The sequence below is a fragment of the Sulfitobacter mediterraneus genome (assembly GCF_003054325.1).
GTDB lineage: Bacteria > Pseudomonadota > Alphaproteobacteria > Rhodobacterales > Rhodobacteraceae > Sulfitobacter > Sulfitobacter mediterraneus.
The window spans coordinates 171,007-282,179 of sequence record NZ_QBKU01000005.1 but is presented as its reverse complement, the minus strand read 5'-3'; the positions used below and the strand labels follow the sequence as shown (position 1 = coordinate 282,179).

Sequence of the window (111,173 nt, the reverse complement as noted above, 5' to 3'; positions counted from 1 at the left end):
GTCACTGCCAGCACCAGCCCCATCATCGCAAGATCGGTGCGCGGCACGTTCTGGCCAAGGGAGGTTCCGTATTCAGGATCAAAGGCCGCCAAGGTCAGCGGCCGCCGCATCAGCAGCACCAGCGCCAGCGTGACCGCCGCCGAGACCGCAATCACCAAGGCGTCGCTGCGCAACATGCCTGCGGTTGAGCCAAGCAAGAACCCTTCGAGGCCAGCCTGCCGTCCTGCGCTCATGGTTTGGATGACGGTCAGCAGGACAATCCCAAAACCAAAGAACACCGACAGCACAGACCCGATGGCGGCATCTTCGGCAAGGCGGGTTTTGGAGCTGAGCCATGAAACCAACAACAGACCAGCCGCCGCGGAAATCGCCGCGCCGCCCAGCAGGCCAATGAGATTACGCCCATCGCCGCCCAGCGCCACCATCACCATAAACGCCAGCGCCACACCGGGCAGCGTTGCATGGCTGATCGCGTCACTGACGAGGGCGCGTTTGCGCAAAAACAGAAAGGTGCCACCGACGCCGGCAGCCATGCCCAGCAAGGCCGCACCAAGGGTCACAAGCGTGGCGTTATAGCCCAGCTGCAACAGCAATGCGTCGAAGATCATGACAGCGCCAGCGCATCCATCTGCGCACCGGCAAGGCGACCACCGTAGGCATCTTGCAGGTGCCGCGAGACAAAGGTGTTGACCACGCTGCCCTCGGCAATGCGGCGGGTGTTGATCAGGAATACATTGTCGAAATATTCGGCGACGGTGCTGAGGTCGTGATGCACCGCCACTACGGTTTTGCCCGCATCGCGCAGGGATTTCAGAACCGCGATGATCGCCTTTTCCGTGGCGGCATCGACACCGGCAAAAGGTTCATCCAGCAGATACAGCTCCGCGTCTTGTGCCAAGGCACGGGCAAGGAACACCCGCTGTTGTTGGCCGCCGGACAGCTGGCCAATTTGGCGGGTGGCAAAATCCTGCATGCCAACACGGGCAAGGCAATCTTCGGCTTTTTCGCGGTGCGCCGCACGCACCCGCCCCAAAAGGCCAAGCTTGGGGTAAAGCCCCATCAGAACCACATCAATCACCCGCGTTGGGAAATCCCAATCGACCGAAGCCCGCTGCGGCACATAGGCAATTTTCTGGCGTTGCTGCGCCACCGGTTTGCCAAACACGGTTGTTGTGCCCGCCAGCGGTTTGATGATGCCCAGCGCGGCCTTGAGCATGGTGGATTTGCCCGCACCGTTGGGGCCAATGATCGCGGTCATCTTGCCCGCCTCAACCGTCATATCGACAGAAAAGACCGCAGGTTTCTGACCATAAGATACAGTCAGCCCTCGGATCGCCAAGGGGCTGTCCTGACGGGCGGTTTCCTGAGATGCGAATGCGTCGGTTGTGACCAGATCCAATGACATGACTTAACTCCCCTGCACCAGTTTGCCCGACATACCGCCAGGGGCCACATCCGCGCCCAGCGCACGGGCGATGGTGGTCGCGTTGTGATCAATCATGCCGATATAGGTGCCTTCATAAGTGCCATCTGCGCCCATTGCATCGCTGTACAGCGATCCCCCAATGCGCACCTCATGCCCGCGTGCGGCGGCACCTTCAATCAAGGCCCGCATGTTGCGATCCGACACAGACGTTTCGACAAACACCGCGCCGATGTTGCGCTCCACCAGAACGTCGACCAGTTCGCTGATCCGGTTCAGTCCCGCCTCGCTGGCGGTCGAAATGCCCTGAATGCCGATCACCTCAAAATCATAGGCTTTGCCAAAATAGCTAAAGGCGTCATGCGCGGTGACCAAAACCCGCTGGTCTTGCGGCACACGCTGCAGGGCCTCGGCGGTATAGGTGACCAAGGCGTCCAATTCTTTGGTGTAGCTTGCCGCGTTCGCTTCAAAGGCGGCGGCATGTTCTGGCCGTGCAGCGATCAGTGTGCGGGTGATCTCTTGAACCACACCAATCCAAGTCGCCGGGTCCATCCAGACGTGCGGGTCGTAGCGCCCGTCATAGTCCGCATGGCTGAGCAAACTGTCTTTCGGCAAGGCCTCCGCCACGGCGACGACTTGTCGTTTGCCGCCCAGCTCTTCAAAGAAACGCTCCATCTGCGCTTCGAGATAGAGACCATGCCACAGCACCAGATCCGAACGGGTCATCGCGACGATGTCACTGCGGGTCTGGCGATAGCCATGTGGATCAACGCCCGGTCCCATCAAGGCCCGCACCGTCACCAAATCACCGCCTACACGGCGGGTGGCATCGGCAATCATCCCGGTGGTGGCAACGATATTCAGCTGGCCAGCCGCCTGTGCAAAGCGGGCCGTTCCCAAAACCGCGAGACCACCCAAAAGCGCCGCGCGACGTGTTACCGACAAAGAATCCATAGAACTCAATCTCCTTGCCGTAATAGATGCGATTGATTCTCAACTAAGTCAAGCTTGTTGCGACTAATTCTCAATATCATTCTAACTCACGGGCCTTTGGTGCGCTTTTCCGCCGACTTTGGGCCAAACCGGCCACTATTCCTGCGGTTTTGCCCATTTTGATACATTTGTGACCGCGCGGCAGGGCATCTTGCTATTCCCCTGCCGCCCGTGGCAATTTGACCATCTGTTCGAACCGGAGATGCCCCATGGCCGCCCAGCTCACCGATAAAAAAACCACTGACGCGACAACAACCGACGCGCATCTGCCGCAGGTCACGGAACCGCGCAATCCCGGTATGCCGCTTGACCTCGACTGGGTGCGCAGCGTGCAGGTGAACACCTCCGCCGTGGAACGCCGTGCCGCGACTTTGCCTGCCCGCCGGTCCGTGAAAAAGGCCCATCAGGCGGCGTGGCTCTTGCGTGCGATCACCTGTATTGACCTGACCACGCTGTCAGGAGATGACACCGAACGCCGGGTGGCGCGCCTTTGCGCCAAGGCCCGCCAACCAGTTGCGCCTGATCTTTTGAATGCACTGGGGATGAAGCCGATCACAACCGGCGCCGTCTGCGTTTATCACGAGATGATCCCGGCCGCGAAACGCGCCCTGGAAGGCACAAATATCCCCATCGCGGCGGTGTCTACCGGATTTCCTGCGGGTCTTTCCCCGCTCGAATTGCGTATCCGCGAAATTGAAATGAGCGTTGAGGCAGGCGCCGCCGAGATCGACATCGTGATCTCGCGCCGTCATGTCCTGACCGGCGATTGGCAGGCGCTTTACGACGAAATGAAAGCCTTCCGCGCCGCTTGCGGTGATGCGCACGTCAAGGCGATCCTTGCCACCGGCGAATTGGGCAGCCTGCGCAATGTTGCCCGTGCCAGTCTGGTGTGCATGATGGCCGGTGCCGATTTCATCAAGACCTCGACCGGCAAGGAAAGTGTCAACGCCACCCTGCCCGTCAGTCTGGTGATGATCCGCGCCATTCGCGACTATTACGACCGCACAGGAATTCGCGTTGGCTACAAACCAGCGGGCGGCATTTCCAAGGCCAAGGACGCGATCACCTATCTGGCGCTGATGAAAGAAGAGCTTGGCGATCGCTGGCTTGAGCCGGACCTCTTCCGGTTTGGCGCGTCCTCGCTGCTCAATGACATCGAGCGGCAACTCGAACACCACGTCACCGGCAGCTATTCCGCCGGATACCGCCACGCCACAAGCTAAGCCAAGCGCTGGACCAAGACTTTTGAAAAGGGTGAACTATGAGCGTCGCTGACATCTTTGAAACCATGGAGTATGGCACCGCCCCCGAGGCCGCCGCCGAAGCATTGGCATGGCTGGTCGATCAAGGCGACCGGTTTGGCCATTTCATCGACGGGGCGTTCACCAAGGCCGGTGATGGTTTCGACAGCAAGAACCCGGCAACAGGCGAAATTCTGGCAACGCTGTCACAGGCCACCCAGGCCGATGTGGACGCCGCCGTCAAAGCGGCCCGCAAGGCCCAGCCGAAATGGGCCGCGCTTGGTGGACATGGCCGTGCAAAATACCTCTATGCGCTGGCGCGTTTGTTGCAAAAACACAGCCGCCTGTTCGCGGTGCTGGAGGTGATGGACAACGGCAAGCCGATCCGCGAGGCCCGCGATATCGACGTGCCATTGGCGCAGCGGCATTTTTACTACCACGCAGGCATGGCGCAGCTGATGGACAGTGAACTGCCCGATGCCGAAGCTTTGGGCGTTTGCGGTCAGATCATCCCGTGGAATTTCCCGCTGTTGATGTTGGCATGGAAGATCGCGCCAGCGCTGGCGATGGGCAACACCGTGGTGCTGAAACCGGCGGAATATACCTCGCTTACCGCCCTTCTTTTTGCCGACATCTGCCGTCAGGCGGGTCTGCCCAAGGGTGTGGTCAATATCGTCACCGGCGACGGCGCCGTGGGCGAAATGATCGTCAACTCCGACGTGGACAAGATCGCCTTCACCGGCTCCACCGCCGTGGGCCGCCGCATCCGCGAAGCCACCGCCGGCAGCGGCAAGGCCCTCACGTTGGAATTGGGCGGCAAATCCCCCTACATCGTATTTGACGACGCCGATCTCGACAGCGCGGTCGAAGGTCTGGTTGATGCCATCTGGTTCAATCAGGGGCAGGTTTGCTGCGCCGGATCGCGCCTTTTGGTGCATGAACCCATCGCGGACCGTTTCTATGCCAAACTCCTTGCCCGGATGAACAAACTGCGCGTCGGCAGTCCGCTGGACAAAAGCATCGACGTTGGCGCTTTGGTCGATCCGGTGCAACTGCAATCGGTCTCCAGCATGGTCGAGGCCAATACCGCAGGCGAACGTTTTGTGTCCGATGCAGAGATGCCCGCCGAAGGATGTTTCTACCCGCCCACATTGATCACCGGACTGAACCCCGCCGATACCTTGATGCAAGAAGAGATCTTTGGCCCGGTTCTGGTCTCCACGACATTCCGCACCCCTGCCGAGGCAGTGCAGCTGGCCAACAACACCCTCTATGGGCTGGCGGCGACAATCTGGTCCGAAAACGTCAACCTGGCGCTGGATATCGCCCCCAAGCTGGTCGCCGGCATCGTCTGGATCAATGGCACCAATCTGATGGATGCTGCTGCCGGTTTTGGCGGCGTGCGCGAAAGCGGCTTTGGCCGCGAGGGCGGCTGGGAAGGGCTCAGCGCCTACACCAAGCCTAAAGGCAATGCCAAACCACTCAAATCCATTGATGCCTTCACCGGTGAAGGCGCACCAGCCGATCCGGTGGACCGCACCGCCAAGCTTTACATCGGCGGCAAACAGGCGCGGCCTGACGGTGGCTATTCTGCACCGGTCTGGGGCAAATCAGGCGCGTTGCTGGGCCATGCATCGCTGGCCAATCGCAAAGATGTCCGCAACGCGGTCGAAGCGGCACAAGCCGCCAAGGGCTGGTCAAAAACCACTGGCCACATGCGGGCACAAATTCTCTATTACATCGCCGAAAATCTCGCCGCCCGTCACGATGAATTTGCCAGCCGCCTCGATGCGATGCAGGGCGGCAAATCCGGCGCAAAAGAAGTAGACGCCGCCGTGCGCCGCCTCTTTACCTATGCCGCATGGGCCGACAAATACGACGGTCAGGTGCACGGCGTTCCGATCCGCGGTGTTGCACTGGCAATGAAGGAACCCGTGGGCGTCATTGGCGCGCTCTGCCCCGCCGAGGCGCCGCTTCTGGGTCTGATCTCTTGCATGGCACCTGCCATCGCCATGGGCAATCGGGTGATCCTGTCCGCCTCCGAGCCCTTCCCGCTGTCCGCAACCGACTTTGTGCAAGTGCTTGAAACCTCCGACGTGCCTGCGGGCGTGGTGAACATCCTGACAGGCCCGCAATCAGATATCGCCGATCCGCTGGCGCGGCACATGGATGTCGATGCGGTCTGGTCCTTCGGCGCAGGTGAGCTGAGCGGGATCATCGAAAAGGGATCCGCGCATAACCTCAAGCGCACATGGGTCAACAACGGTATCGCCCGTGACTGGCACGGGACCGCTGGCGAAGGGCGGGAGTTCCTGCAAGCCGCAACCGAGGTCAAAAACATCTGGGTGCCCTACGGGGAGTAATCCCTGCCTTCATTTGGCAAGAAAAACTCAAAAAAGCGTTCTGGCCCATGGCCAGAACCAATATCGTGTGGCGCTTTAGCGCCTCATTTTGGGCAGGCTGCTCAGTTGCCCGTGCTCTCGACCCCCACGGGCTGCCCCACAACAACAAAGTGCAGCCCCTCAGGGTCAAGCAGTTCCCCCGCAACGCGCGTCACGTCCTCCAGCGTTACGGCCTCAACCTTGTCATTGCGCGTTGGGATGTAATCAATCGGCAGGCCGATCATCTGCATCCCCACAAGGATATTCGCAATCGGCCCGTTGCCATCGAACCGCAAAGGATAGGCCCCGGTGATGTAGGTCTTGGCATCCTGCAGCTCTTGCGAGGTGATGCCCTCAGCCGCCGCTTTGTCCCATTCCTCGCGGATCACGGCAATGGCCTGCGCAATTCGGTCATTGGCGGAACTGACATTGCCCATATAGACCTCTGCCAGATCGCGCGGCACCAGATAGGAGTAGACGCCATAGGTCAGCCCTCGTTTCTCGCGCACCTCGCTCATCAGGCGGCTTTCGAACGACCCGCCGCCGATCACATGGTTGAGAATGGTCGCGGCGAAAAAGTCGGGGTCGTCTTGCTTGATCCCCTTCTGGCCAAAGATCGCAACGGATTGCGGCGTGGCAAAATCCACCACCGTCACGCCGGGGGGGATGGTGACCTCTGCCATTCGCGGCATGTCGGCCCCAGTGGCAGGCAAATCGCCCAGCAGATCGTCCACCAATGCGCCCAGCTCTTCGGGTGTGATGTCGCCAACCGCGCCGATATAGATCCGGTCGCGGGCCAAAACATCGCTGTGTGCCGCCAACAGGTCATCGCGTGTCAGTGCCGCAACGCTTTCCAAGGTGCCATTCAGGGACGAGCCGTACGGATGATCGCCATAGGCAATCTGGTTGAACGTCTGGCTGGCGATGTCATCGGGGTCTTTCTGATCAGACTGGATGATCGACAACACCTGCCGCCGCACCCGTTCGATGGCCTCTTCGTCAAAGCGCGGCTTTTGCAACGCGGCCTTGAGCAAGGCCACCGATGCCGCCCGGTTCTCAGTCAAAAACCGAGTTGAAATTGCCACCGCATCATTGGAGGCATCAAAATCGTAGCTGGCGGCAATCACTTCTGCCCCGCGGGCAAAGGCGCGGGCGTCCATGTCGCCAGCCCCCTCTTCGAGCAGCGCCGTCATCAGGTTCACCGCCCCACGTTTTCCGGGCCGGTCCAGTGACGCCCCCCCGCGAAACCGGATTTCCAGTGCGACGAATGGGATCGAAGGTTCTTCGACCAGCCATGCGGTCAACCCGCCGGGGCTGGTGACGGATTGAATGTCCACTTCGGCGCGGGCAGGCAGGCTGGCCAGTGCTGTCAGGATCAGTGCAAAAATCAGTCTCATTGGGCCGCCTCCGCTTTCATCAGCCATCCGGTGACGGACGCCCGCCGGTCCAGAACTTCGCCGGCCGCCTGCATGATGTCCTGTGCGGTTACGGCCTCAAGCACATTCGGCCAGTCTTGCACGTCTTGCACAGTCATCCCCATCGCCAGCGCCTGGCCATAACGGTTGGCAACGCTGTCGGCGTCATCGCGGGCATAGATCTGCGAGGCCCGGATTTGCAGTTTGATCCGGTCAAGTTGCTCAGCATCAACGCCGGTCTCGGTAAAATCCGCGAGCGCCGCATCGAGGGCATCTTCGGCCTGTTGCAGGGTGACGCCCTCTGCCGGAACAACGATGAAATTGAACGTGGTGTCATCAAGGGAACTGCCTCGATAATAGGCCGCCGTGTAAGTCGCGACCTGCGTGTCGAACTGCATCTTCTCGGCGAGGAAAGAGGTCGTGCCACCCCCGAGGATTTCCGCCAGAATGGTCAATGCAGCGGCCTTTTCCTGTTCGCCCGGATCACGCTCCGGGGCCAGATAGGACCGGCTGACATAGGGCTGTGCTACGCGCGGATCGCGAAAAACCAGCCGCCGCTCCGCGTTCTGGGGCGGTTCTTCGGTGCGCAGGCGTTCGGGCAGATCAGGATTGGCCGGGATCACGCCATAATACTTCTCGGCCAAAACGCGGACCTCTTCGGGCTCCACATCACCTGAGACCACCAGAATGGCGTTGTTCGGGCTATAATAGGTTTCATAGAACGAAAGCGCGTCATCCAGATCGAGTGTCTGCATCTCGTGTTTCCAACCGATAATGGGCACGCCGTAGCGGTGGTTGAGATACTGCGCTGCGTTCATTTGTTCGTTGAGAAGGGCGGATGGATTGTTCTCGGTGCGCTGGTTGCGTTCTTCCAAGATCACGTCGCGTTCGGTGCGAATGTTGTCAGGCGTCAGGCGGATGTTGCGCATCCGGTCGCTTTCCATCCGCATCATCAGTTCCAGACGGTCTGCCGCCACACGTTGAAAATAGGCAGTGTAGTCATAGCTGGTAAAGGCGTTGTCGCGCCCGCCGTTTGCGGCCACGGTCGCGGAAAACTCGCCCGAATCCATTTTGTCAGTCGCTTTGAACAGCAAATGTTCCAGAAAATGCGCAACACCTGATGCGCCCTTCGGCTCATCCGCAGATCCGGCGCGATACCAGACCATCTGTTGCACAACCGGGGCGCGGTGATCTTCGACCACGACCACATCCATCCCGTTTTCAAGGGTGAAATGGCTGACCGCTTCGTTGGCAGTGGCATGGCCTGCGGCAAACGGCAGGAAAACCGCCGCCAAGGCCGCAAAAATCGGCGCTTTGAACATGGAGCGTCCTTTGAATGTTTCGCTTGTGCATTTAGGTACGCGGGTTGCGCGTACAATCAAGGGGCGATCTGCACTTTCAGCGATGACACTTGATCAATTTGCCGGGGGTGCAGACGGGGTGCGTGCCCCGGCGCGGCGCCAGCGGCGGGCCTCTTTGTCGGCATCAAGAGCCTGACGTTTGTACGCCTGATTGTAGCGATCCACAGGCACGATGCGGAACTGGGTGAACCGCGCCTTGCGCTTGCGGAACTTGGCGTCAGTCTCGGCCAGTTCCTCGCGGATGTTGGCCGACACCCCATTGCGGCTGGCGTGACGCACCAATGCACCGTCGCTGGCCGGGATACCCGCATCCGCCGATTGCGGACGCCCGCCAAAGGCTTGCACACCCTCATTCAGCGCAGAACGGTCCGTCAGGTTGGCTTTGCCCGGTGTCGGCGCAGGCAGCGTTGCGTAGTTGTCCGGAGATTCAAGCGGCTTTACCGGTTGGATCATAAACTCATCCGGCCCATCAGAAGAGCTGCGCAGATCTCTCAATCCCTGATTGGAGCAAGCCGCAAGGGCCAGCGGGATCAGGGCAATCAAAGCGATACGGCGCATGGGTCGTCTCCTATGGGTCTGCCTTTCAATATCGCAGGCAGGTGGGCAATGTCACTTATGTTTTTTCGCAGTCGCTTTTCCAGCCTTTTTTGGGTCATCGACAAAAAAGACCAAACCGATAGCGCCCGCAAAGATAAAGATGTCCGCAACGTTGAAAACAAAGGGGTTGTTGATGCCGCAGCACGACATGTTCAGAAAATCCAAAACGTAGCCATAGATGACCCGGTCCGCGACATTTGCCAAAGCACCGCCGACAAGCAATCCGGCGCTGATCTGCGCCAAAACGCCGGTCTTGGCCCGGCGCATCCAAAAATACACGCCAAGGCAGATTACTAGAGCCAACCCGATCAGCACCCAGCGGCTGGCATCAGGGGCATCACCCAGAATGCCGAAATTGATCCCGCGATTTTCGCCGTACCGGAAATTGAGGATCGGCGGCATCACGTCAATCGCGCGGATGCGCGACAGATCCATCAGGTGGATCACAATGTACTTACTGATCTGGTCCAGCAAGAAGGCGGCAAATCCGGCCCAATAAAAGATACGCATCTGCCGCCCTCTGTCTTAATGCCGGAAGTGGCGCATGCCGGTAAAGACCATCGCAAGACCCGCCTCATCCGCCGCTGCAATCACTTCGTCATCGCGCATAGAGCCGCCCGGTTGGATGAGCGCGGTTGCGCCCGCTTCGGCGGCGGTGATCAAACCGTCCGCAAAAGGGAAAAACGCATCAGAGGCCACAACCGACCCTTGGGTCAGCGGCGCGGGCAGGCCCATCGCCTCGGCCATGTCCTGTGCTTTGCGGGCAGCAATGCGTGTGCTGTCCACGCGGCTCATCTGGCCTGCACCAACCCCTACGGTTGCGCCGTCTTTGACATAGATGATCGCGTTGGATTTGACGTGTTTGGCCACGGTCCAGGCGAACAACAGATCGCTGAGTTCCTGATCAGATGGCGCGCGTTTGGTCACAACCTTGAGGTCATCCCGCGTGATCCGGCCCACATCTTTGTCCTGCACCAGAAAACCACCGGACACTTGGCGCACGGCCAATTGCGCGGCACCGGCGTTGGCCAGACCATCGGTGGTTAGCAGGCGCAGGTTTTTCTTTTTGGCAAACACGGCAACCGCATCCGCATCAGCGCCGGGGGCAATCACGACTTCGGTAAAGATCCCGCTGATCGCTTCAGCGGTCTCCCCGTCCAATGTTTGGTTCAATGCGATGATCCCACCAAAGGCCGATGTCCGGTCGCAATCAAAAGCACGGGTGTAGGCCTCCACCATGGTTGACCCCGTTGCCACACCGCAGGGATTGGCATGTTTGATGATCGCGCAGGCCGGACCGCCCGCGGGGGCAAATTCGCTGACCAGTTCAAAGGCGGCATCGGTGTCGTTGATGTTGTTGTAGGACAGTTCCTTGCCCTGATGCTGCTGCGCGGTCGCCACGCCGGGGCGGTTTGTGCCATCGGTGTAGAATGCCGCCTGCTGATGCGGGTTTTCGCCATAGCGCAGGCTTTGCGCCAAGGTGCCGCCAAAGGTGCGGCGGCGCGGTGTGGCATCCACCTGCGCGGCCATCCATGTGCTGACGGCGGTGTCATAGGCCGCGGTACGGGCATAAGCCGTCTGTGCCAGTCGCTGACGCAGGGCATAGGAGGTTTGGCCGCTGTTGGCCTCCAGTTCGGCGATCACGGCGGCATAATCTTCGGTGTCGACCACAACGTTGACAAAGCCATGGTTCTTGGCGGCAGAGCGGATCATCGCAGGTCCGCCGATATCGATGTTTTCGATCACCTCGGCGTATTCGGCGCCTTTGGCTACGGTGGCCTCAAACGGATAGAGATTGACCACCACCAGATCAATGCCGCCAATGTTGTGTTCGTTCATCGCGGCAACGTGATCATCATTGTCACGCAGGGCCAGCAGACCACCATGCACCACCGGATGCAGCGTCTTTACCCGGCCATCCATCATCTCGGGGAAGCCGGTGACCTCGGCCACGTCTTTAACGTCGAGACCCGCCTCGCGCAGCGCCTTGGCGGTGCCGCCTGTGCTGAGCAATTCAACGCCGTGCCCGGCCAATGCCTTGCCCAGTTCGACCAACCCGGTCTTGTCGGAAACGGAAAGGAGGGCGCGTTTGACGGGGGCAAAATCAGGCATGGCAGTGGTCCTTTGGTCAGTCGTCATCAGAATAGGGATCGTCCATAGACAGATCACGCACGCCAATCGCAGTTTCCTGCGCTTTGGACAAGGACCACCTGATGCGTGTGGCATAGGTAAATGCCATCCCGGTTAGGACAATTTGCTGTGCCGCGCGGGGTTTGAGGCGGGTTGTCTCAAGATAGACCCCCGGATCAAGCGAAAGGTTATGCGCCCCGTCATGGCGGAAAACCCAGATTTCCCCGCTCTTTAACGCCATCGAAACAGCCGCGCCGCCTAAATCCAGCGTCGCATCCACATCCGGATGCAGATGGAAACGGATGTCAAAGCGCAAGCCTTTCAGCTCTCCCGCGTCCAGCGCCGCGTCAAAGCGTCGCTTGTCGCCATCCTCCATCGCCAGCAGCATATCCTCGCCGGCAATCCCGCGACCGTCCAGCGTGAGTTCAAGCGTGCGGGCATGGGTCAAACCATGGGATTTGACATAGCCGTTGTGACCGCCCTGAAACCGCAGGCCATCGGGGGCGCTGCTGATTTCAACCGGCACATGGGTTGGCCCCTCGATCAGCTCTTCCAGACCTGAATGGCGATCCGGTTCGGCCAATCGGGCGCTGGAAAACCCGCCCAACGACAAGGCGGAATGCGAGGGCGTTGCCCGCCCTGCTCGGCGCCATTCAAGGCCGAAAGACGCGCCCGATCCGCAGTTCACGACCAACGGGCGACGACCGGAGGTCAATTCAAATGCCAGCGTCGAGGCATGGGCATTCACCGAGGCATCCTCAATCGGCGGCGTGTCTGCATCAATCACAACGCTGGTGCGCCCTGCGGACAAGCGGGCATACCCCATGGCAAGGCCTTCGGGCTGCGTTGCACGGACGTTGGAGGCGGCCAGCGCATGGTCAAGCCAGCCTTCAACACCGCGCCCGCCGCCGTGGAACCGCGCCAAACCGCCATCGGCATGACGCAGGCTGCGCAGGGTGGGTGCGATCCGTTCAATCGCAGCGAGGTGTTCTCGGGGTGGCGTGCGGCCAACATCATGCAGTGCCGCGCCCGCCCAAGTCAGAAGGGTAAACACGGCCAGCAGTTCTTCGGGGTTGCGGGTGGGCAAACCGCCCTGATCGTCGATCTGAATGCTGCATTCGCGGGCCAGCGCTTTGATCGCGGGATCGGCCAGCGCCTCTTGCCCTTCGAGGGCGAGACCGGCGTAGATCAAACCAGTAAGCGCCTCAAAGCGCGGCAAACCCGGTGCCGCGCCCCGCCAACGGCGGGAGAGGAATTGGGTCTGTTGTTCAAGGGATCGGTAGAATGCTTTGCTTTGTGCCGCTTCCTGACCGCGCAGCACGAACAGCGCGTGGTTGATCCAACGGATCAAACGGCGGCCCGTCAGGTCAGGTGTCCACCCCGGCCCCTTGCCCTTGCCATAGGTCTCGATCCAGCCCCAAAGCCAGTCCTGCGCCGCAGACCGCGCCGCCGGATCGCCCAATGCGGCCAGATCATCAAGCCAGGAAAACCCTTGTAGTTCAGCGGCATAATTCGCGTCTGGCGGGTCGATCGCCCACATAGACTGGCCGGGCGCATTCACCAAAGTTCCGGCAAACAGAAAATTGCCCGCGATCAATTGCCGCCCGCGGGCGAACGATCCGATGGTGCGGGGCTCAGGTGATGACACGAATCCTTTGACCTGCGCACGGGTGCGGGTCGCCGCGCGGGCGTGCCACCGATTGAGAAACCGCGCCTTGCGCGCTTTCAAGCTGGTCATATTGAACATATCTCGCTGCCCTTGACGCTCTGACGGCGTTTGACGCAAGCATAGCCCGCACAAGACGCTGAGTCACCGCTTTTTGCCCCAGTAGGGTAGCATCGGCGGGTTTGGTCGCAAATGGGCTGTTGTGATCAGCTTGACGCGGTTAGAACTGCACCTTGAAACCAGCCGAGGATTGCCCGTGATTGCCAGCTTGATGATGTATTTGCGCCCCGAGAATGCTCAGGCCCATGATCGGTATTGGGCTTTGATCCGCGCGGAACTCGCCCAGCGCGGCATCGTGGCACCGGATCAGCCTGACAATACCCGAGATGAATTTGAAGTCTGGGCCGCCGATGACCTGGTGCTGAGCCAGACCTGCGGCATGCCCTACCGCAAATGGCTGCATGACAAGGTCACGCTGATCGGCACGCCGGACTATGGCGTAAAGGGCTGTGATGCAGGCTATTACAACAGCGTGATTGTGGTGCGGGCGGATGATCAGCGGACAGACCTGCCTGCCTATCGCGATGCGCTATTCACCTATAATCAGACCTTTTCGCAATCTGGCTATGCGGCGCCATATGCATTGGCCCAAAAGCATGGTTTCTGGTTTGAGAACCGCAGTCAAAGCCATGGGCATCTCAATTCGGCCCGCGCCGTGGCGGAAGGGCGGGCAGATATTGCCGCGCTCGACGTGGTGACGTGGGAATTGATCCAGAAATACGATGATTTTGCAGTTGATCTGCGGGTTCTGGCCCAAACCCCTCCGACCCCCGGCCTGCCCTATATCGCGGCGGCTGGTGTCGACCGGCAGGCGACATACGACGCAGTCTCGGCGGCGATCGCGGGGCTGGATCAAGCGGACCGTGACGCGCTTTGCCTCAAGGGTTTGACCCACATTCCCAATGCCGCCTATCTGGCGATCAACAATCCGCCAGAGACCGCAGGCTGATCAACCCGCCTTGCGCAGACAGGCGATGTAGAACCCGTCCATGCCGCCTTGATCCGCCCAGAAGTCCGGGCGCAACCGCAGGCCGCCTTCGGTGGTGATCCAATCCTCCGAGACACCATCGCGCCTCAGGGCATCGCGGTCCACGGTCATATCCTCGTGCCGCTCCAGTGCCTCGTCCACTTGCACTTCACCCTCGTCGGGCAGCAGGCTGCATGTACAAAACACCAGACGACCGCCGGGTTTGAGCAATGTCCAAGCGTGGTCAATCAACTTTCCCTGCAATTCGATCAGATCGCCAAATTCGGACCCGTCCTTGGCATAGGGCAAATCAGGGTGGCGGCGCATTGTGCCGGTGGCCGAACAGGGCGCATCCAGCAAGATTGCATCAAAGCTGCCTTTCACTGCGCGGGCATCTTTGGTCAGGGTTTTGGCCGTGAGACCAACCCGTGCGAGGTTTTCTTTGACCCGCACCATGCGAGGCACCGAAGAATCAACCGCCGTCACCTCTGCGCCAGCGGCGGCCAATTGCATCGTTTTCCCGCCCGGCGCGGCACAAAGGTCCAGAACAGTTTCGCCCTTTTGGGGCGCCAAAACCTGTACCGGGATCGCGGCAGCGGCATCTTGAACCCACCATTCGCCTTCGGCAAAACCGGGCATTGCGGACACTTGGCCTGCGTTTTCGACGCGCACGGTGCCGGTCTCCAGCAAAGTTCCCCCCACCAGCGCAGCCAATGCTTTTGCATCGCCCTTGGCGGTCAAATCCAGCGGCGCACCGGAAAAATGCGCCGTTTCCATTGCCGCCATCGCATCTGGGCCCCATGCCTCAATCAACGGGCCACGCAACCATTTGGGCAGGCGCGGGGCACGCAGGGCGGCCCATGCCTCGGGGCCGTCAGTTGCGATTTTGCGCAGCACCGCATTGGTAAGGCCTTTGAGGTGACTCAATTTGTTATGGCTTGATACGAGATTGACCATCGCATTCACTACACCATGCGCAGCGCCGCCTTGGCACAGTTCAACAGTGCCGACACGCAGCACATTGCGAATGGTCAGCGGCGGTTGCTTGTTCAAGTGTTTTTGCAGCAGGCGATCCGCACGTTCCAACCCGCGCAGAGTTTCAACGGCAAGCCGCTGGGCGCGGGCGCGGTCATCGGGGGGCAGTTTGTCCAACACCCCACCCGCCAGCAGTTCGGACATCAAACGCGGCTCATCCCCCAGAATTTGATCCAGCATATACACCGCACTTCTGCGGGCTTGAACGCCTGTGTCTGCCATTGCGGTTTCCTGTCTATTCGGGGTCTTGGGTTGTCGTGGGCATATCGGCACGTATATCAATGCGCAGAATGCCTCAAGAGGACAGCATGACAGAGACTGCGCAGAGATCGGACCGCAAAGAGCCACAGGCAGACCTGCCTCCAGCCGCGCAACGCGCATTGGCCGAGGCCGCAGAACGCCGCAAACAGGCGGAGGCACTGGATCTGCCACCCGAATTGGGCGGTCGCGACGGTCCAGAGCCCGTGCGTTATGGGGATTGGGAGAAAAAGGGCATCGCGATCGACTTTTGATCAGCGCCCGTTTTGATCAGCGCAGCTTGAACTCAGCCGAATCGCCTGTACCGCGATCAGATGTGATGCGCATGCGTTGGCCATTCACCCGCACTTCTTGACAATTGTAGCCAAGATCATCGCCGCCCCATTCAAGGCTGCGGCACAGGTAGCCGCCCTTCCATTGCCAGCGTCCGTTGATGTCCCATGTGGCCCCGCGCCCACTGATCCGTCCGTCCGAACTGACCTGTAGGCGCACCAGGGGCCGTGACAGGGTTTTGCCGTCCACAAGCGCCACAAATTCAGCGCGGCTGCTTACCTTTTGAAAATCCGCAATGACCGGGCCTGCCAAAGCCATCAGCGTTGCAGCGCCCAACGCAATCAATCGTTTCATCACTCACCTCCAAAGAGAAGTTCTGAAACAGATACGTTTCCAAACCATGTTTGGTTTCATTTTGGACATTTTTTTGGGAAATCGGGCACTGTTGGACCGCAATTCCCCTGTCAGATCACCTGAAAGGCCACGCGCTTAGCCCGACGTGTCATTCAGCCCCAGAACATCGAGCATATCGTATTGTCCCGGTGCACGGCCCTGCCCCCAAAGCGCAGCTTTGAGCGCGCCGCGTGCAAACACCGACCGGTCAGAGGCGATATGGCGCAAGATGATCCGCTCGCCAGCGGCGGCGAACATCACATCGTGCTCCCCAACAATATCACCGCCGCGAATCGCCGTGAAACCGATGTCGCCGCGTTTGCGGGCGCCTGTGATGCCATCGCGGCCACGGTCGGCCACATCATTCAGTGCAACGCCGCGCCCTTCGGCGGCGGCCTCACCCAACATCAGGGCGGTGCCAGAGGGCGCATCGACCTTTTGGTTGTGGTGCGCCTCGATCACTTCGATATCGTAGTCTTCATCTAATGCGGCAGCCACACGTTTGGTCAGCTGCGTCAACAAGTTCACGCCAAGGCTCATGTTGCCGGCCCGTACGATCACCGCATGACGCGAAGCTGGCTCAAGCGCCGCGATCTCGTCGTCTGACATGCCGGTGGTGCCGATCACATGCACAGCGCGGGCCTGCGCGGCCAATGCGGCAAACTCCAGCGTGGCGGCGGGTGCGGTGAAATCAATGATTGCCTGCGATTTGGCGATCGCTTCGAGTGGATCGTCCGTGACCTTGAGGCCCGTTGATGCGCCGCCCATAACCTCGCCCAGATCCAGGCCAACCCATGGATGATCGCTGCGTTCAACCGCGCCAGCCAGATGATGTTTGTCCGAGGCATTGACCTGCGCAATCAACATTTGGCCCATACGGCCAGAGGCTCCTGTGATGGTCACGCCGGTGGTCTGGGTCATGGCTTTGATCTCCTGCATCGCTTTGACGTGGGTGTAGCCTGCCTTCACCCGCTTGGCAAAGCCATTGGGACGCACTAGATGGGGGTCATGGGAAAGAACAAGTTTCATGAGGGCCCCGGCCCGTCGCAACGCCAGCTTCGTGTGGGCGAAACCATCCGCCGGGCTTTGTCCGAGGTGCTGGCGCGCGGGGATGTGCATGACCCCGAGTTGAACCGCATGTCGATCACTGTGGGCGAGGTGCGTACCTCACCCGATCTCAAGATCGCGACGGCCTATGTTTTGCCGCTGGGCGGTCAGGGGCAGGACGAGGTTTTGCAACTGCTGGCCCGCAACAAGGGTGAGCTGCGCCGCATGGTTGCGAAAAAGCTGACTTTGAAGTTTTCGCCAGATCTGCGGTTTCAATTGGATCAGACCTTTGACCAGATGGACGAAACCCGCCGTATGCTGAACCAAGAGGTCGTGCGCCGCGACGCAGATGCGCCGGACGATATCGGCGAGGCATGATCCGGCTGGCGGCATTTGCGCTGCTGCTGTGCGTCTCTGCGGCGCAGGCGGCGGAGTGCCGCAAAGAAACTTACGACGGCAATGCCTATACCCTGTGCGAAGTGACCCCCGTCGAAGAACAGCTGCGGCTGTTTTTGTGGGACAGTGACGATCTGCTTTACGGTCATTTCGGCAGCATTGACCGCGTATTGCGCCAACAGGGCAAACAGCTGGGCTTTGCCATGAACGCAGGCATGTACCATGAAGATCGTGCGCCCGTAGGTCACTACATTGAACAAGGCCAGCAGCAGCGCCGGGTGATATCAAGCGCGGGTCCGGGCAACTTCGGGTTGCTCCCGAATGGTATCCTGTGTCTGCGCGAAAGCCGCGCCGATGTGTTTGAGACAAGCGCCTATCTGGCGCAGAACCCCCAGTGTTATGGCGCCACACAATCGGGCCCGATGTTGGTGATTGACGGGGCCTTGCATCCGCGTTTCCTGCCGGACAGCACGTCACGTTATATCCGCAACGGGGTTGGAACATCGGCAGATGGCAAACGGGCGGTTTTTGTCATTTCTGACAACACAGTCACCTTTCACGAGTTTGGCAGCTTGTTCCGCGATCACCTGAAACTGCCCAATGCGCTTTATCTCGATGGCAATGTCTCGCGTATCCGTGCGCCGGGGCTTGGCCGGGATGATGCCGGGTTTACCCCGCTTGGCCCGATCATCGGTGTGGTGGAGAGCGCGAAGTAACGTCGCGCAATCGGTTCTGGATTATTTGCCTGCCCCTCTGGGCAGGGCGGTCCTCACTCTGTATAGCGCAGGCGCACAGCGAGTAAGGGGCAAACATGGCGCGTAAACGCAAAGGCCGGGATATCTCGGGATGGCTGGTGGTGGACAAACCCGCCGGGCCCACATCGACGGCAGTGGTAAACAAGGTCCGTTGGGCGCTGGACGCCAAGAAGGCGGGCCATGCAGGCACCCTTGATCCGGATGCAACCGGTGTTCTGGCCGTGGCTTTGGGCGAAGCCACCAAGACGGTTCCTTATATCACCGATGCGCTGAAAGCTTATGAATTTACTGTCACACTGGGCGCGGCGACCAATACCGATGACGCAGAAGGCGAAGTGATCAAGACGTCTGACCTGCGGCCCGATGATGCCGCGATCAAAGAGGCGCTTGGCCAGTTTATCGGCGACATTGAACAGGTGCCGCCGCAGTTTTCCGCCGTCAAAATCGACGGGGAGCGTGCCTATAAGCGCGCCCGTGACGGCGAAGAGATGGATCTGGCGGCGCGGCCCTTGTTTGTGGAAAGCCTGTTGTTGACCGACCGGCCCGATGCCGATCATGTGACGCTTGAGATGGTCTGCGGCAAGGGCGGTTATGTCCGGTCTATCGCGCGGGATCTGGGCGAGGCTTTGGGCTGTTATGGCCATGTGCGCGAGTTGCGCCGCATCTGGTCCGGCCCGTTTGAGGCCGCCAAGGGCCTGACAATCGAGCAGATTGAGGAAATGGCTCGCACGCCCGAGTTGGACGAACATCTGCTACCACTCGAAGAAGGCCTGTGTGATCTGCCCGAGGTCAAGGCCAGTGCCGAAGGGGCCACGCGATTGCGCAATGGTAATCCCGGCATGGTGATCGCCCATGACGTGGAATACGGCGATGAATGCTGGGCCTCTTTTGAGGGCAAGGCCGTTGCCGTTGGGCGGTTCAAATCGGGCGAATTGCACCCCTCCCGCGTGTTCAACACCTGAGGCCGCGGTGATCACCCGCAGCCATACCAAGGGCGATGCGCCCTCCACGGCGGTCTATTCTGACTGCGAGCGGTATCGCTATAGCCTCAGCCGTGTCTGGGACGCAGGTACCGAGCGGGTGATGTTTGTGATGTTGAACCCGTCGACAGCAACCGAGGTGCAGAACGATCCAACGGTTGAACGCTGTGAAAGACGGGCGCGGACGCTGGGCTTTGGCGGGTTTCGTGTGACCAACATCTTTGCTTGGCGGGCCACAGACCCGCGCGACATGAAGGCAGCCTCAGATCCCGTAGGCCCGCAAAATGACGAAATATTAAAGGATGGTGCCGAATGGGCGGACCGCATCATCGCAGCCTGGGGCGTGCATGGCGCGCATCAAGATCGCGGTTTGGTCGTCGCGGATATGCTCAGATCAGGGCCAAAGCCGCTGTTCCATCTGGGCTTGTCCAAAGAAGGCCACCCCAAACATCCGCTTTACCTGCCTTATGTGCAGCAGCCCGTGCCCTGGACCTGAATAAACCGGCCCGCCTTAGAGGCGTATTAACCTCCCCAAGCTACCAAGCGGTTTGAATGCTGGTACCCGGAAACGGGCCGGCGCAAATGGGCAAGCGGATCGGGAAGCATATGTTTGGGATGGCCGGATTGATGAGTGCGTTAAGCGTTGGCACCGTGGCGCCCGCCGAGGTGGTTGCAGTGGACGAGGTTCAAAGCGTGAAGCAGGACCAAAGCCAAGCCTGTTTGACCCAGACCCAGACGCAAACCGCGACGCCAGACGCCGCATCGCCTGTGCCGGAAATTGCGGCAAATGCTGCCGATTGGATTGCGCAGGATCAAACCGCGCAAATCCATGACTTTGAGCCAGCCGAGGATGCCTTGGTTTTTGTCTGGGACGACAGCGATGCAAGCGTGCCAGAACCGCAAGTTCACATCCAAGAAGACCCAGAAGAAACCGGCCAGTTGCAGGTCCGGATGGGGGATCGCGTGATGGCGCAAATTGGCGGGCCAGCCCCACTGGCCGAAGCTGATCTTGCCCTTATCCCGCTCAGCGTGGCGCGGGATCTGGGGTTTGCGCCTGTTTGACGTAGAACGCGAACAGCGTTGAATGGTGTGCAACAAGCCAAGCGGTGTACGAAGATACCCTTTGCCAAACTCCTCCGGATTTCCTATACGCGCCCATCGCCTGCTGATTCCCATCGGGGGGCGGTATCTCCATGGGCCTGCGCTGGACGACATCCCGGCCTGCGCCATTCCTTTTCACTTTATCCTATGAAGGAGACCCCGATGTCGATTACGCCCGAAGAAAAAGCACGCGTGATGAAAGATTTCGGCACCAAAGAAGGCGACACAGGTTCGCCCGAAGTACAGGTTGCTGTTCTGAGCTCGCGTATTGCCACGCTGACAGAGCACTTCAAGACCCACAAAAAAGACAACCACGGTCGCCGTGGCCTTTTGAAAATGGTCGCGACGCGCCGTAAGCTGCTGGACTATGTCAAAGGCAAAGATGAGGCCCGTTATCAGGACCTGATCAAACGTCTGGGTCTGCGCCGCTAAGCGCAGCCGCATCTCAGAGTTACTTAAAACGCCCGGTTCAAGCCGGGCGTTTTTTGTTGCGGGCGCTGTGCCGCGCGGCCCCGGGTTTTTCGAAAATTCCGAAGTGGCTTCCCCGGAAAGAACAAATCCGGCCAGTTGAAGCCGAACAAATCAAACCACCCCCCACCGCCCGCCTTGGCCGCCCGTATTGCGCATATTCACAAGGCTTTCCATTGCACCAAAAAACCTGTATGCCCCCGCAATCTGAAAGCCGGCGCCCGGACCTCAGCGCCTGACAAAGAAGATACCGAGGTCAGGGGGAATTCGCCCCCTATGCAAAGGCCAATTGGCCAACACAGGAAACGTAGATGTTTAATGTAACGACAAAATCCATTCAGTGGGGCGAAGAGACGCTGACACTGGAAACAGGTAAAGTGGCCCGTCAGGCAGACGGTTCTGTCATCGCAACGCTGGGCGAAACCAGCGTGATGGCAAACGTCACCTTCGCACGCCAGCAAAAGCCCGGTCAGGACTTTTTCCCGCTGACCGTCCACTACCAAGAGAAATACTATGCCGCCGGTAAAGTGCCAGGCGGTTTTTTCAAACGTGAGGCACGCCCCACCGAGAAAGAAACTCTGACAGCCCGCCTGATCGACCGTCCGATCCGTCCGCTGTTTGTCCCCGGCTTCAAAAACGAAGTTCTGGTGATGTGTACGGTTCTGTCTCACGATCTGGTTAACGACCCGGACATGGTTGCGATGATCGCCGCCTCTGCCGCGTTGACCATTTCTGGCGCGCCGTTCATGGGCCCAATCGCCTGCGCGCGCGTTGGCTTCGAGGATGGTGAATACATCCTGAACCCAACAGTTGACGATATGCAGGACCTGCGCCTGAACCCAGAACAGCGTTTGGATCTGGTTGTGGCCGGCACCAAAGACGCCGTGATGATGGTTGAATCCGAAGCCTACGAGCTGACCGAAGAAGAAATGCTCGGCGCTGTGAAGTTCGCACATGACAGCATCCAGCCTGTCATCGACCTGATCATCGATCTGGCCGAAGACGCCGCGAAAGAGCCGTTTGACTTCCAGCCGGTTGACTACTCTGATCTGTCCGCAGCCGTGGCCAAAGCTGGCGAAAAAGAAATGCGTGCCGCATTTGCAATCGCCGACAAGCAAGAGCGCACCGCCGCTGTTTCTGCTGCCCGCGACACCATCAAAGCCGCGCTGAGCGAAGAGCAACTTTCCGACGCCAACCTCGGTTCTGCGATGAAAGGTCTTGAGGCCTCCATCCTGCGCGGTGACGTTGTGAAAACCGGCAAGCGTATCGATGGTCGTAACACCGACGAGATCCGCGATATCGTTTCGCAAACAGGTTTGCTGCCCCGGACGCACGGCTCTGCCTTGTTCACACGCGGCGAAACTCAGGGTCTGGTTGTGACCACGCTGGGCACCGGTGACGACGAACAGTTCATTGACGCGCTGCATGGCAACTTCAAATCCAACTTCCTGCTGCATTATAACTTCCCTCCCTATTCGGTGGGTGAAGTTGGCCGCGTGGGCCCTCCCGGCCGCCGCGAAATTGGTCATGGCAAGTTGGCATGGCGTGCGCTTCAGGCGGTTCTGCCTGCGGCAACCGACTTCCCCTACACCATCCGCGTTGTGTCCGAGATCACCGAATCCAACGGCTCGTCTTCTATGGCGTCTGTCTGCGGTGGCTCTCTGTCGATGATGGACGCGGGTGTTCCGCTGAAATCGGCTGTGGCCGGTGTTGCGATGGGTCTGATCCTCGAAGAAGACGGATCATATGCGATCCTGTCCGACATTCTGGGCGACGAAGATCACCTTGGTGATATGGACTTTAAAGTGGCCGGTACCGAAGCGGGGATCACCTCCTTGCAGATGGACATCAAGATCGCAGGCATCACACCAGAGATCATGGAAAAGGCACTGGCACAGGCCAAAGAAGGCCGGATCCATATCCTTGGTGAGATGAACAAAGCCATCTCCGGCGCGGCAGATTTCTCTGTTCACGCACCACGCATCGAGACCATGCAGATCCCAACGGACAAAATCCGCGAAGTGATCGGTTCGGGCGGTAAAGTGATCCGTGAGATCGTTGAAGTGTCCGGCGCCAAAGTCGACATCAACGACGAAGGCATCATCAAGATTGCGTCGCCAAACGGCGACAGCATCAAGAAAGCTTACGACATGATCCATTCGATCGTGGCAGAGCCAGAAGAAGGCATGGTTTACACCGGTACGGTTGTGAAAATCGTCGACTTCGGTGCGTTCGTGAACTTCTTTGGCAAGCGCGACGGTCTGGTGCATGTGTCCCAGATCGAAAACCGCCGCTTGAACCATCCTTCGGACGTTCTGAAGGAAGGCCAGGAAGTGAAAGTGAAGCTTTTGGGCTTTGACGATCGCGGCAAGGTGCGCCTGTCCATGAAAGTTGTGGATCAGGAAACTGGCGAAGAAGTTAAGAAAGAAGAAAAAGCAGAGGATTGATCCTCTCTTTGTTCTGAAAATCTTTGGAAAGGCCCCGATGGAAACATCGGGGCTTTTTGCTGTTTGGCCGTTGATTTTACTGATTTTACGCCCGTGGAAAACCAGCGGTTGTGCAGCAAACCTAATACTTGCCAAGCGGAATCCCGCTCCTTACTCATTTCCCATGAACTTTCTCTACCGCGCCTTGTTTAAGCATTTGATGCTCTCTGCGGTCCGTTCGCACCAAGATGCGGGGCGGCCTGCGCTGGCTGGGTATGCCTTTGATCTGATCACCGCCAAGATCCACCTCGACGGGCGTTTTGCGCACCGCGAGTTGTCGGCATTGGAACGGCATGTGTTTCCACAATTGGAGAAGGGCGGGATATGTCTGGATGTGGGCGCAAATATTGGCAATCACGCGGTGAACTTTGCCGGTGTGTTTGACCATGTTCACGCCTTTGAGCCGAACGAAAAGGCGCTGGATCTGCTCAGGATCAACGCCCGTTTACGGCCCAATGTCACCGTTCATCCCGTGGGGCTGTCTGATCGGTCGCATGTGTTGGAGGTGATCCAACCGGCCTTCAATCTGGGTGGCACAGGTGCAAGCGCGACAAATGGCAACCCGTTGGATGAAAAGGTTGCGTTGCAACTGAATGCATTGGACGAGATGCAGCTGCCATTAGACGGCAAACGCATCACCTTCATGAAGATCGATGTCGAAGGGCACGAGCCAGAGGTGATCCGCGGCGCAGCACAGACATTGTCCGATCACAGCCCTGTCTTGGGGATCGAAGTGGACCGCCGATCTGTTCAAGACGGCAGCAGTCCGGCGCTGGATGCGGCGCAGGCGCTTGGCTACACGCATATGTATGCGATGCGCCGGGGCCGTGCGGCGCGGTTCCGCGCGGTAGACAGGCCCACCGCGCGAAATTATCCGTTGTTGCTGTTGTCGAAGTCAGAGCTCAACTTCGACTAGGATCAGCCCGGCGCTTTGGTTGTGCGCAGGTAGGGCAGAACTGTTGTGAACTCGCCAAACTTGGCTTTTGCATCGTCGTTGGAAACGGTTGGCGGAATGATAACGTCATCACCGACATTCCAGTTGGCCGGAGTTGCCACGCCATTGCCTGTGGACATCTGCAAGCCATCCAGCGCCCGCAACACTTCGGCAAAGTTGCGGCCAACGGTCATCGGATAGGTCATCGACAGTTTTAACTGTTTGTCCGGGCCGATGATAAAAACCGACCGCACCGTGGCGCTGTCGGCTGGCGTGCGGCCGTCGGGCAGATAGGCCTCTGCTGGTAGCATGTCGAAGGCTTTGGAAACTTCCAAACCGGTGTCTGCGATAATTGGGAAACCGGCCTTGGCCCCGGCTACCTTTTCAATGTCGCCCTTCCATTTCTTGTGGTCCTCAACACCATCGACGCTAACGCCGATCACTTTGGTGCCGCGCTTGGCCCATTCATCCGCCAGCTGCGCAACGGCGCCAAATTCGGTGGTGCAAACGGGCGTGAAATCTTTGGGGTGGGAAAACAGGATCGCCCAGCTGTCGCCAATCCAGTCATGCAAGGAAATGCTGCCTTGATCGGTTTCGACAGTAAGATTGGGAATAGTGTCGTTAATGCGCAAACCCATGGTATCCTCCGGGGTAATTGTCAGAATGCTGTATGCATGATGTAATAATTCTTAAGTCCAGTTGCATCCCCTCTCTTGCAGCACCACATGCTCAGTGACAAAGTGGCGCAGATTTCGTCAGGGACGGACCCTGTTGCATCAACGAAATAAAGGATTTCTGTCATGCTCGAGAAAAAAGAGTTCTACATCAATGGCCAGTGGGTCGCGCCAGCAGCGGCCAATGACTATGCCGTCATCAACCCCTCGACCGAAGAACAATGCGCTGTCATCTCGCTTGGCGGGCAGGCGGACACCGACTCGGCTGTCGCTGCTGCGCGTGCCGCTTTCGACAGCTGGTCGCAAACCTCCAAAGAAGAGCGGACCCGCCTGATCGAAAAGCTGAAAGAGGTCTATATCGCCCGTCAGGAAGAGATGGCACAGGCGATGTCGCAGGAAATGGGTGCGCCCATTGATCTGAGCCGCGCCCAGCAGGTTGGCGCGGGCAGCTGGCACATCGACGGCTTCCTCAAGGCGTTTGAGGATTTCTCGTTTGAACGCGACTTTACCTCCAGCGAAAAGACCCTGCTTGAGCCGATTGGCGTTTGCGCCCTGATCACGCCTTGGAACTGGCCAATGAACCAGATCATCCTCAAGGCGATCCCGGCAATGGCGACCGGGTGCACCGTGATCCTGAAACCATCCGAGATTGCACCGTTGTCCGGCGTTCTGTTTGCCGAGTTCGTGCATGAGGCCGGTTTTCCTGCTGGCGTGTTCAACCTCGTCAATGGCGATGGCCCCGGTGTCGGCAGCCAGTTGTCCAGCCACCCAGAGGTGGACATGGTCAGCTTCACCGGCTCCACCCGCGCAGGCATTGCGATCTCCAAGGCGGCGGCAGATACGCTCAAGCGTGTCTCGCTTGAGCTGGGCGGCAAGGGCGCCAATGTGATCTTTGAAGATGCGCACCCCAAAGCAGCCAAAGCGGGCGCAATCCGTTGCTTCCGCAACTCCGGTCAGTCTTGCAACGCGCCAACGCGAATGTTGGTTCACAAATCGCGTTATGACGAAGCCGTGGAAATGGCCGCGGACGTGGCCACCAACACCCACGTCGGCCCGGCCTCCGAAGAGGGCAAGCACATCGGTCCGGTGGTGTCTGAGGCCCAATTCAACAAGATCCAAGGCCTGATCGAAAAAGGCATGTCCGAGGCGCGTCTCGTGGCAGGCGGCCTGGGCCGTCCGGACGGTTTGAACCGTGGCTATTACGTGAAGCCAACCGTTTTTGCCGATGTCACCAACGACATGACCATCGCGCAGGAAGAAGTCTTTGGTCCGGTTCTGTCGATCATCCCCTTCGAGACCGAAGAGGAAGCCATCGCAATTGCCAACGACACACCCTACGGTTTGACCAACTACATCCAGACCGAAGACACCGAAAAACGCCGCCGCGTGGCGCGCCGCTTGCGCTCTGGTATGGTGGAAACCAACGGTCAGGGTTTTGCCATGGGATCACCGTTTGGCGGGTACAAACAATCTGGCAACGGCCGCGAAGGTGGCGTGTTCGGCCTTGAGGAATTCCTCGAAGTTAAAGCCGTGTCCGGTTGGGCCGCTGAATAAACCGCCATCACTGGCGCGTGATTTGGGGCTGCTTTCGGGCGGCCCTTTTTCATTTCAACTGGCCGCGCCCGAGAGAACCAGTAGGATTGAGTTTTTCTTGCCAAATGAAGCAAAGTGCCATCACCCCGTCCAGACCGGTGCGCCCGGCCGAACGGGGCTTCACTTGGCACACGGGGTCGCTCTCCAGCTACCCGCGCGACACGACGTTAGCCGCGCAAGGTAAACGAAGTGTAAAGCGGCCTTCTTGGCTTCATTTGGCAAGAAAAACTCAATCCCGCCCTCTCAGAACGGTGCCTTCGCCCGAATTTTTACGGATCGGCCACCCTGTGGATGGTTGAAGCGCAGTTCTTCGGAATGCAGCATCAGGCGCGGGAAATCCAAGGCAGGGCCGCTGGCATAAAACGGATCGCCCAAGATCGGATGCCCCAGCGCCAGCATATGCACGCGCAACTGATGGCTGCGGCCGGTTTTCGGCATAAGGCGCACGCGGGCCGTAGTGCCCTCGTTCTTGATCACACGCCAGTCTGTCTGCGCCGGTTTGCCCGTGTCATGGCAAACCTTCTGCAACGGGCGGTTTGGCCAATCCACGATCAGGGGCAAATCAATCGTTCCGGACTTTTCCGCCGGAACGCCCCAAACCCGCGCAACGTAGGTTTTGCGGGTCATGCGTTTTTCAAACTGCAGCCCAAGGTGGCGTTGGGCATAGGGCGTCAGGGCAAATATCATAACGCCGGATGTGTCGCGGTCCAGACGGTGCACCAGCAAAGCATCGGGAAAGGCGGCCTGCACCCGCGTGAGCAGGCAATCGGCCAGATGTTCGCCCTTGCCCGGCACGCTCAGCAGACCGGCGGGTTTGTCGACCAGCAGAACCTCTGCATCTTCATACAGAATCACCAGCGGGTCTTGGGGCGGAGAATACGTAACGTCCATAGGCCGTTCGATCACAGATGTAGGGTGGGTTTTCAACCCACCTCATGCCAGTCTTTGCCAAACAAAGGAGAATTGAGATGCATCCCACAGTGCAAAAGTTTCACGATATGGTACTTGAGGGCAATCATGAGGGCGTGTCGGAATTGATGGCCGACGATATCCGCTTCATGCCGCCGACCTATTGGGCGACATGGCGGGGCCGCGAGGCGGTCTCGGCGGTGTTGGGCCATGTTGGCGAAGTGTTTGAGGACTTCCGCTATCGCCGGGTGCTGGGTGAGGACGATTATTGGATCCTTGAATTTGAGTGCAAGATCGATGGCTTGGATTGTGTCGGGCTGGATCTGATGACCTTGAACGAGGCCGGTGAGATGCAGCAGCTGGAGGTGGTGATGCGGCCACATAAAACCGTCGGTGCGCTGCGCGAGGCGATGAACAAACGCGTTGCGACCGATCCGCGGTTTCTCAAGCTGCGAGAGGCGCTGTCTTAGGGCCTGCGCTTAAGTTTTTGAGGTTTTCCGCATACTCAGGAACATCGACCCGGAATAGACAATCAACGCGGTCCAAATCATCGGAAAGGCGATCATCCTTGCCTTTCCAAACGGTTCGTCAAACACCAGAACCGCCACAAGAAAGATCATCGTTGGTGCGATGTATTGCAAGACGCCAATCGTCGAGAGGCGCAGCAATTTTGCCCCGTTTGCATAGATCATCAACGGCACAGCCGTCACCGCGCCGCAGCCGATCAACAGCCATGTGTCGCGGGTCGGTGCGAGGCTGAAATGCGATTGGCCGGTCGCGGTAAGGTACCCAAGATAGCCAATCGCCGGAACGATCAGGATCAGCACCTCAAGCAAGAACCCCTGATTGGGGCCAATCGGCAGGCTTTTCTTGGCCAGCGCGTAAAACCCCCAGGATACGGTCAGTGCCAGTGCAACCCACGGCATCCGCCCTGCATCTAGCGTCAGGACCAGCACCGCGCCCGCAGCCAGCGTAATCGCCAGCATTTGCGCCTTGGTCAGGCGTTCCCCCAGCAGGACCGCCGCGAGGAAGATGCTGAACAACGGGTTGATGTAATAGCCCAGCGCCGCCTCAAGCGCATTGCCAGAGGTGATCGCCCAGACATAGATCCCCCAGTTGACCGAGATCAGCGCCGCCGTCACACAGCCCATAGCGAGCATGCGCGGATTGCGCAGCGCCTCGCGCAGGGCGTCGGTGCGGCGCAAGATGATCAACACCACCGCAGCAATCGGCAGGGACCAGACAACCCGATGCGCAACCACTTCGGCCGCCGGAATATGCGAGAGCAGTTTCATATAAAGCGGCAGAAACCCCCAAAACACATAGGCGCCCATCGCATAGGCCAGACCTTGCGGTGTGTCTTCGTTTTTGGTGGGTGGCAGGGTGTCTGGGTTACGCATGGCGGATCCTCCGCCGTCATGCGTAACCGCGATTGTGGGGGGCGACCAGCCCTAAACTTTGACCCGCTCGGAGGCCGGGTCATACATGGGTTTCAGCGATGCATCTGCCTTGACGCGGGTGCCTGCCACGTCGATCTCGTAGGAAGAAGCCAAGACATCAGCCGCGCTTTCGCCTTTGCATGGCACATAGCCAAGGCCCATCGCACCGCCCAGCGCATGCCCATAAGAACCCGACGACAAGTAACCGACAATTTCACCGTCCCGCAGCACCGGTTCATTGTGATAAAGCAGCGGTTCAGGATCAGTCAGGCGGAATTGCACCATCCGCGCCTCCAGCCCGTTTTCTTTTTTGCGCAGCACCGCATCGCGGCCGATAAAATCGGGCTTGTCGGTTTTTACAGCAAAGCCGAGGCCCGCCTCCAGCACGTGGTCTTCTGCGGTGATGTCATGGCCAAAGTGGCGGAAGCCCTTTTCGATGCGGCAGCTGTCCATCATATGCATCCCGCAGAGTTTCAGATCCATGTCCGCGCCTGCCTCTGCCAGCACCTCAAACACATGGGCAGATTGATCGGCACTGACGTAAATCTCCCAGCCCAGTTCACCCACATAGGTCACGCGGTGCACACGGGCGAGACCCATCCCGATCTCGATCTCTTGCGCGGTGCCGAAAGGATTGACCGCATTGCTGAAATCATTGGGCGAGACGGCTTGCAGCAATTTACGAGCGTTCGGCCCCATAACGGCCAGCACACCTTCGCCTGCCGTGACATCCGTGATGACCACGTTGAATGCGCCTTGATGACGGCGCATCCATGTTTCATCGGCCAGACAAGTGGCCGCGGGGGTCACCACCAGATAGGCGGTTTCGGACAGGCGCGTGACGGTCACATCCGCCTCGATCCCGCCGCGTTGGTTCAGGAATTGGGTGTAGACAATTTTGCCCACGGGCACATCGTATTGCCCGCCGCCGATGTGGTTCATAAAGGCACAGGCATCGCGCCCTTCGACACGGATTTTGCCAAAGGATGACATGTCGTACATGCCGACGTTCTCGCGCACGGCCATATGTTCGGCGCGGACGTTTTCAAAGAAGTTTTGCCGCTTCCAGCTGTATTCATATTCCGGTGTCTGCCCCGGACCGGCAAACCAGTTGGCGCGTTCCCAGCCCGCCAGCTCGCCCATCACGGCGCCGCGGTCCTTGAGGTGCTGATGGAAGGGCGTGCGGCGCACACCGCGTGCAGTGGCCTTTTGCCGGTAGGGGTAGTGATCGGCATAGAGCAGGCCCAACGTTTCCTTGGACCGTTCGGCCAGATAGGTTTTGTTGCCTTGGAAGGGCTGCATGCGGATGATGTCGACATCGCCCAGATCAAAGGGTTTCTCACCGTCGTGCATCCATTGCGCCAGCGCCATGCCAGCGCCGCCAGCCGACTGGATACCAATGGAGTTAAAGCCCGCTGCGACCCAGACATTGTCCATCTCTGGCGCGAGGCCAAGGTGATAGGCGTCATCGGGGGTAAAGCTTTCCGGCCCGTTAAAGAACGTATGAATGCCCGCCTCGGCCAGCATCGGCATCCGGTTCACCGCATGTTCGAGGATCGGCTCGAAGTGGTCAAAATCTTCGGGCAACTGGTCAAATTCAAAGTCCGCCGGAATACCATCCAGCGCCCAGGGTTTGGCGTTTGGCTCAAAGGCCCCAAGCAGGATCTTGCCTGCGTCTTCTTTATAATAGGCGCATTCGTCCGGCACGCGCAGGACCGGCAGTTGCTTCAGCCCCTCAATGGCTTCGGTGACGATATAGAAATGCTCACAAGCCTGAAGTGGCACATTCACGCCCAGCATCCGGCCAACCTCATGTCCCCACATGCCGCCGCAGTTCACCACCATATCACAGGCGATGTGACCAGTTTCCTCGCCCTGCGCCCAATCCACGCCGGTGATCCGCCGACCCGCGCGAGTGACGCCGGTGGCGCGGGTGCGTTCAAGAACCTGCGCGCCGCCTTGTCGGGCGCCCTTTGCCATCGCAAGTGCGATATTGGCCGGATCGCCTTGCCCGTCTTTGTCCAGATAGACCGCGCCTGTGACCCCTTCGATGTTCAGGTGTTCGTATTTTTCAAGCACCTCTTTTGGGCTGATTTCCTCAACGTCCACACCAAAGGCACGGGCCATCGCCGCCTGGCGGTAGATCTCTTCTCGGCGTTCTTCGGTCAGGGCCACGGTGATCGACCCGCAGCGCTTGAACCCCGTTGCAACGCCCGTTTCTGTTTCGAGATTGCCGTAAAGTTCCTGCGAATATTTGGCCAGTTTGGTCATATTGGCCGTGGCCCGCAATTGCGCGATCAGACCCGCCGCATGCCAGGTGGTGCCAGAGGTCAGCTGTTTGCGTTCTAGCAACACAACGTCTTTCCACCCCAGCTTGGTCAGGTGGTAAGCGACAGAACAACCGATGACGCCGCCACCGATAATGACAACGCGGGCTTTGGACGGGGGAACAGGCATGGTGGGCACCTTTTGGGTTGAATGTTGGGCGATCATGGCGCGAAACAGACGCGCTGGTCAGGTTAAAAACGGCGGCTATCCGGCGGAATGCGCAATTGCGGGGGTCGGACGTTTGCGGCGGCGGGCCTCTGCAGGGGTACAGCCGAACACAGTCTTGAAGAGCGGCGCGAAACTGCTGGAGAACCCACAAGCCAGTCCAACTTCTCGGATACTGAGAGAGGTGTTGAGCAAAAGCGCGGATGCTTTGTTGAGCCGCAGCTCGCGATAGTAGCTGTTGGGTGTCAGTCCCAGGTATCGGCTGAATTTGCGTTCCAGAGACCGGTTCGAGATATTCAGTAGGCGGCAAAGGTCTTGTATCGGCAGCGGCTCTTCGAGGTTGGCTTTCATCAATGCGATGCAGGCATCCAGATCAGGATCGCCCAAAGCAGACGATTGGTCACTGCCGAAGGGCTGCGGCGTGCGCATATCGCGGACGTGGTGATGCAACAGAATGTCACTGACATTCATCATCGCCGCTTGCGAGACATGCCCCGCAACAACCGATAACATCAGATCCACAGTTGCACCCATTCCGGCGCAAGTGGTGATCCCATCATGATCGCGGGCCAGTTCTGCACCCCAATCGCTGGCATCCACCTCTTCGGACTGGGCCAGCCGGTTTTCCCAATGGGTGGTATGAACCGCGCCCTTGTTGTGGCTGCGAATGTAGTGACTTGCGGCCTCCGCCAGCAGGAAAAGCCGGGCACCCCGCGCCCCATAGGCGGACAATACCCGGCGGAGCGGAACAGCCATCGCCCCCGCATCGGCATTGCCCAGCATGATCGCATAATCCACCGAAGGGCGTTCGGCCAAAGGGGCGGTGTCCACGGTCACGCCCACACTGTCCCGTTTGGCACCGCCCGATATCGACCGAAAGCGCCAGCCAAACACCTCTTGCTGGCAGACGCGGTTGGTGATGCGCAAAACATCCACAACCGCGGCCAGTTCAGTCAGGACAAAACCATCCTCGACAATGATGTCAAAGCGCCCCTGACGGGGCGCTTCTCGGGCAAGGAGGCTGGACCCGCGTGCCATGGATCAGGCCCGGATGCGTTCGTTTTGTGGATCCCAAAGCGGTTGATCTGGTTGCACTGTGGCTTTGCACATTTTGCCGAAAATATCGATCTCGACCTCTGTGCCCGGCACCGCCAGATCGGCCCGCAACATACCCAGCGCGACAGAGCTGTTCACACGGTAGCCCCAATCGCCTGATGTGGTTTCGCCCACAACCGCGCCATCATGCCAGACCGTCGACATGTAGGGCGCGTCCTGATCGCCCGCATCAACGGTCATGATCACAAAGCGTTTCTTGCTGCCTGCCTGCTTTTCCAGCTGCATCGCGGCCTTGCCGGGGAAATCCTGCGGTTTGTCGAGTTTGACAAAACGGTCAAGTCCCCCTTCGAGCAGGGTATAGTCGGTGGACAGATCGCCCTTCCAGGCGCGGTAGCCTTTTTCGATCCGCATAGAGTTCAATGCGAACATGCCAAAGGGTTTCGCACCTGCGCCGATCACCGCATCATAAAGCGTGGGAATATCGGCGTTGGCGGCGTGAATTTCCCAGCCCAGTTCACCGGCAAAACTGACCCGCGCCAATGCGCATGGCTTGCCTGCCACTTCGGCCGCTTGATGGGTCAACCATCCCAAGGACAGGTCCGCCTTGGTCTCCAACGCTTCAAACAGCGCTCGGCTTTGCGGGCCGGTGACGATCAGTGTTGAGTATTCGGTGGTGTGATCCGTCAGGCTCAGCCCCGCATCCCGCGCCGGGCGCAGCACGTCAAAGTCATGCCATTGCGCTGTGGCGGCAGTGATCAGGGTAAAGTGATCTTCGCCGTGGCGCAGGATCGACATTTCGGTCAGGATGCGGCCGCGATTGTCACCAAAGTAGGCCAGATTCATACGCCCCACTTTGGGCAAGCCGCCGGTGATCCGCCCGCGCAGCCATTCGGCGGCACCCTCACCAGAGAGGTTGAACCGGGAAAAGCCCGGCAGGTCCAAGACACCAACGCCATCGCGCACCGCCTCGACCTCTTCTTTGACGCGCACCGCCCAAGGGCCGTTGCGATCCCATGTTTGGGTGCTTTCCTCGGAGGTGTCATCGCCCGGTTTGGCAAACCAGTTGGCGCGTTCCCAGCCGTTGAAAGTGCCCATCTGGCCGCCTGCCGCGAGGATTTTGTCATGGACCGGAGACAGCTTGCGATCCCGTCCCGCAGGCCAGACATGGTGCGGGAAATGCATGGCATATTCGTGGCCATAGGTTTCCATCGCTTTTTGATCGCAGAAGTCCTGATCGGTGTAATCGGTGTAGCGGCGTGGATCGACCGCCCACATGTCCCATTCAGTCTGTCCTTCGGTGATCCATTCAGCGAGCACCTTGCCCGCGCCGCCTCCTTGGGTGATGCCAAAGGTGAACACGCAGGCCTCAAACGCATTTGGCACGCCCGGCATCGGCCCGATCAACGGCAAGCCGTCTGGAGCATAGGGGATCGGCCCGTTGATCACGCGCCCCACACCGGAAGTGCCCAGCATTGGCACCCGTGCCATGGCATCTTCGATGTACCATTCGAGACGCTCCAGATCGTCGGGGTAGAGCTGGAATGAGAAATCCTCTGGCATCGGGTCTTGGGGCGTGACCCAATGGGCCTTACAGTTCCGCTCATACGGGCCGAGATTGAGACCATTCTTGTCCTGACGCAGATAATAGGACGTATCCACATCCCGCAGCAGCGGCACCTTGCGACCGTTCTCTTTGGTCCATGCGGCCAGTTCCGGGATTTCTTCGGTCAGGAAATACTGGTGGCTCATCACCGTCATCGGCAGGGTGCGCCCGCCGTAAGGCTTGAACCACTCCGCAACACGTTGTGCATAATAGCCTGCAGCATTCACCACGTATTCACAGCGGATGTCGCCCTTGTCGGTATGCACAATCCATTCAGCCCCATCGCGGGTTACGCCGGTCGCAGGGCAGAACCGTTCGATCCGTGCACCCATTTCCCGTGCCCCTTTGGCCAAAGCCTGGGTCAGCTGCGCCGGGTCAATATCGCCATCCGCCGGATCCCACAGACCACCTTCAAGATCGTGGGTTTCCATAAATGGATAGCGGTCTTTCATGTCCGAGACGGCCATCATCTCAAGGTCGAGACCCTGATAGTTGCCCATCGACCGGGCGCGTTCAAATTCCTGCATTCGCTCTTTGCTGTGCGCCAGCCGGATGGAGCCGGTGACGTGGTAATTCATCGGATAGTCGACTTCTTTTTCGAGGCCCGCGTAAAGATCCAGCGAATATCGCTGCATGTTCATAACCGCCCAAGAGGTCGAAAAGTTCGGACAGTTGCCCGCCGCATGCCAAGTGGAGCCCGCGGTCAGCTCGTTCTTTTCCAGCAGCACACAATCGGTCCAGCCTGCCTTGGCCAGATGATACAGAGACGACACGCCGACAACGCCGCCGCCGATGATGACCACACGGGCCGTTGATGGAAAGTTGCTCATCTTTATTGCTCCCTTTGCGGCACGCCGTCCGCGATCTCGTAATAATCACCCTTGTCCGCGACAAAGATGTGTTTTTGCAGGGACAGCCCGGTCGGGCCGTCAATAGCACCCAGTGAAAAGCTCATCCCGTCTTCGTCATGGGCCTTCCAGAACAGGAAACAGCCGCAGGCGGGGCAGAAGCCGCGCGTTGCGGTCTCGGTCAGGTCGAACCAACGCACCTCGCCGGTGATGTCGAAATTTGACCGGGGCGCATATCCTGAGGCCCAGTAGTGGCCCGATTGTTTGCGGCATTGGCCGCAGTGGCAGGCCGACACGCTTTGCCCGCCGTCATGCACGGTGAAGGTGACCGCACCGCAGTTGCAGCTGCCCCTTAAAACATCGTTCTGGTCTTGCATCACGCCCTCCCCGGTGTGGCGGCACTGCCCAGAAGGGCGCCGTAGATGATGAAACAAACGGCCATGACCCGGCGCACCCATACGTTGAACACCGCCCCCATCGCCGCCCTTCCCAGCCCGGCGCCAAGCGCGGTAAAGCTGATGTAGCTAAGGGCCGTGAGGCTCAACGCGGTTGGCATGATCACAACCATCTGATCCCAGATCGGCACGCCCGGTTGCACAAACTGCGAAAATGCCGCGAGGTATCCTGCCACGCTTTTGGGATTGATCGTGGCGATGGCGAAGGCCCGCAAATAGATGGACCGCGCAGGCCGCGTGACCTCTGGTACGGGCGTGCTGGCGTTCAGCCAACCACGCACACCGAGGTAGATCAGAAAGCCGGCGCCAATCAGTTTGGCCGCCGTGAAGGCCAATGGCGATGCCGTGATCAGAGCGGTCACACCCAACGCGGACAAAATCAGAAACAACGTGGCCTGTGTGAGGATCGCCAGCACGCCAATCAGGCTGCGGCGGAAACCAAGGGTCATGCCATTGCTGATGCAGTTGACGGCGTTTGGCCCCGGCGTGGTGACAAAGACCAACCAGAACAACGCGAAAACGATCCAGGCCTCAAAGCTCATGCATCAATACTCCGGCGGGGCGATGACCCAGATCGCCACCGCAGGGGCATCAAAGGGATTGGCCCAGCGAAACGGCTCGCCCCGGATACGGAAGCTGTCACCGGGGTGGATCAGATGGGTGGTGCCGTTGATTTCAATCTCCAGCTTACCGGACAGCAGATAGCCCACTTCCTGCGTTTGACGGATGACCTCTTCGGTGATGCGGCTGTGCGGCTGAAAGGTGGAATGCACCATTTCGAAATCGTCAGTCAAATCAGGGGAAAGCAGTTCTTCAACCAGACCGGCCGTGTAAGCCCCGATGGTCCGGCGGGCATCTTTGCGCACAACAAAACCGGCCTCATGGGCGGGGGCGGCCTCGTGGCGGAACAGCATTGAAACGGAAACATCCAACGCCGCCGCGATGTGACGCAGATCGGTGATGGAAGGCTCGGAGATGTCGCGCTCCACCTGGCTGAGCCAGCCGACAGAGCGGCCCAGCGCATCGGCCATATCGGTCAGCGTCAGGCCCCGGCTTTTGCGCAGGGCGCGCAGATCGGCGCCCAAAGTGTCTGGTCTGTCCGGGGTGCTGTGCTGCATGTCAGGTCCGTGAAAATTCTAGCTCGAATTTCACGATGCCTGAGTCGCGTGAAAAAATCCAGAATTATTTCACGGATCTAGATTGCGGCTGAAAAGACCGATTTGAGAATTTCGCTCAAAGCGTCGGCGTCCTGCGCTTTGAAAGCTGCCGGTTGGTCGCTGTCGATGTCAAAGACTGCGATCAGGCTGCCGTTGCCGTCAAAAACCGGCAGAACCAGTTCGGAACGGGTGGACGAGGCGCAAGCGATATGGCCAGGGAAGGCATCGACATCCGCAACCAGTTGCACGGCCTGATCCCGCGCCGCCGCACCGCAAACGCCCCGTGAAAACGGAATGGACAGGCAACCATGTCCGCCTTGATACGGCCCGATCTTGAGCATCTCTGGCCCAGTGACACGGTAAAAGCCGGTCCAGTCAAAGCGGTCATCTGCATGATGCACCTCGCAAGCCACTGTCGCCATCAGTGCAACCGCGTCCTTTTCTCCCTCGGTGAGGGCAGCAAGGGTTTTCGCAAGGGTGGGGTAGTCAACTGTCATGATGTGTGCCCTTGAAACGGCGACCGGGGGCTGACTGCCCCCGGACCCCCGTGAATATTTAAGGCCAAAAAGGGTTTAGACCCGTTCGATTGCAATGGCAGTGCCTTCGCCGCCGCCGATGCAGATGGCCGCGATGCCGCGCTTGAGATTGCGTTTCTCCAGAGCGTTGAGCAGCGTGACCATGATCCGGGCACCAGAGGCGCCGATGGGGTGGCCCAGTGCACATGCGCCGCCGTTGACGTTCACGATGTCATGGCTGAGGCCCATTTCATGCATGAAAGCCAGCGGCACCACGGCAAAGGCTTCGTTCACTTCCCACAGGTCGACGTCTTCTTTTGACCAGCCAATGCGGTCCAGCAGTTTTTGCGCGGCAGGCACAGGCGCTGTGGTGAAGAGACCCGGCGCCTGGGCGTGGCTGGCGTGGCCCATGATACGGGCACGGATCGTCAGGCCTTGCGCCTCAGCCGCCTCTTCGGACGCCACGATCAGCGCGGCCGCGCCGTCGGAGATTGACGATGAGTTGGCCGCAGTGACTGTGCCGCCCTCGCGGAAGGCGGGTTTGAGTTGCGGGATTTTTTCGGGGCGGGCGCTGGCCGGTTGTTCATCGGCGGCAAAGGTTGTGCTGCCCTTGCGCGAGCGGACCTCAAGCGGGGCGATCTCATGCTCAAACGCGCCGCTTTCCTGCGCCTCAAGCGCGCGGGACAGCGAGGCCAGCGCATATTCATCCTGGGTTTCGCGGGTGAACTGAAACGCCTCGGCGCAGTCTTCGGCAAAGGTGCCCATCAGGCGGCCCTTGTCATAGGCATCTTCGAGACCATCAAGGAACATGTGGTCAATCACCTGACCATGGCCCAGCCGCGCACCGCCGCGCATTTTGGGCAAGACGTAGGGCGCATTGGTCATGCTTTCCATGCCGCCGGCGACCATGACTTCCGTATGGCCAAGCGCGACCTGATCAAAGGCGATCATCGCGGCCTTCATGCCGGAGCCGCACATTTTGTTCAGGGTTGTGGCCGGCACCTCTTCGCCCAGACCGGCAGCAAACCCGGCTTGCCGCGCTGGCGCTTGTCCCTGACCGGCAGGCAGAACGCAGCCCATGAGAACCTCTTGCACCTGGGCGGCGCCCGCCCCATCAAGCGCGGCCTTGATCGCATGTCCACCCAATTCGGCGGCTGTCATGCCCTCAAATGCACCTTGAAATCCGCCCATGGGCGTACGGGCCGCGCCCGCAATTACAACATTTCGCATCACGTTCTCCTTGGTCGGCGCTGCTCATCAGTTGGTAAGGATTTACCGCTATGCCTTGATGCAACGCTCGGGTCTCAGGGGTTTACTTATGAAAGTTTCCACAAAGATTGAAGGGGACAGATGTATCGTGACGGTTCAGGAAGACCGCATTGATGCTGCTGTTGCACTGGCCTTTAAAGATGCCATGCGGCGCAATACTGCTGGATCAGGCGCGATGGTGATCCTCAACCTTGCAAAGGTGCAGTTCATTGACAGCAGTGGACTGGGCGCAATTGTCGCAACCATGAAACACCTCGCCCCGGATCGGCAGTTGGTTCTTGCCGGGCTGACGGCACCGGTTGAACGGGTTTTCACCCTCACCCGGATGGACAGTGTTTTTCAGCTTTTTGCCACCCTTGATGACGCGCTCGCTGTTCACCATGCATGAGCAAGCCATGACGCGCCCGGACACAGGAGCATTGACCTTGGGATTACTGCCACCGTTTGAAGTGTCGCTCAACAACCAACAATCCGATGTACGCGGCGCGCTGAGTGCCCTGCTGGCCGGGTTGGGACCATTGGCCCTTGATGTGGAAGAGGCTGGCACGGTTGAGCTGGTGATGGCCGAGGCATTGAATAACATTGTTGAACACGCCTATGCAGACCGCAGGCGCAAAGAAGCGATTCATATCCGGTGCAAGCAACTGCGTGATGGGCTCCATCTACGGATTGTTGATCGTGGGATGGCGATGCCCGACGGAAAGACGCCGATTGGGATGGCCCAGAACATCGATGTGGATGCCATTGATATGCCCGAGGGCGGTTTTGGATGGTTCCTGATACAGGATCTGGCGAAAGACATCCGGTACCAACGGGTTGGGCACACCAACCAGCTTGACCTGCGGTTGGCGGTTGCCCTGCACGCCGAGGGCTGATCCCCGTTTCATTTCGGTTTTGAGAGGCCTTGCCGGTGATTTCACCAGCAGGGCCATTCGTCGATGCTCCCCCTGCGCACCCCTATTAACCATGCCCTAAAACTGCCGTGATGTTTCCCACAAGTGCCGTGATCTGATCATAATTGCGCCGTGGTCTGAGGGCATATCTGGTCCTGTAGCTTCACAAGGCTTCCCTCGGCGTCGCGCTTTATAGCCCCCACCCAATGCGCGGCGCCGAGGATCTTTCCCCTACATCATTGGCAGTCCCGCACAGGCGGGCTAGGTTCCCGTCAAACCAACACTGACGGAGCCATCAATGCGCGACTTTCACTTTCCTGGACGGTCCCCTGTGTTTGCCAGCAATGGCATGTGCGCGACCTCACACCCCTTGGCCGCTAAAACCGCCATCGACATTCTGGAACGCGGCGGCAATGCGATGGATGCGGCGATTGCGGGTGCGGTCTTGTTGGGTATTTGCGAGCCGCAAATGACCGGGATCGGCGGAGATTGTTTTGTCCTTTATTCAGAAGCCGGATCGGATGAGGTGATTGCGCTGAACGGATCTGGGCGTGCGCCAGCTGCCCTTGATGCCGCAAATCTACGGGCGCGGGGTGAGACCACCGTGCCGCTCTATTCTGCGGATGCGGTGACGATCCCAACAGCCATGGATGCGTTTTGCGGGTTGTCTGATCAGGTTGGCAAACTGGGGCTGGATGCGCTTTTGGCCCCGAGCATTCACTATGCGGATGAGGGGGTTCCTGTCGCGCCTCGGGTTGCGTTTGATTGGGCGTTGGAGACAGAAAAGCTTAAGGGATGCGCCCGCGAGTATTATCTAAAGGACGGCGCTGCCCTCAAGACCGGCGATGTTTTCCGCGCGCCCGGTCAGGCGGAGGTGCTGCGCCGGGTGGCAAAATCGGGGCGGGATGCATTTTACAGCGGCGAAATTGCCGAGGATATGATTGCCGCGTTGACGGCCCAAGGCGGCGTTCATACCGCTGCGGATTTTGCAGCAGCGGCCAGCGACCCCGCAACCCCGGTTGAAGCGCCCTACAAAGGTGTTGATGTGGTAGAGCATCCGCCAAACGGGCAGGGCGCAACAGCGCTATTGCTGCTGAATATTCTCGATCAGTTTGATATCGCTGCGATGGACCCATTTGGCGCGGAGCGTGTGCATATTGAGGCGGAAGCAAGCAAGCTGGCCTATGATGCCCGCAACCGGTTCCTTGCTGACCCGGATTACACCAGCCGCCTTGATCACATGCTGGCCCCGGAAACGGCGCAGAAGTTGGCGGCATTGATTGGCCCCAAAAAGGCAATGCCGGCCGCCGCGCCGCTGACCGAGCAAGTCCATAAAGATACCGTCTATATCACCGTGGTTGATCGCGATGGCATGGCCGTTTCGATGATTTATTCGATCTTTCATGGGTTTGGATCGGGGATCGCGTCTGACAAATTTGGCATTCTACTGCAAAACCGGGGGGCCGGATTTACCTTGCAAGACGGCCACCCGAACGAATTGAAGGGCGGCAAACGCCCCATGCATACGATTATTCCGGGGATGATCCGCGAAAACGGCAAGGTGATCATGCCATTTGGCGTGATGGGCGGGGCCTATCAACCTTGCGGGCATGCGCGGTTTGTATCCAATCTACAAGACTTCGGAATGGATATGCAGACCGCTATTGATGCGCCGCGGGCCTTTGCGGATGGCGGCGTCCTCAAGATCGAACGGGGTTACTCGGACACTGTGCGCCAATCGCTGGCCGATTTGGGTCATCAGGTCGAGATCACAGAGGCAGCCATCGGCGGTGCCCAGTCGATCCGCCTGCGCCCGGATGGTGTATTGGAAGGCGCCAGTGATCCGCGGAAAGACGGATGTGCACTGGGGTACTGAGGCACACTGCCCGTTGCAAAACACAAGGCGGCCTAAGCCCCCGTTCTTAGTTCAGCTGGAAATGCAGCGGGTAGGCGCCATCGGTGAAGGGGCCAAACAGATCGGGGATATCGGGGTGATCCACAGGTTCGCCAGAATAATCGGCAACCAGATTTTGCTCCGATACATAAGCCACATAGTAGCTTTGGTCATTTTCGGCCAAAAGGTGATAAAAAGGCTGGTCTTTGACCGGCCGGCTTTCTTCCGGGATGGCTTCGTACCATTCATCGGTATTGGCAAATTCAGGGTCGACATCAAAAATCACCCCTCGGAAGGGATGTTTCTTGTGGCGGACGATTTGCCCAAGGTGATATTTAGCACGTGTTCGAAGCATAACTGCAGGCCCTACCTTTCGTTAGGTACCGTTTCAAGTGGCTTTTGTCCAATCACGCGGCGGCAATTGAAGGAAACAGTCTGTTGAACCTTACCCTTACAGTGCTTGAGATCGTTGCACCGGTATTTTTGCTGGCTGGGATTGGGTTTGTCTGGGTCAAGATGGGGCTTGAATACCGGATTCAGTTTGTGACCCAGATGGCGATGACCCTCGCCGTTCCCTGCCTGATCTTTGTTTCCTTGATGAACACAAAGATTGATCCGGCGGCCCTGACCGCGCTTTCACTGGCCAGCGTGGTAGCCTATGCGGCGGTGTCCGTTGCGGCGGTGGCCCTTGTGTTTGTGTTGGGGTTGAATCGGCGCACCTTTACCGCGCCGCTGATTTTCGGGAATACGGGCAATCTGGGTCTGCCATTGGCGCTGTTTGCATTTGGCGAGACCGGGCTCAGCTATGCAGTGGTGGTCTTTGCGATCATGGTCATCTGGTCCTTCACCTTTGGGATCTGGCTGGTGGCGGGGGCGGGGTCGTTTGGCAAAGTCCTGCGCGAGCCATTGGTCGGGGCGACATTGCTGGGTGCGTTATTCCTGTGGCAAGGATGGCAAACGCCGGTGTTTCTAACCAATACGCTGACCCTTGTGGGGCAGATGGCGATCCCCTTGATGCTGATCACACTGGGCGTCGCGGTTGCACGATTGTCGCCTGCCGGGATGGGGCAGGCGATTGTCCTTTCCTTGGTGAAACTGGTGCTTTGTGCGGGCATAGCGTGGATCGCGGGGCGCTGGTTTGGTTTGGACAAGACCGCTTTTGGCGTGTTGGTTTTGCAGGTGGCAACCCCCGTTGCCGTCACCTCATATCTGTTGGCCGAAAAGTACGGCGCAGATTCGCAAGCCGTTGCCGGGTTGGTCGTGGCCTCGACCCTCATGTCGATCGGCGCATTGCCGCTGCTTCTGGCGCTTTTGCTGTGAAAATTGTGATGTGACGCCCGCTTAGAATCTGATAAACTACGGCAAAATATAAAAACGAAAAAGCGAGAGGCAAATGAGCAAAACTCTTCGCGCGTTGATTATTGTGCTGTTGGTGGCATCCTGTGGCGGTGGGCAGTCTTCTGCCCCGCGGGATCTGGATAACGCCTGCACGATCCTCAAACAGCGCCCCGAATATTACAAAGCGTTCCGCAAGGTTGAGCGGAAATGGGGCGTGCCAATCCACGTCCAGATGGCGACGATCTATCAGGAAAGCAAGTTTGTCGCCGATGCGCGGACACCGTTCAAATATGTGCTGGGTGTCATCCCGATGGGCCGCCAATCCAGTGCCTATGGCTACAGTCAGGCGCTGGATGCGACATGGGATGAATACCGCCGCGCAGAAAACCGCCGCACGGCCAAGCGGGACCGCATTCGCGACGCCAGCGATTTTATGGGTTGGTACATGACTCAAAGCAAAGATCGCAATGGGATCCCTCTATCGGACGCCCGCAACCAATATCTGGCTTACCACGAAGGTCACACCGGGTTCTCGCGTCAGACTTACAATAGAAAAGCATGGCTGGTGGCCGTGGCAGGAAAGGTCGACGCCCGATCTACTATGTACCGTGAACAGATTTCCAGCTGCCGGTTGCGCCGGTTCTGATTTATATCCCTGCCCGCTTGGGCAGGGACCCTCATCAGCGTTTTGGCCCGGATTGTGCGGCACCCACGTCAAACAGACTATTGGGCAGGTTGCCGCCTTTTTGCAGATCTCCCAAAACAACGGTGGTCTGCCCGCCGCCGCTGTCGTTGATCACCCATTGGCGCAGCTCAACCGGATTTGACGTGAACTTCAGCTCGATATTGCCGTAACCGGGGTTTTCGGGGTCTTGCGCTTTGACCACAGTGGCTGTGCCGTCAAACCGATGGCCTGTCACCATTTTTGCGCGCCCCAGATCCACGTTGCGGGCCAGAATGATCGACAAAGGTGTGCGGCTGAGCGGATAGCTTTCTGCCGGCTGGTTGGATTTCTTGTCATAGATCACAACCGTGTTGCTGCCCGCAACAACCAGCGCCGATTCAGGTGGGTTGTATTCAAACCGCACCTTGCCGGGGCGTTTGATATAGATGGTGCCGGTGCTGATCGACCCGTCATCATTGATTTGCGTGAATTCGCCCTTGGCGGTTTGAAGCTTGTTCAGATAGGCAGAAATCTCGCCCAGCGGCAGTTTTTCCGCCACCGCCGCAACCGGGGTTGTCACAAATGCTGCCGCCAAAACTGCGGCGGCCATCGTCAAAATACGCATAATGTCTTCCTGTCTGACTGCTTGGCTTTACACATAGGGCGCATTGCGCGGTTATGCGATATCAGCCTGCAAAATTCCGCGCAAACCCGGCGCCGAATAAGCAAAAACCGCCGACACATGGATCGGCGGTTTTCTATGCTGTTGATACATCGGACCGGGGTCTAGCCCTGCTCTGGCACCAGAATTTCACGTTTGCCCACATGGTTGGCAGGCGAGACAAGACCTTGATCTTCCATCTGCTCCACCAGACGTGCGGCCTTGTTGTAGCCAATCGCCAGTTTCCGCTGGATGTAGGAGGTCGAACATTTGCGGTCTTTGATCACCACTTGAACGGCGGTGTCATAAAGCGCGTCTTCGCCATCGGTATTGCCACCCAGCCCCAGCACCGCATCGATGCTGCTTTCACTGTCTTCGGACGGGCCCTCAACTACGCCAGAAATATAGTCAGGCTCACCGTAGGCTTTGAGGTGGTTGACGATTTCTTCGACCTCTTCGTCGCTCACAAATGGGCCGTGGCAACGGGTGATCTTGGCGCCGCCCGCCATATAAAGCATGTCGCCCATGCCCAAAAGCTGTTCGGCGCCCATCTCGCCCAGAATGGTGCGGCTGTCGATCTTGGAGGTCACTTGGAATGAAATCCGCGTGGGGAAGTTCGCCTTGATCGTACCGGTGATTACGTCAACCGAGGGGCGCTGTGTGGCCATGATCAGGTGAATGCCCGAGGCCCGCGCCATCTGCGCCAGACGCTGAATGCAGGCTTCGATCTCTTTGCCCGCCACCATCATCAGATCGGCCATTTCATCCACAATCACCACGATATAGGGCAGTGCCTCGGGTGTGTTCTCTTCTGTCTCAAAGATCGGCTCGCCGGTGTCTTCGTCAAATCCGGTCTGAACGGTCCGGCTGAACATCTCGCCTTTGGACAGGGCCTCGCGAACGCGGCCATTGTAGCCTTCGATATTGCGCACGCCCATTTTGGACATCTTGCGATAGCGCTCTTCCATCTCGCCCACGGTCCACTTCAGGGCAACCACAGCCTTTTTCGGATCGGTCACAACCGGCGACAACAGATGCGGGATGCCGTCATAAACCGACAGTTCCAGCATCTTGGGGTCGATCATGATCAACCGGCATTCCTCTGGCGTCAGCTTGTAGAGCAGGCTCAGAATCATGGTGTTGATCGCAACCGACTTACCCGAACCGGTGGTCCCGGCAATCAACAGGTGGGGCATCTTGGCAAGGTTCGCGACAACCGCATCGCCGCCAATGTCTTTGCCCAGCGCCAGCGGCAGGCGCATGTTGCTGTCGCCAAAATCACGTGCCGCGAGGATCTCGCGCAGGACCACTTTTTCGCGGTTCTCATTGGGCAGTTCGATACCAATTACGGAGCGGCCAGGCACGGTAGACACACGCGCAGACAGGGCCGCCATGGAACGGGCGATGTCATCGGCCAGACCAATCACGCGAGAGGCCTTGAGGCCCGGCGCGGGTTCCAATTCGTACATGGTGACAACCGGACCGGGGCGCACGGCGACGATCTCGCCTTTGACGCCATAGTCATCCAGCACGTTCTCCAACATGCGCGCGTTCTCTTCGAGCGCCTCATCAGACAGATGCAAACGCTGGACCTGTTCCGGATTTTCCAAAAGGTTTAGTGGTGGTAATTCGAAACCCGGATGGGTGTCTTCGAAGGTCAGCGTGGGCTGTGCTTCGGCTTTGGCCTGTTTGGACGGCTGGACCAATTTGCGGGCGGGCTGCTGGACCACCTTGCGCGGCTCTGCAACCGGAATGACCGGCGCGAGGGCTGGCGCTTCGACCATCGTAGAGCTTTCAAGCGGCAGCGGATCTGCGGCAACCTGCGCAACAACGGGTTCTGGCGCGGGCTGCGGTGCGGGGGTCAGAACCTGCATCTGCGGCTGGACGGCAGCGGTCAGTGGCGGTTCGGCCCGCAGGGATGCTGTCAACGGCGGCTCTGGCGGCAATTCAGCAACCGGCGCGGTGTTCAGGACAAGCGGATCAGGCCCCCTGCCCCGGCCCTTGGTGAGGGGCGCAGTTGTCGGGGTGTGCAGCGCGGTAGTGCTGCGGACGCGGTTCTTGATCACGTCAGCGATCTTGGATTTGATCCGATCCTCGCCCGGAACCTCATCGATCACAGCTTCGCTGTAGGTTTCCACCAGCTCTGGCTCGGGCATGGTTTCGGGACGTTTGATCAGCGTAGGCATACGCGCCATGATCCCGACTTTTTCCTCAACCGGTTCTTGCGGTTGCGCTTGTGGCTGGGGCTGGGCCGACATCTCCATATGTTCCTGGATCGCGGCATAGGCGGCGGCTTCATCCGCCTCTTTTCTCAGACGTTCACGGCGTGCAGCATGGCGAGCCTGCATCTGATGAGCGGCCTGAACCGCGCCCGATGCACCGCGCCCGAGCATCGTCATCAGCATGGCATAGGCCATGATCACGCCCACCAAAAGGAAACGACCGATGCGCAGCAATTCAGCCTTGGTAAAGCCCAGAACAAAGGCCCCCAGCGTCAGAATCGACACGCCCATCAGCAAGGACATCAGCTTCACGGTAAAGCTGGATCCGATTGGCAAAACGGTCAGAACTGCGCCCATGACGGTGTCGCCGAACAACCCGCCAAGGCCAAAACTATGGGTTTGCAGCCATTCTTCGCCCGGTGCGAGGGTCGCGGCATAGATCGCCCCCAAAGCCACGGCAATCGGCGCAAAGATCAGGCGGCTGACGGCGCGTTCCTGCCCGATGTGCAGGGCAAAACGGATACCCCAAACCAGCAGAACAACGGCAAGGCCCCATGACCCCCAACCGACAATCATAAACAATGGCGCTGCAATAGACGCGCCCATCCGGCCCATCCAGTTTTGCACCGGCGCATCGGTGGACACCATCCAGTTGGGATCATCCGGCGTGTAGCTTCCGATCATCAGAACAGCCATCATGCCCAGCAGGATCAGGCCAAGACCCAACAATTCCTTGCCGCGTTTTTCAATCGCTTCAGCCATGTTGCTGTCCAGCAGAGGATCGCGCCCGCGTGTCTGATATGCCATTGCTCTGTTCCCTCGAATTATGCCGAGTACAGGCAGTCGCGGATCAATTCCAATCCGCGTGCCGTCTCTTCTTTTGGGGCCACCAAGGCGACCCGAATATATGTTTTGCCGGGGTTTTCCCCGTTTACGTCTTGCGCCAGATAACCACCCGGTAGCACCTTCACCCCGGTCTCGCGCCACAGCTTGACCGCCGCTTTTTCGTCATCCTCAACAGGCAGCCACAGGAAAAACCCGGCATCAGGCCGCATATAACCCGGCACATTGCCAAGAATACGATCGGCCAGCTCGTACTTTTCCTGATAAAGCTTGCGGTTCTCTTCTACATGCACCTCATCGCTCCAGACTGCGGCAGCGGCCTGTTGCAGCGGCAGCGGTAAGGGTGCGCCCGCGTAGTTCCGCAATTGCTTGATCTCGCGGATCGTGTCTGGTCCGCTGGCCACAAATCCAGACCGCAGCCCCGGGAGGTTGGACCGTTTGCTAAGCGAATGAAAAATCGCAACGCGGTTGCGGTCAGTGCCCAGTGCCTGAACCATCTCCATTGCGCCAGTTGGCGGGGTGTCGCGGTAAATCTCGGAATAGCATTCATCGGCGAAAATCTTGAAATCATAGGTTTCGGCCAAATCAATGAGCCGGGTCCAATAATCGCGATCCGCGACCGCGCCCTGTGGGTTGGCCGGCGAGCAGATAAACGCAGCCGTTGTCCGGCGCAGCAGGTCTTCGGGCAGCGCATGATAATCGGGCAAATGGCCGGTTTCTGCGGTGGCAGGCACCATGATCGGATCTGCGCCACCGGAAATCGCGCCAATCATGTACACTTGGTAAAACGGATTAGGCATCAAAATGGCGGGTTTTTCGCCATTTTTGGTTTCCGGGCAAACCGCCATCACAGCGTTGTACAGCCCTTCGCGCGTGCCGTTCAGCGCCATAACTTCGGTATCGGCATCCATGCTCACGCCGTAGCGCCGGTCGATCCAACCGGCGATGGCACTGCGCAACTCTGGCGACCCATCGTTGGGCGGATAGCGGTTAAACCCGGCGGCATTTTGCGAAATCACATCAGTCACCCAGGCCGGAAAGGCGTGTTTGGGTTCCCCGATTGTCATTTGAATGAGCGGCCCACCACCGGTGTGCACGTCCAGAAGGGCGCGCAGGCGCGGCCACGCATGGGCCGGAAGGTTCGAAAACCGCTCAGGATACAACATCAAAACTGCCTCAGGTCGGGATCATTAACGCCCCGTTTTGTTCAAAGTACCCAAGGCTCGCCGATACGTCCAGAACTCGCGGAAATTCCGGGGCTCTTTGTGGCATTTACGCCAATGTCATCCCAACGCCTCTTCGACCGCTGCCCCAAGCCGCAACAGGCGTTCTTCGTGATTTGGCGGGGCCATCATCATCAATCCGCAAGACGGCGTGCCCGTTGGCAATGTCAGGGCGCAACCGCCCATCAGGTTGCCGATGCGGGTGTTGCGCAGCGCCAATAGGTTTTCCGAAACATAGTAATCATGGTCCTGAGTGAGCCGCGCCAGATTGGGCGGCAAGATCGGCGCGGTTGGAAGAAGCACCGCGTCAAACCCGGCGGTGGCGGCATAGAACCCTTCGCGGGCCGCATGTAAGGTCGCCCAAGCGGCCACATAATCGGGGCCGGAAAAGCCTATGCCGAGACGGAACCGTTCGAGGATCTCAGAGAACATCTTGTCCGGATTGTCCTCGATCACATCGCGCCACAAGCCGTAAGCCTCTGTTGTGTAAAGGCATCCGGAGAGAGGCATCACCTCGTTCACTTCCGGCACATCGATGTCCTCAATGATGGCGCCCGCCGCTTCGAGCCGTGCAAGCGCATCCACATAGGCAGCGGCGGGTGCCTCGCGCAGATCATCCAGCGCAACAGTGGTCAGCCGCGCAAAACGGCGGCCTTCAACATCGGCGTGATGCAGGTCGGCGACTTTGCCCCCTTCCAGCGCGGCCAGCAACAGGCCCGCATCCTCAACAGAGCGGCAAAGTGGGCCAATGGTATCAAACCGAAGCGCAAGCGGCACCACCCCTTCGAGGGTCAGCCGATCCGAGGTGGTTTTGAGGCCCACAAGGTCATTCCACGCGGACGGGATACGCACCGAACCGCCCGTATCAGAGCCGATGCCAGCCGCCGCCAAACCAAAGGCAACCGACGCCGCAGCCCCGGAGGATGAGCCGCCCGAGACCCCGTCAGGATCGTTTACCGATGGCGGCGTTGCCGTGCTGGGATTGTGCCCAAGCCCTGAAAACGCCAACTCGCTCATGTGGGTTTTGCCCAGACAAACAAGGCCCGCAGCGGTGGCGTTTTGCAAGACAACTGCATCCCGGTCCGGCACCCGCCCTTCCAGCAGTTTGGATCCGGCCTCCGTTGCTACACCTGCGGTATCAAACAAATCTTTCCACGACACAGGCACGCCATCCAGCGGTGACAGACGATGACCCGATTTGGCCCGTTCGGACGCCGCCAGCGCCTCGGCCAAGGCGCGGTCTGCCGTCACGCGGGCATAGATTCGGTCCCGCAGGGGATGGGCATCAATCGCGTCCAGATAGGTCTGGCACAAATCCACCGGATCAATTTGCCCATCCGCAATCCCGCGTCCCAAATCTGCGGCGGTCATCATTAGCCAGTCCTGCATGATCTTACCTTTCTGTGATTTTTGGTGACGGTAGCGGCGCTTGGGCACATGGACAATCCCCACCTGCCGCGCATATCTAAGGGCATGACATTTGATACCGATATCGCAATTGTGGGTGGTGGCCTGAACGGGCCAGCGCTGGCGCTTGCTTTGGCGCAAATTGGCCTGAAAGTCACCGTGATTGACGCACTGGACCTCAAGCTGCGCAAGAACGCAAAGTTCGACGGGCGGTCCTATTCACTGGCCCATGCCTCTATGCGGTTGATGCAGGGGTTAGGCGTCTGGCCCCAGATCGCCGATGATGCGCAGCCGATGCTTGAGATCAAAGTTACCGATGGGCGCGCAGGTGAAGGGCCATCGCCGTTCGTGATGCAGTTTGATCACGCCGAAATCGAAGAAGGCCCGATGGGGTACATGGTCGAAGACCGCCATTTGCGCCGTGCCTTGCTGGACGCGGTGAAATCCAAGTTCGGCATCACTCAAATCAACGGCACACGAGTGGTTGGGCAGGATGTCGATGCAAACGGCATCACGATCACATTGGACAGCGGCAAAGCATTGCGAGCGCGTCTGGTGATCGGCGCGGATGGGCGCAGCAGTGGCACGTGCGAACGGGCCGGGATCAAACGTGTTGTCCAAGGTTACGGGCAAACCGCTTTGGTCTGTGCAATCGACCACGAATTGCCCCATGGTGGCGTCGCACACCAGTTTTTCATGCCGCCCGGACCACTGGCGATCTTGCCGCTCAAGGGCAATCGGTCGTCCATCGTCTGGAGCGAGACAACCCAAAATGCCGCCCGCATTCATGCCCTGCCTGATGCCGATTACATTGACGTACTGCGGCCTCGTTTCGGGAGTTTCCTGGGGCAGATATCGTTGGCGGGCGCACGGTTTACCTATCCTTTGGGCCTGTCACTGGCGCATGAGATGATTGCCCCGCGTGTGGCGCTTGTTGGGGATGCGGCCCACGGGATGCACCCGATCGCGGGGCAAGGGCTGAACGCAGGTCTGCGCGACGTGGCTGCCTTGGCCGAAGTGATCGCAGATGCACAGCAGCGCGGCGAAGACATCGGATCAGACGCAGCCTTGGCCCGATACCAAGAATGGCGGCGCTTTGACAACACATCTCTGGCACTGGCCACAGACAGCTTTAACAAGCTGTTTTCGAACGACAATCCACTCTTACGCGCAGCGCGTGATTTGGGAATGGCGGCGGTGAATGCCCTTCCGGGATTGCGCCGCGGCTTTATCCGCGAAGCGGCAGGCCTCAGCGGGGAATTGCCCCGATTGATGCAAGGCAAACCGCTTTGATCCGAAAAGATCAGTCGAGGATGCGTGCCTCATCTTCAAGCATCACAGGAATGCCGTTGCGGATCGGATAGGCCAGACCGGCCTCTTTTGACACAAGTTCCTGCTTGTCTGCATCATAGTGCAGGGTGGCTTGGGTACGCGGACAAATCAACGCCTCAAGCATCCGGCGATCAAACTGCACTTCGGTGTTGGTCATTGCATCAATCCTTCTTCCTGACCGCCGCGCATTGCGTATTCGATCAGCGTCACCAATGTTTCGCGCCGTGTTTCCAGCGATGGCGCTTCTAACAGCGCCTGTTTGTCCTCGGGATCAAATTCCAGCATCATCGACAGGGAATTGATCAGCAATTCATCGTCAGCTTCTTTCAGCGTGTCCCAATCGGCAGAAAGCCCAAGCGTGTCAAAGTACCGGCCAAGCAGGGACAAGAACGGTGTGCGACAAAAGCCGTTGTCGCCTTCTTCCTTGCCCAGATCACGCTCAAACCCGTCCCAGTTGATGTCGCAACGACGATAAGGCGTGAACCCCTCAACCTCTTGCACCACACGGAACCGCGACACACCGCCAAGGGTGATCATATAGCGTCCGTCCTCGGTCTCGGAAAACTGCGTGATCCGGCCCGCACAGCCAATCGTCTGCAACCCCGGCCCTTCGCGGCCCGGAACCTCGTTTGGCTGGACCATGCCGATGAGCCGCCCGTCCGTCTTCAGCGCGTCAGATATCATCTGAAGGTAGCGCGGTTCAAAGATGTGAAGCGGCAACCGCGACCGCGGCAGAAGCAATGCCCCTGCCAGCGGAAAAATCGCAATCGTTTCGGGCAACTCGGTTGGCTGTATCATGGACAACGATCTAGCCCGCCAAACCGATCAGGCAAATATCATTGAGCTAAGCTTGCGCCGCCCGTTGAGGACCACCGGGTCGTTGGGTTTCAACGCATCAAAAATGGTAAAGAGCTGCGTTTTGGCAGCGCCTTCATTCCATTCGCGATCCCGCTTGAAGATATCGAGCAGGTGATCCACCGCCGCTTCGGCATCACCATTGGCATAGAGCGCCTGCGCCAGATCGAACCGTGCCTGGTTGTCCTCGGGGCTGGCTTCGACGGCGGCGGTCAGTTCGGCCACGGGACCGGCATCGGCGGCTTGGCGTGCCAGTTCAAGCTGGGCATGGGCGGCTTCCAGTTCGGGGGCATTGGAGATCTCGATAGGGGCGCCATTCAGCAGCGCTTCGGCCTGATCGAGATCATCCAGCGCCAGATAGGAGCGCACCATGCCGCCATAAGCGCCCGCATGCAGCGGGTCTTCGCCAAGGATGGCGGCAAAGGTCTGCGCCGCATCTGCCGCTGCGCCTTCGGCCAGCATCTCTTCGGCGGCGGCCACCGCTTCATCCAGTTGATCACCCGGCGCTTCGCCGCCAGCGGATTTCACAACGCGGTCGATAAACGCCTTAATCTCGGATTCTGGCTGCGCACCTTGAAAGCCGTCAATCGGCTGACCTTTGTGAAAGGCATAGACGGTCGGAATGGATTGGATCTGCAACTGACCAGCAATCATTTGCGCCTCGTCAACATTGACCTTAACCATCTTGACCGCGCCTTTTGCGGCCTTCACTGCGGCTTCAAGTTGCGGGCCAAGCGTTTTGCACGGGCCGCACCATGGCGCCCAGAAATCCACCACGATCGGAGTCGTCTGCGACGCCTCGACCACGTCTTGCATAAACGACGCTTCGTCGCTGTCTTTGATCAGATCGGCATCGGGCGCACCCGACAGGTTCAGTTCCATCATTTTCATTTCCTCGCGTTGCGCGTTTGGTGCCTATATGTAGACAGTTGGCGCAGATTCAAAGGTCAAAGGTCGCAAAAACCGGCGCGTGGTCGCTGGGTTGTTCCCATCCACGTACATCGCGCACAACATGGCTGGAATGACCGGCATTCGAAATGTCCTGTGTCGCCCAGATATGATCGAGCCTGCGGCCCTTGTCGGCGGCATCCCAATCGGGCGAGCGATAAGACCACCAGCTATACAGATTGCCCTGAGGGATATCCTGCCGTGTGATGTCCACCCAATTGCCCGCATCTTGGGTCTCGGCCAGTGCTTCAACCTCAACCGGCGTATGGCTGACCACCTTGAGCAGCTTTTTGTGGTCCCAGACATCATCTTCACGCGGCGCGATATTCAGATCACCCACCATGATGGATTTCTCGGGGTTTTGTGCGTGAAACCAATCACGCATCTCGGACAGGTAGTCGAGCTTTTGACCAAACTTCTCGTTGATCTCCCGGTTCGGCTTGTCACCGCCTGCAGGCACATAGAAGTTATGGATTGTGGTGCCGTTCTCCAGCTTGGCCGCCACGTGGCGGGCATGGCCAAGCGCGGCAAAATCGCGATCACCGGCATCCTCAAGCGGCAAGCGGGACAGGATTGCCACGCCGTTATAGCCCTTTTGACCCCGCGCAACCATGTGGGTATAGCCCGCCTCGTGAAAGGCCTCGGTCGGGATCTTGTCCACCGGGCTTTTGCATTCCTGCAAACACAGAACATCCGGCCCTTGTTCCTTAAGCAGACGCAGCACCAGAGGTTCGCGCAGGCGAACAGAATTGATGTTCCAGGTGGCGAGGGAAAATGACATGGGCGGCAGGCTCCGGTTTGGGGTGTTTGGGCCGCACCCTACCCCTTGCCGCCGCCCGCCGCCATGATGAAATCAGACGCCGTTGGGCGCGATCATCACCTTGCCATTTCGTTCCCCCGCCCAAGAATATTTCGCCGCTTCGGCAATCTCATCGAGGGTGAAATGTCTGTCGATAGGGGCATAGAGCGTACCCTTGGCAATCTGGCCCGCGAGATCGGCATAAAGCGCGGCGCGGGTCGCCTTGTCCGCTGCGTTCATCCATGTGACCAGCCAAAAGCCGCGCACTGTGATGTTGTTGAAAATAAGGGCGGCCGCGCCAATCGCACTGTCCTCATTCGACATGCCGCCGTAATTCACCAAGGTTCCGCCCGGCTCAAGCGTGTCAGCAAGGCGGCCAGCAGTTTTGCCCGCCACCGCATCCACGGCCAGTTTCATCTTGGCGCCCGTGGCCGCTTTGACGTCTCGCGCCAGATCCGGGTTGTCGACCAACACCACATCTGCGCCCAGTTCCTTCAGCCCGGCAACCGCGCTTTCCCGGCGCACAACGCAGGCCACATTGATGCCTTTGGCCTTGGCCAATTGCACCAAATAACCGCCCACGGCAGAATTCGCAGCAGACTGGATCACCCAGTCGCCCTCTTTCAGATCCACGTAATCCGACAGCAAAAGCGCCGCTGTGGCCGGATTGACCAACAACATCGAAAGCTGGTCCAGATCGCCCTCGGGCAGCGGCACCAAATGGCGCGGATCGCATACTGTTTCGCTGACCCAAGTGCCCTGCCCGGCTGGCAGCAAAACCAATTGCCCTTCGCCCGGCCCCTCAACAATGCGCCCCAGCCCTTCGTTGCCCGCAATCGCAGGCAGCGGTGGCTTCACACCATAATTGCCGGACACCTGAATAAGATCGGAGGGGTTGATCGGTGCACGCAGCACCTGCACCCGCACCTGCCCTTCGCCCAGTGGCGCATCAGGGGTTTCAACCACTTTGAGCACATCCGCCGGATTGCCAAAGGTTTCGTAGATCACTTGTTTCATGTGTTTTCTCCTGTTGTCCTCAACATGGGGCAGCGAAGGAGGCGGCGCTAGCCCACGGGCCGTAACGTCATTTGTACATCTGAGCAGCCCCGCGCAAAAAAATGGGCCAGACAATATGTCCGGCCCAAGTCCAACAGGGAGGTATATGTCATTGCCCGGACATATGCTTCGGGTTCAAACCGATTGGCGGGTCATGAAAACCCCGCCGCTCAGGGGAATAATTCGGTTCCGCGAAAATGGTTCCCGCGAATCAGGCCATCAACCTGTACCCACCACTTTCCGTAACAAGAAGGCGCGCATTTGACGGATCTGGTTCAATTTTTTGCCGAAGCCGATAAATATGCGTTTCAAGCGTGTGCGTCGTGACACCTGCGTTGTAGCCCCAGACCTCGTGCAACAGCACATCGCGCGGCACCACACCATCGTTGGACCGGTACAAAAACTTGAGAATATTGGTTTCTTTCTCGGTCAGGCGCACCTTGCGGTCGTCTTCGGTGATCAACATCTTCATCGAAGGTTTGAAGGTATATGGCCCAAGCTGGAACACGGCGTCTTCGGATTGTTCATGCTGGCGCAGCTGGGCCCGGATACGGGCCAGCAGAACCGGAAACTTAAACGGCTTGCTGACATAGTCGTTGGCCCCGGCATCGAGACCCAGAATCGTGTCTGCGTCGGTGTCATGCCCGGTGAGCATTACAATCGGGCTTTTTACACCCTGTTTGCGCATCAAACGGCACAGTTCACGGCCATCGGTATCGGGCAGACCCACATCAAGGATGACCAGATCATAGATCGCTTCCTTAGCGCGGGACATCGCATCAGCCCCGTTCTCCGCCTCGAATACGTCGAAGTCTTCGGTCATGAACAATTGCTCGCTCAACGCTTCGCGCAAGTCGTCGTCATCATCCACAAGCAGGATCTTTTTGAGCTGGGCCATACATTTCTCCAATCAACTTGGGATATAGATGCGTCTTGCATCCCGCTGCGGCAAGGTTTGCTGCAATTCTTTCACAGCCTCGTGTTGCAAAGCACCTGAATTGTTTCAATCTGTGTCATGAAGGCGTAAGTAGACCGTATCGAACAAAGAAGTTATAATATCACATGAGTTTTGGTCCGGACATCACTGAACAATTGGCCCGCGCGCGGGCTGACCTGCGCATGGGCGTGCCTGTTGTCCTGAACGGGGCGCAATCTGTGCTGGTTCTGGCTGCTGAAACGTTGAATGCGCAGCGGCTGACTGATCTTCTGGCTTTGGGTGGTGATCCCGTTTTGACAGTGACCGCGCGGCGGGCCGAGACGCTTAAGGCGCGGGTCTATGATGAGGATCTGGCGCGGCTGCCTCTGCCCGACGACGCGACACCAGCCTGGGTGCAAAGCATCGCCAATCCGGCTGATGATTTGCGCTCGCCGATGAAAGGGCCGTTCAAATGCGCCCGTGGTGGTGATGTGCAGGCCCATCGCACTGCGTTGCAATTGGTGAAATCGGCCCGGCTTTTGCCTGCGATTCTGGTTCTGGATTTGCCTGACGGACGCGGCTTTGCCAACACACATGGGCTGACCGCGCTGGATCTGGTTGCGGCCATGCCGATCCTGTCTTTGCGCAGTGATCTGCACCCGGTGGTCAATGCCCGCCTGCCAATGGAAGCTTCCGATGCGGGACGGCTGCACATTTTCCGCCCCGAAGACGGCGGCGAGGAACATTACGCCATCGAAGTGGGCCGTCCTGACCGCAGCAAACCCGTGCTGGCGCGGCTGCATTCTGCCTGTTTTACCGGAGACGTCATGGGCAGCCTAAAATGCGATTGCGGCCCGCAATTGCGTGCGGCACTGGCTCAGATGGGGCAAGAGGGGCACGGCGTTCTGCTTTATCTCAACCAAGAAGGGCGCGGGATCGGCCTTGCCAACAAGATGCGAGCCTATTCGCTTCAGGATCAAGGGTTTGACACAGTTGAAGCCAATCACAGGCTTGGTTTTGAGGATGATGAGCGCGATTTCCGGCTTGGCTCCGATATTCTGAAATCCATGGGGTTTTCCGCCGTGCGCCTGCTCACCAACAATCCGCGCAAGGTTGAGATGATGCAGGCCAGCGGCATTGATGTGGCTGAACGGGTTCCGCTGATGGTGGGGGAAAACCACTACAACCGTGATTATCTGGCGACCAAGGCCGCCAAATCGGGCCATCTGCTCTGATATGGTCACCATGACGCCCGAAGATATGGTGCTGACGCCGCTTGGCCTGCGGTTTCTCGGGCGGCGGTTTCCTTGCACCATTGGCAAAGGTGGCATCACATCGGACAAGCGAGAAGGAGATGGCGCCACGCCGCGCGGTGTTCACCGCATTGTCGGGATGCTGTACCGGCCCGACAGAATGGCCGCCCCTGCGCCTTGGGCGTTGCCAATCCGGCCGGGTGATTTGTGGTCGGATGCCTCAGGGGATGCGGATTATAATCAGATGGTCCGGGTACCTTATGTGCCTAGCGCAGAAAGCTTGCGGCGGGCGGACCCGCTTTATGATCTTATATTGCTGACCGATTGGAACTGGCCGGATGCCAAGGCGGGTCTTGGTTCTGCTATTTTTGTGCACCAACAAAGGCGGCCGGGTTTCCCGACCGAAGGTTGCATTGGACTGCGCAGAGACGATTTGCGTTGGATCGCGGCCAGAACGGACCACGGAACTCGCTTGATCGTCCGTTGATCTAGGCGGGGACACGATCCCCAAAAATGGCAGAGCCGACGCGCACGTGCGTGGCGCCTAATGCAATGGCCCGCTCAAAGTCACTGCTCATGCCCATGGACAGACCAGCCAGATCATTGCGTTTGGCGATTTTGGCCAGCAAAGCAAAGTGCAACGATGGTTCTTCATCTGCTGGCGGAATGCACATCAATCCCTTGATCGGCAGATCAAGCGCGCGGCATTCGGCAACAAAGGCATCCGTTTCACTTGGCATCACCCCGGCCTTTTGCGGCTCTTCGCCGGTGTTGACCTGAATAAACAGATCAGGGCAGCGCGCGATCTCTTGGGCAATGCGTGCGATGGCCTTGGCAAGTTTGGGCCGGTCAACAGAATGGATGGCATCAAAAAGCTCCATCGCTTGGCGGGTTTTGTTGCTTTGCAGTGGTCCGATCAGATGCAGATCAACGCCGTCAAACCTGTCTTTGAAATCGGGCCATTTGCCCGCGGCCTCTTGCACCTTGTTTTCGCCAAAACAGCGGTGACCCTGTTTCAGCACACCCTCCACCCGTTCATTGGGCTGCACTTTACTGACCGCGATCAGTTTGACCGATCCGGGCTGGCGCCCTGCGTCTTGTTCGGCTTGGGAAATGCGGACGGTGATGTCTTGCAGGCTCATGATCTAACGCTCTTGGAGGATGGGAGCGGCAGAAAACAACAGACCCGCGCAAAAGAAAAGGGGCAGACCAAAGGCCTGCCCCTAAAACCGTGGTTCAAATCAACTTAGAAGTTGAAGCGAACACCCAGATCGGCACGGATGTTGTCGGAGCTCAGCGATGCGATACCGCCGCGCAGCGATGTACCGCCACCCAGATCGTGGTTGAAGTCAACACCGTAGGATGCGTTTGCGAAGTTGTCCGCATCAGCAACGTAGACTTCTACGTTTGTTGCTGCGCCAACGTCGAAACGACCGGCCAGAGTGATGTGGTCGCCAGCTGTGCCGTTGTCGGCATAGGCCAGAGTCACGTCAACTGGACCGAAGGAACCGCCAACAGAAGCCGCCAGCTCAGTGTCGGCCGCGTTGTTGGAGTCCTGAACACCCAGAGCAAATGTCCAGCCGTTCCAGGAGTATGCTGCGTGTGCTGCGATACGGTCGTTGGTGTCGGAAGCGGACACGTGGAAGGACAGGTCGCCCATGGAGTACAGAACTTCAACGCCGTTGGAGCCTGCGGAACCGTTGCCACCGGAAGAATACGCATCAGCGCGGAACTGGTATGCAGTGTACTCATAACCCAGACCGGTCAGGCCGAGGTCGATTGGGTACATGCCAGGCATGAATTCGATCGCGCCGTAGATGTTACCAACGCCAACTTCCAGACCGCCGGAACGTGCGAAGAAACGCGCGCCGTTGAAGCCTGTGCCTGCTGGGCTGTTGCCGTTGTCAGTGTTGTTCTGCTGCATGCGAACGCGTGCACCAAATGTTACGCCACCGTCAGATTCTGCGGATGCGTCGATCTGCAGACGGAAACGGCTTGTGATGTTGGTTTCGTTGCCAACGTTTGCTTCGTTGTACAGGATACCAAAGCGGCCCCAGCCGCCGAATGTAACGTCTGCTGCTGCAACGCCGGCTGTCGCAACCAGAGCTGTTGTAGCGAAGAGAACTTTTTTCATGAGTTTTCCCTCGGTTTGAATTCACATGCCCAGACCGGGGAATCCGGAAAGGGTATGCAGGGTGTTTGCCTCCTTTGCCCCCATTTGCGCAAGACGCCAGAAACGCCAGACCGCAATGTCGCGCTCAATGGTGCAGCTTTGCCACAGTTTTTCCCCATTGCCTTCCAAGTCGGACACAATTGCAGCCTTGAATCCCTGATTTCGTTGGGAATCGCACCAATACATATGCCTTGCCCAGACCGCACAGCTTGGATAGACCAGTGATCAAACAGGCAAAGGAATGCTCGAATGGCGCGTCAAACAGTTTGCAGAATCGGACTGTCCCTCTTGATTGTAGGGTCGATGACCGCTTGCGGCGCCATTGGTAAGCTGGGGCGTCCAGCCACAGAACGGCCTGCCTATTATAATAATGCAAACAACCCATCGGCCATTGAAACCGACCCCGACAATACGGTCTGGTCGATTTTCCGCGCAAAAACAGCGGATAACACAGTATCGGTGAATCGCTATCTTTGGTCTGCATCTCTTGAAGTGCTCAACTTCCTGCCAGTTCAAACGGTTGATCCATATACAGGTGTGATCGTCACCGGCTATGGCACACCGCCCGGTGGTGGTCGCGCCTATCGCGCCACGGTGCTGATTGATGATCCCGCCCTTGATGCGCGGTCTTTGAACGTTGCCCTGCAAACGCGCGGCGGCCGATCCGTCAGCAAAGCAACCTCCCGCGCGGTCGAAGACGCGATTCTTTCCCGTGCGCGTGAGCTACGTATCTCAGACAACAAGCTCTGAGCCCGAACAGAATAACTGTCTACACAAACGCCGGGCCCTGTGACACAAGCAGCCCGGCGTTTTCTATTTCCAAAGGTCCGCTAAACGATGCCCCGATATACCCCCGCCGAGATCGAAGCCCGCTGGCAACAAGCCTGGGAAAAAGACGAAGTGTTCAATGCGGTCCGCGCCGCTGACAAGCCCAAGTATTATGTGCTTGAGATGTTCCCTTATCCCTCGGGGCGTATCCACATGGGGCATGTGCGCAACTACACAATGGGCGATGTGATCGCCCGCTATAAGATCGCGACAGGGCACAATGTGCTGCACCCGATGGGTTGGGATGCGTTCGGGATGCCTGCCGAAAACGCGGCGATGGCCATTGGTGGACACCCAAAAGATTGGACCTACGGCAATATCGACGACATGCGCGGCCAGATGAAGCCGCTGGGCCTGTCGATTGATTGGTCTCGCGAATTTGCCACCTGTGATCCCGCATACTATGGCCAGCAGCAGGCGCTGTTCCTCGATTTCCTCGACGAAGGATTGGTTTACCGCAAGAACGCGGTGGTGAACTGGGATCCGGTCGATATGACGGTTCTGGCCAACGAACAGGTTGAGGCCGGTCGCGGCTGGCGGTCTGGCGCATTGGTCGAACGGCGCGAGCTGACACAATGGTTCTTCAAGATTTCGGACCACTCAGAAGAATTGCTGGCCGCACTGGACACGCTCGACAACTGGCCTGCCAAGGTCAAACTGATGCAAGCCAACTGGATCGGCAAATCGCGCGGCCTTCAGTTTGCTTTCTCTACGATTGATGCCCCGGAGGGACATGACCGGATCGAGGTATACACAACCCGCCCCGATACATTGATGGGCGCGTCCTTTGTCGGGATCTCCCCGGATCATCCGCTGGCCAAAATGCTTGAGCGCGAAAACGAAGATGTGGCAGCGTTCTGCGCTGAATGCCGCAAAGGCGGCACCACAGAAGAAGCAATTGAAACCGCCGAAAAGCTGGGCTTTGACACCGGCATTCGCGTGCGCCATCCCTTTGATACGGCCCATGAACTGCCCGTTTATATCGCCAACTTCATTCTTATGGATTACGGCACCGGCGCAATCTTTGGATGCCCCGCGCATGACCAGCGCGATTTTGAATTTGCGACAAAGTACGAGTTGCCGATCATCTCGACCTATCTGCCGTCCGAGGACGCCAACGAGGTTTTGGAAGAGGCATATGTACCCGCAAAATCGGACAAGGTCTTCTACAACCGCGGTTTTGCTGGCGACGCGTGGCAGACCGGCGAAGAGGCGATAAACGCCGCCGTTGATTTCTGCGAGCAGAACGGCGTTGGCCAAGGCGTGACCAAATACCGCCTGCGCGATTGGGGCCTGTCCCGCCAACGCTATTGGGGGTGCCCGATCCCTGTCGTGCATTGCGATGCCTGCGGCGTGGTGCCAGAGAAAAAAGAGAACCTGCCGATTGAGCTGCCTTATGACGTGGACTTTGGCACGCCGGGCAATCCGCTGGACCGTCACCCAACATGGCGCGACTGCGCCTGCCCGTCTTGCGGTGCACCGGCCAAGCGCGAAACCGACACGATGGATACCTTTGTCGATTCGTCCTGGTATTTTGCGCGGTTCACCGCACCACGAGCCGAAACGCCGACCAACATGGAAGACGCCAAATACTGGATGAACGTCGACCAGTACATCGGCGGCATTGAACATGCGATTCTGCACCTCCTTTATTCGCGATTCTTTGCCCGCGCGATGCAGATCACCGGCCATTTGCCAGAATCGGCGATTGAACCTTTTGATGCGCTCTTTACCCAAGGCATGGTGACGCATGAGATTTATGAACTGTGGGAGAATACGGCTGCACCACCAGTCGTTGGCGACGGTCCTGAGGCGGAAGAGCAACTAAAGAGTAAGGCCATGCGTCGGCTAAATTATTTGCACCCTGAGGAAGTCATCGAATTTCCGAACCCAAATAAGCATTCTCATACAAATGTTCTGGCGGTGCTCAAGTCCTCTGCTGATGAAGAGGCAATTGGCTCTTCGGACCACAAAAACCTCTATGAACTGTATGTCCGTGAGAGAAAATTTAGTGGGAAAAATCGTGAAGTAATCATCATCCCCTCCGCCAAGATGTCCAAGTCCAAGAAAAACGTGGTCGATCCGCTGCACATTATCTCCAACTACGGCGCAGACACCGCCCGCTGGTTCGTGCTGTCCGATTCACCCCCCGAGCGGGACGTGGAATGGACAGCCTCAGGCGCGGATGCGGCGTTCAAGCACCTCACGCGGGTTTGGAATATTTGTGACCGCATCGGCGAAATGGACAAAGATGCCAAAGGCCAGGGTGACGATGATCTGCTGCGCGCTATGCACAAAACCATCCATGATGTGACGATGGGTGTGGAAAGCTTTGGCTTTAACGCGGCCATCGCAAAGCTTTATGCCTTCACCGCCACCTTGCAGAAATCCAAGGCTGGTTACGCTGCACAGCGCGAGGCGATCATGACCTTGGCACAGCTGATGTCGCCTATGACCCCGCATTTGGCCGAAGATATCTGGGCGCATCAGGGCGGGACCGGCCTGATCGTGACGGCCCCTTGGCCCAAGGCGGATGAGGCGATGCTGGTGGATGACACCGTGACCCTGCCCATTCAGGTCAACGGCAAACGCCGGGCTGAAATTCAAGTGCCGGCCGATATGCCCAAAGAAGATGTTGAAAAAATCGCACTGGCCCACGAAGCTGTTGTGCGAAGCCTTGATGGCGCTGCGCCGAAAAAGGTCATCGTTGTGCCGGGACGGATTGTGAATGTCGTTGCCTAAAGCCACCTATCGCCGCCGCTTTGTGCTGCTGGCCCCTCTGGCGCTGGCCGCCTGCGGGTTTCAGCCGGTCTATGGGCCGGGCGGCAACGGGCAGCTATTACAAAACCGGATCGAGGTTGATCCGCCAAACGCACGCTACGGCTATTTCCTGACCCGCGAAATTGAACAGAAGCTGGGGCGCAGTGCGTCTCCCGCCTATGGGTTGGCAGTCAATGTCAGCACCAATGAGGAACGTCTGGCGATCAACCGGGCGGGTGAAACCACACGTTTTGATCTCATCGGGTCTGTGGACTATGCCCTGCGCGATCTTGAAACCGGGCAAATCATCACATCCGGCAGGGTGGAAAACTTCACCGGCTATTCCGCCACAGGCACCACTGTGGCGACATTGGCCAGCAAACAGGACGCGGAAAAACGTCTGATGGTGATATTGGCCGATCAGGTGATCACCCGCCTTTACGCCGCCGATCTGAGCTGATGAAGCTAAGCCCCCGCGACGCCAACGGCTATTTCTCCCGGCCCGATCCGGACAAGACCGGTCTGTTGATCTATGGCAGTGATGCGATGCGTGTCGCGCTGAAACGGCAGGAATTTCTCAAGGCGCTGCTTGGCACCAATGCCGAGGAGGAAATGCGCCTCACGCGGATGCCCGCCGCCGAACTGCGCCGTGATCCGGCCATGCTTTTGGATGCGATCAAGGCAGTGGGGTTTTTCCCCGGTCCTCGTGCGGCGTTGGTGGAAGAGGCCAACGACAACATCGCCAAAATCCTGATCGACACCCTTGCCGACTGGCAGCCCGGTGATGCGCAGATCATTGTCACCGGTGGTGATCTCAAGAAAACCTCCAAAGTGCTCAAGGCGTTTCAAGAACACCGCAACGCCTATGCCACAGCGATTTATGACACGCCGCCCGACCGCGCCGAGATTGAGCGTTTGTTGGCGGAGGCAAAGCTAAAGCCGGAACCTGACGCGATGGCGAACCTCACAGATTTGGCGCGTGCGCTGGACCCCGGTGATTTTCGTCAGACGCTGGAAAAGCTGGCGCTGTATAAGCTGAACGATACGGCCCCATTGACCCCCGATGATGTCGCCGCCTGCGCACCAACCTCGACCGAGGCGGATGTGGATGACATCCTGCACGTGGTGGCCGAGGCGCGGACGGGCGATATTGGTCCGGTGATGAGCAAACTGCAGGGGCAAGGCGTCAATCCCGTCACCCTGTGTATCATGGCGACCCGGCATTTTCGCACCCTCTACCGCATTTCCGCCAACCCCGGCGGGCCGATCTATGGTGTGCGCGACCGTGAACGCGTATCGCGGCAGGCCCGCAACTGGGGTGCGGCACGTCTGGAAACCGCATTGACCGTTTTGACGGACACCGACCTCAAATTGCGTTCTGCCGGACAAAATGCGCCCGCAATGGCGCTGGTGGAGCGGGCATTCATCCGACTTGCAATGCTGGGCACACAACGCTGAACAGGCACGATTGATCGAAAGGACAACAGATGTACAAGGTGATCGGCGCGACCAAATCAAGGGCCTTCCGCGTGATGTGGATGCTCGAAGAGTTGGGGCAGGACTATGTTCAAATCGCCGCTCCGCCGCGGTCCGAAGAGGCGCTCAAGCACAATCCGTCGGGCAAGATCCCGGCCTTGGTGGATGGCGATGATGTGCTGACCGACAGCGTTGCGATCATGACCTATCTTGGCGACAAGCATGGCATGTTGACCGCGCCTGCCGGTACGCCCGCCCGCGCCCGTCAGGACGCCATGACCTTTTGGTTAATCGATGAGTTCGACGCGATCCTTTGGGCGGCGGCAAAGCACAGCTTTGTCTTACCCGAAGCGTTGCGGATGCCGCAGATCAAAGACAGTCTCAAAGCCGAGTTTGGTCGCGCTGCCGGGCTGCTATCAGAGCGTTTGGAGGGGCCCTTCCTGATGGGAGATCAGATGACCCATGCGGATATTCTGGCTGTACATTGCATCAACTGGTCTATCGGCGCGGGCTTCCCCCGGGTTGATGACAAGCTGAACACTTGGGCCAAAGGTCTGCGCGATCGGGATGCCTTCAAGGCCGCCCAAGCCAAAGAACCCGCCGCCGCTTAACCCGCCCATCGGGCCGCATGTTGCCCGGCCCAGCGGCCTGTCGCAAGGCAGGCCGAGATCAGGTAACCCCCTGTCGGCGCTTCCCAATCCAGCATTTCACCAGCGGCGAACACCCCCGGCAGCGCTTTGATCATCAGCCCCTCGTCCAATGCCTCAAAGGGCAGTCCGCCTGCCGTCGAGATTGCCTCATCCATCGGGCGCAGCCCCGCGTTTTGCACGGGCACCGCCTTGAGCAACCGCGCCGTTGCCCGCAGGCCATCGGGCAGGGGCCGCGCCATTTCCTGCAACAATGCGATCTGCGCTTGGGTCAGCTTGACGGTTTTGCGCAGATGATTGGCAAGGCTTGCCTTGCCGCGCGGTTTCGACAGTTTTGCGGTGATCTCAGCCACGGACATGTTCGGCAAAAGATCCAGCACCAACGGATGTCCCTCGCGCACGCCGCGCGAAATTGAATAGATCCCGCCACCCTCTAGCCCTTGCGCCGACAGCACGGCTTCTCCCTTTGATGCATAGGGCCCAGCCGTCCATTGCACGCCTTTGATCGCCGCGCCGAAATGCTTGGCCATATGCGCCGACCAATTGATCAAAACACCCGCATTTGCAGGGGCGAAGGCCGCCAGCGGGACATCTTTGCCGCCAAGGATACCGGCCCAAGCACCGTCTGATCCCAGCCGCGCCCAGCTTGCACCGCCCAGCGCCAGAACTGTCACATCAGCAGACAGCGTTTGCGGTCCATCCGGTGTGTCAAAGGCCAGATCCTTGCCCTGCCATCCCTGCCAGCGCCAGCGGGTGTTGGTCTGCACCCCCGTCGCCGCGAGGCGGGTCATCCATGCCCGCAACAATGGCGAGGCCTTCATCGCAACCGGAAAAACCCGCCCCGTGCTGCCAGTGAACACCTCTTGATCCAAACCTTTGGCCCAGGCCTGCACCGCATCTGCATCAAACGCGTCAATCATCGGGGTAAGCGGCTTGCGACCCTCCGCAAAGGCCGCACGAAAGCTGCTGCCTGTCTCGTCTTTGGTCAGGTTAAGGCCGGACTTTCCCGCCATCAGAAACTTGCGCCCGACCGAGGGCTTGGCCTCACAGACGGTCACAGACAGACCGGCCTCAGCCATTGCCTCTGCCGCCATCAGGCCCGCGGGGCCTGCGCCGATCACCACCGCCTGTTTCATGATTTCAGCTCCGGCATCGGGCCTTTGATCTCAACCACGCGCTGTGGATAGGGGATTTCCACTCCAGCATCCTTGAGAGCATTCCAGATCAGAAACAAAACATCCGAGGTGTATTTGTTCGGCCCGTCATCCAGGCCGTTCACCCAGAATTCCACCGCGAAATCAATGCCACTGTCACCAAAGCCGCGCAGCTCGCAATCGGGTGGATAGGGTGCATCTAGCACCTCGGGATGTTTGGACACCGCCGCCTCGATCAACGGCGGGATCAGATTGATGTCGGTGTCATAGCTTACCGAAAATGGCGCCTCATACCGGTTGGCCGATCCGCTGTCGGAAAAGTTGGTGACGCGGGTGGTGATAAAATCTTCGTTCGGAACCACGATCCAGCGGCCATCAAAGGTTTCCAAAATCGCGGCGCGGGCGGTCATCTTGACGATTTTTCCGCTTTCGCCGCCGTCCAGTTCGACAAAGTCACCAACCGTCGCCTGCCCCTCGATCAAGAGGATTACGCCAGAAATGAAATTCGAGGCGATCTTTTGCAGACCGAACCCAAGACCCACACCAATGGCGCCGCCCAAGACCGCCAGCGCACCAAGGTTGATCCCCATGATATTCAGCAACAACAGGAAGGCCGCTGCAAAGATGGCAAATTCGATGGCCTTGCCAACCAATTGCCGGACAGACGGGCGCATTTGTTCCTGTGCGTCGATAAATTGCGAGGTCTGGCGGGTGGACCAACCGCCGAGCCAGAACAGGATCGACCCCGCGATGATCCCGCGGATCAGTGCCATGGCCGAAATAGAGATATTGCCAAAGGTGACCGTCAGTGCCGTCAGGGCGGCCAGAACATCATCCAGCACACCAAACATATAAAGCGCGGCCACCGGCAACAGCACATATCGCCCGAGCAATTTCAGGAATGGATCATGGACGATATCCCGCACCAACCTGCGGGCCGCGAGGAACAGAAACACCCGTTTGCCAAAGGCGATCACCGCACCACTGTCGAACATTGACCGCACCAGCGTTTCGCCAATGGCCGTGAACCCATAGGCCAGCAAAGGCAACAACAACGGCAGAAAGATCACGGCAAAGCGGCGGCTGTCTGCAATCACGCCAGTGGCCTCTTCGGCCGGCGTGATCTGGCGGTTCAACACCGGCCGCAACCGCCGCGCCACGATAACCGCCGCCAGATAGGCAATGACCAGCAGCGCAAATTGTGACCAAGCCGCCGGGCTCAGCAGCCAGCTGAGCGCCAGATCCCATCCTTGCTGGGCATAGCCATAGGCCTGCTGCACAATTTCCGGCTGGTCAGAAAGGTCGAGGGCCATGGATTTTCCTTGTCAAAAACGCGGATCGCGCCATCCTCTTGCCTGCCCGCCCCGAAAGGTTCAAGGATTTTGCACATGGACCACCCGCAATGCCCGCTGTGCCATCGGCCCATCCCGCCCGATGTGCGACAAAGTCAGCATCATCTGATCCCCAAGCTCAAGGGCGGCAAAGGCGGGCCGGTGGTCTTGATGCACCACATCTGCCACCGCGAAATTCATGCGACCTTAACCGAAGCGGAGTTAGCACAATCCTACAACACGCCAGAGGCGCTGCTTGGGCATCCGCGGCTTGCGAAATTCGCCAGATGGGTGGCCAAACGCCCGCCGGGGTTTCTGTCAAAGGTTCCGGGCGGGGGGCGCAAGCGGTAGGCTGGACAGCCTGCCCGCGGCGGGGCAGACTTCGCTCAATATAGAAGGGTATCACATGCGTTGGATGATTGTTTTTGCGGGCCTTTTGGCCATTTCCGCCTGTGATGTGCCGATTGTGCCGCTGATCTAACTGCGGCACATTTCCTTGATGCCTTGGGCGATGGCAGGGTCCGCCGCGACGGTGTCGGCTGTCAGGTCATTTGCGTGCTGTAACAGATCCTCTGGAGCGACGATCCGGTCAATCAGGCCAAAGGTTAGCGCCTCTTGGGCTTCGATCTTTTGACCGCCCATCAAGATCAGCTTGGTTCGGGACGGGCCGATCAAGGCTGCCATGCGGGCCGGATCAGAGGGTTGCGGCAAAAAGCCAAGTTTCATCACCGGATAAAAGAACTTGGCCCCCGGCACCGCGATCCGTAAATCACAAGCCAGCGCCATGCCCATCGCGCCGCCCGCCAACGTTCCATTGAGGACCGCGATGGTCAGGCCGGGCAGGCCCGCGATGGCCCCGGACAGGCGTTCCCAAACATCCGATTTGGCCAATCCTGCGCGCGCCTCGTCCAGATCCGCACCGGCGCTGAATACCTTGCCCTGTCCGGTCAAGATCACCGCCCGCGCGTCTTGAGCGGTTTCCATCACATCAGCCAATTCGGACAGCATCGCATGGGTCAGCGAATTGGCTTTGTCCGGGCGATTGATAGTGACCGTCAGCACATCACCCTTGCGGTTCGTTTCGATCATATCAGGCCAACCGCCTTGCGCACGCCCTCATCCCGCAGGGAGATTTCATCGCCTTTGAAACGATCTGCCTCGGCGCTGCACATCCAAAGCAACGTGCGAGCAGGCCAGTCGGCTGGAATATGATCCTCCCAGTTCAACTTGCTGACCGGGTTGATGCCGCTTTGCTTGATCTCGCGCTGCATTTGCGTGGCGACTGTGCCCGGTGACAGACCAATGGCGCGGATGCCGCTTTCGGCTTCTTCCAGATGCAAACAGCGGTTCAACATATTCACCGCCGCCTTGCCAGAGCAATAGTGGCTCCACCCTTCTATTGCGCCGTGCGCCGCACCGGAGGATATGGTCAGCACCGAACCGCCGCCTGCATCCTTCATCACCGGCAACGCCGCGCGGATGCCGTTGAACACGCCTTTGAGATTGATGTCGATGTTCATCGCCCAACCGTCCGGGTCTGCCTCGGCCAAACGCGAAATCGGTTCAATTGCGCCTGCGTTGTTGATCAGAACGTCCAATCCGCCAAAGGCCTGCACCGTGGTTTCGACCGCCGAAGACATCTCACCAAACCGTGCCACGTTGCAGGGAATCGCAATGGCTTGTTTGCCGATCTCGCCTGCGATCTGCGCAATCGCCTCCTGAGAGCGGGCCAGAAGCGCGACATTTGCGCCCGCATCGGCAAAGACCCGCGCAGCCGCTTCGCCAATGCCGCGGCTGGCGCCCGTGATCATTACGGTTTTTCCGGTCATATCCATAACGTGTTCCTTTGTGTGGGGTCTGGGTTTTGCAACCTGATTGCCCCATGTGGTAGTCTTCCCCTGACCGAGGGTCCAGCCCCCGCCCCTGCGGCGGCTTGACCCTGCCGGGGGTTTGCACGACCTTGACGCGAAATTTGCCACAAAGGATTTATCTATGTCCCGCTTTTCCACATCTTCCCTTTGCTTTGCCGTTCCGATGGTTTTCCTGTCGCAGACCGCCTTGGCCGATCTCACACCAGCACAGGTCTGGGGCGATTGGCAGCAATACATGGAAGGCATGGGATACAGCGTGCAGGGCCAGCAAAGCGCCAGCGGCAACAACCTGACCGTCAGTGACATCCAGCTGGGTTTTGAGATGCCTGATCAGACCGGTTCGATGAACATGTCGATGGGCACGATTGTATTTGTCGGGCAAGGTGACGGATCAGTTGCTGTGGTCATGCCCGAGACCCTGCCAATGGTCATGACCGGCACCGACGGCACCTCGTCCTCGGCGTTCAAACTGACGATGGATTACATTCAGAGCGGCCATTCCATGATCGTTAGCGGCACCCCCGAGCAAATGAATTACGCCTATACTGCCGACACCTTTGGCCTCAAGCTGCAACAGTTGGAGGCGGACGGTGAAGTGATTGGTCCAGAAACCGCGCGGTTTGATGTGACCGGAACCGGGCTGGTCAGCAACACCAGCATGACAATTGGTGATTTGCGGGGCTACCAACAATCCGGCAGCGTGGGCGGGATCACCTATGATCTGTTCGTGGACAATCCCGAAGAGGGCAACCAAGTCACCCTGAATGGCAATCTGCAAAACCTTCAGATGTCTGCAGAAGGGGCGATCCCGCTTTTGCTGGAAAAGGCCTCGGACACATCCGCGATGATCAAAGCCGGGTTTGAGATCACCGGCGCTTTCAACGCTGGGTCCAGCGCAACCGCGATGCAGGTGACCGATCCGGTGAACGGCGATATGTCCCTTAACACCTCATCTCAGGGCAGCCGTCTGAGCGTTGATCTGGGAGCGGATGGAGTAAGCTATGGCGGCGGGCAAACCAATTTGCAGGTCACGATGAACGTGGCCGACCTGCCCTTCCCGATTGAACTCAGCATGGCGCAAAGCGCATTTAACCTCGCCATCCCGGTGAGCAAATCAGACGAACAGCAGGATTTTGCCTTTGGCCTGACCATGGGTGATTTCCAAATGTCCGATCTGATCTGGGGTATCTTTGATCCGGCGGGCCAATTGCCCCGCGATCCGGCCACGTTGGTCATTGATCTGGCGGGCAAAGCCAAGCTTTTGGTCGATTACCTTGATCCCAAGGTTGCCGAAAATATGGGTGCGGATGTGCCCGGTGAGGTGGAAGCAGTCACGATCAACAAACTGCTGCTGGACGCGGTTGGCGCCAAGTTCGAAGCGGACGGTCAGGTGGCACTCGACAACACCGACAAAACCACGATCCCCGGTTTTCCCAAACCTGTGGGCAGCATTTCCTTTACCCTCGATGGGGCCAACGGCCTTATCGACAAACTGGTTTCCATGGGTCTGATCCCGGCGGATCAGGCGATGATGCCGCGTATGATGATGGGGATGATCACCGTGCCAGCGGGCGGGCCGGATCAGCTGAAGTCCACGATCGACTTTACCGCAGATGGTCAGATCCTCGCCAATGGGCAGCGGATCAAGTAACCAACCTTAGCTTTAGCGGCGGCCCATTCAGCCGCTCTTTGACCCTCCCCTTGTCCTGCCGGATGGGGAGGGTTACCTGTCTTTCCGACCCAAGCCGGAGTGTTTTATGTCCCAGCCTCTTGATGCGCTGACCAAATCCCTGTTGCAGGCTGCCAAAACAGCCGGTGCCGACAGTGCCGATGCAAAGGCGATCCGGGCCACATCCGTGTCGGTCGATGTGCGGGCAGGAGCGCTGGAACAGGCGGAGCGGTCCGAAGGTGTCGATATCGGTCTGCGGGTGTTTGTCGGGCACCGCTCCGCAATTGTCTCGGCCTCTGATACCTCTTCGCGCACCATCGAAGAGATGGCCGAACGCGCCGTTGCCATGGCCAAAGAGGCCCCCGAAGATCCCTTTTCCGGTCTGGCAGATCCTGATCAGCTGGCCACCCATTGGAACCTCGACGCGCTTGAGCTTGTCGATCCAACGGCAGAGCCAACCCCGCAGGCCATGCAAGATGATGCCGCGCAGGCCGAAGCGGCAGCATTGGCTGTCAAAGGGGTCAGCCAAGTGCAATCGGCCAGCGCCGGTTATGCGGCCCATGCCACCCATTTTGCCACCAGCAACGGTTTTGACGCCGGTTACAGCCGGACAGATCGCGGGCTGTCCTGTGTTGCCATCGCAGGAAGCGGCACCTCCATGGAACGTGACTATGATGGTGATGGCCGGATTTTTCAGTCCGATATGCGTGCGCCCGATGACATCGGCCAAACCGCAGGCGAACGCGCCGTAGCGCGGCTTGATGCGCGCAAACCACCGACGGGCGCGTTTCCGGTGCTGTTTGACGAACGGATTTCTTCCAGCTTGATCGGCCATTTGCTTGGCGCGATTAACGGTTCGTCCATTTCACGGGGCGCCTCGTTTTTGCGCGATGCGATGGGAGAGGCAGTGTTGCCCGATCATCTGTCGCTGATCGAAGACCCGCACCGCCCTCGCGCCAGCGGATCACGCCCCTTTGATGGGGAAGGGCTGGCAACGGCGCGGCGGATGATTGTGGAAAACGGGGTTTTGCAGGGGTGGACCCTGGATTTGGCCACGGCCCGCAAGCTGGACCTCGCGCCTACAGGAAACGCGGCACGCGGCACATCATCGGGGCCCTCGCCGTCCAACTGGAATATCGAACTGACCCAAGGTGCAGCCAGCCGCGATGATCTGATCCGCGAGATGGGCACCGGACTCTTGGTGACCTCAATGATCGGCAGCACAATCAACCCCAACACGGGCGATTATTCGCGCGGGGCGGCTGGCCTGTGGGTTGAGAATGGTGAGATCACCCATACGATCAACGAATGCACGATTGCGGGCAATCTGCGCGATATGCTGCGCAATATGCGACCCGCCAATGATGCCCGCACACACCTGAGCCGCGTTGTGCCATCGCTTTTGGTACCGGGAATGACCCTTGCCGGCGCGTGACCTGCCCCTCCTGATTGATGCCGCCCGCATGGCAGGGCGTGTCGCCACCAGCTTTGCCGGGAAAACCGCCGCGCGCTGGGACAAGCCCGGCGATGCAGGCCCGGTGACAGAGGCCGATCTGGCGGTAAATGATCTGTTGCTGACCAACTTGCGGCAAGCGCGGCCCGATTATGGGTGGCTGTCCGAAGAAACCGAAGACAACACCGACCGTTTGACCCAAGATCGTGTATTTATCGTTGACCCAATCGACGGCACCCGCAGTTTTGTAGAGGGGTCAAGCACATGGGCCCATGCCATCGCCGTAGCGGACCAAGGCGTGATCACCGCCGCCGTGGTCTACCTGCCCCTGCGGAACAAGCTATATTCCGCTTCTTTGGGTGGCGGGGCCTTTCTCAATGGTGTTCCGATCCGGGCAACCATGCAGGGCGATCTGGGAAAATCCACGGTGTTGGCTGCCAAACCCGCGTTGCACGAAACGTTCTGGCGCAATGGCATCACCCCCGCCTTTTCCCGCAACTATCGCCCGTCACTGGCCTACCGGCTGGCACTGGTCGCGCAGGGACGGTTTGACGCGATGCTGACACTGCGGCGGAGTTGGGAATGGGATATTGCCGCCGGAGCGCTGATCGTGGCCGAAGCTGGCGGGGTTTGCTCTGACCAAACCGGCCTGCCGCTGCGCTTTAACAACCCCGATCCGCGGCTCAATGGCGTGGTTGCGGGCGGTGCACCCTCTCAAATTGCGCTGATTGACGCCCTTGCGTGAGGCCCCGCATCTGATAGGCAGAGATCAATCTACACCCATCAAAGGAAGCATTATGGCACAGCGTCTGCATCTGGTTTTTGGCGGCGAACTGGTGAACCCCAGCGAAAACGTCTTTAAAAATGTCGATGATCTCCACATCGTCGGAATTTTCCCCGATTACGCGACCGCCTATGACGCTTGGAAAAACGAGGCGCAGCGGACCGTGGACAACGCGCATATGCGTTATTTCATCGCGCACCTGCACCGCTTGCGCGACGAAGAAGCAGCTGCGTCTTCCACCGAAGAGTTGGGCTAACTCCCTATGGCGCGGTCGCTGGGGCTGACCGCCTATCGGGCCTTGGCCCGGCGGGCAGAGGCACAGACCAAAGAACCGTTTGCCCCGCGCCCGATGGGGGAACTGCTTTGGCTGCATGCGGCCGAGCCGGGCAATGTGATCGCGCTTCAGGATTTGGCCGTGCGGATGTGCGGGGCGCGGATAGGCTTGCATGTTTTGATCACGCTGCCGGATGGCGATACTGCACCGCCGCCTCTGCAACAACGCCCCGATGTCACGGTTATCCAAGCGCCCGCGCCCAGCGAACACCCTGCCGCCGTTGCCGCATTTCTGGACCATTGGCGACCTGATGCCTGTGTCTGGGCCTGGGGCGCGTTGCGGCCAAACCTGATACTTGAGACCGCGCAGCGGCACTGCCCGCTCATTCTGGTCGATGCAGACACCCGCGGTTTCGACGGACGGCGCGACCGCTGGTTGCCCGATCTGACGCGGCGGCTTTTGTCACAATTCTCAGCGGTCATGGCAAGGAGCGAAGCGGCGCGGCGACGGCTGGCGCAACTGGGCCAGCCGCGCGACCAGATCGACCTGACCGATCCGCTGCTCGCTGGGGGACAGGCCCTGCCTTATGTGGACTCCGATTTGTCGGAAATGTCCGCGACCATCGGCGGACGCCCGGTCTGGTTTGCCGCGCAGGTCTTGCCAAAAGAAGTGCCCGTTGTCCTGTCGGCCCATCGCAAGGCGATGCGCCTGTCCCACCGGCTGTTGTTGATCTTGCATCCAGCCACCCCGCAGGACGCGGGTGCCGCAGCAGCGCTGGCCGCTGAGCGGGACTTTTCGGTGCTCAATTGGGGAAATGACGGCTTTCCCGACGAGTCGACGCAAGTGCTGATTGCCGATGATACCCGCGATCTGGGCCTGTTTTTTCGCATTGCGCCTGTTTCGTTCCTTGGATCTTCCTTGATCGCGGGTGAAGGCGGCTGTGATCCGTTTGATGCGGCGGCACTTGGCTCTGCCGTGCTCTATGGGCCAAAGGTACGCCATTTCATGCCATCCTACACGCGGTTAGCGGCAGCCGGGGCGGCGCGGATTGTGAATGATGCCGATGCTTTGGGCACAGCTGTGTCGCGGTTGATTGCCCCCGATCAGGCCGCAGCGATGGCCCATGCCGGTTGGGATGTGATCAGCAAAGGCGCGGCGGTGACGGACAAGATCACCGATCTGATCCAAGATATTCTGGACACAAGAGAGGCAGGCAAATGACCCGAGCGCCGGATTTTTGGCATAAACCCAAGCCGGATCTGCGGGCGCAACTGCTGCGCCCGTTGGGCGCGCTTTACGGCATGGCAACGGCCCGCAGGTTGGCACAGGGCGCGCGGGAGCGACTGAATATTCCCGTGATTTGTGTCGGAAACATCAACGCGGGCGGTACAGGCAAAACGCCCACGGTCATGGCCGTGGTGGAACATTTGCGCGGCCTGTTTCACGAACCGCACATTGTTTCGCGCGGGCATGGCGGCACGCTCGATGGGCCTGTGCAGGTTGATCCTGCGCGGCACAGGGCGGCAGATGTCGGGGATGAACCGTTGCTCTTGTCCGCCTTTGCAGAGGTTTGGGTGGCCAACGATCGCGCCGCCGGGGCGCTGGCCGCGCAGGAGGCAGGCGCGAGCGTTATTGTGCTGGATGACGGGTTCCAGAATCCGGCGCTGCACCAAGATCTGAGCATTGTGGTGGTGGACGCCGCAAAGGGGTTTGGCAACGGATTGTGCCTTCCCGCAGGGCCGCTACGCGAACCTGCGGCGGTTGGATTGGCGCGGGCTGATCTGCTGTTGTCGATTGGGGATGCGGCCGCGCAATCAGAGTTTGATATCGCCGCGTTGCCCAGCGCCCTGCCGCGTGTACAGGCTGCACTTGCACCTTTGCAAACCGGCATGGATTGGACGGATACCAAGGCTTTGGCCTTTGCCGGCATCGGGCATCCGGAGAAGTTCTTTGCCACCTTGCGGGGCCTTGGCGCGCAGATCGTACATGCCGAGGCCCTGGACGATCATCAACCTTTAACACCTGCGCTGATGGCCCGATTAGAGGCGGATGCAAAGGCCAGAGGGGCGCAGCTGGTCACTACGGAAAAGGATGCGGTGCGCCTGCCTGCGAATTTCCGTAGCAAAGTGATCACCTTGCCGGTGCGCCTTGCCTTGCCGGAAAACAACGCTTTGTTTGATGCTTTGGATAGCTTGCCCAAGCCAGCGTAATCCACATGTTTTGACCTATCGGGATCAGTCGTCTTCGCCCAGTTTCGGCGCCGGTCGGTGCAGCGCCAGATCAGCGCCTGAAAAGGTAAACGGTGACCGCAACCCCGGCACACCGTCCAATTCGATCTGCATCCCCCGCGCCACCACTTGTGGATCGGCCATCACATCGGACAATTCATTGATCGGTCCCGCAGGCACATTATGCGCCTCGCAATCGGCCAGAAGATCATCGCGGCTGCGCTTTGACGTGGCCTCATTCAGCCGCCGGATCATCTCTGGCCGGTTCGCAACACGGTCGGCATTCTTGGAATAATCCGGTGAGGTTGCCATATCCTCCAGACCCAGAAACCGGCAGAGGCGTTGATACTGACCGTCGTTGCCTGTGGCGATGATCAGATGGCCATCACTGCTCTCAAAAACCTCATAGGGGGTCAGATTGGGATGGGCGTTGCCCATGCGCCCCGGCGCGTTGCCGGTCAGCATGTAGTTCATCGCCTGATTGCCCATGATCGCCACGGCGCAATCAAGCAATGCCATATCGATATGCTGGCCTTTGCCGGTCTGGCTGCGCTGATGCACTGCCGCAAGGATCGCGGTCGTGGCATAGATGCCGGTGAAGATATCTGTGATCGCCATGCCGGATTTCTGCGGCTGGCGATCCGGCTCTCCAGTGATCGACATCAGACCGGACATGCCTTGGATGATAAAATCATAGCCCGCGCGGTGGGCATAGGGGCCGGTGTGACCAAAGCCGGTGATGGAACAATAGATCAGCCCCGGAAACGCGTCTTTCAGGCTGTCATAGTCGAGGCCGTATTTGGCCAATCCGCCGGTCTTGAAATTCTCGATCACAATATCCGCGTCGCGCAGCAGGTCTTTGACCTTGGCCTGCCCTTCGGCGCTGCGAAAATCAGCCGTTACAGAGGCTTTGCCGCGGTTGGCGGAGTGGAAATACCCTGCGGTCACATCCTCGTCGCGGGTGACAAAGGGCGGACCCCATTGGCGGGTGTCATCGCCATCGGGGCTTTCGACTTTGATCACCTCGCATCCGAGGTCAGAGAGTGTTTGACCGGCCCATGGGCCAGCCAGAACACGGGCCAGTTCAACAACTTTCAGCCCTTGCAGCGGTGCGGTCATTAGCCGGCCAGCTCTGTTTCGATGATGTCTTTGAGCTGATCATAGGCCATGTTGCTGTACTTGGTCCCGTTGATAATAAAGCTGGGTGTGCTGTCGATATCATCGGCTTTGCCGTTTTCCTGAAACCACGCATAAAGCGTCTCGGCCTGTTTGCCGTCCTGCAAGCAGGCTTCGATGGCGTCATTGTCCAATCCCGCCAGACGCCCGATTTTGCGCAGCTCATCGACAATTGCCGCAGGCTCACCCGCCCGCGCCCATGTAGATTGGCTTTTGTAAATCAGGTCGATGATGCCAAAGAACTTTTCCTCACCGCCGCAGCGGGCGATCAAAGATGCCCAGATGCCGGGTCGGTCAAAATAGACCTCGCGGTAGACAAACTTGATTTTGCCGGTGTCGATATAATCCGCCTTGAGCTTTTTGAACGTGCCCTCGTGGAAGGCCGCGCAATGCGGGCAGGTGAAAGATGCATATTCGGTGATGGTCACAGCTGCGTCCGGGTTGCCAAGCACCATGTCAGGCACGCTCGACGTATCCACCTCACCACTGGTTTGCGCATTTGCGGCATTCGCCAACGGGTTCACGGGTGTTGACCCGCTGCGCGAGTTGCTGGTCAGGTACCAGCCGCCCGTTCCCACAACGGCCAACGCGCCAAGGATCATATTTCTACGGTTCATGTCGTTTCCTTTGTCAGCTTTTCAGCGTTTGTTCTTGTTCAATATGTTCTCGCCCAGCCGCGCAAGGGCATCGCGCAAACCATCGTCCGATACCGGATCAACTGTCGCCGCCGCTTTTTGACGCAGCGCGGGGTCAGGTTTTGCCGGGGGCGCCTTGGGCTTTTGATGGGAGAAATCCACCTTGCCTTCGGCAAAGCCGGTGGCGGCGGTTTGGGTGATCCGGACACGGGCAATGGCGTTGTAGCCATAGACCGCATTCACCTTTTGCCGCAGTTTTTCCTTTTGCATTTCCAGCATCGGCGCATTGGCCCCGGTGGTCAGCAAGGTCAGAGTTGCGCCCATTCCGCCCCGACCATAGCCAACCTCAACCGGGCGGGCCATAGCGGCGATATCGGCGCCTGCGATCTCGGCCCATTGGGTTAGCAGGCGTGACTGGGCAAAGCCGCGGGTCTCGCTGGCACGGCGGATCTGGTCGGTCAGCAGGCTGTCCGTCCGTTTGAACCCTTTTGTACTGGCGCGCCGTGGCGGCATGACTATGTTTCCCTTTGGATCGGGTTCAACATAATGGTTTGCCCCCGTATCACCAGCCCAGAGCGACAGCGGAGCCATAAAGAATGCGTGAGACAGACCAGACAGGCGATCTGCCGCGCATCTTGCTGGATTGGTATGACGTGCATGCCCGCCAGATGCCGTGGCGGGTGGCCCCGGCGGATCGCAAGGCGGGCCAACTGCCCGATCCCTATCACGTCTGGATGAGCGAGATCATGTTGCAGCAGACCACTGTTGCGGCGGTGCGGGACTATTTCACCCGTTTTGTCACCCGCTGGCCCAAAGTGGCGGATCTGGCCGGTGCCGAGGATGCCGATGTAATGGGGGAATGGGCCGGACTTGGATACTATGCCCGCGCCCGCAACCTGTTGAAATGCGCACGCGCGGTGGTTGCTGACCATGATGGGGCGTTTCCGGCGGACCATGATGCGTTGCTGAAACTGCCGGGGATTGGCCCCTACACCGCCGCAGCGGTATCCTCGATTGCGTTTGACGCGCCGCGCACCGTGCTGGATGGAAACGTAGAGCGGGTGATGGCCCGACTTTATGATATTCACACACCGCTGCCCGCCGCCAAACCAGAGCTGATGGCGCTTGCCGAAACTCTGACGCCGCAAGACCGTCCGGGCGATTATGCACAGGCTGTGATGGACCTTGGCGCAACGATCTGTAGCCCCAAATCGCCCGCCTGCGGCATTTGCCCATGGCGCGATCCGTGTTTGGCGCGGGCACGGGGCACGGCGGCGGATTTGCCAAAGAAGACCCCGAAAAAGCCCAAGCCGGTGCGCCATGGCACGGTCTATCTGGCACAACGGGCCGATGGCGCTTGGTTGCTGGAGACACGCTCGGACAAGGGATTGCTGGGCGGTATGCTGGGCTGGCCGGGGTCGGAATGGCTTGATGCACAGGAAGAACGGCCATTGGGTGATCCGCCGGTGCAGGCCAACTGGCAACCGCTTGATGGTGAGGTGCGCCATACGTTCACGCATTTCCACCTGTTATTGAGCGTGCAAACCGCGACCATTTCCGCCGATACGGCCCCAACCAAAGGCGCTTTTATCCCGCCGGACAAATTTCGCCCCTCCGATCTGCCGACAGTCATGCGCAAAGCGTTCGATTTGTCGCGCAAATAGCGCGGCGTCAGTGTTTGAGAGGATCACCGTTTACGGTATATCAACCTCAAACACGCCACTAAGCCGGCAGGAGCCTTGATGCCAAACACCGCAATCGCACCGCAAGATCTGGCCCGGATTTCCCGTGCCCTGCCCTTTTGGCTATCGCTCGGGCTGATCCCGCTGACCTGGATCTGCGCTTTTGTGGGTGGCTGGTCGATTGCGCTTTTGCCGATTGTGACGTGGTTCCTGTTTTCGTTGCTGGATGCGGTGCTAGGCCTGAACCTCGACAATGCTGATCTTGAGGCCTCTGAGGACGATATGTTCTGGTATCGGCTGGTCACATTGATCTGGGTGCCTGCGCAGGCCCTGACTGTGTTTGGGCTGATCCTATATGTGCCCTATGCCGAACATCTGGGTACAGCGGAACGCGTGTTCCTGTTTATGGGCGTTGGCGTCGTGACTGGCACCATCGGGATCAACTACAGTCACGAATTGATGCATCAGAAAAACAATCTGGAACGTTGGTGGGCCGATATCCTGCTGGCGATGGTGCTTTATTCGCATTTCCGGTCTGAACATCTTTTGGTGCATCACCGCTATGTCGCGACCCCACGCGATCCGGTGACAGCGCGGTACAACGAAGGGTTTCACCGGTTTTATCCACGTGTTTTGCGGCAATCGCTGGTCTCCGCCTTTCGGGCCGAGGCACAGATGCTGGCCCGCAAAGACCTGCCATGGACCGACCGGCGCAATCCGTTCTTTCGCTATTGGGCGTTGCAATCTGGGTTTCTGTTGCTGGCGCTGATCCTTGGCGGCATGACCGGTCTGCTTTTGTTTCTGGTTCAGGCGGGCGTGGCGATCTGGCAGCTTGAACTGGTCAATTACATTGAACACTACGGGCTGACGCGCAAACATCTGGGGGATGGCAAATACGAACATGTCCAGCCGCGCCATTCGTGGAATGCGGCGCACCGGGCGTCAAACTGGCTGTTGATCAATTTGCAACGGCATTCGGATCATCACTACAAACCCGACCGCCGGTTTCCGGTGTTGCAGACCTACGGCACCGATCAAGCGCCGCAACTGCCCTATGGCTATCCGGTGATGACCATGGCCGCGATGGTGCCGCCTTTGTTCAAGCGGATCATGAACCCCCGCGTGCGCAATTGGCGCGAGATGTATTACCCCGAAATCACCGATTGGCACGACTATAACAAGCGCCGCACGCCAATGCCCCGCTGAGGGGGTCGAACGCTTTCTTAAGACTTTTCTGCCATGCCTGTGACATCAGCCGTCACCGGGGGGTGTCATGCAAGCCAACATGCGACCAAGGTCCAAACCGTCAGGCACCTGCCTGATCATTGAAGACAGTGAATTTGATCGGGAACGCCTGACCCGGATCATTGGAAAGTCGCATCATGAGATGCATGTCGAAGTGGCGGCAACGTTAAGGTCAGCGCGCTCCGCATTGATCCGCAAACCGATCACACTGATCTTGCTCGACAATAACCTGCCTGACGGGCTCGGCGCAAATTTTGCACTGGAACTGGCCGAAGACCCCAAGCTTGCGCAAATCCCGGTCATTTTGGTCAGTGACTGGCCCTCCCCGTTCATGTGGGAAAAAGCACAGTCGGCGGGCGTGGCCTATGTTCTGTCAAAAACCGAATTTGACAGCCGTTACGTCCACGCCGTGATGTCGCTCATGACCACAAGATCAAGGAACAGAGCACAGCCGACACTCAATTAAGCCTCGCAATCGGTCTCGTCGCGAGTCGCGCAGACGCCGATTGGGTTCGTATTTGCGCGGCACAGCAGTGCAAACAGTCCTAACCTGTCTGTAACAATGCAGGAGGGATCTATGCGCGGAAGTTGTCTTTGCGGTCTGGTCAAATACGAAATATCAGGCTCACCACGCCCGGTTGTCGGGTGCCATTGTACGCAATGCCGAAAATCTTCGGGCCATTACGTCGCCGCAACCCAAACGACCAAATCCAGCATCGCCATCACCGGACAGGACCACCTGACCTGGTTCCAATCGTCACAAACCGCACGGCGCGGGTTTTGCGCCACCTGCGGCAGCCAGATGTTCTGGACCGAAGAGACCAGCGACAACATCTCGGTTATGGCCGGATCCATTGACGGGGACAGCGGTCTGTCCATGGATCGGCAGCTGTATCCGGATGACAAAGGCGACTATTACGCGTTGCCTGAGGTGGCGGTGGTGGATCAATCCACACTCAAATAAAAAAAGCCCCGCCAAAAGGCGGGGCCAAGTTGAGTGCCCTTTAGGGCGATCCTTCGGCAAGAAGGTCGCGGGCACCGGCGGTGTTCGAATGTTTGGGTGTTTAGTTGGCCATCTCGGCGCGGATCTGTTGGCGCAGAAGGTCAATCGGCACACGTTTGCCGTCCTTCTTGAAACACCAATATGTCCAGCCATTGCAGCTTGGCGCTTTTTCATACGCCGCGCCGACCTGATGAATAGAACCTTTCACGTCGCTTCCGATCAATGTGCCATCGGCACGGACCTTGGCCTTGTGGCGACCGTTGAGGGAATAAAGTTCCTCTCCCGGACGCAACATGCCGCGTTCGACCAACTGGCCGAAAGGCACGCGCGGTTCTGCGCGTTTTGATGTTGTTGTTTGCAGGGCTTCGCGGTCAAATTTGCGCACCTTGCTGATGCGTTTTGCCGCCACCTTGCGATAGCTTTCTTCGCGTTCCAGACCGATGAAGTCACGGCCCAGCATCTTGGCCACAGCACCCGTGGTGCCCGTGCCAAAAAACGGATCAAGAATAACGTCACCGGGATTGGTGGAGCCCACCAGAATGCGGTGCAGTAGGCTTTCCGGTTTTTGGGTCGGATGTGCCTTATCGCCGTTGTCATCCTTCAGCCGCTCGTGACCGGTGCAGATTGGCAAGACCCAATCACTGCGCATCTGGATGCCCTCGTTCAGCGCTTTGAGCGCCTCGTAGTTGAAGGTGTATTTGCTGTTTTCATCCTTACCCGCCCAGATCATTGTCTCATGGGCATTGGTGAAACGTTTGCCGCGGAAGTTGGGCATTGGGTTGGACTTGCGCCACACCACATCGTTGAGAATCCAGAACCCCTGGTCCTGAAGCGCCGCACCAACACGGAAGATGTTGTGATAGCTGCCGATGACCCAGATCGCCCCATTTGGCTTGAGCAACCGCCGCGCGGCCTTGAGCCATTCGCGGGTGAATTCGTCATAGGCTTTGAAGCTGGCGAACTGGTCCCATTCATCGTCAACGGCATCGACCTTGGAATTGTCAGGCCGGTGCAAATCGCCGCGCAATTGCAGGTTATAGGGCGGGTCGGCAAAAATCAGATCAACGCTGCATTCCGGCAATGCGTTCATCAGATCAATGCAGTCACCCGCAAGAATTTCGTTCAAGGGAAGCGCTGTTGCGCCCTTTGTCATGGTCTTCATCATACTGCCTCTGTCCGCGGTGCTTTTGCACTCTGTGGTTGGTGACAGGATGACCCCAAGGCGATTCGCGGTCAAATTCTTTTTGAATCAATCAGTTAAGTTTTATTCTTGATACAAGATATTGTGGACCGGTTTGAACGAACGTCTATGGTGTGGGGTGGCACCAAGTTTTTGCAGCGCATTCATGTGCTTTTTTGAGCCATATCCCATGTTGGTTTCCCATCCATAACCGGGATGCTGTTGCGCCAATGACAACATGACACAATCCCGACAAATTTTTGCCATAATTGAAGCCGCCGAAATCGACTGTGAGAGGCTGTCACCTTTGACAATTGTTTGGGAAGGCAGGACCAAACCGCGGGGGATCATATTGCCATCAATGAGCGCAAAGTCCGCTGGCGTCTTGAGCCCTTCAAGGGCGCGGAGCATTGCGAGGTGGCTGGCACGCAGAATGTTATGTTCGTCAATCTCTTCGACCGTGGCATGGGCAATCGACACATCTGCCACCTGCATGATCTCGTCATAAAGCCGGGTGCGGGCTTTCTTTGTCAGTTTTTTGGAATCGTTAAGTCCCTCGGGGATGTTTTCAGGGTCCAGCACGACCGCCGCTGCTGTCACTGGACCGGCAAGCGGGCCGCGCCCCACTTCATCAACGCCGGCGATGCGGCTGTATCCCTGTGCCTGTGCGGCACGCTCAAATGTAAAATCTGGTATCATGGCACACCCAAACCGCAAGACAGCCCGAACCTCAAGGGCCGGGCTGTCTGCAACAGTTTACTCGTTACTGTTTTTGAAGGCGGAAGACTGCCCGAACACTCTCCCGCCTCCAACCGGCGGCACGGGGGCGCGCCACCGGTCCGGACACGCAGTTACCTGCGGGCCAAGCGGTAGCCCCGATCCCGCAGACAGCGGGCCTCATATCCGCGGCGATTGCCGCGCGGGGTATCAAACACATAGAGACATTGGCGGGGCAGACGGTTCACGAAGTCATAGTTGTTCTTCAGGCAGCGGCGGCCAAACATCCGCACTTTGCCCCGTCCTGTGCGGTAGCTGTGGAAACATTTACCCGGCAGCAGCTTGCGATCCACCCGGCGCGGCAGCGGGCGCGGCTTTGGCTGATAACGCGGCGGCTTGTAGCTGGGCTGGTTGTAGTGGGGCACGTGGTTTTTCTTCACGTGCTTCTTTTCATAGTGATGCGCCCTTTTGTCTTTTTTGTTGTCGTGAATGATCTTGCCCACAATCGCGATGCCCAACAGGGCGGCCAAAGCGCGGGCGGCGTCATCATTATCGGCGCGGGCGGGCATGGCCCCAAAGGCGGTGATGGCAATCGACGCAGCGGCGACGGTGGCGATAAATCTGCGGTACATGGGTCTGATCCTTTCTTCAGGTCTGCGCGGGAACCCCGTGCAAGAGCGGGATGGAGGGATGCTCTGGTTCAAAGGTGGCCCGGCCCCTTTAAGACAGGCAATAACAGTGGGCTGTTATCGAATATCAACGGGGCCATCTGGCCTTGGATATTGAATAACGCCCTGCAAAAGCGCAGGAAGGTATCATGAAACACGCCATTATCTCTTTTGCCCTCGCTTTTGCGATTGGCCTTGCCCAGCCCGCGCATGCCGCGGATTGCTATGCTGATTACAAGGCCAAACAGGACAACCCCCTGCGCCTGCATTACGGTGTCGCGCAGATCAACGGTGCCTGCACCTCCGGTGCCGCCGCATCAGAATTGGTCGCCCGATTGGCACAGCAAGGTTGGACCTTGCTGAATGTTCTGGGTGTTTTTGGCCCCGATGGATTGGCGGAAAGGAAAGACAGTGCCGGATCAAACTACCTCCGCTTCTGATATGCGCCGCTTTGGCGGCCGATTTGTGGGCGGCGGCATTGCGGCGATTGTTGCCCTGCTGTTGCTTGGGGCAGTGTTGCTGTTCTGGGCCTTGCCGGATGCGAACCAGTTCAACGCGCAGGTCGAACGGATCTTTGTTGAGAATGACGATCTGACCAGCGGTGCCGAGATCAAGCTGCTTGAGATTCTCGCGCAATCAGGCACCGCGTTTTCCGACACGCTGAACAGCTACCGTGTGGTGATTTTTGTGCTGCTGGTGTTTGCCAGTGCCATGCTGATCGCCGCACTGGTGTTTCTGGTGCTGCTCATCGGGTTCAACCGGCGGATGGCACAGATTGAACGGGCCGGTATTCAGGTCAATTCCCTGCTGATCAGCCGCGAAGAGAACACTGTCTATCTCAATAACTTCGGGTTCAAGCTGACCGGGGCCGCAATGGAAACTCTTTCTGTGCTGGCCGAGGCGCGGATGGATGATGAGGTCATGTCCGGTTCCGAAATCGAAGGGGTCATCTCTGGCCGCAGTGCTGCGGATTGTGATGAGGCGGCAGGCGCAACCCGCATCAAAAGGCTGCGCGATACCTTGGGCAATCAGCTGGTGTCAGAACTTTTGGTCAAGAACATCGCGCGGCGCGGCTATATGCTGGCCATCGACAAAGACGTGATCAAAGTGATCTGAGCGACTGCAAGTCGCCCTACCCTAGCCCGCCGCCAAAGGCCGGAAAATTGGTACATTGTTCCCTCTGGTCAATCCCGAGCAACCTTGTCTAGGGTGCAGCAACCCTTGCCGAGGAAATGATCATGCCCGTTCAACCCAACCCGTTCAAACGCGCCCTTCAAAACGGGCAACTTCAATTTGGTTGCTGGCTTGGCCTTGGCGATACGTTTTCCGCAGAACTGATGGGCACCGCCGGGTTTGACTGGATGGTGATCGACGGGGAGCATGGGCCGAACGATCTGCGGTCTATCCTTGCGCAGTTGCAGGTGCTTGAAGCCTCTGACAGCCATGCGGTGGTGCGCCTGCCTGTGGGTGAGACCTATATGCTCAAGCAGGTTTTGGACGCCGGGGCGCAAACGGTTCTCGTGCCAATGGTTGAGAGCGCCGAACAGGCCCGGCAATTGGTACGCGATGTGAGCTATCCGCCCCATGGCGACAGGGGCGTCGGTTATGCGCTGACCCGCGCCTCGCGGTTTTCCCAGATCAAAGACTACGGCAAGACGGCGGATGAACAGATTTGTTTGCTGGTGCAGGTCGAGAACAAAAAGGGCATTGCCGCGTTGGATGAAATCCTCGCGTTTGACGGTGTGGATGGTGTGTTTATCGGACCGGCAGATCTGGCGGCGGACATGGGCCATATGGGCAATTCCCTGCATCCCGATGTGCAGGCCGTGATCATGGATGCGTTGCGCCGCATTCGCGCAGCAGGCAAAGCGCCGGGGATCCTGTCCACCCACGATCCAATGACAAACGAAGCCATCGAGGCAGGGGCGCTTTTTGTGGCGGTTGGTGCGGATGTGCTGATCCTCAGCCATGGTGCGCAAGCGCTCACGGCAAAATGGAAAGCGCAGAAGGGATGAACACCGGGATATTCCTTCTGGGTCTCGGCTATGTCCTGAGCCAGTTCTTCCGCGCGTTTCTTGCGGTCTTGTCCAGCATTCTGGAACAAGACATCGGGGCGACACCTGATGATCTGGCCTTTGCCTCCGGGCTTTGGTTCCTGTCTTTTGCCGCCATGCAAATCCCCGTCGGTGCGGCGCTGGACAGCATAGGACCGCGGCGGACGATGGCATGGGCTTTGCTAGTCGGGGGCAGCGGCGGCGCGGCGTTGTTTGCACTTGCGACCACGCCCTTGCATATCAGCATCGCCATGACCCTGATCGGCATCGGCTGCTCGCCAGTGCTGATGGCCTCGTACTATATCTTTGCACGCGATTATCCCCCCGCGCAGTTTGCTGTGCTCGCCTCGATGATGGTGGGGCTTGGCAGTCTGGGCAATCTGGTTGCCTCCTACCCAATGGCACTGGCTGCCGAAACTTTGGGCTGGCGCAACGCGCTGTGGGCTTTGGCAGCCGTGTCTGCGCTGGTGGCCTTTGGTGCTCTGATGTTTGTGCGCGATCCCCAAAAGGTTGAAGGCGAATCCAAGGGATCACTGGCCGAGCTGTTCAAATTGCGGGCGCTGTGGTTCATCTTTCCGATCATGGGGGTCAGCTATGCGATCTCGGGTGCGGTGCGCGGGCTTTGGATCGGGCCGTATCTGGCGGATGTGTTTGGCGCAAACACCAGCACCGTGGGTCAGGCCAGCCTACTGATGGGCATTGCCATGGTTGTGGGGGCGCTTGCCTATGGTCCGGCAGATCGGCTGCTGCCGTCCCGTAAATGGATGATCGTGGCGGGCACCGTGATCACACTTGCCGCAAGCGCGGTTCTGATCGCCCAGCCTGCACAATCTCTGGCTCTGTCCGTGACCATGCTGTGCATCATCGGCTTTTTCAGCGCGACCTATCCTGTGATCATGGCCCATGGGCGGAGCTTTCTGCCGCCGCATCTGATCGGGCGCGGAGTGACCATGCTGAACCTCTTCAGCATTGGCGGCGTGGGCATCGCGCAGTTCTTTTCCGGCAAGGTCTATAGCGCCGCCTTGCCCGGTGCGGCCACCACCGCCAGCCCCTATGTTGCGGTCTATGTCCTTTTCGCCGGAAGCCTCGCGATTGGCCTTTTGGTGTACCTTTTCAGCCGCGATAACGCGGATTGAAGCCACAAAGGCACCGCCATCGCAGCTGAGCCCCTTTTACTTGTCCGTCAGGCAGGCTAAAGGGCTGCGACCATCACTATATATATTGGAGAAATCAGATGGGTTATCGCGTCGCCGTCGTGGGCGCCACAGGCAATGTGGGCCGCGAAATGCTGAATATTCTGGCCGAGCGCCAGTTCCCTACGGACGAGGTTGTGGCACTGGCCAGCCGTCGGTCTTTGGGCACGGAAGTCAGCTATGGAGACACGACGCTTAAGTGCAAAGACCTTGATACGTTTGATTTCACCGGCTGGGACATGGCGCTGTTTGCTGTTGGCTCCGAAGCCACCAAGAAATACGCGCCCGGCGCCGCCAAGGCGGGCTGCGTTGTAATCGACAACTCCTCGCTCTATCGCTACGATCCGGACATTCCACTGATCGTGCCTGAGGTGAACCCCGAGGCCGTTCACGGCTATGCCAAGAAAAACATCATCGCCAACCCCAACTGCTCAACCGCGCAGATGGTTGTTGCGCTGAAGCCTTTGCATGACCGCGCCACGATCAAGCGCGTTGTCGTCAGCACCTACCAATCGGTGTCCGGCGCGGGCAAAGAGGGCATTGACGAGCTGTGGGATCAGACCAAATCGATCTACAACCCCACGGACGACAAGCCCCCGCAAAAGTTCACCAAGCAGATCGCGTTCAACGTGATCCCGCACATCGACGTTTTCATGGAAGACGGCTCCACCAAAGAAGAGTGGAAGATGGTGGCTGAGACCAAAAAGATCGTCGATCCCAAGATCAAGGTCACGGCAACCTGTGTGCGCGTGCCGGTCTTTGTTGGCCACTCCGAAGCGGTGAACATCGAGTTCGAAGATCACCTCGACGAGGACGAAGCCCGCGATATCCTGCGCGAGGCGCCGGGCATCATGGTGATCGACAAACGCGAAGACGGCGGCTACGTCAGCCCGGTTGAATGTGTCGGCGATTTCGCCACTTTCATCAGCCGTATCCGTCAGGACAGCACCATCGACAATGGCCTGAACCTGTGGTGCGTGTCCGACAACCTGCGCAAAGGCGCGGCGCTGAATGCCGTTCAGATCGCTGAGTTGCTGGGCCGGGAAGTTCTGAAAAAGGGCTGATATCCGCTCAAAATACGGATTGGGGAAAGGGGACCGTTTGGTCCCCTTTTCTTTTGGCTGTCAGGGTGCAGACTGGTTCCAGTAATTATAGGAATTGAATTATGCGTGTCCTCTTTGCCTGCCTGTCCTTGCTGCCATCTGCCGCGATGGCGGATGTTTTTACCCTGCGATCCGAACCGCAGGCGGTCACGGTTTATCCTTATCTGGCAACGGTCCACCGTCAGGCCACTGTCACCCTGCCCCAGGGCGCGCATCAGATCGTCCTGCCGGACTTGCCGCACACAATGGATCGCGAATATCTGCGGGTTTCGGTCATGGGTGCAACCTTGGGCACGACCCAATTCCGCAATGAGGCTGTGCTGCCGCAACCCAAAGCAGATAGCGCCGAAATCACCGCCGCCAAAGACGGGATCGAAGCTGCCAAAACCGCCTTGCGCGAACTGGATGACCAAATCGCAGCCGCCGGTCTGGCCGCCAGTGCAGCACAGACACAGATCGCGTTTCTGAGTGACCTGGGCAAAAACCAAGGGCTGCCCGCTGATGCCAGCAGTTTGCAGGCACTGGCCCAGATGATCGGAACCCAAAGCCTTGTCGCGCAACAAGATGCCTTGGCGGCCCATCAGGCCGTACGGGATCTTGAGTTGGGCCGCGCCGATCTGGAAACAGCTTTGCAAGAGGCCAAGGCCGCGCTGGCTGCGCTCACTCCACCGCCGGAGAAACACGCGCAGCTGACCCTTGATATCATGGCCCCGGCGGCTGGTGAGGTGACGATTGCTTTGGAATATCTGGTCGATGCGGTTTGGGCTCCGACCTATGATATTCATCTGGACGGCAAAGACGCGCCGCAGCTTTCGATCAAACGGGGGGCAGTTGTCTCTCAACGCAGCGGCGAAAACTGGCAGGGGGTCGCGCTGACCCTGTCCACGCTTGTGCCATCGGGCCAGACCCAACCGTCACACGTCTACCCGCGACGACTGACCTTGGCAGACAAAGAGTCGCCCCGCGCCAAGTTGACACGCCAGATGGCCGACAGCGCCGAAAGCTATGCCGCAGCGCCGGTGATCGAAGCTCCGGTGATCGTTGAGGAGGCCATGGGCATGACCAATTTCGACGGCCCCGGCGTACGCTATGATTTTGCCACCCCCGTCAACATCGCCAGCGGTGTGGATGACACCCGTGTGGCGCTGGACACATTGACCTTTCCTGCCCGCCGCTTTGCCCGTGCGGTGCCGCGCGCCGATCAGACCGCGTTTTTGATGGCGGAATTTACCAACACCACCCAAGAGCCACTGTTGCCTGCGGATGAGGTGGCGTTGTTCGTGGACAATACCCTGATTGGGCAAGTGAATATTGGGCTGATCCCTGCGGGCGACGAGGCAGAGCTTCCGTTTGGACCGATTGAGGATTTGCGCCTGACCTATACCGTTCTGGACCAGAGCGAAGGGGATCGCGGGATTATAAGCCGGTCCAATGCCAAGACGGATCGCATGCGGATGGACATCCAGAACATCGGATCAGAGGATTGGCAGGTCGAGGTGCAGGCGGCGGTGCCCTATACCGCGCAGGAAGACTTGCAGATTGACTGGTCCGCCACTCCTACGCCTGATGAGACCAATCTAGATGACCGGCGCGGCATTTTGCAGTGGGCTCTGAACGTGGCCGCTGGCGCAACAACATCCATCACGATTGAGGAAAACCTGCGCTGGCCCGAGGACAAGATCTTGCGTTGATCAGAATCGTTCGGCCCGCAGCACATCACAATCGGTCACGCTGACCACGCCGATATGGCGTTCGACCACGGCAAAGGCACCCTCAAGCAAGCCATCAAGTCGTTCGGGCCGAATGATGCAAATCACCTGCACCATGCCTGAGGCGCGGCTGACCTGGCCTGCGCGGCTCCATTCACCGGATTTGCCCGAGCCGCCCAACACCGGCAGCACAGTATAGCCGGTCACGCCGGCCTTTTTCAGCGCATCGGTGAGGCGCGACTGCATGACCCCTTCGATGGTGATCTCAACACGTTTGGCTTTGTGGGTTTGCATAGGTCAGCCTCCGGTCACAGCTTGGGCCACCGCGACATAAAGCGGAATGCCAAGTGTCAGGTTGAAGGGGAAGGTCACCCCAAGCGAGAGGGTCAGGTAAAGTGACGGGTTCGCCTCAGGCAGGGCCACGCGCATCGCCGCTGGCACCGCGATGTAAGAGGCGGACGCCGACAAAACCATCATCAATGTTACGCCGCCCGGAGTGAGGCCAAGCGCAAGTGCCGTAGCCAGGCCCGCCGCTGCACCGATCAGGGGCATCAACACGCCAAACGCCAAAACCGATGGTGTGAGGATCCCGCCGCCTTGACGCAGACCGCGCCCCGCGACGAGCCCCATATCAAGCAGGAACAGGCACAACACACCTTTGAACGGCGAAACGATAAAGCTGGAAATTTCCGCAAGCCCCTCTTCGCCCGTGGCCCAGCCGATAAGGAACGCGCCGACGAGTAAAACGATGGATCCGTTCAACATGATTTCACGCATGAGCGCGCCATCCATGCCTTTGCTATCGCCGCCTCCGCCACGGGCCACCAGCCACAGGGCAGACAGGATCGCGGGCGCTTCCATCGCGGCGGCCACCGCGACCATGTACCCCTCCGCAGCGATACCGCGGCTTTCCAGAACCGAGGTCGCCGCTACAAATGTCACAATCGAGATCGAACCGTAGTGCGCCGCAACAGCCGCCGCATCTAGCCGGCTCATCGCGGTCATCACCCGCAGCAGGCCAAAGGCGACCAACGGCAGGGCCGCCGAAAGAATGATCCCCGCCAGCAAGGCCAACCCGAGCCGCGCGTCAATGCCATGCGCGGCAACACTGACCCCACCTTTGAAGCCGATAGCGAAAAGCAGATAAATCGACAGCGCCTTGGCCGCAGCCTCTGGAATGCTCAGGTCAGACCGCGCAAGGGAAGCTGCGACACCCAAAACAAACGACAAGATAATGGGCGAGACCAGGTTGTCCGCCGCGAGAGAGAACAGATTTTCCATGCCCCAAATGCCCTGTTAAACTGGCTGGAATTTTCCCGTTTCCGGGCAGAAATATTCCAACCCACCTTCGCCGATGTCCGTCCACAAGCCATGTAGGCTCAATTCGCCGTTTGTCACCTTTTCATTGACCCATGGAAAGGTCATCAGGTTCTCAAGTGACGTCATCACCGCATGTTTTTCGAATTGCCGTTCTTGTTCTTGTTCGTCTTCAATATCAGCAACCTCGCCATATTTGGGGCGCAGAATGTCCACCCAGCGGCCAACAAAGCTGTCTTTGGCTTCCAGTTCAGGCGCGTTGCCCTTGCACATCTCAAGGCAGCCCTTTGCACCGCCACAGCTGGAATGGCCCAGTACGATCAGATGCGCGACATTCAGAACCCGCACCGCGTATTCCACGGCGGCGGATGTGCCGTGGTGCTGGCCGTCCGGCTCACAGGGCGGGACAAGGTTGGCGATATTGCGGTGAATGAAAAATTCGCCCTGATCGGCTCCAAAAATCGAAGTGACATGCACGCGACTGTCACAGCAAGAGATCACCATGGCGCGGGGGCGCTGCCCCTCGGTGGCCAGTCGCCGATACCACGATTTGTTGTCCGCATAACCGGTGGCCTTCCACCCGTGATAACGCGTCAACAGATATGCCGGAAGCGGCTTTGCATGATCCATCATTGAGAGGTCTCCTGAAACATTTCCGCAGGGTTAGCTTAATTCCCGAACAAATTCGAGCGAAAATACAGTGGCAGAGCAACCATTTGCATACTTGTTTGAACAATAGTCCGCTTTGGCCGTGGGGGCTGAACAAGGGGTGAGTTGATGCAGGTTCTGCAAATCCGACCAATGGAACAAATCAGTGTGGATCAGGATCGGCTGGGCGCGCTTTACACACAATTGGGCGAAGCGGGGGCAGAAGATGTCGTTTGCCGTGCTCTAGAAGATCTGGCACGGCGGTTGACGCAGTGCGAACAGCATTTCCGCGATGCCGCTTGGGCCGATCTGCAAAAAAGTGCGCGGTCGTTGATCGCCATATCGGATCAGATCGGCATGGCGGATCTGGCGAAGGTCGCCCGTGATGTTGGACAATGCGTGACCAACAACGACGCAACTGCCCTTGCAGCGACCCTGTCACGGCTGTTTCGGATCGGGGAGCGATCGCTGACTGCGATTTGGGATATTGACGAAATGCCCGAATGATCTGGCTTCGAGATGGCTTGCGGGTGACGCTGGAACGGGTAGGCTGGGCGCAATTATTGACCCGTTAGAAAGTGCCCTATGCCACCTCGTTTTGCATCCGATGCCTCGTCCGCCCTGCCGCTTCATGTGATTGCCGAAGACGGGCTTGATGCGTGGCTCAGTGATCAACCAGAAGCGGCCCAAACCTGGATCGCCGCGCAGGGTTTCACCGGCGGCCTTGGCCAAGCCTTGACGATACCGGCGGCCGATGGAACTGTGATGATGGCCGTTGCCGGTTTCGGCACAGCAGCGGCCCGAGCGCGTGGCCGGTTTCATCTGGCGGCGGCAGCGGCCAAATTGCCCAAAGGGATCTACCAGATTGTTTCTGGCCTGCCGGATGATCAAAAATCCGTCGAGGCACTGGGTTGGCTATTGTCGCGCCACAGTTTTGATCGGTACAAATCGCAATCCCCCATTGCCGCGGAATTGCTTGCACCCGAGGCTGTGAACGTGGCCGAGGTCGAGGCACTGGCGGCGGGGGAATGCCTGACCCGCGACTTGATCAACACGCCAGCATCCGACATGGGCCCGCCCGATCTGGAACAAGCGGCGCGGGATTTGGCCAAGGCGCATCGCGCGCAAATCAACGTGATCACCGGCGATGAATTGCTGGAACAGAACCTGCCGATGATCCACACCGTTGGCCGCGCAGCGGATCGCGCCCCACGCTTGATTGATATGCGGTGGGGCGACAGTGGACCGACCCTGACATTGGTTGGCAAAGGTGTGTGTTTCGACACCGGCGGTTTGAACCTCAAGCCCGGTGCATCGATGGGCCTGATGAAAAAGGACATGGGCGGCGCGGCGGCGGTGCTGGGTCTGGCGCATATGATCATGGCAACGGGCAAGCAGGTGCAGCTGCGGGTGCTGGTCCCGGCGGTGGAAAACGCCGTTTCCGGCAATGCCTTCCGCCCGCAGGATATTCTGACCTCGCGCAAGGGTCTGACGGTCGAGATCAACAATACCGATGCCGAAGGGCGGTTGGTTCTGGCCGATGCATTGGCGCTGGCTGACGAAGAAAAACCCGATCAGATCATTTCGATGGCGACGTTGACCGGTGCGGCGCGGGTTGCTGTAGGCCCGGACCTTGCGCCCTATTTCTCGGATGACGCGGGGTTTGTGGCAGCTCTGGAAAACGCCGCAGGTGTGCAGGCCGATCCTGTCTGGCGCCTGCCGTTTCATGACCCTTACGAGGCGATGATCGAACCGGGCATTGCCGATCTGGACAATGCGCCAAAGGGTGGCTTTGCCGGATGCATCACTGCCGCGTTGTTCCTACGCCGCTTTGTCACTCACAGCCGCTATGCCCATTTTGACATCTATGGATGGCAACCTGCTGCGGCGCCGGCGCGGCCAAAGGGCGGCGTTGGCCAAGCCACCCGCGCAGTTTTTGCCGCGCTTGATGAGATTTTGACCTCATGACCGACAGACGCCTGACCCCGGACCCGGACAAATCAACCCGCGCCGATCCCGCACAGATTGCTGTCAGCGTAGCCGATCTGCGCCGCAGCCCGGATGGCCCGCGCGACAGGCAGTTGATTTATGGGGATATGGTGACTGTATTGGGCGACGATGGGGATTGGCGATATGTGCAATCGGCCAAAGATGGCTATTGCGGCTATGTGCAGCGCCAGACCCTTGGACCGCGACAAGAGGCAAGTCATCAGGTCTGCACTCCAGCAACGCACGCCTTTGAGAGGGCGGATTTCAAATCACCTGATCTGATCTCGCTCAGCTTTGGTAGCCGTGTAGCGGTCACGGGTGGTGAGGGGAATTTTGCACAGACCTCTCTTGGGTTTATCCCACTCAATCACCTTGCCCCATTGGAAACACTTTACTCCGATCCGGCAGAGATCGCGGCCCGGTTTCTTGGCACGCCATATCTCTGGGGCGGCAACAGCCGATGGGGCATTGATTGTTCAGGTCTGGTTCAGGCGGCCTTGTTGGCTTGCGGTATGCCCTGCCCGGCCGATAGCGATCAGCAACAGACATTGGGCCATGCCACCAATGAGGCTTACCAGCGCAACGATCTGCTGTTCTGGAAGGGCCATGTGGCGATTGTCAGTGATCCGCAAACCATTCTACATGCCAGCGCAGGCGCGATGAGCACGGTTTATGAACCGATTGACGATGCCATCAAGCGGATCGAAGCGCAGGGCGATGGGCCGGTGACAGGACACCGCCGCCTTTGATCACGTTCAATCAACAGACCGGATAAGTTTGCGTTCCAACACCCGCAGGACCGCCTTGAGATCGTGACCGCGGCGCATGATCTGGCCGCCTGTGCCAACAATCGCATACATGCCTTGTTTGTTGCGCAGCTTTGGTCGTTTCTCGATACGGTAAAGCGGGATCTCGGCAGTGCGACGGAACACCGAGAACACCGCCACTTCCTTGAGACAGGAAATCCCATAATCGCGCCACTCTCCGGCCGCGACCATACGTCCATACAAAGACAAGATCACGGACAGCTCTGTTCGGTGGAAGGCGACCTGCTCGGGCGGGCGCTCAAACGGGGTAACCTGAGGAGGGGAATGCATCGTCATATACTCACAGTTGCGCTGTTGGCGCGACAAATCAAGCCCGATGGCCGATCAAAAAGGATTGAAAGCGTTACAAAGTTGTGCAAATGTCCCGATTTATGAAACATATGTGCGAAGCAAAATGACCCCCCAGACCTGTGCCGAAAAATGTGCCGAGATCATGTATGCCAAAGATCCCGCTTCGAGCGGGCTGGGCATGCGCATCACTAAAATCGCCCCGGGCCAAGCGACACTGACCATGCGCGTTCGGCCTGATATGCTGAATGGACATGGCATTTGCCACGGCGGCTTTACTTTTGCGCTGGCCGACAGCGCCTTTGCTTTTGCCTGCAACACCTACAATCAACTGACCGTCGCGCAGCAAAACCAGATCACCTATCTGACCCCCGGTGCTGACGGTGAATTGCTGACCGCCGCTGCTACGGAAGTATCAAAAACCGGGCGATCCGGCGTTTATGATGTCACTGTCACCGGAGAAGACGGCAGGACCATCGCCTTGTTTCGCGGTTTGTCCCGCACCGTCAAAGGCCAACATTTTCCCCAAGAGGTTCCATCCTGATGAAAGATCTGACGCCCGCCAAATCCACACTGGACCCAATTGAAATTGCCAGCCGCGACGAGATACAGGCGTTGCAGCTTGAGCGGATGAAATGGTCGCTGCGCCATGCCTATGACAACGTGCCGTTTTACAAGAACAGTTTTGATGCGGCGGGTGTCCACCCGGATGATCTGCACTCACTGGCCGATCTGTCGAAGTTTCCCTTTACGGTCAAAAACGATCTACGCGAAAACTATCCGTTTGGGCTCTTTGCAGTGCCGCGCGAACAGGTTGCGCGGCTGCATGCCTCCTCCGGCACAACGGGCAAGCCAACGGTTGTGGGCTATACCAAGAACGACCTCAACAACTGGGGGTCGGTTGTGGCGCGGTCGCTGCGGGCGGCGGGCCTTTGCCCCGGTGACATGTTGCACAATGCCTATGGCTACGGGCTCTTCACTGGCGGGATGGGCATCCATCTGGGATCTGACTATCTGGGGCTGACAACTGTGCCTGTCTCTGGCGGCATGACCCCTCGGCAGGTCCGGTTGATCGGTGATTTTCAGCCCAAAGGCATCACGGTGACCCCTTCTTATGCCCTGTCTATCCTGGACGAATTTGCCGCGCAGGGCGTCGATCCGCGCAAATCCTCATTGGAGGTCGGCATCTTCGGCGCTGAGCCGTGGACCAACGCGATGCGGCTCGAAATCGAAGAAGCTTTCGATATGCATGCTGTAGATATCTACGGGTTGTCCGAGGTGATGGGGCCGGGTGTTTCCATGGAATGTGTGGAATCCAAAGACGGGCTGCACATCTGGGAAGACCATTTCTATCCCGAGATCATCAACCCCGAAACCGGAGAACCCGTAGCAGATGGCGAACGCGGCGAGCTGGTGTTCACCTCGTTGACCAAAGAGGCCTTTCCGATCATCCGCTACCGGACACGCGATTTGACCCGCCTGCTGGCCGGTACGGCACGGTCCATGCGGCGGATGGAAAAGGTCACCGGGCGTACCGATGATATGATCATCCTGCGCGGTGTGAACATTTTCCCGACGCAAATCGAAGAAGCCCTGATGGAGGTCAAAGCATTGGCGCCGCATTTCCAGATCGAGCTGAGCCGCCCGGATCGGATGGACCAAATGCGGGTGATCTGCGAGTGCGCGGACGCATCAATGACCGATGAAAGCCGTACTGCCGCGGCCAGACAATTGTCCGCCAAGGTCAAGCAGACCGTGGGTGTCAGCATCAAAGTGGATGTGGCAGACGTGGGCGGCGTGCCGCGATCCGAGGGCAAGGCCGTGCGGATCGTCGACAACCGCCCCAAGGGTCAATAACAGGCCAGTTTTGCAATCTTGCCCTGCGCGTCGATCTCAGCATTGAGCCGCGCAGGGTTGAAATCCATCGTCACGGCATCGCCGGGGTGAATGATCCGCAGATCTTTCCCGATAACGGACAACGCGGCCTTGGGCTTGCCCAGCAAATTGCGCCACTGGTCCGCACCGCAGGCGTTTATCGCAGGCTCTCCGCTGCACCCTGCCAAAACCAAAAGCGTCAATGCGATGGGGCCCCTCATACGCCATACCTCGCCAGAAATGTATCGACAGCGTTTTCCACGACATAGTGAATTTCTTCTTCGCTGACTGTTTGTACCACGCCAAAAATCAAACGGGTCCATATGTCAGCCTTGCACAGGTCGCCAAACTGGTCCGCCGCCAGCAGCTTGTCCTTGATCCGCAACTCGCCTCGCGCTTCGGCCATTTCGAAATACTCGGCCATTTCGGCGCGCATCACAGCAGGGCCGGAATTGTAGAACTGTTGACCCAACTCGGGAAAACGGTCCTTTTCCGCCACGCACATGCAAAAGATCTGCTGTCCGAATTTCGAGGTGATGAACCTGACAAAATGACAGCCGGTTTGCATCAGCACCTCGCGCGGCGGCGCTTCAAGATCGATTTGATCCATCGCCTCGTCTGATTGGCGGCAACATTCAGCGTTGGCCACTTCGAGGAACAGCAGCCGCTTGTCAGGGAAATAGCTATAGAGCGTGGCCTTGGACACGGCGGCAACACGGGCAATTTCGTCCACGCTGGCGCCTTCGAACCCATCGGCCATAAACACCTCGCGGGCACCGGCAAGAACCTGATCGAACTTGCGGCCTTTGCGAATCTGTTGTGCGAGTGCTGTCATGAATGCTCCAGACTGTTGAATATGAGAATATAAACCGTTTTGTTTAGTTCCAAGGAATAAATCCCCTTCCGTCACGCAAAGTCGGTTGTTCTGGCCGCCCGCAAGTATTAGAATCATTCTAAACAGCCAGAGGATATTGCCATGCGCTTCTCGCTTGCCCGCAAACGTTTCAAAGATCTGACCGAACAGGAGGTTCTGGCCCTTGCCATTTCTTCCGAGGAAGATGATGCGCGGATTTACCGTGGATATGCGGAAAATCTACGTGAGGATTTTCCTGACACCGCGGCCGTATTTGACGGGATGGCCGCCGAAGAGGACACCCACCGCAAACGGTTGATTGACCTTCACGAGGCGCGGTTTGGGTCAACCATTCCGCTGATCCGGCGCGAGCATGTTTCTGGATATTATGCCCGCCGCCCGGTCTGGCTGGTTGAGAACCTCGGGCTTGAGCGCATCCGCGAAGAAGCCGCCGCGATGGAGCGGGATGCCGAAAACTTCTATCTGGCGGCAGCAGCACGCACATCCGACACGGCAACGCGCAAGCTTCTGGGCGATCTCGCCGCAGCCGAAGCGGGGCACCAGTCCACCGCGTCTGAGCTGGCAGAGGCCCATCTGTCCGGCGATGCCCAATCCGAGGAGGACAATCGTGCGCATCGGCAGTTTATCCTGACATGGGTTCAGCCGGGCTTGGCGGGACTGATGGACGGTTCCGTTTCGACCCTCGCGCCGATTTTTGCCACCGCCTTTGCCACCCAAGACACATGGACAACCTTTCTGGTTGGTCTGGCGGCCTCTGTCGGGGCCGGGATTTCCATGGGCTTTACCGAAGCGGCCTCAGACGATGGAGAGTTGTCGGGTCGGGGATCGCCTTGGAAGCGCGGCTTTGCCTCTGGGATCATGACCACCGTTGGCGGGTTGGGCCATGCCCTGCCCTATTTGATCCCGGATTTCTGGACCGCGACGATCACCGCATTTGTCGTTGTCTTTATTGAACTTTGGGCGATTGCGTGGATTCAGAACAAATATATGGACACGCCATTCTTTCGCGCGGCTATGCAGGTGGTGCTGGGCGGTGCGTTGGTCTTTGCGGCGGGTGTTCTGATCGGATCAGGCTGACGGGCCGCCGAGGCACCTTGCGCCCGCCCCTCTGGCTGGTTACCCAAGGCTATGCTGGCGATCTTTTTCAAGACTTTGCCGTTCTTTTTGCTGATCGGTCTGGGGTACTGGGCCGGGCGCACCCGCTTTTTCAGTGAAGAGGCGACGGCCTATCTGACCAAATTTGTGTTCTACTTTGCCCTGTCGGCCATGTTGTTCCGGTTTTCGGCAAACCTGTCGCTGGCCGAGGTCTGGGATGGGCGTTTGGTGGCGGCCTATCTGTGGGGCACGGCATTTGTGTACGGTGTCGCCACCATCGTCGGCTTTCTGCGCGGTTTGGACGTGCCGACCACCGCGATTGAGGCCCAATGCGCCGCCATCGGAAATACTGGTTTTCTGGGTGTTCCGATGCTGACGCTGCTGTTGGGTGCAGAGGCGATTGGCCCGGTGTTGCTGGCACTGGCCGTTGATCTGATCGTGTTTTCCAGCCTTATTGTGATCTTGATTACTGGGGCACGTGACGGCCAGATCAGCCTTCGGATGATCCGGTCTATTGCGCTGGGTCTGGTGCGCAATCCGATGATCGTGGCGATCTCGCTTGGGTTCATTTGTGCCGGCTTCGCCCTTCCGATCCCTGAGCCGATCAACGATTTCCTTGGCATTCTGGGCGGTGCCGCCACACCGGGCGCCTTGTTTGCGATTGGTGCGTCCCTGGCGTTCAAATCCGCGGAACGCATCGAAGTCGCAGGCTGGCTCAGCTTTTGCAAACTGGTGCTGCATCCGGCATTGGTCGGCATTGCCGCGCTTTATATCTTTGACGTGGACCCGTTCAAAGCAGGGGTGATCATTGCGGTCTCCGCCCTGCCCGTGGCAGGCAATGTGTTTATCCTAGCCCAACATTACGGTGTGGCCCCGGCACGTGTCTCAACTGCCATTCTATTCTCCACAGCCCTCAGCATTGTCACTGTCAGCCTTGTGATCGCGGGGGTGACAGGGGGCTGATCTTTCCAGTACTGACTGTTGCAAGGTCCGGCCCGGCGTGGCGGACATGACAAAAGGATCCGATGATGAAGACCATTTCCGAAAATGCCTGTTTCGGCGGCACACAGGGTGTTTATTCCCACACCTCTGCGGCTTGCAGTTGCGAGATGACCTTTGGCCTGTTCCTGCCCGCAGAGGCAAGCGATGGCCCCGTGCCGGTGCTTTGGTATCTGTCCGGCCTGACCTGCACACATGAGAACGCGATGACCAAGGCAGGCGCGCAATCCTGGGCGGCCGAACATGGGATCGCGCTGGTGTTTCCTGATACCTCGCCACGTGGTGACGATGTCGCCGATGATGAGGCCTATGATCTGGGCAAGGGGGCCGGTTTTTATGTCAACGCGACCCAAGATCCGTGGCAGCCGCATTTTCAGATGTGGGATTATATCGCAGAAGAACTGCCCGCATTGATCGGCGCAAATTTTGCCGTTGATCTGACGCGGCAGGGCATCACCGGCCATTCGATGGGCGGACACGGGGCGCTGACTTTGGCGATGAACCTGCCGGGCCGGTATACGTCTGTCTCGGCCTTTGCGCCAATTGCCAACCCAACCGCCAGCGACTGGGGCCGCAAACAATTGACCGCCTATCTGGGCGAGGATGACGCCGCATGGGCCAAACATGACGCGACCTTGCTGATGCAGGAAAACGGCTTTGACGGGCCCGTTTTGATCGACCAAGGCGCATCGGATCAGTTTCTTGATCTGCTCAAGCCCGAGGCATTGGCCGCCGCGATCGCTGCCAAGCGGCAGCAGGGCACCTTCCGTATGCAACCGGGGTATGACCACAGCTATTTCTTTGTCTCAACCTTTATGGAAGATCATATCGCCTTTCACGCAGATGCACTCTACGGAGCCTGAAACCATTGACCGCGCTTTACATTGACGCTGATGCCTGCCCTGTCAAAGCCGAGGCAGAGCGGGTTGCGACCCGCCATAAGGTACGGATGTTCGTGGTGTCCAACGGCGGATTGCGGCCCTCGCAAAATCCGCTGGTTGAAACCGTGATCGTACCTGATGGGCCGGATGTTGCGGATATGTGGATCGCGGATCGCGCAGGCATCAGCGATGTGGTTGTGACCGGCGACATCCCCCTTGCCGCCAAATGTGTAGAGGCGGGTGCAAAGGTTCTCAAACACAATGGCGAGGCGCTGACCGCAGCCAATATCGGCAACGTTCTGGCAACCCGTGACCTGATGGCAGACTTGCGGGCCGCTGACCCGTTCAGGCAAGGCGGCGGCAAAGGGTTTACCAAAGCTGACCGTTCCCGATTTCTGGACGCATTGGAGCGGGAGCTGCGTGCAGCGGCGCGGTTATGAGCGTTTCCACCGCAATGATGAGGACAAGCGCATGACACCCAAAGCGGTGGTTTTCGACATCGGCAATGTTTTGATCGAATGGTTGCCAGAGCGGTTCTTTGACGCGCAGATTGGCGAGGCACGCCGCCGCGCGATGTTTGCCGAGGTCGATTTGCACGGCATGAACGACCGCATTGATCGCGGCGAGACCTTTCGTGATGTGATCTATGACACCGCGGAAACCTATCCGCAGTGGCGGGCCGAAATTCAGCTGTGGCATGACCGCTGGATCGACATCGCCGCCCCCGTGATTGACCATTCACTGCGCCTGATGCGGGCCTTGCAACGGGCGCAAGTTCCTGTGTTTTCGCTCACCAACTTTGGCATTCAGACCTATGATCTGGCGGCAGAACGCTACCCGTTCCTTCGGCAGTTTGACGGGGATTATATCTCGGGGCATTTGGGGATCATTAAACCCGATGCGGATATTTATGCCGCGCTTGAGACCCGCAGCGGCGTTGATCCAGCTGCCCTTTTGTTCACCGATGATCGGATCGACAATATCAACGCCGCCGCCGCACGTGGCTGGCAAACACACCATTTCACAGGCCCGGAAGGCTGGGCCAATCGGCTGGTCCTTGCCGGGCTGTTGACCGAAGAGGACGCAATATGACCGACATTCCCTTTATCCCTTTTGACGCGGGCGAGGCAGTGCTGGACTGGATCGGCCTGACGGACGCTTTGGCCGCTGGCCATGCCCTGCCCAAGGCCGAGATTGGTGATACCTTTCTCTATCGCGGCGATGACACCTTGCTGAGCCGGGCAGCATGGATTGACGGTCTGGGGATTGCGGTCAAATCCGCCACGGTGTTTCCGGGCAATCCGGCCAAGGGCACCCCGATGATCAATGGCGGGCTGAACCTGTATGCCGATGCGGATGGTATGCTTGAGGCGATTGTTGATTTTCACCTCGTGACCAAATGGAAAACCGCCGGTGATAGCCTGCTTGCTGCGCGGCGATTGGCCCGGCCAGACAGCGAAAATATCCTGATCGTGGGCGCTGGCAATCAGGGCCGCGCCCTGCATGCCGCCTATCGTGCGGTGTTTCCTGACGCACAGTTTACCGTCTGGAACCGCAGCGCCGCCAATGCGGAAAAGATGGCCGCAGAACTGCCCGGCCTGCGCATTGCCACGGATCTGCGATCCGCGGTGGAGGCTGCGGACATCATCACCAGTGCAACGATGTCTACCGATCCCCTGATCAAAGGCGATTGGCTGCAACCGGGCCAGCACGTCGATCTGATTGGCGCCTACCGCCCCGATATGCGCGAGGTGGATGATACCGCGATCACCCGCTCGCGGGTCTTTGTGGACAGTTTTGATACCACCATTGGCCATATCGGCGAGATCAATACACCGCTTGAAACCGGTGTGATCGCTCGGGATCATCTGGTGGCAGATTATTATGATTTGGCCAATTTCACACGCACATCAGAGGATGAAATCACCCTGTTCAAAAACGGCGGCGGGGCGCATCTGGACTTGATGACAAGCCGCTACATTCTAGATCGCTGGCGCAGCCGTTAGGCTGTCACCAGCCCTTCGAGACGGCGCTCACGGATCGGCAGATGCACAATCGCGCTGAACGCGCCAACGCCAACGCCGATCCACCAAACAGCGGTGTAGCTGCCAAAGGCATCATACATCCGTCCGCCCAACCAAACGCCTAGGAAACTGCCCAATTGGTGGCTGAAGAAGACGATGCCATACAGCGTCCCCATGTAGCGCAGCCCGTAGATATGCGCGACCAACCCCGAGGTAAGCGGCACCGTGGCCAGCCACAATGACCCCATCCCAACAGAAAACAGAATGACCGAAATCGGCGTGATCGGGAACATGATGAACAGTGCAGCGATAATGGTTCGGCCCACATAAACCCCGGCCAGAAGGTATTTCTTGGAATACCGCTTGCCCGCCCAACCCGCAGTCAACGTCCCGGCGATATTGGCCAGCCCGATCAAGGAAATGGCCACCGCCCCCAGCGCCGAAGTTGTGGTGATCCCGACACTATGCAGCACCCCGCCCGCAAGGATCGGGCCACATAGTTCGGTCACAAAGGCCGGAAAATGCGCCGTGATAAAGCCAAGCTGATAGCCGCAGGAAAAGAAGCCGAGAAAGATCATCGTATAAGACGGATCCCGCGCCGCCTTCATCAGGATCTGGCCAAGGCTTTCTTCCAGCTCTGCCTTGGTCGCCAGCGCAGGTGCCCGCATCATGGGCAAGGTTAGGATCATTGCCATAACTGCGCCTGCAAACACAACAAACACGCCCTGCCAGCTCATGAAACCCAGCATCCATTCGGCAATCGGCGCCCCGAAAATCTGGCCGCCGCTGCCCGCTGCGGTGACAATGGCAAGCGACATCGACCGGTTTTCATCCGACGAAGCGCGGCCAACCACGGCAAGGATCACGCCAAAGCCGGTGCCCGCGATCCCGAAACCCACCAGCCAGGCGTAGGCTTGATGTTCGAGCGGGGTAACAGAATTGGCCGACAACAAAAGACCAGCCGCATAGACAATCGCGCCGATAATGATGGCCCGCCGATCACCGATTTTTTCCGCCAATGCGCCAAAGATCGGCTGGCCAACGCCCCAAGCCAGATTCTGGATCGCAATCGCCAGCGAAAATTCTGCCCTGAGCCAACCAAATTCCTCGGCAATCGGGATCTGGAACACCCCAAAGGACGCCCGCACGGCAAAGCTGACCATGATGATCACACAGCCCACAATCAGGACCGGCGTAAACAATGGGGTTTTGTGCTGCATGCTGGCTCCGATGCGTTGACGTCCGGCCAGATTACCCACAGATCGCGAAGGGTCAAATCAAGCGTTGTGATGGGGCACGAAGGGAGATTGATGCATCAGCGACCTCTTGAACCATTGCGACACTTTTCAATCCCCCAGCGGGGCGATAAGCCTGTGGTATGACCAGCCTGCGCGAAACTTATGACCGGATGATTGCCGAGGGCAGCTTGCAGCCCGATCCGGCTCAGGAAGCCATTCTTCCAGAGTTTGACCGTATTCGTGATGCGTTGATGCAGCCGGTGAAAAAGGGGCTGTTTCGCAAAGCACCGGAGCCGCCGAAGGGGCTGTACCTTTGGGGTGGGGTGGGGCGCGGCAAATCCATGTTGATGGATATGTTTGTCGATCACCTGCACGATATTCCCGCGCGTCGGGTGCATTTTCACGCCTTTATGCAAGAGATCCACTCGGCCATGCACGAGGCCCGCAAAACCGGTGTTGACGATGCGATTGCGCCGGTGGCCGCCGATGTGGCCAGCTCAGTGCGGCTGCTGGCCTTTGACGAGATGCAGATCACCGACATCACCGATGCAATGATTGTTGGCCGTCTGTTTGAGGCGCTATTTGCGGCGGGCGTTGTGGTGGTGACCACGTCAAACCGGCTGCCGGATGATCTTTACAAAGACGGGTTGAACCGAAATCTGTTTGTACCCTTCATCGAGCTGATCAAGGACCGGATGGTGGTGCATGAACTGATCAGCCCCACCGATTACCGCCAAGACCGGTTGGCGGGCAGTCAGGTTTATTTCACCCCGGTGAACGCGGAAAGCCGCGCGGCGATGGATGCGGTCTGGGATGATCTGGCGGGGGGCGCGGGCACGCCTATGGTTTTGCACGTCAAAGGCCGTGAGGTGGAGATCCCGCAGTTTCGCAATGGCATGGCCCGAGCCCGGTTTCATGAGCTATGCGGCAGGCCACTTGGACCCGCGGATTATCTCGCACTGGCGGAGGCCACACGGGTGTTGCTTCTGGACAACATTCCGCAATTGGGCCGCTCCAACTTTAATGAGGCAAAGCGGTTTGTGACGCTTATTGATGCGCTCTACGAGGCGCATGTACGCTTAATCTGTTCTGCTGCCGCCTCTCCCGAAATGCTCTATGTTGAGGGGGAAGGCACGTTCGAGTTTGAGCGCACAGCCTCAAGGCTGCGCGAGATGCAATCCGAAGACTGGGCTGATCAGGATTCGATCGCCAAATAGCTTTCGTTGTCCGACATCGGAACATCAGGATGATAGGGCGCATTGCCTTGATAAAGCAGCCAAAGTCCGCCCACAACAATCGCCAGCCCCACCGCCACAAAGATCATTTGTGACACCGTGCGGTCATCCATTTCAGCGGACGGAGTCCGCCCGACATTTCCCTGATAACTCATCTTGCTCGCCCTCCAAAGCATTCAGTTTTTTGTGGTCAAGCCACGCCTGAATTAGGGCAAACATACACTAATATTTCGTTTCTGCGTAGAGATCAGTTACAAAAGATCAAGATCTAGTGGTTCTCGCGCAAGATCGCACCCGCCAGATAAAGCGATCCGCAGATTAAAACACGGGCATTTTGGTCTTTGGCGACGATATCTCTAAGGGCTTCTGCAACGCTTTCCGCCTCATATGCCTCCATCCCTTCGCCTCGCGCCGCAGCAGCGGTTTGAGAGGCTGCAAGGGTCGCGCTTTCGCCGGGAATGGACACGGCGTGCAGGCTTTTTGCCTGTGCCGCCAGAGGCCGCAGGTAGCCGCCGATGTCCTTTGTGTTCAACATCCCGCAAATCAGATAGGTGGGCCGTGTGCCGCGCTCAGACAAGACCGATGCAATGGCATCACCGGCCGCCGGATTGTGACCGCCATCCAGCCATAGCTCTGCATCGCCAGCAATCTCGAACAGCGGTCCGCCCTTAAGACGTTGCATCCGTGCAGGCCAGAACGCTTTGGTCACAGCCGCCTCGCAAGCGGCCTCATCTGCGCCAAGCTGGCGCAGGGCGGCCAATGCAGCCCCAGCGTTTTGCACCTGATGGGCGCCAGGCAGGTTCGGCAAGGGCAAATCAAGCAGGCCGCTTTCGTCCTGATAAATCAGGCGCCCTGCCTCTGTCCCGACGTGCCAGTGTTGACCATAAGCCACAACCGGCGCCATGTTGCGGGCGGCGACCTGTTCCATCACCTCCAGCCCCGTGTCCTCTTGTGGGCCAATGATGCAAGGCACGCGGCGTTTGATGATGCCGGCCTTTTCCCCTGCGATCTCTGCCAGTGTTTCACCCAGAAACTGCTGATGATCCACAGAGACCGGCGTGATGATGGTCAGCGCCGGAGTGTCGATGACATTGGTGGCATCCAACCGGCCGCCCAGTCCGACCTCAAGAAGGGTGTAATCTGCCTTGGTCCGCGAAAACGCAAGCAGCGCAGCGGCGGTCGTGATCTCGAAATAGGTGATGTTTTCGCCGTTGTTGGCGGCATAACATTCATCCAGAACCGCCATCAACGCGTCTTCTGAAATCAGCTCACCTGCCAGTCGAATACGTTCGTGAAACCGGGCCAGATGCGGCGAGGTATAGGCGTGCACGGTCTTGCCCATCGCCTCAAGCCCGGCGCGGATCATCGCCTGGGTGGACCCTTTGCCATTCGTACCCGCAATATGGATCACGGGCGGCAAATCGTTCTGCGGATTGCCCAGCGCGTCAAGCAGGCGCCACAGCCGATCCAGCGTGAGGTCAATGATCTTGGGATGCAGCGCCATCATCCGGTCTAGGATGGCGTCAGATGTGGCCGCGCTCATTTCTTGGGATCAACAGATGCTGCATCGGTCTTGACCGCATCCTCGCTGTTTGCATCCCCCAATGCCTCGGGCGGAGGCAGATCACCGCGCACGGCGGGCGACAGGCCAAGCAGCATCCGCGTTATCGTGATCAGCTCTTCACGCATCTCGGTGCGCGGCGTCACACGGTCCAGCATTCCGTGATCCAGCAGATACTCGGCCCGCTGGAACCCTTCGGGCAGTTTTTCACCAATGGTCTGTTCGATCACACGCGGCCCCGCAAAACAGATCAGCGCATTGGGTTCGGCAATATGCACATCGCCCAGCATCGCATAGCTGGCCGTGACACCGCCGGTGGTTGGATGCGTCAGAACCACGATATAGGGCAGACCCGCCTCTTTGAGCATCTGAACCGCAACCGTGGTCCGCGGCATTTGCATCAGCGACAGGATGCCTTCTTGCATCCGGGCGCCGCCCGCAGCGGAAAACAGGATCAGCGGGCGCTTGAGTTTCACTGCTTCTTCGGCGGCGGCGATGATGGCGTTGCCCACATACATCCCCATGGAGCCGCCCATAAAGCTAAAGTCTTGCGCGGCAGCGACGATGGGCGTGCGGCCCATCTCGCCGTGCGCGACAAGCATCGCCTCGGATTCGCCGGTTTGCTTTTGGGCCGCTTTCATGCGGTCGGGATATTTCTTCTGGTCTTTGAAATGCAGAGGATCGGGCGTAGGTGCAGGCACTTTGATCTCGGAAAAGATGCCGCCATCAAACAGCGCCTTGAACCGCTCACGCGGCGAGATCGCCATGTGATGCCCGCAATTGGTGCAGACATTCAGGTTTTCCGACACCTCGCGATGAAACAGCATGGTGCCGCATTCATTGCATTTGGTCCACAGATTGTCCGGCGTTTCGCGGCGCGAGAAGATCGAGTTGATCCGTGGCCGGACGTAGTTCGTGATCCAGTTCATACATAGCCCCTGATGGCAAAACTGATTTCCAAATAAGACCCTACTGCACAAATTGCAATCAGCGGCGTATCGCAACCCTTGCCGCCAGCCACGAGACAAACATCAGCGCAAAATCCACCGGGAGCCAGGCCCGCACGGCATCGGCATCCGCCATCCCGAAGGGGGAATGATAAAGCGAGAGCCCAGAAAGGTCATCCGGCAATGATACGATAAGGATCGCGGTGACGTTGTTCCACAGATGCACCGCGATGGCCGGGCCCAATGATCCAGATCGCGCGGTCAGATCGGCCATCAACATGCCAAAAATCCCTGCCCAGAGGGCGATGAACATCGCATTTTCCCCGGCAGATTCAGGCAGGTAATGCCCCGCCGCGAACAACAGCGATGGCAATACCATCCAGACCACAGGCGAGCGGAACCGCGCCGCCAATTGTTGTTGGATGTAACCGCGAAACACCAGTTCTTCGGCACTGACCTGCACCAACACCCCCAATAGCGAGAAGGGCAGCAAGACCATCCATTGACCAAACGGCACATTGTCCGAGAGCGTCCCGCCCATGTCCCACGGTGGCAGGACCACCAGCAAAACGCCCAGCGCGATCATCGCAAGACTGACGGCACGAAAATCGGTCAGCGCCAATTTCAGAGGGCCAAGCAAGGTCATCATGGACCGGCTGTGCAGCAATCTGACGGAAATTCCGACCGCCATCGCCATAAAGCCAAAGCTGAAGAGCAGCAGCAACATCGCCCGCGGTGTGGTGCCGTCCGAAAGCTCATTGTAGAGGGCATAGGCCCCGTCGCCCGCAAGCCCATACACCAGCTGAAAAAACATCTGGTTCAGCGCAACATAGCCAACCACGGCCAGCGTCAGCCCCGCCAGAAGCCGCCAAAGCGCTGGTTTCTTCCGTGCAGGTGCGATGAAGATTTCATGCAGGGCGTAGGCTGAATTTGGGCTCATTCCGCAGGCTTATCAGTTGTCTCGATGCTTTCTTCAAGCTGCATCATACGTTGCGGCATCTGCACGCGGGCCTCACGTAGGATATCGGCCAGTTCGGTCAAATGGCCCGCCACGGTTTCCAGCAATTTGAGCAGCACGGTGCGGTCACTTTCCACCACAGCGCGGAACTGTTCGGCACCGATCCGCAGGAATTGCACCGGCTCCACCGCATCAAGATCCAGCTGGCGCGGTTCATTCTGGATGATCGACAAATCCCCGATCAGGCGCCCCGGCTCTACATAAGAAATGTGATGCGCGACGCCATTGCCGTCGGTCCAGCTCATTTCAGCCGTGCCGGACAAACACAGATAGGCAGCATCGGGGCGCTCGCCCTGACTAAAGATGCGCTCGCCCGGTTCGGCGCTGTACCATTGCGCGGCAAAGGCCAGCAGACGCCGGTTGCGCGGGCTGAGACTGCCGAACAATTCGTTGCGTGAGATGATCCTGAGCTTGCGACGCAGGTCATCGCTGACGTTGGGGTCTTCTTCGTCTTGGCCAGCCCCATCAAGGCGTCCATCGCGGATTTCCATAAAGACGTCGAACTCTTCAGGATTGGGGAAACTGTCCTGAATAAAAATCAGCGTCGCATTGGGCAATAGGTCGTGCAAACGGTTGCGGATCTGGGCGTGGTTGGCTTGTTCCTGACCGCCCATTGTCTGGTTGAACACCATTACATCGGGACGCTTGATTGCCGCCCGCCCAAAGGCTGCGCGTTCCTGAAAGGCGGCTGGTAGGTTGGCACCGCCGATGGCCGTCGGCACATCAAAAAGGTTCACCGAAACTTGCCGTTTCAGATCATGCTTTATCAGAATTTCAGTAACAATCTCCTGTACCCTATCGGCCTGCAATCCCGCCATCGAAGAGAACCGGCCATAGATCAGGTTTTCCAGAATGGTCAGGCGGGGCAAATAATTTTCGGGCGCAATCGGCACGAACATGCCCTTGGCCTGCTCGCGCAGGAACGGACCATTGGTTTTGCGGATGGTCAGGATTTCCTCTTTGAAGCTTTCGGGGAAAGACGGGCCGATCTGTTCTGCGGTCAAGGCAAAAGGAACCGTCAACAGCAGCGCAAATTCTTCACCGTTCAGGGCGTTGTCCCCTTTGTCGCGGCGGCGGTTTGCGATGTCGACCAATTGCTCGTAAAGGTCTTCTTCGATGCCCAAAGCCGTGAAAAGCGGGTGATCGGTGCCATCCATGCCAAAAGTCTGGTGCAGCGTTTCGACCAAGGTCTGCGAGATCGCGATGCCCTGTTCGGCCAGTCCCTGTTCTACAAACATCGACAAGAACGATTTTTCCGCGACAAGGCTTTGCTGACTGATGTCGCGCACCGGCGCGGCAAAGATCAGGTTGCCGCCCAGTGGCACTGCCGGATTGAACTTTTCAGGGTCAAACCGGTGAACGGCCTTATCCAGCCCTTCGTCTTTGAGGCGCTTTGCGACCTCTTCGCGCAGCTCGACAATGCGGCGGGCCAGTTCGGGATATTTGTCCGGATCCATGCGCGAGTTGAGCATGCGGTGGAAAATCAGATCAGCGGTGCCAAGTGCCTCGGTAATTTCCAGCCAGAATTGGTTGATGTCATCGGCTGATCCCAGATCGGCCAGCTCCGGATCCAGCCAATCGGCCGCTGTGCTGTCCGGACTGTTGCCGGAGCGTCGCGCCTCAATCCCGCGCCGATCCTTGTGCGCCGGATCCCAAAGCACCGTCTTTGGGCTGGTTCGCAGGGGCATCAACAGGTTGTCCCCGATATTGCCCTTGAAAATGTAAGGTTGCGCGTGGGCGTATCCGATGCGGGCGGCGACAATCGCCTGATGCAATCCGCTCAGGTCATGCCCGGCCATCGTGACCTTGCCCCGCGCGGGGATCACCTCGCGGGTCAGCACCTCCGACAGGGCCGTTCGCTCGGCCTGGCTTTCCATCTGAATGGCCACCTGACTGCCCGGTGGCAGTTTCAGAGAAATATCCTGAAGGATCATGTTGCCATCTGTGTTGCGCACCGAGACATTGCGCAATTCGATCTCGCCGCGCAGATGCGGAATCTGACTCGGTGCGCCCTCAAACAGCGCCTCATCAATAACGCCGGAGGGATCGAAACGTTCTGTCACGATATCCCAGCGCAGAGACATATCCTGCGTCTGGTTGTAATACGTCAGCAGTTCCTTCCAAGGGCTCGACAAGTCTTTGTAGGCGGCCAGCGCGGCAACCAACGCCCCGACCGTGATCTGCCCCTTGATGGCCAGATAACCACCCACAGCGTAAAAGAAAAAGGGCGTCAGTTGGGTGATGAAGTTATTGAGAAACTTCATAAAGAACTTCTTTTGATAGATGCGAAACCGCACATCAAAAAGCCGGCCCAAACGGTCCGTGAAATGGGCCAGCCGGAAACGCCAGCCGCCATTGGTGCGCAGATCGGTGATCCCTGCCGCTGTCTCGCCAATCTCGGCGGCAAACTGGCGCACTTCACCAATACGTTCTTTGTTCAACAGGTTGATCTGCCGCTGCAACACCGGGATCAGCCACGCCTGCAAGGGGATCAATGCAATACCGGCCAGCCCGAACCATATCGATTGCATAAACAGAAACGTCACGATGATCAGCATCTGACCGGCCTGAAATACCGGCTGCGCGACCGCATCCCCCATCAAGCCGCCCATCGGCTCGGCCTCGGATGTGACCATGCTGACCAGCTCACCTTGACTGGTGTTCTGGAA

The 111,173-nt window shown here is 58.7% G+C and carries 114 protein-coding genes (2 of these 114 only partly in view); 56 read left to right on the top strand and 58 right to left on the bottom strand.

The window, feature by feature from the left end:
- The 3 genes in view from C8N31_RS10600 to C8N31_RS10590 are tightly spaced (at most 3 nt apart) and all read right to left on the bottom strand, a layout consistent with a single transcriptional unit that may run on beyond the window.
- Nucleotides 1-608 carry the 5' portion of a metal ABC transporter permease gene (locus C8N31_RS10600; RefSeq protein WP_025049469.1) on the bottom strand. The gene continues 598 nt to the left of window position 1, outside the view, so only the first 608 of its 1,206 coding nucleotides appear in the window; its start codon is at nt 606-608; the stop codon falls past the left edge of the window.
- Nucleotides 605-1,405 carry a metal ABC transporter ATP-binding protein gene (locus C8N31_RS10595; protein ID WP_025049468.1) on the bottom strand — a complete coding sequence of 267 codons (801 nt, stop codon included), beginning with the start codon at nt 1,403-1,405 and terminating at the stop codon, nt 605-607. Before C8N31_RS10595 ends, C8N31_RS10600 begins: the two co-directional genes overlap by 4 nt.
- Nucleotides 1,406-1,408: 3 nt before the next feature.
- Nucleotides 1,409-2,377 (bottom strand): metal ABC transporter solute-binding protein, Zn/Mn family, encoded by a 969-nt coding sequence (locus C8N31_RS10590; protein ID WP_037918834.1) that lies wholly within the window; start codon nt 2,375-2,377, stop codon nt 1,409-1,411.
- A 248-nt stretch (nt 2,378-2,625) separates the two neighbouring features.
- Here C8N31_RS10590 and deoC point away from each other — a divergent pair, with 248 nt between their 5' ends.
- The gene (gene deoC / locus C8N31_RS10585) at nt 2,626-3,639 is read left to right on the top strand and encodes a deoxyribose-phosphate aldolase (protein ID WP_025049466.1); all 1,014 of its coding nucleotides are present in this window, start codon (nt 2,626-2,628) and stop codon (nt 3,637-3,639) included.
- A gap of 38 nt (nt 3,640-3,677) precedes the next feature.
- On the top strand, nt 3,678-6,020 hold the full coding sequence (locus tag C8N31_RS10580) for an aldehyde dehydrogenase family protein (protein WP_025049465.1): 2,343 nt from the start codon (nt 3,678-3,680) through the stop codon (nt 6,018-6,020).
- A 101-nt stretch (nt 6,021-6,121) separates the two neighbouring features.
- Here C8N31_RS10580 and C8N31_RS10575 read toward each other — a convergent pair whose 3' ends face one another.
- From C8N31_RS10575 to C8N31_RS10550, 6 genes are all read right to left on the bottom strand, one after another.
- Nucleotides 6,122-7,435, bottom strand: coding sequence for a M16 family metallopeptidase (locus tag C8N31_RS10575; RefSeq protein ID WP_025049464.1), 1,314 nt, complete (start codon nt 7,433-7,435; stop codon nt 6,122-6,124).
- Nucleotides 7,432-8,775 (bottom strand): M16 family metallopeptidase, encoded by a 1,344-nt coding sequence (locus C8N31_RS10570; RefSeq protein WP_025049463.1) that lies wholly within the window; start codon nt 8,773-8,775, stop codon nt 7,432-7,434. The genes C8N31_RS10575 and C8N31_RS10570 overlap by 4 nt, the downstream gene beginning before the upstream one ends.
- A 93-nt stretch (nt 8,776-8,868) precedes the next feature.
- Nucleotides 8,869-9,372, bottom strand: a complete 504-nt coding sequence (locus tag C8N31_RS10565; RefSeq protein ID WP_025049462.1) for a DUF3035 domain-containing protein — start codon at nt 9,370-9,372, stop codon at nt 8,869-8,871.
- A gap of 51 nt (nt 9,373-9,423) precedes the next feature.
- Entirely contained in the window at nt 9,424-9,921 is a 498-nt protein-coding gene (gene lspA / locus C8N31_RS10560; protein WP_025049461.1) for a signal peptidase II, read from the bottom strand.
- Nucleotides 9,922-9,936: 15 nt separating this feature from the next.
- The gene (gene purH / locus C8N31_RS10555; RefSeq protein ID WP_025049460.1) at nt 9,937-11,523 is read right to left on the bottom strand and encodes a bifunctional phosphoribosylaminoimidazolecarboxamide formyltransferase/IMP cyclohydrolase; all 1,587 of its coding nucleotides are present in this window, start codon (nt 11,521-11,523) and stop codon (nt 9,937-9,939) included.
- Between the two features lie 16 nt (nt 11,524-11,539).
- Nucleotides 11,540-13,288 (bottom strand): heparinase II/III family protein, encoded by a 1,749-nt coding sequence (locus tag C8N31_RS10550; protein WP_025049459.1) that lies wholly within the window; start codon nt 13,286-13,288, stop codon nt 11,540-11,542.
- A 190-nt stretch (nt 13,289-13,478) separates the two neighbouring features.
- Here C8N31_RS10550 and C8N31_RS10545 point away from each other — a divergent pair, with 190 nt between their 5' ends.
- Nucleotides 13,479-14,216, top strand: a complete 738-nt coding sequence (locus C8N31_RS10545; protein ID WP_231476886.1) for a phosphate/phosphite/phosphonate ABC transporter substrate-binding protein — start codon at nt 13,479-13,481, stop codon at nt 14,214-14,216.
- On the opposite strand, the gene C8N31_RS10540 is transcribed toward C8N31_RS10545, so the two are convergent.
- On the bottom strand, nt 14,217-15,491 hold the full coding sequence (locus C8N31_RS10540; protein WP_025049457.1) for an RsmB/NOP family class I SAM-dependent RNA methyltransferase: 1,275 nt from the start codon (nt 15,489-15,491) through the stop codon (nt 14,217-14,219).
- An 86-nt stretch (nt 15,492-15,577) separates the two neighbouring features.
- Between C8N31_RS10540 and C8N31_RS10535 the strand changes: the two genes are divergently transcribed.
- Nucleotides 15,578-15,781 (top strand): DUF1674 domain-containing protein, encoded by a 204-nt coding sequence (locus tag C8N31_RS10535; RefSeq protein WP_025049456.1) that lies wholly within the window; start codon nt 15,578-15,580, stop codon nt 15,779-15,781.
- A 16-nt stretch (nt 15,782-15,797) separates the two neighbouring features.
- Here the strand turns inward: C8N31_RS10535 and C8N31_RS10530 are convergent, their stop codons facing one another.
- The gene (locus tag C8N31_RS10530) at nt 15,798-16,154 is read right to left on the bottom strand and encodes a hypothetical protein (RefSeq protein WP_025049455.1); all 357 of its coding nucleotides are present in this window, start codon (nt 16,152-16,154) and stop codon (nt 15,798-15,800) included.
- Between the two features lie 135 nt (nt 16,155-16,289).
- Complete coding sequence (dapB, locus tag C8N31_RS10525; RefSeq protein ID WP_025049454.1) at nt 16,290-17,114, bottom strand: 4-hydroxy-tetrahydrodipicolinate reductase; 825 nt, start codon at nt 17,112-17,114, stop codon at nt 16,290-16,292.
- A gap of 87 nt (nt 17,115-17,201) precedes the next feature.
- Here dapB and rbfA point away from each other — a divergent pair, with 87 nt between their 5' ends.
- From rbfA to C8N31_RS10485, 8 genes are all read left to right on the top strand, one after another.
- The gene (gene rbfA, locus C8N31_RS10520; RefSeq protein ID WP_025049453.1) at nt 17,202-17,618 is read left to right on the top strand and encodes a 30S ribosome-binding factor RbfA; all 417 of its coding nucleotides are present in this window, start codon (nt 17,202-17,204) and stop codon (nt 17,616-17,618) included.
- Entirely contained in the window at nt 17,615-18,352 is a 738-nt protein-coding gene (locus C8N31_RS10515) for a phosphodiester glycosidase family protein (RefSeq protein ID WP_025049452.1), read from the top strand. The genes rbfA and C8N31_RS10515 overlap by 4 nt, the downstream gene beginning before the upstream one ends.
- A 95-nt stretch (nt 18,353-18,447) precedes the next feature.
- Nucleotides 18,448-19,353 (top strand): tRNA pseudouridine(55) synthase TruB, encoded by a 906-nt coding sequence (truB, locus tag C8N31_RS10510; RefSeq protein ID WP_025049451.1) that lies wholly within the window; start codon nt 18,448-18,450, stop codon nt 19,351-19,353.
- Nucleotides 19,354-19,360: 7 nt separating this feature from the next.
- A complete protein-coding gene (locus C8N31_RS10505; protein WP_025049450.1) occupies nt 19,361-19,867 on the top strand; it encodes a DUF1643 domain-containing protein in 507 nt (168 codons plus the stop codon).
- Nucleotides 19,868-19,923: 56 nt separating this feature from the next.
- A complete protein-coding gene (locus C8N31_RS10500) occupies nt 19,924-20,433 on the top strand; it encodes a hypothetical protein (RefSeq protein ID WP_146173124.1) in 510 nt (169 codons plus the stop codon).
- 201 nt (nt 20,434-20,634) lie between these two features.
- Entirely contained in the window at nt 20,635-20,904 is a 270-nt protein-coding gene (rpsO, locus tag C8N31_RS10495; RefSeq protein WP_025049448.1) for a 30S ribosomal protein S15, read from the top strand.
- Between the two features lie 347 nt (nt 20,905-21,251).
- Nucleotides 21,252-23,387 (top strand): polyribonucleotide nucleotidyltransferase, encoded by a 2,136-nt coding sequence (gene pnp, locus C8N31_RS10490; RefSeq protein ID WP_025049447.1) that lies wholly within the window; start codon nt 21,252-21,254, stop codon nt 23,385-23,387.
- Between the two features lie 163 nt (nt 23,388-23,550).
- Nucleotides 23,551-24,342: an FkbM family methyltransferase gene (locus C8N31_RS10485; RefSeq protein WP_025049446.1), complete on the top strand. Its 792-nt coding sequence runs from the start codon at nt 23,551-23,553 to the stop codon at nt 24,340-24,342.
- A 2-nt stretch (nt 24,343-24,344) separates the two neighbouring features.
- On the opposite strand, the gene C8N31_RS10480 is transcribed toward C8N31_RS10485, so the two are convergent.
- Entirely contained in the window at nt 24,345-24,998 is a 654-nt protein-coding gene (locus C8N31_RS10480; RefSeq protein WP_025049445.1) for a peroxiredoxin, read from the bottom strand.
- 162 nt (nt 24,999-25,160) lie between these two features.
- Here C8N31_RS10480 and C8N31_RS10475 point away from each other — a divergent pair, with 162 nt between their 5' ends.
- Complete coding sequence (locus tag C8N31_RS10475) at nt 25,161-26,588, top strand: aldehyde dehydrogenase family protein (protein ID WP_025049444.1); 1,428 nt, start codon at nt 25,161-25,163, stop codon at nt 26,586-26,588.
- Nucleotides 26,589-26,870: 282 nt separating this feature from the next.
- On the opposite strand, the gene C8N31_RS10470 is transcribed toward C8N31_RS10475, so the two are convergent.
- On the bottom strand, nt 26,871-27,518 hold the full coding sequence (locus C8N31_RS10470; protein ID WP_025049443.1) for an RluA family pseudouridine synthase: 648 nt from the start codon (nt 27,516-27,518) through the stop codon (nt 26,871-26,873).
- 77 nt (nt 27,519-27,595) lie between these two features.
- Between C8N31_RS10470 and C8N31_RS10465 the strand changes: the two genes are divergently transcribed.
- Nucleotides 27,596-28,006, top strand: coding sequence for a nuclear transport factor 2 family protein (locus tag C8N31_RS10465; RefSeq protein WP_025049442.1), 411 nt, complete (start codon nt 27,596-27,598; stop codon nt 28,004-28,006).
- A 9-nt stretch (nt 28,007-28,015) separates the two neighbouring features.
- On the opposite strand, the gene rarD is transcribed toward C8N31_RS10465, so the two are convergent.
- The 9 genes from rarD to C8N31_RS10420 all read right to left on the bottom strand — a co-directional run bounded on the left by rarD (nt 28,016) and on the right by C8N31_RS10420 (nt 38,332).
- Nucleotides 28,016-28,936 (bottom strand): EamA family transporter RarD, encoded by a 921-nt coding sequence (gene rarD, locus C8N31_RS10460; RefSeq protein ID WP_025049441.1) that lies wholly within the window; start codon nt 28,934-28,936, stop codon nt 28,016-28,018.
- Nucleotides 28,937-28,987: 51 nt separating this feature from the next.
- Nucleotides 28,988-31,432 (bottom strand): GcvT family protein, encoded by a 2,445-nt coding sequence (locus tag C8N31_RS10455; RefSeq protein WP_025049440.1) that lies wholly within the window; start codon nt 31,430-31,432, stop codon nt 28,988-28,990.
- A gap of 75 nt (nt 31,433-31,507) precedes the next feature.
- Complete coding sequence (locus tag C8N31_RS10450) at nt 31,508-32,506, bottom strand: GlxA family transcriptional regulator (RefSeq protein WP_025049439.1); 999 nt, start codon at nt 32,504-32,506, stop codon at nt 31,508-31,510.
- 3 nt (nt 32,507-32,509) lie between these two features.
- Entirely contained in the window at nt 32,510-34,957 is a 2,448-nt protein-coding gene (locus C8N31_RS10445) for a GcvT family protein (RefSeq protein WP_025049438.1), read from the bottom strand.
- Nucleotides 34,958-34,959: 2 nt separating this feature from the next.
- Nucleotides 34,960-35,352 carry a GFA family protein gene (locus tag C8N31_RS10440; protein WP_025049437.1) on the bottom strand — a complete coding sequence of 131 codons (393 nt, stop codon included), beginning with the start codon at nt 35,350-35,352 and terminating at the stop codon, nt 34,960-34,962.
- Nucleotides 35,352-35,972: a LysE family translocator gene (locus C8N31_RS10435; RefSeq protein WP_025049436.1), complete on the bottom strand. Its 621-nt coding sequence runs from the start codon at nt 35,970-35,972 to the stop codon at nt 35,352-35,354. Before C8N31_RS10435 ends, C8N31_RS10440 begins: the two co-directional genes overlap by 1 nt.
- A gap of 3 nt (nt 35,973-35,975) precedes the next feature.
- A complete protein-coding gene (locus C8N31_RS10430; protein WP_025049435.1) occupies nt 35,976-36,548 on the bottom strand; it encodes a helix-turn-helix domain-containing protein in 573 nt (190 codons plus the stop codon).
- Nucleotides 36,549-36,625: 77 nt separating this feature from the next.
- Entirely contained in the window at nt 36,626-37,084 is a 459-nt protein-coding gene (locus C8N31_RS10425; RefSeq protein WP_025049434.1) for a GAF domain-containing protein, read from the bottom strand.
- Nucleotides 37,085-37,159: 75 nt separating this feature from the next.
- Nucleotides 37,160-38,332 (bottom strand): thiolase family protein, encoded by a 1,173-nt coding sequence (locus C8N31_RS10420; protein ID WP_025049433.1) that lies wholly within the window; start codon nt 38,330-38,332, stop codon nt 37,160-37,162.
- 88 nt (nt 38,333-38,420) lie between these two features.
- Between C8N31_RS10420 and C8N31_RS10415 the strand changes: the two genes are divergently transcribed.
- From C8N31_RS10415 to C8N31_RS10405, 3 genes are all read left to right on the top strand, one after another.
- Complete coding sequence (locus C8N31_RS10415; protein WP_025049432.1) at nt 38,421-38,759, top strand: STAS domain-containing protein; 339 nt, start codon at nt 38,421-38,423, stop codon at nt 38,757-38,759.
- Nucleotides 38,731-39,246: an ATP-binding protein gene (locus C8N31_RS10410; protein ID WP_231476885.1), complete on the top strand. Its 516-nt coding sequence runs from the start codon at nt 38,731-38,733 to the stop codon at nt 39,244-39,246. The genes C8N31_RS10415 and C8N31_RS10410 overlap by 29 nt, the downstream gene beginning before the upstream one ends.
- 316 nt (nt 39,247-39,562) lie before the next feature.
- A complete protein-coding gene (locus tag C8N31_RS10405; RefSeq protein WP_025049430.1) occupies nt 39,563-41,140 on the top strand; it encodes a gamma-glutamyltransferase family protein in 1,578 nt (525 codons plus the stop codon).
- Between the two features lie 46 nt (nt 41,141-41,186).
- Here C8N31_RS10405 and hspQ read toward each other — a convergent pair whose 3' ends face one another.
- On the bottom strand, nt 41,187-41,513 hold the full coding sequence (hspQ, locus tag C8N31_RS10400) for a heat shock protein HspQ (RefSeq protein ID WP_025049429.1): 327 nt from the start codon (nt 41,511-41,513) through the stop codon (nt 41,187-41,189).
- Nucleotides 41,514-41,596: 83 nt separating this feature from the next.
- Between hspQ and C8N31_RS10395 the strand changes: the two genes are divergently transcribed.
- Together C8N31_RS10395 and C8N31_RS10390 are read left to right on the top strand one after the other, a co-directional pair.
- Entirely contained in the window at nt 41,597-42,478 is an 882-nt protein-coding gene (locus C8N31_RS10395) for an AEC family transporter (protein ID WP_025049428.1), read from the top strand.
- Nucleotides 42,479-42,551: 73 nt separating this feature from the next.
- Nucleotides 42,552-43,142 carry a transglycosylase SLT domain-containing protein gene (locus tag C8N31_RS10390; protein WP_025049427.1) on the top strand — a complete coding sequence of 197 codons (591 nt, stop codon included), beginning with the start codon at nt 42,552-42,554 and terminating at the stop codon, nt 43,140-43,142.
- 34 nt (nt 43,143-43,176) lie between these two features.
- On the opposite strand, the gene C8N31_RS10385 is transcribed toward C8N31_RS10390, so the two are convergent.
- From C8N31_RS10385 to C8N31_RS10370, 4 genes are all read right to left on the bottom strand, one after another.
- Nucleotides 43,177-43,785, bottom strand: coding sequence for a LolA family protein (locus C8N31_RS10385; RefSeq protein ID WP_025049426.1), 609 nt, complete (start codon nt 43,783-43,785; stop codon nt 43,177-43,179).
- 161 nt (nt 43,786-43,946) lie between these two features.
- Complete coding sequence (locus C8N31_RS10380) at nt 43,947-46,850, bottom strand: DNA translocase FtsK (protein ID WP_025049425.1); 2,904 nt, start codon at nt 46,848-46,850, stop codon at nt 43,947-43,949.
- 17 nt (nt 46,851-46,867) lie between these two features.
- Nucleotides 46,868-48,052 (bottom strand): aminotransferase class I/II-fold pyridoxal phosphate-dependent enzyme, encoded by a 1,185-nt coding sequence (locus C8N31_RS10375; RefSeq protein ID WP_025049424.1) that lies wholly within the window; start codon nt 48,050-48,052, stop codon nt 46,868-46,870.
- Nucleotides 48,053-48,169: 117 nt separating this feature from the next.
- A complete protein-coding gene (locus tag C8N31_RS10370) occupies nt 48,170-49,498 on the bottom strand; it encodes an amidase (RefSeq protein ID WP_025049423.1) in 1,329 nt (442 codons plus the stop codon).
- A gap of 84 nt (nt 49,499-49,582) precedes the next feature.
- On the opposite strand from C8N31_RS10370, the gene C8N31_RS10365 reads away from it, so the two are divergent.
- Complete coding sequence (locus C8N31_RS10365; RefSeq protein ID WP_197021538.1) at nt 49,583-50,809, top strand: UbiH/UbiF/VisC/COQ6 family ubiquinone biosynthesis hydroxylase; 1,227 nt, start codon at nt 49,583-49,585, stop codon at nt 50,807-50,809.
- Nucleotides 50,810-50,819: 10 nt separating this feature from the next.
- Here C8N31_RS10365 and C8N31_RS10360 read toward each other — a convergent pair whose 3' ends face one another.
- From C8N31_RS10360 to C8N31_RS10335, 6 genes are all read right to left on the bottom strand, one after another.
- Complete coding sequence (locus C8N31_RS10360; RefSeq protein ID WP_025049421.1) at nt 50,820-51,005, bottom strand: Trm112 family protein; 186 nt, start codon at nt 51,003-51,005, stop codon at nt 50,820-50,822.
- Nucleotides 51,002-51,646 (bottom strand): LON peptidase substrate-binding domain-containing protein, encoded by a 645-nt coding sequence (locus C8N31_RS10355; RefSeq protein ID WP_025049420.1) that lies wholly within the window; start codon nt 51,644-51,646, stop codon nt 51,002-51,004. The genes C8N31_RS10360 and C8N31_RS10355 overlap by 4 nt, the downstream gene beginning before the upstream one ends.
- A 27-nt stretch (nt 51,647-51,673) precedes the next feature.
- Nucleotides 51,674-52,588, bottom strand: coding sequence for a thioredoxin (gene trxA / locus C8N31_RS10350; protein ID WP_025049419.1), 915 nt, complete (start codon nt 52,586-52,588; stop codon nt 51,674-51,676).
- Between the two features lie 55 nt (nt 52,589-52,643).
- On the bottom strand, nt 52,644-53,432 hold the full coding sequence (locus C8N31_RS10345) for an exodeoxyribonuclease III (RefSeq protein ID WP_025049418.1): 789 nt from the start codon (nt 53,430-53,432) through the stop codon (nt 52,644-52,646).
- Between the two features lie 72 nt (nt 53,433-53,504).
- Nucleotides 53,505-54,467, bottom strand: coding sequence for a zinc-dependent alcohol dehydrogenase family protein (locus C8N31_RS10340; RefSeq protein ID WP_025049417.1), 963 nt, complete (start codon nt 54,465-54,467; stop codon nt 53,505-53,507).
- A gap of 250 nt (nt 54,468-54,717) precedes the next feature.
- The gene (locus tag C8N31_RS10335) at nt 54,718-55,404 is read right to left on the bottom strand and encodes a response regulator transcription factor (protein ID WP_025049416.1); all 687 of its coding nucleotides are present in this window, start codon (nt 55,402-55,404) and stop codon (nt 54,718-54,720) included.
- A 164-nt stretch (nt 55,405-55,568) separates the two neighbouring features.
- Between C8N31_RS10335 and ribA the strand changes: the two genes are divergently transcribed.
- Together ribA and C8N31_RS10325 are read left to right on the top strand one after the other, a co-directional pair.
- Nucleotides 55,569-56,657, top strand: coding sequence for a GTP cyclohydrolase II (gene ribA / locus C8N31_RS10330; RefSeq protein WP_025049415.1), 1,089 nt, complete (start codon nt 55,569-55,571; stop codon nt 56,655-56,657).
- Nucleotides 56,658-56,667: 10 nt separating this feature from the next.
- Complete coding sequence (locus tag C8N31_RS10325; RefSeq protein ID WP_025049414.1) at nt 56,668-57,162, top strand: L,D-transpeptidase family protein; 495 nt, start codon at nt 56,668-56,670, stop codon at nt 57,160-57,162.
- 1 nt (nt 57,163) lies between these two features.
- Here C8N31_RS10325 and C8N31_RS10320 read toward each other — a convergent pair whose 3' ends face one another.
- A complete protein-coding gene (locus C8N31_RS10320; RefSeq protein WP_025049413.1) occupies nt 57,164-57,817 on the bottom strand; it encodes a YggS family pyridoxal phosphate-dependent enzyme in 654 nt (217 codons plus the stop codon).
- A gap of 104 nt (nt 57,818-57,921) precedes the next feature.
- The gene (locus C8N31_RS10315) at nt 57,922-58,809 is read right to left on the bottom strand and encodes a porin (RefSeq protein WP_025049412.1); all 888 of its coding nucleotides are present in this window, start codon (nt 58,807-58,809) and stop codon (nt 57,922-57,924) included.
- A 288-nt stretch (nt 58,810-59,097) separates the two neighbouring features.
- On the opposite strand from C8N31_RS10315, the gene C8N31_RS10305 reads away from it, so the two are divergent.
- The 5 genes from C8N31_RS10305 to C8N31_RS10285 all read left to right on the top strand — a co-directional run bounded on the left by C8N31_RS10305 (nt 59,098) and on the right by C8N31_RS10285 (nt 64,523).
- Nucleotides 59,098-59,598, top strand: coding sequence for a DUF3576 domain-containing protein (locus C8N31_RS10305; RefSeq protein ID WP_025049410.1), 501 nt, complete (start codon nt 59,098-59,100; stop codon nt 59,596-59,598).
- A gap of 87 nt (nt 59,599-59,685) precedes the next feature.
- Nucleotides 59,686-62,418, top strand: coding sequence for a leucine--tRNA ligase (leuS, locus tag C8N31_RS10300; protein ID WP_025049409.1), 2,733 nt, complete (start codon nt 59,686-59,688; stop codon nt 62,416-62,418).
- Nucleotides 62,405-62,896: an LPS assembly lipoprotein LptE gene (lptE, locus tag C8N31_RS10295; protein WP_025049408.1), complete on the top strand. Its 492-nt coding sequence runs from the start codon at nt 62,405-62,407 to the stop codon at nt 62,894-62,896. Before leuS ends, lptE begins: the two co-directional genes overlap by 14 nt.
- A complete protein-coding gene (holA, locus tag C8N31_RS10290) occupies nt 62,896-63,894 on the top strand; it encodes a DNA polymerase III subunit delta (protein WP_025049407.1) in 999 nt (332 codons plus the stop codon). The genes lptE and holA overlap by 1 nt, the downstream gene beginning before the upstream one ends.
- A 29-nt stretch (nt 63,895-63,923) precedes the next feature.
- On the top strand, nt 63,924-64,523 hold the full coding sequence (locus C8N31_RS10285) for a glutathione S-transferase family protein (protein WP_025049406.1): 600 nt from the start codon (nt 63,924-63,926) through the stop codon (nt 64,521-64,523).
- Here C8N31_RS10285 and C8N31_RS10280 read toward each other — a convergent pair.
- Together C8N31_RS10280 and C8N31_RS10275 are read right to left on the bottom strand one after the other, a co-directional pair.
- On the bottom strand, nt 64,520-65,695 hold the full coding sequence (locus C8N31_RS10280) for a TIGR03862 family flavoprotein (protein ID WP_025049405.1): 1,176 nt from the start codon (nt 65,693-65,695) through the stop codon (nt 64,520-64,522). The genes C8N31_RS10285 and C8N31_RS10280 overlap by 4 nt on opposite strands.
- The gene (locus C8N31_RS10275) at nt 65,692-67,026 is read right to left on the bottom strand and encodes a mechanosensitive ion channel family protein (protein WP_025049404.1); all 1,335 of its coding nucleotides are present in this window, start codon (nt 67,024-67,026) and stop codon (nt 65,692-65,694) included. The genes C8N31_RS10280 and C8N31_RS10275 overlap by 4 nt, the downstream gene beginning before the upstream one ends.
- 75 nt (nt 67,027-67,101) lie before the next feature.
- On the opposite strand from C8N31_RS10275, the gene C8N31_RS10270 reads away from it, so the two are divergent.
- Entirely contained in the window at nt 67,102-67,395 is a 294-nt protein-coding gene (locus tag C8N31_RS10270) for an HNH endonuclease (RefSeq protein WP_081785732.1), read from the top strand.
- Nucleotides 67,396-67,521: 126 nt separating this feature from the next.
- On the opposite strand, the gene C8N31_RS10265 is transcribed toward C8N31_RS10270, so the two are convergent.
- Both C8N31_RS10265 and C8N31_RS10260 read right to left on the bottom strand, forming a co-directional pair.
- Nucleotides 67,522-68,133: an enoyl-CoA hydratase/isomerase family protein gene (locus C8N31_RS10265; RefSeq protein ID WP_025049402.1), complete on the bottom strand. Its 612-nt coding sequence runs from the start codon at nt 68,131-68,133 to the stop codon at nt 67,522-67,524.
- On the bottom strand, nt 68,130-68,879 hold the full coding sequence (locus C8N31_RS10260) for an SDR family oxidoreductase (protein WP_025049401.1): 750 nt from the start codon (nt 68,877-68,879) through the stop codon (nt 68,130-68,132). Before C8N31_RS10260 ends, C8N31_RS10265 begins: the two co-directional genes overlap by 4 nt.
- A gap of 157 nt (nt 68,880-69,036) precedes the next feature.
- Between C8N31_RS10260 and C8N31_RS10255 the strand changes: the two genes are divergently transcribed.
- The 6 genes from C8N31_RS10255 to lpxK all read left to right on the top strand — a co-directional run bounded on the left by C8N31_RS10255 (nt 69,037) and on the right by lpxK (nt 75,305).
- Entirely contained in the window at nt 69,037-70,566 is a 1,530-nt protein-coding gene (locus tag C8N31_RS10255; RefSeq protein ID WP_025049400.1) for a hypothetical protein, read from the top strand.
- Nucleotides 70,567-70,672: 106 nt separating this feature from the next.
- Nucleotides 70,673-72,019, top strand: coding sequence for a TldD/PmbA family protein (locus C8N31_RS10250; protein WP_025049399.1), 1,347 nt, complete (start codon nt 70,673-70,675; stop codon nt 72,017-72,019).
- A complete protein-coding gene (locus tag C8N31_RS10245) occupies nt 72,006-72,782 on the top strand; it encodes a 3'(2'),5'-bisphosphate nucleotidase CysQ (protein ID WP_025049398.1) in 777 nt (258 codons plus the stop codon). The genes C8N31_RS10250 and C8N31_RS10245 overlap by 14 nt, the downstream gene beginning before the upstream one ends.
- A gap of 52 nt (nt 72,783-72,834) precedes the next feature.
- On the top strand, nt 72,835-73,077 hold the full coding sequence (locus C8N31_RS10240) for a DUF4170 domain-containing protein (RefSeq protein ID WP_025049397.1): 243 nt from the start codon (nt 72,835-72,837) through the stop codon (nt 73,075-73,077).
- A gap of 6 nt (nt 73,078-73,083) precedes the next feature.
- Nucleotides 73,084-74,316: a 3-deoxy-D-manno-octulosonic acid transferase gene (locus tag C8N31_RS10235; protein WP_025049396.1), complete on the top strand. Its 1,233-nt coding sequence runs from the start codon at nt 73,084-73,086 to the stop codon at nt 74,314-74,316.
- Nucleotides 74,313-75,305: a tetraacyldisaccharide 4'-kinase gene (gene lpxK / locus C8N31_RS10230; protein ID WP_025049395.1), complete on the top strand. Its 993-nt coding sequence runs from the start codon at nt 74,313-74,315 to the stop codon at nt 75,303-75,305. Before C8N31_RS10235 ends, lpxK begins: the two co-directional genes overlap by 4 nt.
- A gap of 24 nt (nt 75,306-75,329) precedes the next feature.
- On the opposite strand, the gene C8N31_RS10225 is transcribed toward lpxK, so the two are convergent.
- Genes C8N31_RS10225 through C8N31_RS10215 form a run of 3 tightly spaced genes read right to left on the bottom strand, consistent with a single transcriptional unit; the run spans nt 75,330 to nt 77,647 of the window.
- Entirely contained in the window at nt 75,330-76,442 is a 1,113-nt protein-coding gene (locus C8N31_RS10225; protein ID WP_025049394.1) for a CaiB/BaiF CoA transferase family protein, read from the bottom strand.
- Nucleotides 76,442-77,116, bottom strand: coding sequence for a DsbA family protein (locus tag C8N31_RS10220; RefSeq protein WP_025049393.1), 675 nt, complete (start codon nt 77,114-77,116; stop codon nt 76,442-76,444). Before C8N31_RS10220 ends, C8N31_RS10225 begins: the two co-directional genes overlap by 1 nt.
- Nucleotides 77,117-77,137: 21 nt before the next feature.
- On the bottom strand, nt 77,138-77,647 hold the full coding sequence (locus tag C8N31_RS10215) for a DUF721 domain-containing protein (protein ID WP_025049392.1): 510 nt from the start codon (nt 77,645-77,647) through the stop codon (nt 77,138-77,140).
- Between the two features lie 83 nt (nt 77,648-77,730).
- Between C8N31_RS10215 and C8N31_RS10210 the strand changes: the two genes are divergently transcribed.
- The 4 genes from C8N31_RS10210 to C8N31_RS10195 all read left to right on the top strand — a co-directional run bounded on the left by C8N31_RS10210 (nt 77,731) and on the right by C8N31_RS10195 (nt 81,025).
- Nucleotides 77,731-78,798 (top strand): A/G-specific adenine glycosylase, encoded by a 1,068-nt coding sequence (locus tag C8N31_RS10210; protein ID WP_025049391.1) that lies wholly within the window; start codon nt 77,731-77,733, stop codon nt 78,796-78,798.
- A 78-nt stretch (nt 78,799-78,876) separates the two neighbouring features.
- Nucleotides 78,877-80,022 (top strand): alkane 1-monooxygenase, encoded by a 1,146-nt coding sequence (locus tag C8N31_RS10205; RefSeq protein ID WP_025049390.1) that lies wholly within the window; start codon nt 78,877-78,879, stop codon nt 80,020-80,022.
- Nucleotides 80,023-80,089: 67 nt separating this feature from the next.
- A complete protein-coding gene (locus C8N31_RS10200) occupies nt 80,090-80,527 on the top strand; it encodes a response regulator (protein WP_025049389.1) in 438 nt (145 codons plus the stop codon).
- A gap of 111 nt (nt 80,528-80,638) precedes the next feature.
- Nucleotides 80,639-81,025, top strand: a complete 387-nt coding sequence (locus C8N31_RS10195; RefSeq protein ID WP_197021536.1) for a GFA family protein — start codon at nt 80,639-80,641, stop codon at nt 81,023-81,025.
- A 100-nt stretch (nt 81,026-81,125) separates the two neighbouring features.
- Here C8N31_RS10195 and C8N31_RS10190 read toward each other — a convergent pair whose 3' ends face one another.
- From C8N31_RS10190 to C8N31_RS10180, 3 genes are all read right to left on the bottom strand, one after another.
- A complete protein-coding gene (locus tag C8N31_RS10190; RefSeq protein ID WP_025049387.1) occupies nt 81,126-82,229 on the bottom strand; it encodes a site-specific DNA-methyltransferase in 1,104 nt (367 codons plus the stop codon).
- 99 nt (nt 82,230-82,328) lie between these two features.
- The gene (locus C8N31_RS10185; RefSeq protein WP_025049386.1) at nt 82,329-82,943 is read right to left on the bottom strand and encodes a ribonuclease HII; all 615 of its coding nucleotides are present in this window, start codon (nt 82,941-82,943) and stop codon (nt 82,329-82,331) included.
- 152 nt (nt 82,944-83,095) lie between these two features.
- Complete coding sequence (locus tag C8N31_RS10180; protein WP_025049385.1) at nt 83,096-83,593, bottom strand: hypothetical protein; 498 nt, start codon at nt 83,591-83,593, stop codon at nt 83,096-83,098.
- Between the two features lie 185 nt (nt 83,594-83,778).
- Between C8N31_RS10180 and C8N31_RS10175 the strand changes: the two genes are divergently transcribed.
- The 6 genes from C8N31_RS10175 to C8N31_RS10150 all read left to right on the top strand — a co-directional run bounded on the left by C8N31_RS10175 (nt 83,779) and on the right by C8N31_RS10150 (nt 89,670).
- Nucleotides 83,779-84,069 (top strand): hypothetical protein, encoded by a 291-nt coding sequence (locus C8N31_RS10175; RefSeq protein ID WP_025049384.1) that lies wholly within the window; start codon nt 83,779-83,781, stop codon nt 84,067-84,069.
- 1 nt (nt 84,070) lies between these two features.
- Entirely contained in the window at nt 84,071-84,745 is a 675-nt protein-coding gene (locus C8N31_RS10170; protein ID WP_037918829.1) for a winged helix-turn-helix domain-containing protein, read from the top strand.
- Between the two features lie 122 nt (nt 84,746-84,867).
- Nucleotides 84,868-85,644: an aldolase/citrate lyase family protein gene (locus C8N31_RS10165; protein ID WP_025049382.1), complete on the top strand. Its 777-nt coding sequence runs from the start codon at nt 84,868-84,870 to the stop codon at nt 85,642-85,644.
- Entirely contained in the window at nt 85,641-86,819 is a 1,179-nt protein-coding gene (locus C8N31_RS10160; protein WP_025049381.1) for an MFS transporter, read from the top strand. The genes C8N31_RS10165 and C8N31_RS10160 overlap by 4 nt, the downstream gene beginning before the upstream one ends.
- Before the next feature lie 98 nt (nt 86,820-86,917).
- Nucleotides 86,918-87,940, top strand: a complete 1,023-nt coding sequence (locus C8N31_RS10155; RefSeq protein ID WP_025049380.1) for an aspartate-semialdehyde dehydrogenase — start codon at nt 86,918-86,920, stop codon at nt 87,938-87,940.
- Between the two features lie 101 nt (nt 87,941-88,041).
- Nucleotides 88,042-89,670 carry a mucoidy inhibitor MuiA family protein gene (locus tag C8N31_RS10150; protein WP_025049379.1) on the top strand — a complete coding sequence of 543 codons (1,629 nt, stop codon included), beginning with the start codon at nt 88,042-88,044 and terminating at the stop codon, nt 89,668-89,670.
- Here C8N31_RS10150 and C8N31_RS10145 read toward each other — a convergent pair whose 3' ends face one another.
- The 3 genes from C8N31_RS10145 to C8N31_RS10135 are packed head-to-tail and all read right to left on the bottom strand — an operon-like array spanning nt 89,671 to nt 91,635.
- Nucleotides 89,671-89,982, bottom strand: a complete 312-nt coding sequence (locus C8N31_RS10145) for a P-II family nitrogen regulator (RefSeq protein ID WP_025049378.1) — start codon at nt 89,980-89,982, stop codon at nt 89,671-89,673. It abuts the gene before it with no gap.
- A gap of 3 nt (nt 89,983-89,985) precedes the next feature.
- Nucleotides 89,986-90,969 (bottom strand): sodium-dependent bicarbonate transport family permease, encoded by a 984-nt coding sequence (locus C8N31_RS10140; protein ID WP_025049377.1) that lies wholly within the window; start codon nt 90,967-90,969, stop codon nt 89,986-89,988.
- A 15-nt stretch (nt 90,970-90,984) separates the two neighbouring features.
- Nucleotides 90,985-91,635: a carbonic anhydrase gene (locus C8N31_RS10135; RefSeq protein WP_025049376.1), complete on the bottom strand. Its 651-nt coding sequence runs from the start codon at nt 91,633-91,635 to the stop codon at nt 90,985-90,987.
- Between the two features lie 147 nt (nt 91,636-91,782).
- Here C8N31_RS10135 and C8N31_RS10130 point away from each other — a divergent pair, with 147 nt between their 5' ends.
- The 3 genes from C8N31_RS10130 to C8N31_RS10120 all read left to right on the top strand — a co-directional run bounded on the left by C8N31_RS10130 (nt 91,783) and on the right by C8N31_RS10120 (nt 94,391).
- Nucleotides 91,783-92,160: a hypothetical protein gene (locus C8N31_RS10130; protein WP_025049375.1), complete on the top strand. Its 378-nt coding sequence runs from the start codon at nt 91,783-91,785 to the stop codon at nt 92,158-92,160.
- 78 nt (nt 92,161-92,238) lie between these two features.
- Entirely contained in the window at nt 92,239-93,621 is a 1,383-nt protein-coding gene (locus C8N31_RS10125) for a leucyl aminopeptidase family protein (protein WP_025049374.1), read from the top strand.
- Entirely contained in the window at nt 93,618-94,391 is a 774-nt protein-coding gene (locus C8N31_RS10120; protein WP_025049373.1) for a C40 family peptidase, read from the top strand. Before C8N31_RS10125 ends, C8N31_RS10120 begins: the two co-directional genes overlap by 4 nt.
- Nucleotides 94,392-94,397: 6 nt before the next feature.
- Here C8N31_RS10120 and C8N31_RS10115 read toward each other — a convergent pair whose 3' ends face one another.
- Nucleotides 94,398-94,745, bottom strand: coding sequence for a DUF2794 domain-containing protein (locus tag C8N31_RS10115; protein ID WP_025049372.1), 348 nt, complete (start codon nt 94,743-94,745; stop codon nt 94,398-94,400).
- 118 nt (nt 94,746-94,863) lie between these two features.
- On the opposite strand from C8N31_RS10115, the gene paaI reads away from it, so the two are divergent.
- Both paaI and paaK read left to right on the top strand, forming a co-directional pair.
- Nucleotides 94,864-95,301 (top strand): hydroxyphenylacetyl-CoA thioesterase PaaI, encoded by a 438-nt coding sequence (gene paaI, locus C8N31_RS10110; protein ID WP_025049371.1) that lies wholly within the window; start codon nt 94,864-94,866, stop codon nt 95,299-95,301.
- Nucleotides 95,301-96,614 (top strand): phenylacetate--CoA ligase PaaK, encoded by a 1,314-nt coding sequence (gene paaK, locus C8N31_RS10105; protein WP_025049370.1) that lies wholly within the window; start codon nt 95,301-95,303, stop codon nt 96,612-96,614. The genes paaI and paaK overlap by 1 nt, the downstream gene beginning before the upstream one ends.
- On the opposite strand, the gene C8N31_RS10100 is transcribed toward paaK, so the two are convergent.
- Nucleotides 96,608-96,853, bottom strand: coding sequence for an I78 family peptidase inhibitor (locus tag C8N31_RS10100; RefSeq protein WP_025049369.1), 246 nt, complete (start codon nt 96,851-96,853; stop codon nt 96,608-96,610). The genes paaK and C8N31_RS10100 overlap by 7 nt on opposite strands.
- Entirely contained in the window at nt 96,850-97,467 is a 618-nt protein-coding gene (locus C8N31_RS10095) for a TetR/AcrR family transcriptional regulator (RefSeq protein ID WP_025049368.1), read from the bottom strand. The genes C8N31_RS10100 and C8N31_RS10095 overlap by 4 nt, the downstream gene beginning before the upstream one ends.
- 141 nt (nt 97,468-97,608) lie before the next feature.
- On the opposite strand from C8N31_RS10095, the gene mbfA reads away from it, so the two are divergent.
- From mbfA to C8N31_RS10065, 6 genes are all read left to right on the top strand, one after another.
- Nucleotides 97,609-98,583 carry an iron exporter MbfA gene (gene mbfA / locus C8N31_RS10090; RefSeq protein ID WP_025049367.1) on the top strand — a complete coding sequence of 325 codons (975 nt, stop codon included), beginning with the start codon at nt 97,609-97,611 and terminating at the stop codon, nt 98,581-98,583.
- Between the two features lie 51 nt (nt 98,584-98,634).
- Nucleotides 98,635-99,564 carry an AEC family transporter gene (locus C8N31_RS10085; RefSeq protein WP_025049366.1) on the top strand — a complete coding sequence of 310 codons (930 nt, stop codon included), beginning with the start codon at nt 98,635-98,637 and terminating at the stop codon, nt 99,562-99,564.
- Between the two features lie 65 nt (nt 99,565-99,629).
- Nucleotides 99,630-100,463, top strand: a complete 834-nt coding sequence (fghA, locus tag C8N31_RS10080; protein ID WP_025049365.1) for an S-formylglutathione hydrolase — start codon at nt 99,630-99,632, stop codon at nt 100,461-100,463.
- A 5-nt stretch (nt 100,464-100,468) separates the two neighbouring features.
- Nucleotides 100,469-100,921 carry a YaiI/YqxD family protein gene (locus C8N31_RS10075; protein ID WP_025049364.1) on the top strand — a complete coding sequence of 151 codons (453 nt, stop codon included), beginning with the start codon at nt 100,469-100,471 and terminating at the stop codon, nt 100,919-100,921.
- Between the two features lie 31 nt (nt 100,922-100,952).
- A complete protein-coding gene (locus tag C8N31_RS10070) occupies nt 100,953-101,573 on the top strand; it encodes an HAD family hydrolase (protein WP_025049363.1) in 621 nt (206 codons plus the stop codon).
- Nucleotides 101,570-102,487: an ornithine cyclodeaminase family protein gene (locus tag C8N31_RS10065; RefSeq protein WP_025049362.1), complete on the top strand. Its 918-nt coding sequence runs from the start codon at nt 101,570-101,572 to the stop codon at nt 102,485-102,487. The genes C8N31_RS10070 and C8N31_RS10065 overlap by 4 nt, the downstream gene beginning before the upstream one ends.
- Here the strand turns inward: C8N31_RS10065 and C8N31_RS10060 are convergent.
- Entirely contained in the window at nt 102,484-103,725 is a 1,242-nt protein-coding gene (locus tag C8N31_RS10060) for an MFS transporter (RefSeq protein ID WP_025049361.1), read from the bottom strand. The genes C8N31_RS10065 and C8N31_RS10060 overlap by 4 nt on opposite strands.
- Before the next feature lie 158 nt (nt 103,726-103,883).
- On the opposite strand from C8N31_RS10060, the gene zapE reads away from it, so the two are divergent.
- Entirely contained in the window at nt 103,884-104,960 is a 1,077-nt protein-coding gene (gene zapE / locus C8N31_RS10055; protein ID WP_025049360.1) for a cell division protein ZapE, read from the top strand.
- Here the strand turns inward: zapE and C8N31_RS20210 are convergent.
- The 5 genes from C8N31_RS20210 to C8N31_RS10035 form a co-directional block, all read right to left on the bottom strand.
- Nucleotides 104,939-105,133, bottom strand: coding sequence for a hypothetical protein (locus C8N31_RS20210; protein ID WP_146173123.1), 195 nt, complete (start codon nt 105,131-105,133; stop codon nt 104,939-104,941). The two genes, zapE and C8N31_RS20210, sit on opposite strands and share 22 nt — an antisense overlap.
- Nucleotides 105,134-105,246: 113 nt before the next feature.
- Nucleotides 105,247-106,521 carry a bifunctional folylpolyglutamate synthase/dihydrofolate synthase gene (locus C8N31_RS10050; protein WP_025049359.1) on the bottom strand — a complete coding sequence of 425 codons (1,275 nt, stop codon included), beginning with the start codon at nt 106,519-106,521 and terminating at the stop codon, nt 105,247-105,249.
- Nucleotides 106,518-107,468 (bottom strand): acetyl-CoA carboxylase, carboxyltransferase subunit beta, encoded by a 951-nt coding sequence (accD, locus tag C8N31_RS10045; RefSeq protein WP_025049358.1) that lies wholly within the window; start codon nt 107,466-107,468, stop codon nt 106,518-106,520. Before accD ends, C8N31_RS10050 begins: the two co-directional genes overlap by 4 nt.
- Nucleotides 107,469-107,526: 58 nt before the next feature.
- Nucleotides 107,527-108,426 carry a CPBP family intramembrane glutamic endopeptidase gene (locus C8N31_RS10040; RefSeq protein ID WP_025049357.1) on the bottom strand — a complete coding sequence of 300 codons (900 nt, stop codon included), beginning with the start codon at nt 108,424-108,426 and terminating at the stop codon, nt 107,527-107,529.
- On the bottom strand, nt 108,423-111,173 hold the 3' portion of the coding sequence (locus C8N31_RS10035; protein WP_025049356.1) for an ABC transporter transmembrane domain-containing protein. 351 nt of this gene lie beyond the right edge of the window; the window shows 2,751 of its 3,102 coding nt (coding positions 352-3,102); its start codon lies off the right edge, out of view — the gene reads right to left on this strand; the stop codon is at nt 108,423-108,425. Before C8N31_RS10035 ends, C8N31_RS10040 begins: the two co-directional genes overlap by 4 nt.

What these genes read in the sequence shown, in the direction of transcription:
- C8N31_RS10125 (WP_025049374.1), top strand. Translation starts at nt 92,239, where the DNA reads ATGCCACCTCGTTTTGCATCCGATGCCTCGTCCGCCCTGCCGCTTCAT.
- truB (WP_025049451.1), top strand. Translation starts at nt 18,448, where the DNA reads ATGGCGCGTAAACGCAAAGGCCGGGATATCTCGGGATGGCTGGTGGTG.
- C8N31_RS10480 (WP_025049445.1), bottom strand. Translation starts at nt 24,998, where the DNA reads ATGGGTTTGCGCATTAACGACACTATTCCCAATCTTACTGTCGAAACC.
- C8N31_RS10270 (WP_081785732.1), top strand. Translation starts at nt 67,102, where the DNA reads ATGGACCACCCGCAATGCCCGCTGTGCCATCGGCCCATCCCGCCCGAT.
- C8N31_RS10215 (WP_025049392.1), bottom strand. Translation starts at nt 77,647, where the DNA reads ATGCCGCCACGGCGCGCCAGTACAAAAGGGTTCAAACGGACGGACAGC.
- C8N31_RS10325 (WP_025049414.1), top strand. Translation starts at nt 56,668, where the DNA reads ATGACGCCCGAAGATATGGTGCTGACGCCGCTTGGCCTGCGGTTTCTC.
- leuS (WP_025049409.1), top strand. Translation starts at nt 59,686, where the DNA reads ATGCCCCGATATACCCCCGCCGAGATCGAAGCCCGCTGGCAACAAGCC.
- mbfA (WP_025049367.1), top strand. Translation starts at nt 97,609, where the DNA reads ATGCGCTTCTCGCTTGCCCGCAAACGTTTCAAAGATCTGACCGAACAG.
- C8N31_RS10355 (WP_025049420.1), bottom strand. Translation starts at nt 51,646, where the DNA reads ATGATACAGCCAACCGAGTTGCCCGAAACGATTGCGATTTTTCCGCTG.
- C8N31_RS10575 (WP_025049464.1), bottom strand. Translation starts at nt 7,435, where the DNA reads ATGAGACTGATTTTTGCACTGATCCTGACAGCACTGGCCAGCCTGCCT.
- rarD (WP_025049441.1), bottom strand. Translation starts at nt 28,936, where the DNA reads ATGCGTAACCCAGACACCCTGCCACCCACCAAAAACGAAGACACACCG.
- C8N31_RS10220 (WP_025049393.1), bottom strand. Translation starts at nt 77,116, where the DNA reads ATGAACCGTAGAAATATGATCCTTGGCGCGTTGGCCGTTGTGGGAACG.
- C8N31_RS20210 (WP_146173123.1), bottom strand. Translation starts at nt 105,133, where the DNA reads ATGAGTTATCAGGGAAATGTCGGGCGGACTCCGTCCGCTGAAATGGAT.
- trxA (WP_025049419.1), bottom strand. Translation starts at nt 52,588, where the DNA reads ATGATGGAACTGAACCTGTCGGGTGCGCCCGATGCCGATCTGATCAAA.
- C8N31_RS10440 (WP_025049437.1), bottom strand. Translation starts at nt 35,352, where the DNA reads ATGCAAGACCAGAACGATGTTTTAAGGGGCAGCTGCAACTGCGGTGCG.
- holA (WP_025049407.1), top strand. Translation starts at nt 62,896, where the DNA reads ATGAAGCTAAGCCCCCGCGACGCCAACGGCTATTTCTCCCGGCCCGAT.
- C8N31_RS10050 (WP_025049359.1), bottom strand. Translation starts at nt 106,521, where the DNA reads ATGAGCGCGGCCACATCTGACGCCATCCTAGACCGGATGATGGCGCTG.
- lpxK (WP_025049395.1), top strand. Translation starts at nt 74,313, where the DNA reads ATGACCCGAGCGCCGGATTTTTGGCATAAACCCAAGCCGGATCTGCGG.
- C8N31_RS10135 (WP_025049376.1), bottom strand. Translation starts at nt 91,635, where the DNA reads ATGGATCATGCAAAGCCGCTTCCGGCATATCTGTTGACGCGTTATCAC.
- C8N31_RS10370 (WP_025049423.1), bottom strand. Translation starts at nt 49,498, where the DNA reads ATGCAGGACTGGCTAATGATGACCGCCGCAGATTTGGGACGCGGGATT.
- C8N31_RS10415 (WP_025049432.1), top strand. Translation starts at nt 38,421, where the DNA reads ATGAAAGTTTCCACAAAGATTGAAGGGGACAGATGTATCGTGACGGTT.
- C8N31_RS10195 (WP_197021536.1), top strand. Translation starts at nt 80,639, where the DNA reads ATGCGCGGAAGTTGTCTTTGCGGTCTGGTCAAATACGAAATATCAGGC.
- C8N31_RS10165 (WP_025049382.1), top strand. Translation starts at nt 84,868, where the DNA reads ATGCCCGTTCAACCCAACCCGTTCAAACGCGCCCTTCAAAACGGGCAA.
- C8N31_RS10475 (WP_025049444.1), top strand. Translation starts at nt 25,161, where the DNA reads ATGCTCGAGAAAAAAGAGTTCTACATCAATGGCCAGTGGGTCGCGCCA.
- C8N31_RS10200 (WP_025049389.1), top strand. Translation starts at nt 80,090, where the DNA reads ATGCAAGCCAACATGCGACCAAGGTCCAAACCGTCAGGCACCTGCCTG.
- C8N31_RS10115 (WP_025049372.1), bottom strand. Translation starts at nt 94,745, where the DNA reads ATGACGATGCATTCCCCTCCTCAGGTTACCCCGTTTGAGCGCCCGCCC.
- C8N31_RS10425 (WP_025049434.1), bottom strand. Translation starts at nt 37,084, where the DNA reads ATGACAGTTGACTACCCCACCCTTGCGAAAACCCTTGCTGCCCTCACC.
- C8N31_RS10365 (WP_197021538.1), top strand. Translation starts at nt 49,583, where the DNA reads ATGACATTTGATACCGATATCGCAATTGTGGGTGGTGGCCTGAACGGG.
- C8N31_RS10070 (WP_025049363.1), top strand. Translation starts at nt 100,953, where the DNA reads ATGACACCCAAAGCGGTGGTTTTCGACATCGGCAATGTTTTGATCGAA.
- C8N31_RS10390 (WP_025049427.1), top strand. Translation starts at nt 42,552, where the DNA reads ATGAGCAAAACTCTTCGCGCGTTGATTATTGTGCTGTTGGTGGCATCC.
- C8N31_RS10160 (WP_025049381.1), top strand. Translation starts at nt 85,641, where the DNA reads ATGAACACCGGGATATTCCTTCTGGGTCTCGGCTATGTCCTGAGCCAG.
- C8N31_RS10250 (WP_025049399.1), top strand. Translation starts at nt 70,673, where the DNA reads ATGTCCCAGCCTCTTGATGCGCTGACCAAATCCCTGTTGCAGGCTGCC.
- C8N31_RS10240 (WP_025049397.1), top strand. Translation starts at nt 72,835, where the DNA reads ATGGCACAGCGTCTGCATCTGGTTTTTGGCGGCGAACTGGTGAACCCC.
- C8N31_RS10590 (WP_037918834.1), bottom strand. Translation starts at nt 2,377, where the DNA reads ATGGATTCTTTGTCGGTAACACGTCGCGCGGCGCTTTTGGGTGGTCTC.
- C8N31_RS10430 (WP_025049435.1), bottom strand. Translation starts at nt 36,548, where the DNA reads ATGCAGCACAGCACCCCGGACAGACCAGACACTTTGGGCGCCGATCTG.
- C8N31_RS10065 (WP_025049362.1), top strand. Translation starts at nt 101,570, where the DNA reads ATGACCGACATTCCCTTTATCCCTTTTGACGCGGGCGAGGCAGTGCTG.
- C8N31_RS10420 (WP_025049433.1), bottom strand. Translation starts at nt 38,332, where the DNA reads ATGCGAAATGTTGTAATTGCGGGCGCGGCCCGTACGCCCATGGGCGGA.
- C8N31_RS10285 (WP_025049406.1), top strand. Translation starts at nt 63,924, where the DNA reads ATGTACAAGGTGATCGGCGCGACCAAATCAAGGGCCTTCCGCGTGATG.
- dapB (WP_025049454.1), bottom strand. Translation starts at nt 17,114, where the DNA reads ATGACCCAGACCACCGGCGTGACCATCACAGGAGCCTCTGGCCGTATG.
- C8N31_RS10545 (WP_231476886.1), top strand. Translation starts at nt 13,479, where the DNA reads ATGATGTATTTGCGCCCCGAGAATGCTCAGGCCCATGATCGGTATTGG.
- accD (WP_025049358.1), bottom strand. Translation starts at nt 107,468, where the DNA reads ATGAACTGGATCACGAACTACGTCCGGCCACGGATCAACTCGATCTTC.
- C8N31_RS10435 (WP_025049436.1), bottom strand. Translation starts at nt 35,972, where the DNA reads ATGAGCTTTGAGGCCTGGATCGTTTTCGCGTTGTTCTGGTTGGTCTTT.
- C8N31_RS10360 (WP_025049421.1), bottom strand. Translation starts at nt 51,005, where the DNA reads ATGACCAACACCGAAGTGCAGTTTGATCGCCGGATGCTTGAGGCGTTG.
- C8N31_RS10470 (WP_025049443.1), bottom strand. Translation starts at nt 27,518, where the DNA reads ATGGACGTTACGTATTCTCCGCCCCAAGACCCGCTGGTGATTCTGTAT.
- C8N31_RS10100 (WP_025049369.1), bottom strand. Translation starts at nt 96,853, where the DNA reads ATGAGGGGCCCCATCGCATTGACGCTTTTGGTTTTGGCAGGGTGCAGC.
- C8N31_RS10465 (WP_025049442.1), top strand. Translation starts at nt 27,596, where the DNA reads ATGCATCCCACAGTGCAAAAGTTTCACGATATGGTACTTGAGGGCAAT.
- C8N31_RS10120 (WP_025049373.1), top strand. Translation starts at nt 93,618, where the DNA reads ATGACCGACAGACGCCTGACCCCGGACCCGGACAAATCAACCCGCGCC.
- deoC (WP_025049466.1), top strand. Translation starts at nt 2,626, where the DNA reads ATGGCCGCCCAGCTCACCGATAAAAAAACCACTGACGCGACAACAACC.
- C8N31_RS10060 (WP_025049361.1), bottom strand. Translation starts at nt 103,725, where the DNA reads ATGCAGCACAAAACCCCATTGTTTACGCCGGTCCTGATTGTGGGCTGT.
- C8N31_RS10450 (WP_025049439.1), bottom strand. Translation starts at nt 32,506, where the DNA reads ATGGCACGCGGGTCCAGCCTCCTTGCCCGAGAAGCGCCCCGTCAGGGG.
- C8N31_RS10380 (WP_025049425.1), bottom strand. Translation starts at nt 46,850, where the DNA reads ATGGCATATCAGACACGCGGGCGCGATCCTCTGCTGGACAGCAACATG.
- C8N31_RS10550 (WP_025049459.1), bottom strand. Translation starts at nt 13,288, where the DNA reads ATGTTCAATATGACCAGCTTGAAAGCGCGCAAGGCGCGGTTTCTCAAT.
- C8N31_RS10210 (WP_025049391.1), top strand. Translation starts at nt 77,731, where the DNA reads ATGCGTGAGACAGACCAGACAGGCGATCTGCCGCGCATCTTGCTGGAT.
- paaK (WP_025049370.1), top strand. Translation starts at nt 95,301, where the DNA reads ATGAAAGATCTGACGCCCGCCAAATCCACACTGGACCCAATTGAAATT.
- C8N31_RS10180 (WP_025049385.1), bottom strand. Translation starts at nt 83,593, where the DNA reads ATGTACCGCAGATTTATCGCCACCGTCGCCGCTGCGTCGATTGCCATC.
- C8N31_RS10385 (WP_025049426.1), bottom strand. Translation starts at nt 43,785, where the DNA reads ATGCGTATTTTGACGATGGCCGCCGCAGTTTTGGCGGCAGCATTTGTG.
- C8N31_RS10515 (WP_025049452.1), top strand. Translation starts at nt 17,615, where the DNA reads ATGATCCGGCTGGCGGCATTTGCGCTGCTGCTGTGCGTCTCTGCGGCG.
- C8N31_RS10095 (WP_025049368.1), bottom strand. Translation starts at nt 97,467, where the DNA reads ATGACAGCACTCGCACAACAGATTCGCAAAGGCCGCAAGTTCGATCAG.
- C8N31_RS10280 (WP_025049405.1), bottom strand. Translation starts at nt 65,695, where the DNA reads ATGAAACAGGCGGTGGTGATCGGCGCAGGCCCCGCGGGCCTGATGGCG.
- C8N31_RS10275 (WP_025049404.1), bottom strand. Translation starts at nt 67,026, where the DNA reads ATGGCCCTCGACCTTTCTGACCAGCCGGAAATTGTGCAGCAGGCCTAT.
- C8N31_RS10530 (WP_025049455.1), bottom strand. Translation starts at nt 16,154, where the DNA reads ATGAAACGATTGATTGCGTTGGGCGCTGCAACGCTGATGGCTTTGGCA.
- C8N31_RS10485 (WP_025049446.1), top strand. Translation starts at nt 23,551, where the DNA reads ATGAACTTTCTCTACCGCGCCTTGTTTAAGCATTTGATGCTCTCTGCG.
- C8N31_RS10345 (WP_025049418.1), bottom strand. Translation starts at nt 53,432, where the DNA reads ATGTCATTTTCCCTCGCCACCTGGAACATCAATTCTGTTCGCCTGCGC.
- C8N31_RS10205 (WP_025049390.1), top strand. Translation starts at nt 78,877, where the DNA reads ATGCCAAACACCGCAATCGCACCGCAAGATCTGGCCCGGATTTCCCGT.
- rbfA (WP_025049453.1), top strand. Translation starts at nt 17,202, where the DNA reads ATGGGAAAGAACAAGTTTCATGAGGGCCCCGGCCCGTCGCAACGCCAG.
- C8N31_RS10335 (WP_025049416.1), bottom strand. Translation starts at nt 55,404, where the DNA reads ATGGCCCAGCTCAAAAAGATCCTGCTTGTGGATGATGACGACGACTTG.
- C8N31_RS10185 (WP_025049386.1), bottom strand. Translation starts at nt 82,943, where the DNA reads ATGATACCAGATTTTACATTTGAGCGTGCCGCACAGGCACAGGGATAC.
- C8N31_RS10255 (WP_025049400.1), top strand. Translation starts at nt 69,037, where the DNA reads ATGTCCCGCTTTTCCACATCTTCCCTTTGCTTTGCCGTTCCGATGGTT.
- C8N31_RS10190 (WP_025049387.1), bottom strand. Translation starts at nt 82,229, where the DNA reads ATGATGAAGACCATGACAAAGGGCGCAACAGCGCTTCCCTTGAACGAA.
- rpsO (WP_025049448.1), top strand. Translation starts at nt 20,635, where the DNA reads ATGTCGATTACGCCCGAAGAAAAAGCACGCGTGATGAAAGATTTCGGC.
- ribA (WP_025049415.1), top strand. Translation starts at nt 55,569, where the DNA reads ATGAGTTTTGGTCCGGACATCACTGAACAATTGGCCCGCGCGCGGGCT.
- C8N31_RS10305 (WP_025049410.1), top strand. Translation starts at nt 59,098, where the DNA reads ATGGCGCGTCAAACAGTTTGCAGAATCGGACTGTCCCTCTTGATTGTA.
- C8N31_RS10225 (WP_025049394.1), bottom strand. Translation starts at nt 76,442, where the DNA reads ATGACCGCACCGCTGCAAGGGCTGAAAGTTGTTGAACTGGCCCGTGTT.
- C8N31_RS10140 (WP_025049377.1), bottom strand. Translation starts at nt 90,969, where the DNA reads ATGGAAAATCTGTTCTCTCTCGCGGCGGACAACCTGGTCTCGCCCATT.
- purH (WP_025049460.1), bottom strand. Translation starts at nt 11,523, where the DNA reads ATGCCTGATTTTGCCCCCGTCAAACGCGCCCTCCTTTCCGTTTCCGAC.
- C8N31_RS10170 (WP_037918829.1), top strand. Translation starts at nt 84,071, where the DNA reads ATGCGCCGCTTTGGCGGCCGATTTGTGGGCGGCGGCATTGCGGCGATT.
- C8N31_RS10445 (WP_025049438.1), bottom strand. Translation starts at nt 34,957, where the DNA reads ATGAGCAACTTTCCATCAACGGCCCGTGTGGTCATCATCGGCGGCGGC.
- zapE (WP_025049360.1), top strand. Translation starts at nt 103,884, where the DNA reads ATGACCAGCCTGCGCGAAACTTATGACCGGATGATTGCCGAGGGCAGC.
- C8N31_RS10265 (WP_025049402.1), bottom strand. Translation starts at nt 68,133, where the DNA reads ATGATCGAAACGAACCGCAAGGGTGATGTGCTGACGGTCACTATCAAT.
- C8N31_RS10315 (WP_025049412.1), bottom strand. Translation starts at nt 58,809, where the DNA reads ATGAAAAAAGTTCTCTTCGCTACAACAGCTCTGGTTGCGACAGCCGGC.
- C8N31_RS10500 (WP_146173124.1), top strand. Translation starts at nt 19,924, where the DNA reads ATGCTGGTACCCGGAAACGGGCCGGCGCAAATGGGCAAGCGGATCGGG.
- C8N31_RS10340 (WP_025049417.1), bottom strand. Translation starts at nt 54,467, where the DNA reads ATGAAACAAGTGATCTACGAAACCTTTGGCAATCCGGCGGATGTGCTC.
- fghA (WP_025049365.1), top strand. Translation starts at nt 99,630, where the DNA reads ATGAAGACCATTTCCGAAAATGCCTGTTTCGGCGGCACACAGGGTGTT.
- C8N31_RS10235 (WP_025049396.1), top strand. Translation starts at nt 73,084, where the DNA reads ATGGCGCGGTCGCTGGGGCTGACCGCCTATCGGGCCTTGGCCCGGCGG.
- C8N31_RS10040 (WP_025049357.1), bottom strand. Translation starts at nt 108,426, where the DNA reads ATGAGCCCAAATTCAGCCTACGCCCTGCATGAAATCTTCATCGCACCT.
- hspQ (WP_025049429.1), bottom strand. Translation starts at nt 41,513, where the DNA reads ATGCTTCGAACACGTGCTAAATATCACCTTGGGCAAATCGTCCGCCAC.
- C8N31_RS10455 (WP_025049440.1), bottom strand. Translation starts at nt 31,432, where the DNA reads ATGCCTGTTCCCCCGTCCAAAGCCCGCGTTGTCATTATCGGTGGCGGC.
- pnp (WP_025049447.1), top strand. Translation starts at nt 21,252, where the DNA reads ATGTTTAATGTAACGACAAAATCCATTCAGTGGGGCGAAGAGACGCTG.
- C8N31_RS10085 (WP_025049366.1), top strand. Translation starts at nt 98,635, where the DNA reads ATGCTGGCGATCTTTTTCAAGACTTTGCCGTTCTTTTTGCTGATCGGT.
- C8N31_RS10155 (WP_025049380.1), top strand. Translation starts at nt 86,918, where the DNA reads ATGGGTTATCGCGTCGCCGTCGTGGGCGCCACAGGCAATGTGGGCCGC.
- C8N31_RS10535 (WP_025049456.1), top strand. Translation starts at nt 15,578, where the DNA reads ATGACAGAGACTGCGCAGAGATCGGACCGCAAAGAGCCACAGGCAGAC.
- C8N31_RS10570 (WP_025049463.1), bottom strand. Translation starts at nt 8,775, where the DNA reads ATGTTCAAAGCGCCGATTTTTGCGGCCTTGGCGGCGGTTTTCCTGCCG.
- C8N31_RS10595 (WP_025049468.1), bottom strand. Translation starts at nt 1,405, where the DNA reads ATGTCATTGGATCTGGTCACAACCGACGCATTCGCATCTCAGGAAACC.
- lptE (WP_025049408.1), top strand. Translation starts at nt 62,405, where the DNA reads ATGTCGTTGCCTAAAGCCACCTATCGCCGCCGCTTTGTGCTGCTGGCC.
- C8N31_RS10540 (WP_025049457.1), bottom strand. Translation starts at nt 15,491, where the DNA reads ATGGCAGACACAGGCGTTCAAGCCCGCAGAAGTGCGGTGTATATGCTG.
- lspA (WP_025049461.1), bottom strand. Translation starts at nt 9,921, where the DNA reads ATGCGTATCTTTTATTGGGCCGGATTTGCCGCCTTCTTGCTGGACCAG.
- C8N31_RS10130 (WP_025049375.1), top strand. Translation starts at nt 91,783, where the DNA reads ATGCAGGTTCTGCAAATCCGACCAATGGAACAAATCAGTGTGGATCAG.
- paaI (WP_025049371.1), top strand. Translation starts at nt 94,864, where the DNA reads ATGACCCCCCAGACCTGTGCCGAAAAATGTGCCGAGATCATGTATGCC.
- C8N31_RS10565 (WP_025049462.1), bottom strand. Translation starts at nt 9,372, where the DNA reads ATGCGCCGTATCGCTTTGATTGCCCTGATCCCGCTGGCCCTTGCGGCT.
- C8N31_RS10145 (WP_025049378.1), bottom strand. Translation starts at nt 89,982, where the DNA reads ATGCAAACCCACAAAGCCAAACGTGTTGAGATCACCATCGAAGGGGTC.
- C8N31_RS10580 (WP_025049465.1), top strand. Translation starts at nt 3,678, where the DNA reads ATGAGCGTCGCTGACATCTTTGAAACCATGGAGTATGGCACCGCCCCC.
- C8N31_RS10320 (WP_025049413.1), bottom strand. Translation starts at nt 57,817, where the DNA reads ATGAGCCTGCAAGACATCACCGTCCGCATTTCCCAAGCCGAACAAGAC.
- C8N31_RS10375 (WP_025049424.1), bottom strand. Translation starts at nt 48,052, where the DNA reads ATGTTGTATCCTGAGCGGTTTTCGAACCTTCCGGCCCATGCGTGGCCG.
- C8N31_RS10410 (WP_231476885.1), top strand. Translation starts at nt 38,731, where the DNA reads ATGACGCGCTCGCTGTTCACCATGCATGAGCAAGCCATGACGCGCCCG.
- C8N31_RS10260 (WP_025049401.1), bottom strand. Translation starts at nt 68,879, where the DNA reads ATGGATATGACCGGAAAAACCGTAATGATCACGGGCGCCAGCCGCGGC.
- C8N31_RS10150 (WP_025049379.1), top strand. Translation starts at nt 88,042, where the DNA reads ATGCGTGTCCTCTTTGCCTGCCTGTCCTTGCTGCCATCTGCCGCGATG.
- C8N31_RS10405 (WP_025049430.1), top strand. Translation starts at nt 39,563, where the DNA reads ATGCGCGACTTTCACTTTCCTGGACGGTCCCCTGTGTTTGCCAGCAAT.
- C8N31_RS10175 (WP_025049384.1), top strand. Translation starts at nt 83,779, where the DNA reads ATGAAACACGCCATTATCTCTTTTGCCCTCGCTTTTGCGATTGGCCTT.